This is a genomic window from Pseudomonas farris (genome assembly GCF_019145235.1).
Lineage (GTDB): Bacteria > Pseudomonadota > Gammaproteobacteria > Pseudomonadales > Pseudomonadaceae > Aquipseudomonas > Aquipseudomonas farris.
Window position 1 is genome coordinate 288,358 of the sequence record NZ_JAHSTV010000001.1, and the last position, 115,343, is coordinate 403,700.

The 115,343-nt window shown below is 59.3% G+C and carries 106 protein-coding genes, 1 tRNA gene and 2 pseudogenes (1 of these 109 running past the window's edge); 50 read left to right on the forward strand and 59 right to left on the reverse strand.

What is annotated here, in order from left to right; translation table 11 throughout:
* The 10 genes from KVG95_RS01315 to edd all read right to left on the reverse strand — a co-directional run.
* Positions 1 to 130 carry the 5' portion of a carbohydrate porin gene (locus KVG95_RS01315; RefSeq protein WP_217854245.1) on the reverse strand. The gene continues 1,217 nt to the left of window position 1, outside the view, so the window shows 130 of its 1,347 coding nt (coding positions 1-130); its start codon is at positions 128 to 130; the stop codon falls past the left edge of the window.
* A gap of 191 nt (positions 131 to 321) precedes the next feature.
* Positions 322 to 1,482, reverse strand: coding sequence for an ABC transporter ATP-binding protein (locus KVG95_RS01320; RefSeq protein ID WP_217854246.1), 1,161 nt, complete (start codon positions 1,480 to 1,482; stop codon positions 322 to 324).
* A gap of 3 nt (positions 1,483 to 1,485) precedes the next feature.
* Positions 1,486 to 2,331 (reverse strand): carbohydrate ABC transporter permease, encoded by an 846-nt coding sequence (locus tag KVG95_RS01325; protein ID WP_030131859.1) that lies wholly within the window; start codon positions 2,329 to 2,331, stop codon positions 1,486 to 1,488.
* A complete protein-coding gene (locus KVG95_RS01330; RefSeq protein ID WP_007902369.1) occupies positions 2,324 to 3,232 on the reverse strand; it encodes a carbohydrate ABC transporter permease in 909 nt (302 codons plus the stop codon). The genes KVG95_RS01325 and KVG95_RS01330 overlap by 8 nt, the downstream gene beginning before the upstream one ends.
* Positions 3,233 to 3,391: 159 nt before the next feature.
* Positions 3,392 to 4,699, reverse strand: coding sequence for an ABC transporter substrate-binding protein (locus KVG95_RS01335; RefSeq protein WP_123719265.1), 1,308 nt, complete (start codon positions 4,697 to 4,699; stop codon positions 3,392 to 3,394).
* A 129-nt stretch (positions 4,700 to 4,828) separates the two neighbouring features.
* Positions 4,829 to 6,088: a D-mannose isomerase gene (locus KVG95_RS01340; protein WP_217854247.1), complete on the reverse strand. Its 1,260-nt coding sequence runs from the start codon at positions 6,086 to 6,088 to the stop codon at positions 4,829 to 4,831.
* 228 nt (positions 6,089 to 6,316) lie between these two features.
* Positions 6,317 to 7,744, reverse strand: a complete 1,428-nt coding sequence (locus KVG95_RS01345) for an ATP-binding protein (RefSeq protein ID WP_437180778.1) — start codon at positions 7,742 to 7,744, stop codon at positions 6,317 to 6,319.
* 31 nt (positions 7,745 to 7,775) lie between these two features.
* Positions 7,776 to 8,507, reverse strand: a complete 732-nt coding sequence (locus tag KVG95_RS01350) for a response regulator (RefSeq protein WP_008006907.1) — start codon at positions 8,505 to 8,507, stop codon at positions 7,776 to 7,778.
* Positions 8,508 to 8,683: 176 nt separating this feature from the next.
* On the reverse strand, positions 8,684 to 9,643 hold the full coding sequence (locus KVG95_RS01355; RefSeq protein WP_217854249.1) for a glucokinase: 960 nt from the start codon (positions 9,641 to 9,643) through the stop codon (positions 8,684 to 8,686).
* Positions 9,640 to 11,466: a phosphogluconate dehydratase gene (gene edd / locus KVG95_RS01360; protein ID WP_052967861.1), complete on the reverse strand. Its 1,827-nt coding sequence runs from the start codon at positions 11,464 to 11,466 to the stop codon at positions 9,640 to 9,642. Before edd ends, KVG95_RS01355 begins: the two co-directional genes overlap by 4 nt.
* Before the next feature lie 219 nt (positions 11,467 to 11,685).
* Here edd and gap point away from each other — a divergent pair, with 219 nt between their 5' ends.
* The 8 genes from gap to KVG95_RS01400 all read left to right on the forward strand — a co-directional run bounded on the left by gap (position 11,686) and on the right by KVG95_RS01400 (position 20,333).
* Positions 11,686 to 12,687, forward strand: coding sequence for a type I glyceraldehyde-3-phosphate dehydrogenase (gene gap / locus KVG95_RS01365; RefSeq protein WP_052967860.1), 1,002 nt, complete (start codon positions 11,686 to 11,688; stop codon positions 12,685 to 12,687).
* A gap of 80 nt (positions 12,688 to 12,767) precedes the next feature.
* Positions 12,768 to 13,232 (forward strand): methylglyoxal synthase, encoded by a 465-nt coding sequence (locus KVG95_RS01370; RefSeq protein WP_007903352.1) that lies wholly within the window; start codon positions 12,768 to 12,770, stop codon positions 13,230 to 13,232.
* Positions 13,233 to 13,309: 77 nt separating this feature from the next.
* Positions 13,310 to 13,828: an RNA polymerase sigma factor gene (locus tag KVG95_RS01375; protein ID WP_217854250.1), complete on the forward strand. Its 519-nt coding sequence runs from the start codon at positions 13,310 to 13,312 to the stop codon at positions 13,826 to 13,828.
* A gap of 95 nt (positions 13,829 to 13,923) precedes the next feature.
* A complete protein-coding gene (locus KVG95_RS01380) occupies positions 13,924 to 14,889 on the forward strand; it encodes a FecR family protein (protein ID WP_217854251.1) in 966 nt (321 codons plus the stop codon).
* Between the two features lie 122 nt (positions 14,890 to 15,011).
* Positions 15,012 to 17,576: a TonB-dependent receptor gene (locus KVG95_RS01385; protein ID WP_217854252.1), complete on the forward strand. Its 2,565-nt coding sequence runs from the start codon at positions 15,012 to 15,014 to the stop codon at positions 17,574 to 17,576.
* A 108-nt stretch (positions 17,577 to 17,684) separates the two neighbouring features.
* Complete coding sequence (locus KVG95_RS01390) at positions 17,685 to 18,293, forward strand: biliverdin-producing heme oxygenase (protein ID WP_217854253.1); 609 nt, start codon at positions 17,685 to 17,687, stop codon at positions 18,291 to 18,293.
* A 146-nt stretch (positions 18,294 to 18,439) separates the two neighbouring features.
* Positions 18,440 to 18,835, forward strand: a complete 396-nt coding sequence (locus tag KVG95_RS01395; protein ID WP_052967954.1) for a YbaN family protein — start codon at positions 18,440 to 18,442, stop codon at positions 18,833 to 18,835.
* Positions 18,836 to 19,001: 166 nt separating this feature from the next.
* Positions 19,002 to 20,333: a CoA transferase gene (locus KVG95_RS01400; protein WP_217854254.1), complete on the forward strand. Its 1,332-nt coding sequence runs from the start codon at positions 19,002 to 19,004 to the stop codon at positions 20,331 to 20,333.
* A 147-nt stretch (positions 20,334 to 20,480) separates the two neighbouring features.
* Here the strand turns inward: KVG95_RS01400 and KVG95_RS01405 are convergent.
* A pseudogene (locus tag KVG95_RS01405) lies at positions 20,481 to 20,660 on the reverse strand (AlkA N-terminal domain-containing protein); the annotation flags it as partial.
* Complete coding sequence (arcD, locus tag KVG95_RS01410) at positions 20,657 to 22,084, reverse strand: arginine-ornithine antiporter (protein WP_217854255.1); 1,428 nt, start codon at positions 22,082 to 22,084, stop codon at positions 20,657 to 20,659. The gene arcD (KVG95_RS01410) and the pseudogene KVG95_RS01405, both read right to left, overlap by 4 nt.
* A gap of 446 nt (positions 22,085 to 22,530) precedes the next feature.
* Between arcD (KVG95_RS01410) and arcD (KVG95_RS01415) the strand changes: the two genes are divergently transcribed.
* The 12 genes from arcD (KVG95_RS01415) to KVG95_RS01470 all read left to right on the forward strand — a co-directional run bounded on the left by arcD (KVG95_RS01415) (position 22,531) and on the right by KVG95_RS01470 (position 37,151).
* Entirely contained in the window at positions 22,531 to 23,958 is a 1,428-nt protein-coding gene (gene arcD / locus KVG95_RS01415) for an arginine-ornithine antiporter (RefSeq protein WP_217854256.1), read from the forward strand.
* 37 nt (positions 23,959 to 23,995) lie between these two features.
* A complete protein-coding gene (gene arcA, locus KVG95_RS01420; protein ID WP_217854257.1) occupies positions 23,996 to 25,252 on the forward strand; it encodes an arginine deiminase in 1,257 nt (418 codons plus the stop codon).
* Positions 25,253 to 25,321: 69 nt separating this feature from the next.
* Positions 25,322 to 26,332: an ornithine carbamoyltransferase gene (locus tag KVG95_RS01425; protein WP_052967949.1), complete on the forward strand. Its 1,011-nt coding sequence runs from the start codon at positions 25,322 to 25,324 to the stop codon at positions 26,330 to 26,332.
* A 185-nt stretch (positions 26,333 to 26,517) separates the two neighbouring features.
* Positions 26,518 to 27,447 carry a carbamate kinase gene (arcC, locus tag KVG95_RS01430; protein WP_217854258.1) on the forward strand — a complete coding sequence of 310 codons (930 nt, stop codon included), beginning with the start codon at positions 26,518 to 26,520 and terminating at the stop codon, positions 27,445 to 27,447.
* Between the two features lie 12 nt (positions 27,448 to 27,459).
* Complete coding sequence (locus KVG95_RS01435; protein WP_217854259.1) at positions 27,460 to 27,822, forward strand: DUF5064 family protein; 363 nt, start codon at positions 27,460 to 27,462, stop codon at positions 27,820 to 27,822.
* A gap of 199 nt (positions 27,823 to 28,021) precedes the next feature.
* Positions 28,022 to 29,530, forward strand: coding sequence for a transcriptional regulator GcsR (gcsR, locus tag KVG95_RS01440; protein ID WP_123357924.1), 1,509 nt, complete (start codon positions 28,022 to 28,024; stop codon positions 29,528 to 29,530).
* A gap of 433 nt (positions 29,531 to 29,963) precedes the next feature.
* On the forward strand, positions 29,964 to 30,347 hold the full coding sequence (gene gcvH, locus KVG95_RS01445; protein ID WP_008005432.1) for a glycine cleavage system protein GcvH: 384 nt from the start codon (positions 29,964 to 29,966) through the stop codon (positions 30,345 to 30,347).
* Between the two features lie 11 nt (positions 30,348 to 30,358).
* Positions 30,359 to 33,226 carry an aminomethyl-transferring glycine dehydrogenase gene (gene gcvP / locus KVG95_RS01450; RefSeq protein ID WP_217854260.1) on the forward strand — a complete coding sequence of 956 codons (2,868 nt, stop codon included), beginning with the start codon at positions 30,359 to 30,361 and terminating at the stop codon, positions 33,224 to 33,226.
* Between the two features lie 202 nt (positions 33,227 to 33,428).
* Positions 33,429 to 34,805, forward strand: coding sequence for an L-serine ammonia-lyase (locus tag KVG95_RS01455; protein WP_217854261.1), 1,377 nt, complete (start codon positions 33,429 to 33,431; stop codon positions 34,803 to 34,805).
* Positions 34,806 to 34,838: 33 nt separating this feature from the next.
* Positions 34,839 to 35,963 (forward strand): glycine cleavage system aminomethyltransferase GcvT, encoded by a 1,125-nt coding sequence (gene gcvT, locus KVG95_RS01460; RefSeq protein ID WP_217854262.1) that lies wholly within the window; start codon positions 34,839 to 34,841, stop codon positions 35,961 to 35,963.
* 391 nt (positions 35,964 to 36,354) lie between these two features.
* A complete protein-coding gene (locus KVG95_RS01465) occupies positions 36,355 to 36,567 on the forward strand; it encodes a cold-shock protein (RefSeq protein ID WP_003175786.1) in 213 nt (70 codons plus the stop codon).
* A 95-nt stretch (positions 36,568 to 36,662) separates the two neighbouring features.
* Positions 36,663 to 37,151 (forward strand): RDD family protein, encoded by a 489-nt coding sequence (locus KVG95_RS01470; RefSeq protein ID WP_052964277.1) that lies wholly within the window; start codon positions 36,663 to 36,665, stop codon positions 37,149 to 37,151.
* Positions 37,152 to 37,286: 135 nt separating this feature from the next.
* On the opposite strand, the gene nadA is transcribed toward KVG95_RS01470, so the two are convergent.
* From nadA to KVG95_RS01560, 18 genes are all read right to left on the reverse strand, one after another.
* Complete coding sequence (gene nadA, locus KVG95_RS01475; protein WP_052964278.1) at positions 37,287 to 38,345, reverse strand: quinolinate synthase NadA; 1,059 nt, start codon at positions 38,343 to 38,345, stop codon at positions 37,287 to 37,289.
* 251 nt (positions 38,346 to 38,596) lie between these two features.
* Positions 38,597 to 38,672: transfer RNA gene (locus tag KVG95_RS01480), tRNA-Lys, on the reverse strand.
* A gap of 63 nt (positions 38,673 to 38,735) precedes the next feature.
* Positions 38,736 to 39,428 carry a 7-cyano-7-deazaguanine synthase QueC gene (gene queC, locus KVG95_RS01485; protein ID WP_123719286.1) on the reverse strand — a complete coding sequence of 231 codons (693 nt, stop codon included), beginning with the start codon at positions 39,426 to 39,428 and terminating at the stop codon, positions 38,736 to 38,738.
* A 1-nt stretch (position 39,429) separates the two neighbouring features.
* The gene (gene queE / locus KVG95_RS01490) at positions 39,430 to 40,077 is read right to left on the reverse strand and encodes a 7-carboxy-7-deazaguanine synthase QueE (protein WP_008072914.1); all 648 of its coding nucleotides are present in this window, start codon (positions 40,075 to 40,077) and stop codon (positions 39,430 to 39,432) included.
* Positions 40,078 to 40,244: 167 nt separating this feature from the next.
* A complete protein-coding gene (ybgF, locus tag KVG95_RS01495; RefSeq protein ID WP_217854263.1) occupies positions 40,245 to 41,093 on the reverse strand; it encodes a tol-pal system protein YbgF in 849 nt (282 codons plus the stop codon).
* 6 nt (positions 41,094 to 41,099) lie between these two features.
* Positions 41,100 to 41,597 (reverse strand): peptidoglycan-associated lipoprotein Pal, encoded by a 498-nt coding sequence (gene pal, locus KVG95_RS01500; RefSeq protein ID WP_003178634.1) that lies wholly within the window; start codon positions 41,595 to 41,597, stop codon positions 41,100 to 41,102.
* 52 nt (positions 41,598 to 41,649) lie between these two features.
* The gene (gene tolB, locus KVG95_RS01505) at positions 41,650 to 42,918 is read right to left on the reverse strand and encodes a Tol-Pal system beta propeller repeat protein TolB (protein WP_201060569.1); all 1,269 of its coding nucleotides are present in this window, start codon (positions 42,916 to 42,918) and stop codon (positions 41,650 to 41,652) included.
* A 29-nt stretch (positions 42,919 to 42,947) separates the two neighbouring features.
* A complete protein-coding gene (gene tolA / locus KVG95_RS01510) occupies positions 42,948 to 44,027 on the reverse strand; it encodes a cell envelope integrity protein TolA (RefSeq protein WP_217854264.1) in 1,080 nt (359 codons plus the stop codon).
* Positions 44,027 to 44,479, reverse strand: a complete 453-nt coding sequence (gene tolR / locus KVG95_RS01515; protein WP_162556275.1) for a protein TolR — start codon at positions 44,477 to 44,479, stop codon at positions 44,027 to 44,029. The genes tolA and tolR overlap by 1 nt, the downstream gene beginning before the upstream one ends.
* Before the next feature lie 23 nt (positions 44,480 to 44,502).
* Positions 44,503 to 45,198, reverse strand: coding sequence for a protein TolQ (tolQ, locus tag KVG95_RS01520; RefSeq protein WP_052964284.1), 696 nt, complete (start codon positions 45,196 to 45,198; stop codon positions 44,503 to 44,505).
* Positions 45,188 to 45,655 carry a tol-pal system-associated acyl-CoA thioesterase gene (ybgC, locus tag KVG95_RS01525; RefSeq protein ID WP_007897031.1) on the reverse strand — a complete coding sequence of 156 codons (468 nt, stop codon included), beginning with the start codon at positions 45,653 to 45,655 and terminating at the stop codon, positions 45,188 to 45,190. The genes tolQ and ybgC overlap by 11 nt, the downstream gene beginning before the upstream one ends.
* A gap of 127 nt (positions 45,656 to 45,782) precedes the next feature.
* On the reverse strand, positions 45,783 to 46,844 hold the full coding sequence (ruvB, locus tag KVG95_RS01530) for a Holliday junction branch migration DNA helicase RuvB (protein WP_008006678.1): 1,062 nt from the start codon (positions 46,842 to 46,844) through the stop codon (positions 45,783 to 45,785).
* The gene (ruvA, locus tag KVG95_RS01535; protein WP_038981959.1) at positions 46,845 to 47,459 is read right to left on the reverse strand and encodes a Holliday junction branch migration protein RuvA; all 615 of its coding nucleotides are present in this window, start codon (positions 47,457 to 47,459) and stop codon (positions 46,845 to 46,847) included.
* Positions 47,460 to 47,574: 115 nt separating this feature from the next.
* The gene (gene ruvC, locus KVG95_RS01540; RefSeq protein WP_007897036.1) at positions 47,575 to 48,099 is read right to left on the reverse strand and encodes a crossover junction endodeoxyribonuclease RuvC; all 525 of its coding nucleotides are present in this window, start codon (positions 48,097 to 48,099) and stop codon (positions 47,575 to 47,577) included.
* Positions 48,100 to 48,257: 158 nt separating this feature from the next.
* Positions 48,258 to 49,004, reverse strand: a complete 747-nt coding sequence (locus KVG95_RS01545; protein ID WP_008072427.1) for a YebC/PmpR family DNA-binding transcriptional regulator — start codon at positions 49,002 to 49,004, stop codon at positions 48,258 to 48,260.
* A 123-nt stretch (positions 49,005 to 49,127) separates the two neighbouring features.
* Entirely contained in the window at positions 49,128 to 50,903 is a 1,776-nt protein-coding gene (aspS, locus tag KVG95_RS01550) for an aspartate--tRNA ligase (protein ID WP_217854265.1), read from the reverse strand.
* Between the two features lie 122 nt (positions 50,904 to 51,025).
* Positions 51,026 to 51,247, reverse strand: coding sequence for an FmdB family zinc ribbon protein (locus KVG95_RS01555; RefSeq protein WP_010457489.1), 222 nt, complete (start codon positions 51,245 to 51,247; stop codon positions 51,026 to 51,028).
* Positions 51,248 to 51,384: 137 nt separating this feature from the next.
* Positions 51,385 to 51,723, reverse strand: coding sequence for a ribbon-helix-helix domain-containing protein (locus tag KVG95_RS01560; protein ID WP_217854470.1), 339 nt, complete (start codon positions 51,721 to 51,723; stop codon positions 51,385 to 51,387).
* 464 nt (positions 51,724 to 52,187) lie between these two features.
* Here KVG95_RS01560 and KVG95_RS30060 point away from each other — a divergent pair, with 464 nt between their 5' ends.
* Positions 52,188 to 52,790, forward strand: coding sequence for a cold-shock protein (locus KVG95_RS30060; RefSeq protein ID WP_038981954.1), 603 nt, complete (start codon positions 52,188 to 52,190; stop codon positions 52,788 to 52,790).
* An 89-nt stretch (positions 52,791 to 52,879) separates the two neighbouring features.
* Here KVG95_RS30060 and KVG95_RS01570 read toward each other — a convergent pair whose 3' ends face one another.
* Complete coding sequence (locus KVG95_RS01570) at positions 52,880 to 53,086, reverse strand: SlyX family protein (protein WP_050683199.1); 207 nt, start codon at positions 53,084 to 53,086, stop codon at positions 52,880 to 52,882.
* Positions 53,087 to 53,089: 3 nt separating this feature from the next.
* On the reverse strand, positions 53,090 to 53,515 hold the full coding sequence (locus KVG95_RS01575; RefSeq protein WP_217854471.1) for an HIT family protein: 426 nt from the start codon (positions 53,513 to 53,515) through the stop codon (positions 53,090 to 53,092).
* Between the two features lie 898 nt (positions 53,516 to 54,413).
* Here KVG95_RS01575 and KVG95_RS01580 point away from each other — a divergent pair.
* Positions 54,414 to 55,736 (forward strand): OprD family porin, encoded by a 1,323-nt coding sequence (locus KVG95_RS01580; RefSeq protein WP_217854266.1) that lies wholly within the window; start codon positions 54,414 to 54,416, stop codon positions 55,734 to 55,736.
* Positions 55,737 to 55,901: 165 nt separating this feature from the next.
* Here KVG95_RS01580 and KVG95_RS01585 read toward each other — a convergent pair whose 3' ends face one another.
* Entirely contained in the window at positions 55,902 to 56,744 is an 843-nt protein-coding gene (locus KVG95_RS01585) for a mechanosensitive ion channel family protein (protein ID WP_052964289.1), read from the reverse strand.
* A gap of 138 nt (positions 56,745 to 56,882) precedes the next feature.
* The gene (locus tag KVG95_RS01590) at positions 56,883 to 57,368 is read right to left on the reverse strand and encodes a YajQ family cyclic di-GMP-binding protein (RefSeq protein ID WP_007906601.1); all 486 of its coding nucleotides are present in this window, start codon (positions 57,366 to 57,368) and stop codon (positions 56,883 to 56,885) included.
* Between the two features lie 140 nt (positions 57,369 to 57,508).
* Between KVG95_RS01590 and KVG95_RS01595 the strand changes: the two genes are divergently transcribed.
* Genes KVG95_RS01595 through KVG95_RS01605 form a run of 3 tightly spaced genes read left to right on the forward strand, consistent with a single transcriptional unit; the run spans position 57,509 to position 61,092 of the window.
* On the forward strand, positions 57,509 to 58,426 hold the full coding sequence (locus KVG95_RS01595) for a putative 2-dehydropantoate 2-reductase (RefSeq protein WP_217854267.1): 918 nt from the start codon (positions 57,509 to 57,511) through the stop codon (positions 58,424 to 58,426).
* A 45-nt stretch (positions 58,427 to 58,471) separates the two neighbouring features.
* A complete protein-coding gene (locus tag KVG95_RS01600) occupies positions 58,472 to 60,508 on the forward strand; it encodes a sensor histidine kinase (protein ID WP_217854268.1) in 2,037 nt (678 codons plus the stop codon).
* Between the two features lie 2 nt (positions 60,509 to 60,510).
* Positions 60,511 to 61,092, forward strand: a complete 582-nt coding sequence (locus KVG95_RS01605; RefSeq protein ID WP_217854269.1) for a cob(I)yrinic acid a,c-diamide adenosyltransferase — start codon at positions 60,511 to 60,513, stop codon at positions 61,090 to 61,092.
* A 126-nt stretch (positions 61,093 to 61,218) separates the two neighbouring features.
* On the opposite strand, the gene KVG95_RS01610 is transcribed toward KVG95_RS01605, so the two are convergent.
* The 4 genes from KVG95_RS01610 to secA form a co-directional block, all read right to left on the reverse strand.
* Positions 61,219 to 62,169, reverse strand: a complete 951-nt coding sequence (locus KVG95_RS01610; protein WP_217854270.1) for a Nudix family hydrolase — start codon at positions 62,167 to 62,169, stop codon at positions 61,219 to 61,221.
* Positions 62,166 to 62,798 carry a glutathione S-transferase family protein gene (locus tag KVG95_RS01615; protein WP_217854271.1) on the reverse strand — a complete coding sequence of 211 codons (633 nt, stop codon included), beginning with the start codon at positions 62,796 to 62,798 and terminating at the stop codon, positions 62,166 to 62,168. The genes KVG95_RS01610 and KVG95_RS01615 overlap by 4 nt, the downstream gene beginning before the upstream one ends.
* 165 nt (positions 62,799 to 62,963) lie before the next feature.
* The gene (gene argJ, locus KVG95_RS01620) at positions 62,964 to 64,181 is read right to left on the reverse strand and encodes a bifunctional glutamate N-acetyltransferase/amino-acid acetyltransferase ArgJ (protein WP_008015216.1); all 1,218 of its coding nucleotides are present in this window, start codon (positions 64,179 to 64,181) and stop codon (positions 62,964 to 62,966) included.
* A 135-nt stretch (positions 64,182 to 64,316) separates the two neighbouring features.
* The gene (gene secA / locus KVG95_RS01625) at positions 64,317 to 67,052 is read right to left on the reverse strand and encodes a preprotein translocase subunit SecA (protein WP_052964293.1); all 2,736 of its coding nucleotides are present in this window, start codon (positions 67,050 to 67,052) and stop codon (positions 64,317 to 64,319) included.
* A gap of 307 nt (positions 67,053 to 67,359) precedes the next feature.
* On the opposite strand from secA, the gene KVG95_RS01630 reads away from it, so the two are divergent.
* Entirely contained in the window at positions 67,360 to 67,815 is a 456-nt protein-coding gene (locus KVG95_RS01630; protein WP_007906612.1) for a DUF721 domain-containing protein, read from the forward strand.
* Positions 67,816 to 67,935: 120 nt separating this feature from the next.
* Here the strand turns inward: KVG95_RS01630 and KVG95_RS01635 are convergent, their stop codons facing one another.
* Positions 67,936 to 69,423, reverse strand: coding sequence for a helicase HerA-like domain-containing protein (locus KVG95_RS01635; RefSeq protein WP_217854272.1), 1,488 nt, complete (start codon positions 69,421 to 69,423; stop codon positions 67,936 to 67,938).
* 184 nt (positions 69,424 to 69,607) lie between these two features.
* On the opposite strand from KVG95_RS01635, the pseudogene KVG95_RS30290 reads away from it, so the two are divergent.
* From KVG95_RS30290 to gpgF, 5 genes and pseudogenes are all read left to right on the forward strand, one after another.
* Positions 69,608 to 70,639, forward strand: a pseudogene (locus tag KVG95_RS30290) (HAMP domain-containing protein); the annotation flags it as partial.
* 93 nt (positions 70,640 to 70,732) lie between these two features.
* Positions 70,733 to 71,497, forward strand: a complete 765-nt coding sequence (locus KVG95_RS30295) for a methyl-accepting chemotaxis protein (protein ID WP_437180779.1) — start codon at positions 70,733 to 70,735, stop codon at positions 71,495 to 71,497.
* Between the two features lie 222 nt (positions 71,498 to 71,719).
* Positions 71,720 to 72,841: an N-acetylglucosaminyl phosphatidylglycerol synthase gene (gene gpgS, locus KVG95_RS01645; RefSeq protein ID WP_217854274.1), complete on the forward strand. Its 1,122-nt coding sequence runs from the start codon at positions 71,720 to 71,722 to the stop codon at positions 72,839 to 72,841.
* Positions 72,834 to 73,610, forward strand: coding sequence for an N-acetylglucosaminyl phosphatidylglycerol deacetylase (gpgD, locus tag KVG95_RS01650; RefSeq protein ID WP_217854275.1), 777 nt, complete (start codon positions 72,834 to 72,836; stop codon positions 73,608 to 73,610). The genes gpgS and gpgD overlap by 8 nt, the downstream gene beginning before the upstream one ends.
* A complete protein-coding gene (gene gpgF, locus KVG95_RS01655; protein WP_217854276.1) occupies positions 73,607 to 74,602 on the forward strand; it encodes a glucosaminyl phosphatidylglycerol flippase in 996 nt (331 codons plus the stop codon). The genes gpgD and gpgF overlap by 4 nt, the downstream gene beginning before the upstream one ends.
* A gap of 24 nt (positions 74,603 to 74,626) precedes the next feature.
* Here the strand turns inward: gpgF and KVG95_RS01660 are convergent, their stop codons facing one another.
* Both KVG95_RS01660 and purU read right to left on the reverse strand, forming a co-directional pair.
* Entirely contained in the window at positions 74,627 to 74,803 is a 177-nt protein-coding gene (locus KVG95_RS01660; RefSeq protein WP_217854277.1) for a hypothetical protein, read from the reverse strand.
* An 80-nt stretch (positions 74,804 to 74,883) separates the two neighbouring features.
* Positions 74,884 to 75,732, reverse strand: coding sequence for a formyltetrahydrofolate deformylase (gene purU, locus KVG95_RS01665; protein WP_007903852.1), 849 nt, complete (start codon positions 75,730 to 75,732; stop codon positions 74,884 to 74,886).
* Between the two features lie 327 nt (positions 75,733 to 76,059).
* Here purU and mvaT point away from each other — a divergent pair, with 327 nt between their 5' ends.
* A complete protein-coding gene (mvaT, locus tag KVG95_RS01670) occupies positions 76,060 to 76,437 on the forward strand; it encodes a histone-like nucleoid-structuring protein MvaT (RefSeq protein WP_007903853.1) in 378 nt (125 codons plus the stop codon).
* A gap of 97 nt (positions 76,438 to 76,534) precedes the next feature.
* Here mvaT and sbcB read toward each other — a convergent pair whose 3' ends face one another.
* Positions 76,535 to 77,965: an exodeoxyribonuclease I gene (sbcB, locus tag KVG95_RS01675; RefSeq protein WP_217854278.1), complete on the reverse strand. Its 1,431-nt coding sequence runs from the start codon at positions 77,963 to 77,965 to the stop codon at positions 76,535 to 76,537.
* A 170-nt stretch (positions 77,966 to 78,135) separates the two neighbouring features.
* On the opposite strand from sbcB, the gene KVG95_RS01680 reads away from it, so the two are divergent.
* The 8 genes from KVG95_RS01680 to KVG95_RS01715 all read left to right on the forward strand — a co-directional run bounded on the left by KVG95_RS01680 (position 78,136) and on the right by KVG95_RS01715 (position 86,098).
* On the forward strand, positions 78,136 to 78,861 hold the full coding sequence (locus KVG95_RS01680; RefSeq protein ID WP_217854279.1) for an RDD family protein: 726 nt from the start codon (positions 78,136 to 78,138) through the stop codon (positions 78,859 to 78,861).
* Entirely contained in the window at positions 78,858 to 79,835 is a 978-nt protein-coding gene (locus KVG95_RS01685) for a stage II sporulation protein M (RefSeq protein WP_217854280.1), read from the forward strand. Before KVG95_RS01680 ends, KVG95_RS01685 begins: the two co-directional genes overlap by 4 nt.
* Positions 79,822 to 81,366, forward strand: coding sequence for a DUF4129 domain-containing protein (locus KVG95_RS01690; protein ID WP_217854281.1), 1,545 nt, complete (start codon positions 79,822 to 79,824; stop codon positions 81,364 to 81,366). The genes KVG95_RS01685 and KVG95_RS01690 overlap by 14 nt, the downstream gene beginning before the upstream one ends.
* Positions 81,363 to 82,526 (forward strand): DUF4350 domain-containing protein, encoded by a 1,164-nt coding sequence (locus KVG95_RS01695; protein ID WP_217854282.1) that lies wholly within the window; start codon positions 81,363 to 81,365, stop codon positions 82,524 to 82,526. Before KVG95_RS01690 ends, KVG95_RS01695 begins: the two co-directional genes overlap by 4 nt.
* On the forward strand, positions 82,523 to 83,524 hold the full coding sequence (locus KVG95_RS01700; RefSeq protein ID WP_217854283.1) for an AAA family ATPase: 1,002 nt from the start codon (positions 82,523 to 82,525) through the stop codon (positions 83,522 to 83,524). The genes KVG95_RS01695 and KVG95_RS01700 overlap by 4 nt, the downstream gene beginning before the upstream one ends.
* A 181-nt stretch (positions 83,525 to 83,705) precedes the next feature.
* Positions 83,706 to 85,037: a DUF58 domain-containing protein gene (locus KVG95_RS01705; RefSeq protein WP_217854284.1), complete on the forward strand. Its 1,332-nt coding sequence runs from the start codon at positions 83,706 to 83,708 to the stop codon at positions 85,035 to 85,037.
* Positions 85,038 to 85,159: 122 nt separating this feature from the next.
* Entirely contained in the window at positions 85,160 to 85,408 is a 249-nt protein-coding gene (locus KVG95_RS01710; RefSeq protein ID WP_217854285.1) for a hypothetical protein, read from the forward strand.
* Between the two features lie 303 nt (positions 85,409 to 85,711).
* Positions 85,712 to 86,098: a DUF6124 family protein gene (locus tag KVG95_RS01715; protein ID WP_217854286.1), complete on the forward strand. Its 387-nt coding sequence runs from the start codon at positions 85,712 to 85,714 to the stop codon at positions 86,096 to 86,098.
* 147 nt (positions 86,099 to 86,245) lie between these two features.
* Here KVG95_RS01715 and KVG95_RS01720 read toward each other — a convergent pair whose 3' ends face one another.
* The 3 genes from KVG95_RS01720 to KVG95_RS01730 form a co-directional block, all read right to left on the reverse strand.
* Complete coding sequence (locus KVG95_RS01720) at positions 86,246 to 86,605, reverse strand: PilZ domain-containing protein (protein WP_038981931.1); 360 nt, start codon at positions 86,603 to 86,605, stop codon at positions 86,246 to 86,248.
* A gap of 231 nt (positions 86,606 to 86,836) precedes the next feature.
* On the reverse strand, positions 86,837 to 87,211 hold the full coding sequence (locus tag KVG95_RS01725) for a tetratricopeptide repeat protein (RefSeq protein ID WP_052964309.1): 375 nt from the start codon (positions 87,209 to 87,211) through the stop codon (positions 86,837 to 86,839).
* Positions 87,212 to 87,355: 144 nt separating this feature from the next.
* Complete coding sequence (locus KVG95_RS01730; RefSeq protein WP_217854287.1) at positions 87,356 to 87,634, reverse strand: hypothetical protein; 279 nt, start codon at positions 87,632 to 87,634, stop codon at positions 87,356 to 87,358.
* Between the two features lie 208 nt (positions 87,635 to 87,842).
* On the opposite strand from KVG95_RS01730, the gene pyk reads away from it, so the two are divergent.
* Complete coding sequence (gene pyk, locus KVG95_RS01735) at positions 87,843 to 89,294, forward strand: pyruvate kinase (protein WP_217854288.1); 1,452 nt, start codon at positions 87,843 to 87,845, stop codon at positions 89,292 to 89,294.
* Positions 89,295 to 89,505: 211 nt separating this feature from the next.
* Here pyk and KVG95_RS01740 read toward each other — a convergent pair whose 3' ends face one another.
* The 3 genes from KVG95_RS01740 to KVG95_RS01750 are packed head-to-tail and all read right to left on the reverse strand — an operon-like array spanning position 89,506 to position 92,321.
* Positions 89,506 to 90,255, reverse strand: coding sequence for an enoyl-CoA hydratase-related protein (locus KVG95_RS01740; RefSeq protein ID WP_217854289.1), 750 nt, complete (start codon positions 90,253 to 90,255; stop codon positions 89,506 to 89,508).
* A gap of 31 nt (positions 90,256 to 90,286) precedes the next feature.
* Positions 90,287 to 91,222, reverse strand: coding sequence for an iron-sulfur-binding ferredoxin reductase (locus KVG95_RS01745; protein ID WP_217854290.1), 936 nt, complete (start codon positions 91,220 to 91,222; stop codon positions 90,287 to 90,289).
* Positions 91,215 to 92,321, reverse strand: a complete 1,107-nt coding sequence (locus tag KVG95_RS01750; protein ID WP_217854291.1) for a GGDEF domain-containing protein — start codon at positions 92,319 to 92,321, stop codon at positions 91,215 to 91,217. The genes KVG95_RS01745 and KVG95_RS01750 overlap by 8 nt, the downstream gene beginning before the upstream one ends.
* A 527-nt stretch (positions 92,322 to 92,848) precedes the next feature.
* Here KVG95_RS01750 and KVG95_RS01755 point away from each other — a divergent pair.
* From KVG95_RS01755 to KVG95_RS01775, 5 genes are all read left to right on the forward strand, one after another.
* Entirely contained in the window at positions 92,849 to 94,372 is a 1,524-nt protein-coding gene (locus KVG95_RS01755) for a fumarate hydratase (protein WP_052964313.1), read from the forward strand.
* 381 nt (positions 94,373 to 94,753) lie between these two features.
* Positions 94,754 to 96,514, forward strand: a complete 1,761-nt coding sequence (locus KVG95_RS01760; RefSeq protein WP_052967294.1) for a sensor histidine kinase — start codon at positions 94,754 to 94,756, stop codon at positions 96,512 to 96,514.
* Entirely contained in the window at positions 96,514 to 97,848 is a 1,335-nt protein-coding gene (locus KVG95_RS01765) for a sigma-54-dependent transcriptional regulator (protein WP_217854292.1), read from the forward strand. The genes KVG95_RS01760 and KVG95_RS01765 overlap by 1 nt, the downstream gene beginning before the upstream one ends.
* A 321-nt stretch (positions 97,849 to 98,169) precedes the next feature.
* Positions 98,170 to 99,489, forward strand: coding sequence for an MFS transporter (locus KVG95_RS01770; RefSeq protein WP_217854293.1), 1,320 nt, complete (start codon positions 98,170 to 98,172; stop codon positions 99,487 to 99,489).
* A gap of 285 nt (positions 99,490 to 99,774) precedes the next feature.
* The gene (locus tag KVG95_RS01775; protein ID WP_217854294.1) at positions 99,775 to 100,404 is read left to right on the forward strand and encodes a flavin reductase family protein; all 630 of its coding nucleotides are present in this window, start codon (positions 99,775 to 99,777) and stop codon (positions 100,402 to 100,404) included.
* On the opposite strand, the gene KVG95_RS01780 is transcribed toward KVG95_RS01775, so the two are convergent.
* Positions 100,405 to 100,635, reverse strand: a complete 231-nt coding sequence (locus KVG95_RS01780) for a hypothetical protein (protein WP_052967297.1) — start codon at positions 100,633 to 100,635, stop codon at positions 100,405 to 100,407.
* Between the two features lie 41 nt (positions 100,636 to 100,676).
* Positions 100,677 to 101,030, reverse strand: coding sequence for a putative quinol monooxygenase (locus KVG95_RS01785; RefSeq protein ID WP_217854295.1), 354 nt, complete (start codon positions 101,028 to 101,030; stop codon positions 100,677 to 100,679).
* 335 nt (positions 101,031 to 101,365) lie between these two features.
* Between KVG95_RS01785 and KVG95_RS01790 the strand changes: the two genes are divergently transcribed.
* Positions 101,366 to 102,295 carry an AraC family transcriptional regulator gene (locus tag KVG95_RS01790; protein WP_217854296.1) on the forward strand — a complete coding sequence of 310 codons (930 nt, stop codon included), beginning with the start codon at positions 101,366 to 101,368 and terminating at the stop codon, positions 102,293 to 102,295.
* Positions 102,296 to 102,448: 153 nt separating this feature from the next.
* Here KVG95_RS01790 and KVG95_RS01795 read toward each other — a convergent pair whose 3' ends face one another.
* The 6 genes from KVG95_RS01795 to KVG95_RS01820 form a co-directional block, all read right to left on the reverse strand.
* On the reverse strand, positions 102,449 to 103,504 hold the full coding sequence (locus tag KVG95_RS01795; protein ID WP_217854297.1) for an ABC transporter ATP-binding protein: 1,056 nt from the start codon (positions 103,502 to 103,504) through the stop codon (positions 102,449 to 102,451).
* 15 nt (positions 103,505 to 103,519) lie between these two features.
* Positions 103,520 to 104,368 (reverse strand): ABC transporter permease, encoded by an 849-nt coding sequence (locus KVG95_RS01800; RefSeq protein ID WP_217854298.1) that lies wholly within the window; start codon positions 104,366 to 104,368, stop codon positions 103,520 to 103,522.
* Positions 104,365 to 105,273: an ABC transporter permease gene (locus KVG95_RS01805; protein ID WP_217854299.1), complete on the reverse strand. Its 909-nt coding sequence runs from the start codon at positions 105,271 to 105,273 to the stop codon at positions 104,365 to 104,367. Before KVG95_RS01805 ends, KVG95_RS01800 begins: the two co-directional genes overlap by 4 nt.
* A 195-nt stretch (positions 105,274 to 105,468) precedes the next feature.
* Entirely contained in the window at positions 105,469 to 106,572 is a 1,104-nt protein-coding gene (locus KVG95_RS01810) for an ABC transporter substrate-binding protein (protein WP_052967303.1), read from the reverse strand.
* Positions 106,573 to 106,790: 218 nt separating this feature from the next.
* Entirely contained in the window at positions 106,791 to 108,239 is a 1,449-nt protein-coding gene (locus KVG95_RS01815) for an aldehyde dehydrogenase family protein (RefSeq protein ID WP_217854300.1), read from the reverse strand.
* Positions 108,236 to 109,873: a 5-guanidino-2-oxopentanoate decarboxylase gene (locus tag KVG95_RS01820; RefSeq protein ID WP_217854301.1), complete on the reverse strand. Its 1,638-nt coding sequence runs from the start codon at positions 109,871 to 109,873 to the stop codon at positions 108,236 to 108,238. Before KVG95_RS01820 ends, KVG95_RS01815 begins: the two co-directional genes overlap by 4 nt.
* A gap of 159 nt (positions 109,874 to 110,032) precedes the next feature.
* On the opposite strand from KVG95_RS01820, the gene KVG95_RS01825 reads away from it, so the two are divergent.
* The gene (locus KVG95_RS01825; RefSeq protein WP_217854302.1) at positions 110,033 to 110,914 is read left to right on the forward strand and encodes a LysR substrate-binding domain-containing protein; all 882 of its coding nucleotides are present in this window, start codon (positions 110,033 to 110,035) and stop codon (positions 110,912 to 110,914) included.
* A 142-nt stretch (positions 110,915 to 111,056) separates the two neighbouring features.
* Here KVG95_RS01825 and KVG95_RS01830 read toward each other — a convergent pair whose 3' ends face one another.
* Both KVG95_RS01830 and KVG95_RS01835 read right to left on the reverse strand, forming a co-directional pair.
* On the reverse strand, positions 111,057 to 111,671 hold the full coding sequence (locus KVG95_RS01830) for an NAD(P)-dependent oxidoreductase (RefSeq protein WP_217854303.1): 615 nt from the start codon (positions 111,669 to 111,671) through the stop codon (positions 111,057 to 111,059).
* Positions 111,672 to 111,885: 214 nt separating this feature from the next.
* A complete protein-coding gene (locus tag KVG95_RS01835) occupies positions 111,886 to 112,767 on the reverse strand; it encodes an MBL fold metallo-hydrolase (protein ID WP_217854304.1) in 882 nt (293 codons plus the stop codon).
* Positions 112,768 to 112,881: 114 nt separating this feature from the next.
* Here KVG95_RS01835 and KVG95_RS01840 point away from each other — a divergent pair, with 114 nt between their 5' ends.
* Together KVG95_RS01840 and KVG95_RS01845 are read left to right on the forward strand one after the other, a co-directional pair.
* Positions 112,882 to 113,787, forward strand: a complete 906-nt coding sequence (locus tag KVG95_RS01840; RefSeq protein WP_217854305.1) for a LysR family transcriptional regulator — start codon at positions 112,882 to 112,884, stop codon at positions 113,785 to 113,787.
* 219 nt (positions 113,788 to 114,006) lie between these two features.
* A complete protein-coding gene (locus KVG95_RS01845) occupies positions 114,007 to 114,183 on the forward strand; it encodes a hypothetical protein (RefSeq protein ID WP_167344819.1) in 177 nt (58 codons plus the stop codon).
* Positions 114,184 to 114,314: 131 nt separating this feature from the next.
* On the opposite strand, the gene KVG95_RS01850 is transcribed toward KVG95_RS01845, so the two are convergent.
* On the reverse strand, positions 114,315 to 115,226 hold the full coding sequence (locus KVG95_RS01850) for a helix-turn-helix domain-containing protein (protein ID WP_008069566.1): 912 nt from the start codon (positions 115,224 to 115,226) through the stop codon (positions 114,315 to 114,317).
* Between the last annotated feature and the right edge of the window lie 117 nt (positions 115,227 to 115,343).

A 115,343-nucleotide genomic window follows, 5' to 3' on the forward strand; every position in this document is an offset into this window, starting at 1 on the left:
CGCCCCAATCCCCGGTCATCCACTGCGAGTCGGCACTGAACGCGTCAGCCGCTTGCACGCTACCGGCCAGCATCATTGCCGCAATCGCTGACAACTGGCAGATAAGCTGAGCGTTGTTCTTCTTCTTCATCCCTACATCCTCGTCTTTATTGTTATTAACTGTTTTTATCTAACGCGGTTTACATCGATTGCGACGGATGTCCCCATCTGCCGCGAATCCCCCTGTGGGAGCGGGCTTGCTCGCGAAGGCGGTGTGTCAGTCGACATCTGTTGAATGTCAGACCGCTTTCGCGAGCAAGCCCGCTCCCACATTTTTGATCTTCAGCGGCCTTTGAATTGGGCTACGTTGGCGCTGTGAGCTTCAGCTTTCGGCAGGCCGGCCACCCCCAGGCGTTCACCGGTCTTGGCATCGAACAACAGCACTTTCGATGGATCGAATTGCAGGGTCAGGGTCTCGCCCACGGCCGGCGCGACATCCGGTGCCAGGCGGCAGCAGACTTTGGTGTCGTTGAGATTGACGAACACCAGGGTGTCGGGACCGGTCGGTTCGGTGACCTGCACTTCGGCACGAATGGTCGGCAAACCATTCGGCTCGCTGCCCGCCAGAACGATCTGCTCCGGGCGCATGCCGAGGATCACTTCGCGGTCTTCGAGCCCGGCGTCCTGCATGCCCAGCGGCAATTCGCAGCGCGCCTGACCGCTGTCGAGCAGCGCTACCAACCGACCTTCCTTACGCTGCAAACGCAGGGGGATGAAGTTCATCGGCGGCGAACCGATGAAGCTCGCCACGAACAGGTTGGCCGGGTTGTTGTAGATGTCTTTCGGCGTGCCGAATTGCTGAATGATCCCGTCCTTCATCACCGCCACTTTGTCGCCCAGGGTCATGGCTTCAATCTGGTCGTGGGTCACGTAGACCGTGGTGGTTTTCAGGCGCTGGTGCATCAGTTTCATTTCGGTGCGCATCTCGACCCGCAGCTTGGCGTCGAGGTTGGACAGCGGTTCGTCGAATAGGTAAATCTTTGGTCGCCGAGCCAATGCCCGGCCCATGGCCACGCGCTGTTGTTGACCGCCGGAAAGCTGGCCCGGTTTGCGGCTCAGCAGGTGTTCGATTTGCAGCAGTTTGGCCACGCGAGCGACTTCTTCGTCGATTTCGGCGGTGGGCATTTTGCGAATCTTCAGGCCGAACGCGATGTTGTCGCGCACGCTCATGGTCGGGTACAGCGCATAAGACTGGAACACCATGGCGATGTCGCGATCTTTCGGGCTCATGCCGCTGATGTCGGCGTCGTCCACCAGGATCGCCCCGCCGCTGATGTTTTCCAGACCGGCGATGCAGTTCATCAGCGTGGATTTACCGCAGCCCGATGGGCCGACCAGGATCAGGAACTCCCCGTCATCGATCTTCAGTTCGATGTTTTTCAGGGTGTCCGGCAGACCGGCGCCGTAGGTTTTGTTGACGTTACGTAATTCGAGAGTTGCCATGTTCTACCCCTTGACCGCGCCGGACGTCAGCCCACGCAGGAAATACTTGCCAGCGAATATGTAGACCAGCAGTGTCGGCAGCCCGGCGATCATCGCGGCGGCCATATCAACGTTGTATTCCTTGGCCCCGGTGCTGGTGTTGACCAGGTTGTTCAGGGCCACGGTAATCGGCTGGGCATCGCCACTGGCGAAGACCACACCGAACAGGAAGTCATTCCAGATTTGCGTGAACTGCCAGATCAGGCAGACCATCACGATCGGGATCGACATCGGCAGCAGAATCTTCCAGAAAATCGTGAAGAAGCCCGCGCCATCCAGTCGCGCCGCCTTGACCAGCGCATCCGGAATGCTCACGTAGTAGTTGCGGAAGAACAGCGTGGTAAACGCCAGGCCGTAGACCACGTGCACCAGCACCAGGCCCGTGGTGGTGTTGGCCAGGCCGATCTTGCCGAGGGTGAACGAGGCTGGCAGCAGCACGGTCTGGAACGGCAGGAAGCAGCCGAACAACAGCAGACCGAAGAACAGTTGCGAACCACGGAAGCGCCACATCGACAGCACATAGCCGTTCATGGCACCGATGAACGTAGAGATCAGCACTGCCGGGACGGTGATTTTCACCGAGTTCCAGAAGTAGCTGCCGACACTGTCCCAGGCCTTGATCCAGCCGATGCCATCAATCACTTGCGGCCAGCTCAACAGGTTGCCGGTGCGGATGTCTTCCGGCGATTTGAAACTGGTCAGCAGCATCACCACCAGCGGGACCAAATAGATCGCGGCGGCCAGCAACAGGGTTGCGTAGATGGCTATACGGCTGAAGCTGATGGCCGGTTTTCCGAGTTGATTACTCATGGCGTTTGCCTCGCAATTCGGAGTACAGGTACGGCACCAAAATCGCCAGGATCGCGCCGAGCATCATCATGGCGCTCGCCGAACCAATGCCCATCTGGCCACGGCTGAAAGTGAAGGAGTACATGAACATCGCCGGCAGGTCAGACGAGTAGCCCGGGCCACCCGCGGTCATCGCCGCCACCAGGTCGAAGCTCTTGATCGCGATGTGCGCCAGGATCATGAAAGCGCTGAAGAACACCGGGCGCAGGCTCGGCAATACGATCTTCAGGTAGATGGTCGGCAGGCTCGCCCCGTCGACTTGCGCTGCGCGGATGATCGATTGATCGACACCACGAAGGCCGGCCAGGAACATCGCCATCACAAACCCGGAGGCTTGCCACACGGCGGCGATCACCAGGCAATACACCACGCGATCCTGATCCACCAGCCAGTCGAGACGGAAGCCTTCCCAGCCCCAGTCGCGCAGCATTTTGTCCAGACCCAGGCCTGGGTTAAGCAGCCATTTCCACGCGGTACCGGTGACGATCATCGAGAGCGCCATCGGGTACAGGTAAACGGTGCGAATGAAGCCTTCCTTGCGAATGCGCTGATCCAGCAGCACGGCGAGAAACACGCCCAATACCAGGCTGATGCCGATGAACATGCCGCCGAACACCGCGAGGTTTTTGCTCGCGACCCACCAGCGATCGTTGTCCATCAGGCGAATGTATTGCTGCAGGCCGACCCACTTGTAGCTCGGCATGAAGCTGGAATTGGTGAAGGACAGTACGAATGTCCAGATGATGTAACCGTAAAAACCAACCAGGACGATCAGCATGCTTGGCGCCAAAACCAGCTTGGGGAGCCAGCGCTGCAGTGCGTCGAACGGTGAGGCTTTGCTGAAAACCGCCACAGAGCTCATCGGGATAATCCAGGTGAAGAGGAAAGAAATCGGCACGGCGATCCCTTGTGGGAGCGGGCTTGCTCGCGAAAGCGGTGTATCCGTCGACATCCAATGTTGAATGTCAGTCCGTCTTCGCGAGCAAGCCCGCTCCCACATAGGGTCAAGCGGCGTCAGGGATTACTGGGCAGCTTTAACAGCCGATGCCAGTTGTGCGCTGGCCTTGGCCGGATCAGCGTTCTTGTCGTTCATGAAGTTGGTGACCACATCGAAGATCGCGCCCTGCACGGCCAGGGACGTGGCCATGTTGTGGGCCATGCTCGGTTGCAGGCCGCCCGTCTTCTCGTCAGCCAGGAAATCCTTGGCGGACGCTTGAGCGCAAGAATCGAAGCCCAGCGCGCTCATGTCGTTAAGCATGTCGGTACGCACCGGGATCGAGCCTTTGTTGATGCTGAAGACTTTCTGGAAGTCTTTGCCCAGAGCGACCTTGGCCAGGTCTTGTTGGGCGGCGATGTCGCCTTTGCGATCGGCTTTGAGCTTGAATACAGCCATCGAGTCGATGTTGTAGGTGAAGGCTTTTTCGGTGCCCGGGAACGGCACGCACTGGTAGTCCTTGCCCGCGACTTTCTTCGCGGCGGTCCATTCGCTCTTGGCCCAGTCGCCCATCATCTGCATGCCGGCCTTGCCATTGATGACGTCGGCGGCCGCGATGTTCCAGTCACGACCAGCGCGGTTCGGGTCCATGTAGCCGGTGATTTTTTTCAGCTCGGTGAAGGCCTTGGCCATCTCCGGCCCGGAGAGGGTTTTCTGATCCAGATCGACCAAGGCTTTCTTGTAACCGTCTGCGCCCATGACCGAGAGCACCACGTCTTCAAACACGGTGCTGTCCTGCCAAGGCTGGCCACCGTGGGCGAGCGCGATGAAGCCGGCGGCTTTGAGCTTGTCGCCAGCGGCATAGAATTCTTCGAGGGTGGTCGGCGCTTTTTCGATCCCGGCTTTCTTGAAGACTTCCGGGTTGATCCACAGCCAGTTGACGCGGTGGATGTTCACCGGCACGGCGACGTAATCGCCTTCGTATTTCACGGTGTCGGAGACTTTCTTGATCAGCAGGTTATCCCAGCCTTCGGACTTGGAAACGTCTTTGAGGGTGTCGGTGCTGAGCAGGCCAGTGCTGCCCCACTCCTGGATGTCCGGACCTTTGATCTGGGCAACGCCCGGCGGGTTACCGGCCACGGCGCGGCTTTTGAGTACGGTCATGGCCGTGGAACCGCCACCGCCGGCGACTGCGCCGTCTTTCCAGGTGAAGCCGTCTTTTTCGACTTGGGCCTTGAGCACATCGACGGCCGCTTTTTCACCACCAGACGTCCACCAGTGAACGACTTCCACCGAACCTTTGGCATCGGCGGCAAGGGCACTGACAGGGAATGCAGCAACGGGAAGCAGTGAAGCGAGAGAAATGACAGTAGCGAGGCGAGAAATCGCATTCATCTAGTAGTACCTTTCTTGTTGTTATGCATGCAAGTCTGGTGCTTGCGCTGCATAGGATTCTAAACAGGGGATGCCCCTTCGCAGGTAACGAAGGGACGCGCGAATGTCACCATATGGTTACACAACTGATTACACAGCAACGCTCTGGGACAATTGCGCCAGCGCAGTGGCCATGCTCGGCGCCAGCGGCAGGCGCGGGATCAAAACGGCTTGCCAGGCGTGATACAGGTCGGGTTTGCCGGCCCAGATATCGGCGCTCGGACGGTTCAGTGGATCGAGTTCGTGATGCCAACTGCCATCGCAACGGTCGATGAAATGACTGTCACAGAATTCCCAGAACAGCCGGTACCAGTGCTCGTATTGCTCATCCCCGGTGCGTTTCAGCAGCGCACTGGCGGCGGCACTGGCTTCGGCGTGCGTCCAGTGCAGCCGATGGCGAACCACTGCGCGATTGTCCCAGTCGAGGGTGTAGACAATGCCCGGCGCACCGTCGACGTCCCAGCCGTGACGGCAATTGTGGTCGAACAGTTTTTGCGCATCGGTGGCGAGCCAGCCCGGCGTGAGTATCCCGGCCTGTACCCGCGCCGCTTCAAGATGCAGCAACAGCCGCGCCCATTCAAAACCATGGCCCGGCGTGGTGCCGTAAGGGCGGAATCCGTCAGCCGGGTTGTCGTGGTTGTAGTCGCGTAGCGGCTGCCAGTCGCGGTCGAAATGCTCGACCACCAGATAGTCATTGGCCGCGGCGTGATCGTGAATGACGCGCTCGACGATGCGCTGGGCGCGAATCAGCCAGCGGTTGTCCTCGGTCACATCGGCCAGGGCGAGGAAGGCTTCGGTGGCGTGCATGTTGCTGTTGGCGCCGCGATAGGCTTCCTCGCAACTGAAGTCGCGGTTGAAGGATTCGCGCATGGCGCCCTCCTCCTCGCACCAGAAATGCGTGTCGATGATATGGATCGCATCGTCGAGCAAGGCTTGTGCACCAGGACGCTGAGCGACCACCGCAGAACTCGCGGCCAACGCCACGAAAGCGTGCAGGTAAGCGGCTTTGTCGGTATTGCCGTCGCGGTGTTCGGGCGTGGCGAACCAGCCTCCGTGTTCGGCATCACGCAGCGGCCCGCTGAGGGCTTGGATGCCGTGATCCACCAGCTCGGCAAAACCCGGGAGGCCCTGGATGTGGGCCATGGCGAAGCTGTGGGTCATGCGCGCGGTGTTCATGGTTTCAGCTTGCGCGTTGGCCGGGAGGCGACCCTTTTCATCGAGATTGCCAAAGCCTTCGGCAAGCTTTGAAGCCTTGGCAAATGCCAGCAGGCGCAGGCCTTCGGCGGCGAGCCATTGCTGATGGGCAGGCGCGTTCAGCCAACTGCTGAAGGCAGGTTGGAAGGTGTCCATGGGAGTCCCTTTTTTGTTGTTATGACTGGGGGCAGTCTAAACAACGGGCGGTGGCGGGCAGGTAACGAAGGGGGCGAGTTATGTCACCGAGTTGTGACATTTGCCTTGAGGGATGTATTGAAGGGACTGACGCCTTCGCGAGCAAGCCCGCTCCCATATTGGATTTGTGTACGACGCAGAACCACTGTGGGAGCGGGCTTGCTCGCGAAGAACGATAACGCGGTCTTCCTAATCAACACTACGCGGCAACTGCAACGTCACCCGTAACCCGCCTTCACGCAGGTTTTGCAGGCTGACTTCACCGCCATGGCTATGGGCAATGTTGCGTGCAATCCCCAGCCCCAGGCCATAACCCTGCTGCTGCCCGGCCAAGCGGAAGTGCGGCTCGAACACCTGCTCCAACCGCTGCTCCGGCACACCCGGCCCTTCATCGTCGACATGCAGGACAAACGCGCTCTCGTCATCATCGATATGCAGATGCGCGTTCTGCCCATATTTCAAGGCGTTGTCGATCAGGTTGCCGATGCAACGCTTGAGCGCCAACGGCTTGCCGGGATACGGCGCCAACGCCCGGCCATGTTGAGTCACACGGCCATTGCCGTTGGGCGCCAGATACGGTTCCACCAGACAGTCGAGCACATGGTTGAGGTCCACCGGCTCGATGTTTTCGTGGATGTCGGTGTCTTTCACGCATTGCAACGCGCCTTTGACCAGCAACTCCAGCTCATCCAGATCACGACCGAATTTGGCTTGCAGCTTTTCGTCTTCAAGCAATTCCACCCGCAATCGCAAGCGGGTGATCGGCGTGCGCAAGTCATGGGAAATCGCGCTGAACAATTGGCTGCGTTCGGTCAGGTAACGGCTGATACGTTCGCGCATCGCATTGAAGGCGCGACCCACTTCCACCACTTCGCTGCCGCCGCCCTCGGCCACCGGTTCGACTTCGGCACCCAGAGACATGTCCCGCGCCGCCCGCGCCAATCGCTTGAGCGGTCGGCTCTGCCAGTGCACCAAAAGACCGATGAACAGCAACAGGAAACTGCTGGTGAGCACGATGAACCAGACCTGCTGCGCCGGCAGGCCTTGTTCTTCAAGACTGGTGTAGGGCTCGGGCAACAGGGAAGCGATGTACAGCCATTCGCCCGGTGCCATCTGGATTTGCGTGACCAGCACCGGCGGATTCACCGGCTCCAGGGTCAACGCGTAGTGCGCCCAGGAACGCGGCAACTCATCGAGCTTCAAGCCGCCGTTGAAAATCCGCAGGTCTTCGGGGCTGACGAAGGTCACCGAGATGTCGGTGTCCTGGCCCAGCGACTGGCGCAGCACTTCGTCCACCGCTTTGAGCACCGCCTCTTTGCGCGGGGTGATCGGCAGCACTTCCATCCCTAAGGGTTTGTCGTTGAGCGTCACCACGAACCGGGTGCCGCCCATGCTGCGCAATTGATCGAGCACCAGCGGCCGAAACGCCACCGGCAACGAGCGGAAATAACTGACGCTGGCCGTCATCGAATGGGCCAGGCTGCGGGCACTGGTGACCAGGCCTTCAAGCTGCGTGGCGCGCAATTGCGAGACCCAGATCACGCTCGACAGCGTCTGGGCGAACAATACCGCCAGCAGGGTCAGCAGCAACATGCGCCCGAGCAACGAGCGCGGCACCGGTACCCGCCCGGCGAGCTTGCGCAGAAAGTCAGTGACCATTGCTGGCAACCACGTTGGCTGCCAGTTGGTAGCCACTGCCGCGCACGGTACGGATCAGCCTCGGCGGTTTTTCGGTGTCGCGCAGGCGCTGGCGTAAACGGCTGACCGCCATGTCGACGATGCGATCGAGCGGCATCAGGTCACGGCCACGGGTGGCGTTACCGATGGTGTCGCGATCGAGGATTTCCTGAGGGTGATCGAGGAACAGTTTCAGCAGCGCAAAATCGGCGCCCGAGAGAATCACTTCCTCGCCGTCGATGTGGAACAGTCGATGGCTGACCATGTCCAGCCGCCAATCATCGAAGGCCAGCACTTCACTGCCGGAACGTTCCTGACCGAACTGCGCGCGGCGCAACAAGGCTTTGATGCGCGCCTGCAATTCACGGGGGCTGAAGGGTTTGCCAAGGTAGTCGTCGGCGCCCAGTTCCAAACCGATGACGCGATCGGCCTCGTCGGAGCTGGCGGTGAGCATGATGATCGGTACATGAGCCTGACGCGGGTGCTGGCGGATCCAGCGGCAGAGGCTGAAACCGTCTTCGTCCGGCAGCATCACGTCGAGAATCACCAGATCGCTCGGTGCCTCGTTCAAGGCCTGACGAAAACCTGCACCATCGGGCGTGGTGCGGACCTGGAAACCGGCGCGGGTCAGGTAGGTGTCCAGCAACTCGCGTATCTCTTGATCGTCATCGACCAACAAAATCGACTTGTTGACTGAGCTCACGGGGCGGCGTCCTTGTTGTTTGAATTAGGTGGATTATGCCTTAAGCACGAAATCTACAAACACCGCAGAACCAATGTGGGAGCGGGCTTGCTCGCGAAGGGGCCATCACATTCAACATCTTGGTTGACTGACACACCGCCTTCGCGAGCAAGCCCGCTCCCACATTTGATTGCATTTCAGGCTGGAATGGATTGATCCAGCGCCACACCCGCGCCAACAAGGCCGGAATACGGCGCCGTCACCAGCCACACCGGAATGCCTTTGAAGTAATCGCTCATGCACCCCTTGTCGGCGAAGCACCGGGCGAAACCGCTTTTGATGAAGAAGTCGGCAAACCGTGGAATTACCCCGCCAACGATGTAAACACCGCCGCGCGCCCCGGTGGTCAGCACGTTGTTGCCGGCCACGCGACCGAGCCAGCAGCAGAACTGCTCGAGCACTTCCAGGGCAATCGGATCGCCCGCCAGTCCGGCCGCCGTAATCGACTCAGGCGTGTCGAGCACCGGCGTGTGCCCATCCACCGCGCAGATCGCCCGGTAGACCCGCGGCAAACCACTGCCGCTCAACGCCGTTTCAGCACTGACATGGCCGATCTCGTTGAAGATGTGCTGCCACAGCTGGGTTTCTCGCGGGCTGCTCAGCGGCAGGTCGACGTGACCGCCCTCCCCCGGCAACGGGGCAAAACGGCCCGCGCCCAGATCGAGCAAGGTGCCCACGCCCAAGCCAGTGCCCGGGCCGATTACCACCGCCGGCCGCAACGGTTCCGGCGTGCCTTCGCAGACCACCCGAAACTCGCCCGGTTGCAAGCGGGTCATGCCCAGCGCCATCGCCGAGAAGTCGTTGATCAACAGCAGTTGATCCACCTGCAAGGTCTTGCAGAACCCCTTGCGACTGAGCCGCCAGTGATTGTTGGTGAACTTGAATTCATCACCGCTCACGGGGCCTGCCACCGAGAGGCACACCGAACCGATCGAACCCGGCGCCAGACCGAGCCCGCTCAGGTAGAGCGCAATGGCCTCCTCCGGGCTGGCGTGGTCTGCCGTCGCCAGCACCTGGACTGATTCCAGCTGCTGGTTTTTCCACAACGCGAAACGTGCGTTGGTGCCACCGATGTCACCGACCAAAGCCAGTTTCAATTAAGCGTCTCCAGGGCAGAAGTAAAGGCGCTGGCGCCTTGCTCTGCGGAGCTGAAGGCCATGCGCATGAAACCAAACAGTTCGCGACCGCTGCCAATGTTGTTGCCCAACAAACCTTTGGCTGGCTCGCGCGCTGCGAATTCTTCGGCGTCCACCTTAAGCTCCAGAGTGCCTTTGACGCCATCGACGCGGATGATATCGCCCTCTTGCACCCGTGCCAAAGCGCCGCCCACATAAGCTTCGGGGCTGACGTGGATCGCCGCCGGGATTTTCCCCGAGGCGCCGGACATACGCCCGTCAGTCACCAACGCGACTTTGAAGCCGCGATCCTGCAGCACGCCGAGGAACGGCGTCATCTTATGCAGTTCCGGCATGCCGTTGGAACGCGGGCCCTGGAAGCGCATCACAGCGACAAAATCCTTCTCCAGCAAACCGGCCTTGAACGCATCGGCCAGGTCCTGCTGATCCTGGAACACCATGGCTGGCGCTTCGACAACCTGGTTTTCCAGCGCGACCGCCGAGACCTTCATCACGCCACGGCCGAGGTTACCTTCCATCACGCGCAAGCCACCCTCTGCCGAGAATGCGCGAGCGACCGGACGCAGGATATTTTCGTCGAGGCTTTCGATCGGGCCTTCGCGCCAGACCAGTTCGCCGTTATCGAGGAACGGTTCCTTGGTGTAGCGGCTCAGGCCATGGCCGAGCACGGTGTTGACGTTTTCGTGAAGCAGGCCGGCTTCCAGCAGTTCGCGGATCAGGAACGACATGCCGCCCGCCGCCTGGAAGTGATTGATGTCGGCTTTGCCGTTCGGGTACACGTGGCTCAGGGTCGGCACCACCTCGGAGAGGTCGGCCATGTCCTGCCAGGTCAACTGGATGCCCGCAGCCATGGCGATGGCCGGCATGTGCAGGGTGTGGTTGGTCGAGCCGCCGGTGGCGTGCAGGGCCACGATGGAGTTGACCAGCGAACGCTCGTCGACGATTTCGCCGATCGGCATGAAGTCGCCGTTCTGCTTGGTCAGGCGCGTGACCTGGTGCGCTGCTTCGCGGGTCAGGGCATCGCGCAACGGGGTGTTCGGGTTGACGAACGAGGCGCCCGGCAAGTGCAGGCCCATGACTTCCATCAACAACTGGTTAGTGTTGGCGGTGCCGTAGAAGGTGCAGGTGCCAGGGCTGTGATAGGACTTCATCTCCGATTCCAGCAGCTCTTCGCGCGTCGCCTTGCCTTCGGCGTAGCGCTGACGCACATCGGCTTTCTGCTTGTTGGAGATGCCCGAAACCATCGGCCCGCCCGGCACGAAAATCGTCGGCAGATGACCGAACCGCAACGCGCCCATCATCAGGCCCGGCACGATCTTGTCGCAGATGCCGAGCATCAGCGCGCCGTCGAACATGTTGTGGGAAAGCGCTACCGCAGTGGACAGCGCGATCACTTCGCGGCTCGGCAGGCTCAGTTCCATACCCGGCTCGCCTTGGGTCACGCCATCGCACATGGCGGGGGTGCCACCGGCGAACTGGCCGACGGAGCCGATTTCGCGCAGGGCTTTTTTGATCTGTTCCGGGAAGACTTCGTACGGCTGGTGCGCCGACAGCATGTCGTTATATGACGAAACTATGGCGATGTTGGCGGAGTTCATCATCCGCAGGCTGTGCTTGTCGTCGCTGCCACACCCGGCTACGCCATGGGCGAAGTTGGCGCATTGCAGCTTGCCGCGCATAGGGCCGTCGCTGGCGGCGCCGCGGATCAATGCAAGGTAAGCCTCACGCGTGGTGCGGCTGCGGGCGATAAGCCGTTCGGTGACCTCAAGGACGCGGGGATGCATGTGTAGAACTCCAGGCTAACGGATGTGGCGACCTGATTGTCTATGCTGATCAAGCACCGCTGTGATTGGGATGACAGACGGTTTTCTTGATCATTCGGACCAGTTGATTCAGGTCACTCGTTGTAGATAAAACAAAATATTGCCACTAAAAAGGCTTGTTTTCTATTTTTTTGCGAATAATCTTGTAATTCCAACAACAAAACGACGGCGGCGCTGTAAATGACTCTTCGAATCGCAATCAATGGTTTTGGCCGTATCGGCCGTAATGTCCTGCGGGCACTGTATACCCAAGGTTATCGTCAGGATCTGCAGATCGTAGCGATCAACGACCTGGGCGACAGCTCGATGAATGCCCATCTGCTCAAGTACGACACTGTTCACGGCACATTCGATGCCGATGTCCAGCACGATCAGGAAAGCCTGACCGTCAACGGCGACCGTATTTCGGTCAGCGCCATTCGCAACCCGGCCGAATTGCCTTGGGCCGCGGAAAAGGTCGACGTCGTGTTCGAGTGCACCGGTCTGTTCACCGACCGTGCCAAAGCCGCCGCGCATATTACGGCCGGCGCGCGCAAAGTGATTATCTCGGCCCCGGCCAAAGGCGCCGACGCCACTGTGGTTTATGGGGTTAACCACGACATTCTGCGCCAATCGCACCAGATCATTTCCAACGCTTCGTGCACCACCAACTGCCTGGCCCCGGTGGCTCAGGTGCTGCACCGCGAGTTGGGCATCGAAAGCGGTCTGATGACCACTATCCATGCCTATACCAACGACCAGAACCTCACCGACGTCTACCACACCGACCCGTACCGCGCCCGTTCCGCCACCCAGAACATGATCCCGAGCAAGACCGGCGCCGCTGAAGCAGTGGGCCTGGTGCTGCCGGAACTGGCGGGCAAACTGACCGGCATGGCGGTGCGTGTTCCAGTGATCAACGTGTCGCTGGTGGACCTGACCGTGCAGCTCAAGCGTGAAGCATCGGCCGATGAAGTCAACGCGATGCTCAAACAAGCCAGCCTGCACTCGAAGATTCTCGGTTACAACACCCTGCCGCTGGTTTCCAGCGACTTCAACCACAACCCGCTGTCCTCGATTTTCGACGCCAACCACACCAAGTCCAGCGGCAAGCTGCTCAAAGTGCTGGCCTGGTACGACAACGAATGGGGCTTCTCCAACCGCATGCTCGATAACTGCCTGGCGCTTTGCAACGCCGAGTAAGCGTCTCACTCTACGTTGAACGCGGTGAAACGCCGAAAAATGCGTCGTCCCAGGCGCATTTTCGTCTGGAGAAGCAAGCGATGATCGGTATCAGTTTTACGCAAAAAACCCTGGCAGCGCGCAAGCGTATCGCCCTGGTTGCCCACGACCACTGCAAAGTATTTTTGCTGGATTGGGCCGAGCGGCAGAAAGACAAGCTCGCGCAACATGAACTGGTCGCCACCGGCACGACGGGGTTGTTGTTACAACAACGCCTCGACCTGCCGGTGGAAAGCATGATCAGCGGTCCGCTGGGCGGCGACCAACAACTCGGCGCGCGAATCGCCGAGCAGCGGGTCGATATGCTCGTGTTCTTCTGGGATCCGTTTGAACCGCAACCCCACGACCCGGACATCAAGGCGCTGCTGCGGGTCGCGGCGGTGTGGAACATCCCGGTGGCCTGCAACGAGTGCAGCGCCGATTACCTGCTCAGCAGCCCGTTGATGGATCAGGCTCACGAACACCGCATCCCGGATTACGCGACCTATCTGCTGGGTCGTGGGTAAAGCGTCACAAATCAGCACTTGACCATTCGAGCGGATGATAAGCATTATCATTTGCTCGAAATGGATCAGGTCCTCCCGTGAGTCAATCGCGCTTCAATCACCTCTTCATCGCCCAGCGCGTCTCGCTGCTGCGTACGCTGGAGCGGATGGTCAACAATCACAGCACCGCCGAAGACCTCTTGCAGGAAACCTACCTGCGCGTGACCCGAGCGCTCAGCGAGCGGGCCATCGATCACCTTGAACCCTTCGTGTTCCAGACCGCCCGCAACCTGGCGCTGGACCATCTGCGTGCGCGACGCATCCAGTCCCGCACCATGCTCGACAATGTGCCGCCGGACGTGGTGCAGGCGGTCGCCTCACCCGTCAGTAGCGCCGAAGATGCCGCTCATGCCGAACAGTTGCTCGAACGCTTGAACGTGAGCCTCAGTGAACTAAGCCCGCGTCAGCAGAAGATTTTCATCCTCAGTCGCCTGCATGGGCACAGCTATCTGGAGATTGCCGAGAAGCTCGGCGTGTCGTTGAGCACCGTGCAAAAGGAGCTGAAGCTGATCATGGCGATCTGCATCGGCATCGCGCAGCGGCTAAACGGCGACTGAGAGCGCAGATTTACGCGAGCAGGCTTTGCTACTCTTGCTCCACTTCGAGCTTCACTAAAAAAACAGCCGTGCACAGACACTGCCGAGGAAACACAGTGACGGACACTCATCGCTCCCCTCCGCCCTCCCCGGCGCGGGACTCCGCCAGTGCAATGGACCAGGCGCTGGACTGGCTCATCGTGTTGGGCAGTCCGAGCGAAGAACAGACCCGACAATTCCATGACTGGCTCGACGCCGACCCGTTGCATGCCGAGGCGTTTGCCAAGGCGCAGGCGATCTGGGACGGCCCGCAGGTCACGCAATGTGCGCAAAACCTGGCCGCCCAGCCGCCGAAAGTGACCGTCCTGTCGCGTCTTCGTCCGCACTGGAGACCGTTGGCCACGGCGGCAGTGCTGATTCTCGGGTTGTTCAGTTTCAGCAATCTGCCGATGCGCCTTCAGGCGGATCATCTGACCGTAATCGGTGAACGCCAGCGCCTGCAACTGGAGGACGGCTCGAAAGTCCTGCTGAACACCAATTCGGCGTTTTCCAGCACCATCAACGATCAGCAACGCGTCGCCCGCTTGTATCAGGGCGAGGCGTTTTTCGAAGTACCGGCCAATCGCGCCGAACCGCTGGAGATCGACGCCGGGCCGGTCAAGGCCAGTGTGCGCGATACCGCGTTTGCCGTGCGCTATCTGGACGGCGTGGCCCAGGTTCGGGTGCAGCGCGGCGATGTCGATTTGCGCGCCACGCGTAATGACGCGCGAGTGCGGCTCTCCGCCGGCGAAAGCATCCGCATCGGCCCCAACGGCTTCGATCATCCGGCCAAGCTCGATGCGGCCACCGATCTGGCCTGGGTCCAGGGTCGGCTGGTGTTCGAGAACTGCCCACTGAGCCAGGTGCTGGCGGAACTGCGCCGTTATTATCCAGGCTGGATCATCAACACCAACGAGCAGTTGGCCGATGTTGCCGTCACCGGTAATTACCGGCTTGACCAGCCACTGGACGTGGTCCGCTCCCTCGCGCACATCACTTCCGCCAGACTTCAGGAATTCCCCGCGCTGGTGATCCTGAACTAAATGAGAATTATTTTTACTCGATAGCTGAAGCTCGTTCGTCTCGTTATAGCCAATGCAATTGATTCGCATCTCGCGATGCCCATCAGCACCTATAAAGATTCGTGCGACACGGAGCTCTATCGATGTCCTCTCGCCTTACCCGCCAGTCCTCTTCACCTTCACGCGTATTGTCGCTGCTGACCGCCGCCATCCTGATGGCCGGCAGCGCATCGCTCATGGCCGCCACCGCCGCCGAGCAACCGAGCCGCAACATGGGCGACTATTCGTTCGCCATTGCGCAGCAGCCGCTGGTGTCGGCGCTCAATGCGTTTACCGCCATCACCGGCTGGCAAGTCGGCTTGCCGGCCGAACTGGCTGAAGGCGTGGCCTCGCCGGGTGTGCAGGGTTCGCTGCCGCCGGAAAAAGCCCTGGATCGCCTGTTGGTGGGGACCAACTTGAGCTATCGCAAACTGGGCAATAACAACATCGTGCTGGAAAAACGCAGCACCAGCGGCGCCCTCAATCTGCAACAGGTGACCATCAGCGCCACCCGTCAGGAACAAGACGTGGCCAGCGTGCCGAGCACTGTCACTGTCCAAACCCGCGAAGAACTGGACCGCAACAACGTCAATAGCATCAAGGATCTGGTGCGTTACGAGCCCGGTGTTTCGGTGGGGGGTGCCGGTCAGCGCAGCGGCCTCACCGGCTACAACATCCGCGGCATCGACGGTGACCGCGTGTTGACTCAGGTCGATGGGGTGCAGGTGCCCGACGGTTTCTTCAACGGCCCGTATGCCCAGACCAACCGCAACTATGTCGACCCGGAAATCGTCAAGCGCGTGGAAATCCTCCGCGGCCCCGCTTCAGTGCTGTATGGCAGCAGCGCCATCGGCGGCGCGGTCAGCTACTACACCCTCGACCCGGACGACATCATCAAGCCCGGCAAAGACGTCGGCGCACGCCTGAAGACTGGCTACAGCTCGGCCGATGACAGCTGGCTGACCTCCGGCACCGTGGCCGGCCGCACCGGCGAGTTCGACGGCCTGCTGCACCTGAGCCAGCGCAATGGTCATGAAACAGAATCCTATGGCGAAACCGGCGGCATCGGCCTGAACCGCTCCGAGGCCAACCCCGAGGACGTACGCACCACCAACGTGCTGGCAAAACTGGGCTGGAACTACGCCGACGACTCGCGCTTCGGGCTGACTTACGAGCACTACAAGGATGACCGCGACACCAACCAACTGAGCGCGGTGGGCGGCCCATTCAACGCGGGACGCGGTTTCGGTTTCTATAAATCGCGTACCGGCAACGACACCATCACCCGTGAACGCTTCGGTCTGGAGCACAGCTTCGGCCTGGACAGCGCCTTGGCCGATCACATCAAGTGGACGCTGAACTACCAGATCGCCAAGACCGACCAGAGCACCGAAGAAATCTACGCGCCGTCGCGCACGGTGCTGCGTACCCGCGAAACCACCTACAAGGATCGCCAATGGGTGTTCGATGCCCAGGCCGACAAGTCGTTCGCCATCGCCAACACCGACCACCGCGTCACCTATGGCACCACCCTCAAACAGAACAAAGTCACCGGCCTGCGTACCGGTAGCGGCACTTGCCTGACCGTGGCCGGCAGCTGCCGCACCATCGGCGCCGCCAGAGCCACCGACACCCTGACCCCGGCCAGCGATTTCCCGGATCCGACCATCAACACCTACAGCCTGTTCGCCCAGGATGAGATCAGCTGGAACAACTGGACCTTCCTGCCCGGCGCACGCTATGACTACACCCAGCTCAAGCCGCACATCACCGACGAGTTCCTGGTCACCGCCGACCAGAGCGGCAACGGCGTGGTCAGCGACGACACCAAGACCTGGCATCGGCTGTCACCCAAATTCGGTACCACCTACAGCTTCAACGACAACTACACCTGGTACGGCCAGTACGCCGAAGGCTTCCGTACGCCGACCGCCAAAGCCTTGTATGGTCGCTTCGAAAACCTGTCCGGCGGCTATCAGGTCGAGCCCAATCCCGACCTTAAACCGGAAAAGAGCAAGAGCTATGAAACCGGCCTGCGCGGCCAGTTCGAGGCGGGTACCTTCGATGTGGCGGTGTTCTACAACAAGTACCGCGACTTCATCGACGAAAACGCTATCACCCCCGGTTACACCGAGACCACGTTCCAGAGCAACAACATCAAGCACGCCACCATCAAGGGCCTGGAGCTCAAGGGTCGCCTGAACCTGGACAGCTTCGGTGCGCCGAACGGCCTCTACACCCAAGGCTCGGTGTCCTACTTGTATGGTCGCAACGATGACAGCGGCCAGCCGCTTAACAGCATCAACCCGCTGACCGGCGTGTTCGGTCTGGGTTATGACCAGGACACCTACGGTGGCCTGTTGAGCTGGACCCTGGTCAAACGCAAGACCCGCGTCGACAGCACCAGCTTCAATACTCCGGACGGCACCAGCACCCAGTTCAAGACCCCAGGTTATGGCGTGCTCGACCTGGCGGGTTTCTACAAGGTGACCGACGATCTGACCCTCAACGCCGGCCTGTACAACCTGACCGACAAGAAATACTGGCAGTGGGATGACGTGCGCGGTTACGACAGCGTCGGCGAAGCCTCGGTTACGCAACCGGCCAACCTCGATCGCCTGACCCAACCGGGTCGCAACTTCGCGGTCAATCTGGTCTGGGATATCTGACCCAGTGTCCTCCCTGCGCTCTTTCACAGGAGCGCGGGGATTTTTTTACTGTCTGGCGCCGCCCCGTTCGTCTCGTTACCAAGCGCCTCTTTTTCTCAAGGACTTCTCATGACTTCCCAGGACACTGCTCAACGCCCTGCTCTGCGTTCGCAACGTTTGAATCAGATCACTCACGAACCTCACAGCAAACTCGACGCGTTGGTCAAAGCCCACGCACCGTTCGAAACCCAGGCCAACTTCGCGCGTTTCGTGGTTGCGCAGTACTTGTTCCAGTCGGAACTGGTGTCGCTGTACAACGATGCGCAACTGGCTGCCATCATTGCGGACTTACCGGCCCGCTGCCGTGCTGAAGCGGCCAAGGCTGACCTGGCGGATCTGGACACTGAAGTTCCGGCCCCGGTTGCGGGTGCAGTCAACAATCCAGCCAAAGCCGAGGCCTTGGGCTGGTTGTTTGTTTCGGAAGGCTCGAAGCTCGGTGCGGCTTTCCTGATCAAGCGTGCCGTGGGTCTTGGCTTGAGTGAAACCTTTGGTGCTCGTCATCTCGCCGAACCAGCTGGCGGCCGCGCTGAAGGCTGGAAAAGCTTCGTCAAGACGCTCGATGGGTTGACATTCAGCGAGCAGGAAGAAGCCGAGCTGGATAAAGGCGCAATCGATGCGTTCAACCGCTTTACCGTGTTGCTGGAACAGGCTTACGCCACCACCCCCGAACTTGCCTGAAAATACGGTCCTGTGGGAGCGGGCTTGCTCGCGAAAGCGGTGTAACAGTCGACTTCTCTGTTGAATGTCAGACCCCATTCGCGAGCAAGCCCCGCTCCCACAGGGTATGTGCATTACCGCAAGCCTCACGATCTACCTTGAGCCCCATGTCTCACCCAACCACCTCAAAACTCACCCGAATCCTCTTCGCCCTGCTGGCTTACATCAGCCTGGGCATCGGTCTGATCGCCATCGTCATCCCCGGCCTGCCGACCACCGAGTTCATCCTGCTGGCTGCCTGGGCCGCGACCAAAAGTTCGCCGCGTCTGAGTGCCTGGCTGGAAAACCATCGGCTGTTCGGGCCGATCCTGTGCAACTGGCGTAACGGCAAAATCATCGCCCGTCGCGCCAAGGTCAGCGCCACCGTCAGCATGCTGCTGTGCGCAGGGTTGATGCTGGTAATGCTTGATCATGGCTGGCCGATTTACCTGGCCATCGCGGGCATGGGTCTGGGGAATATATGGATCTGGTCACGGCCGGAATCACTCGCGACACCCTCCTGACACAAATCTCCTGTGGGAGCGAGCCTGCTCGCGATGACGGAATGACATTCACCATGATGTCGACTGTAAAACCGCTATCGCGAGCAGGCTCGCTCCCACAGGGGGATTTCATCCGGCTTGGAAGATTTTTGATCTATGCTCGGGCTCTCGTTCCGGAGGGCCTTCGATGACTGGTTTACTCACGTCCATTCAAGCCGCACTCGGCTTGCATCACACCTCAATCCCGTTCACCTCGAGCGGCGCCCTGCCCTCGGCGTTTGCCGTCACCGACCTTGCCTGCGCGAGCATTGCCGCTGCCGGTCAGGCTGTCAGTGAATTGCTGCAACAACACACCGGCCGTTTGCCTACTCTTGAAGTCGACCGGCGCCTGGCGTCGTTCTGGTTCGCGACGTCGATCCGCCCTGTGGGCTGGAGCGTTCCACCGTTGTGGGACCCGGTTGCCGGTGATTACGCGACCAAGGACGGCTGGATCCGCCTGCACACCAACGCGCCTCATCATCGTGGCGCGGCTGAAAACGTGCTCGGCGCCTGTGTCGACCGCGCAGCCATGGCGAGCAAGGTTGCGCAATGGGGGAAAAGTGATCTGGAACAGGCCGTCGTTGATGCCGGTGGTTGCGCGGCGGAAATGCGAAGCTGGAAGCAATGGCAGGTCCACCCCCAAGGTCAGGCTGTGAACGCCGAACCGCTGATTCAGTTCAGCGCCGACAACGGCCAAAACCCCAAACCGTGGCAAGGTTCAGTGGCGCAACCGCTGGCCGGGATCAAAGTGCTGGATCTCACACGGGTACTCGCCGGCCCGATCGCCAGCCGCTTCCTCGCAGGGCTCGGCGCCGATGTTTTGCGCATCGACCCACCGACCTGGAACGAACCGGGCGTGGTGCCGGAAGTCACTTTGGGCAAACGCTGCGCACGCCTGGACCTGCACGACAAGACGGATCGAGCAGTGTTCGAAAACCTGCTCAAGGACGCCGATATCTTGCTCCACGGCTACCGCGCCGATGCCTTGGAAAGGTTGGGTTACGGTGTCGCCGCGCGGCAAAAACTGGCACCGGGTCTGATTGATGTGTGCCTCAACGCCTACGGTTGGAGCGGCCCCTGGCAGAACCGTCGAGGGTTCGACAGTTTGGTTCAGATGAGCAGCGGGATTGCCGAAGCGGGGATGCAGTGGAAGAAAGCGAACAAGCCGACACCGCTACCGGTGCAGGCGCTTGATCACGCCACCGGGTATTTGATGGCGGCTGCGGCGATCACGTTATTGGGACGTGGCGGGTCAGCCAGATTGTCGTTGGCGCGGACCGCCAAGTTGCTGATTGAGCATGGCGCGGGGACAGATGAGGCGTTGCGGGCGGAGGATCAAAGCGATCAAGGGATGTTGGTTGAGCAGACACCTTGGGGACCGGCCCATCGGTTGCAGGTACCGTTGAAGATCACCGGGACACCGTTGCAGTGGGCGCTGCCGGCCGGGGAGTTGGGTTCCCATCGCGCGCAGTGGTGGTGACCATCAGATAGCTATCGCGAGCAGGCTCGCTCCCGCAGGTGATCACATTTCTCCAATGCGGCTCGGTCAACTGTGGGAGCGAGCCTGCTCGCGATAGGGCCGAAAAACTCAACACAATTGCTGGAAGTGTATTCAGTCTGGTCGGCTCAGAGTGTCCAAAGCACCTGCGCCGCATACCCTCATCACACCGTGAACGCCGTTCAACCCGATGCTGCGCGAATACACGCCATCGACCACCGTTTCCATCCCGACCACCGCCCGCGCCGACAAAAAACCCAGTATTGCCGACCAGTCATAAGGCCGTTGATACGCCAGCAATAACCTCACAACGACAGTAACCCACTGTACAGCCCGTACGCCGCCAACCCCGCCCCGGCGACCACACAGCTGAAAATCCCCTTCTCCACTGAGGTAAACAATGGCTCGCCCTGTTCCCGTTTGGCCTGGGCAAACAGAATCACCCCCGGCGCATACAACAACGCCGAGAGCAGCAGGTATTTCACGCCGCCGGCATACAACAACCAAATCGCGTAACACAGGGCAATGCCACCGATCAGCAAGTCTTTCGTGCGCTCGGCCGACGCATGCTCATAGGTTTCCCCTCGCCCGCTCAGCAACACCGCGTACGCCGCCGACCACAGGTAGGGCACCAGAATCATCGATGAAGCGAGGTAAATCAGGCTGGTGTAGGTACCGGCGGAAAACAGCGTGATCAGCAGAAAAATCTGGACCATCGCGTTGGTCAGCCACAGTGCATTGACCGGCACATGATTGGCGTTTTCCTTTGTCAGGAACGCTGGCATGGTCTTGTCTTTCGCGGTGGCGAAGAGGATTTCGGCGCACAGCAGCGCCCAGGACAGCAATGCTCCCAACAGCGAAATAGCCAGGCCGATGCTGATCAACAGCGCGCCCCAAGGGCCGACGATATGTTCCAGCACCGCCGCCAGCGACGGGTTCTGCAACGTGGCCAATTCCGGCTGACTCATGATTCCAAGGGACAACACGTTCACCAGCACCAGCAGCGCCAACACACCGATAAAACCGATGACTGTCGCTCGGCCCACGTCCGAACGCTTCTGCGCCTTCGCCGAATACACACTGGCGCCTTCAATGCCGATGAAGACGAACACGGTAACCAGCATCATGTTGCGCACCTGATCCATCACGCCGCCGAAATTCGGGTTACTGCGGCCCCAGATGTCGCGGGTGAAGATGTCCGCCTTGAAGGCCACAGCGGCGATGACGATGAACATGATCAGCGGCACGATCTTGGCCACGGTGGTCAGTTGATTGATGAACGCCGCTTCCTTGATCCCGCGCAGCACCAGAAAATGTACCGCCCACAGCAGCACCGACGCGCAGCCGATGGCAATCGGCGTGTTGCCTTGGCCAAACACCGGAAAGAAATAACCGAGCGTACTGAACAGCAACACGAAATAACCGACGTTGCCCAGCCAGGCGCTGATCCAGTATCCCCAGGCAGACGAGAACCCCATGTAATCGCCAAACCCGGCCTTGGCGTAGGCGTACACCCCGGAGTCCAGTTCCGGTTTGCGATTGGCCAGGGTCTGAAAGACGAAGGCCAGGGTCAGCATGCCGACGGCAGTGATCGCCCAACCAATCAATATCGCCCCGGCATCGGCACGCGCCGCCATGTTTTGCGGTAAGGAAAAAATCCCGCCGCCAATCATCGATCCCACCACCAAAGCGATCAGCGCACTCAGGCGAAGCTTTTGCGTCGGTTGTGACATTCGTGCATCTCCATTTCCCTGGCGCGCTATGGCTTCGAGACCGTCACATAGTCGGTTTTTAACTAAATAGATAAAGCGTAATAACGTTTATCAATTAATGCCAATCTTGTCTTTATTTATAACTGATCACGCTATTGCAGCAGGCCGAAAATAGCGGTTTTGTCGGTAGACCCTAATAAATCAATATCACTGCAAAACCCAATGACCAATACTTGCCAAAACAAAAAAACAAACTAGCGTCTAAACCTCAACTGATACGCTCTATTTCTTTCACTTTTATCCGAGGCCTCTGCACAGGGCTTTCCGGGCATTAGCCTTATGCCTGCAAAAGACCCATAAGTCTTTACTTAACAATGGAATGTGACCATGCATTGATCTAAGTCAGATGATTGAACAGCGAACAAAACTAACCTGTTTTCTCTCTTCTCCTGCACTGGAGTCATGCAATGTCTGAATCCCCCGGAAAACTGAAACTCGGCGCCCTGGTTGCATTGGTTGTCGGCTCAATGATTGGTGGCGGGATCTTCTCTTTGCCCCAGAACATGGCCGCCAGTGCAGACGTCGGTGCCGTTCTTATCGGTTGGGCAATTACCGCAGTCGGCATGTTGACCCTGGCCTTCGTCTTCCAGACCCTCGCTAATCGAAAACCTGATCTGGACGGCGGTGTTTACGCCTACGCCAAAGCCGGTTTCGGCGACTACATGGGTTTTTCGTCCGCCTGGGGTTACTGGATCAGTGCCTGGCTGGGTAACGTTGGTTACTTCGTTCTGTTGTTCAGCACCCTCGGTTACTTCTTTCCGATCTTCGGCGAAGGCAACACGGTTGCTGCCGTGATCGGCGCGTCTGTGCTGCTCTGGGGTGTGCATTTCCTCGTGCTGCGCGGCATCAAGGAAGCAGCGTTCATCAACCTGGTGACCACCATCGCCAAGGTCGTGCCGCTGCTGCTGTTCGTCCTGATCGCGGTGTTCGCGTTCAAACTGGACATCTTCACCGCTGACATCTGGGGCCTGAAAAACCCGGACCTGGGCAGTGTGATGAACCAGGTGCGCAACATGATGCTGGTCACCGTGTGGGTATTCATCGGTATCGAAGGCGCGAGCATTTTCTCAGCCCGTGCGGAAAAACGCAGCGACGTGGGTAAAGCCACCGTCATCGGCTTCATCACCGTGCTGCTGTTCCTGGTGCTGGTGAACGTGCTGTCGCTGGGCATCATGACCCAACCGGAATTGGCCAAACTGCAGAACCCGTCCATGGCCGCCGTGCTGGAACATGTGGTCGGTCATTGGGGCGCGGTGCTGATCAGCGTCGGCCTGATCATCTCATTGCTCGGTGCGCTGCTGTCGTGGGTGTTGCTGTGTGCAGAGATCATGTTCGCTGCCGCCAAGGACCACACCATGCCGGCGTTTTTGCGCAAGGAAAACGCCAACCATGTACCGGCCAACGCCTTGTGGCTGACCAACGTCATGGTCCAGTTGTTCCTGATCGTCACGCTGTTCTCGGCCAGCACTTATCTGTCGCTGATCTACCTCGCCACCTCAATGATTCTGGTGCCGTACCTGTGGTCGGCGGCTTACGCGCTGCTGCTGGCGGTGCGCGGCGAGAGTTATGAGAACGCTATAGCCGAGCGCAGGAAAGACCTGTTCATCGGCGCCGTCGCGTTGATCTATGCGGTCTGGTTGATCTATGCCGGCGGGGTCAAATACCTGCTGCTCTCCGCCCTGCTCTATGCGCCCGGCGTGATCCTGTTCGCCAAGGCCAAACTTGAAGTCAACAAACCGGTTTTCACCAACGTCGAGAAGCTGATTTTCGCAGCGGTTGTCGTGGGCGCCCTGGTGGCAGCTTACGGGCTGTATGACGGCTTCCTGACTCTGTAACACCCGACTCTCATTTGTCATCTGGAGGATCACTGTAATGACCACCGAAAAAGTTAAGTACGGCGTCCATTCCGAAGCCGGCAAACTGCGCAAAGTCATGGTTTGCTCCCCCGGCCTGGCCCACCAGCGGCTGACCCCGAACAACTGTGACGAACTGCTTTTCGATGATGTGCTGTGGGTTGCTCAAGCCAAGCGTGACCATTTCGACTTCGTCACCAAAATGCGCGAGCGCAACGTCGACGTGCTGGAAATGCACAACCTGCTGACCGACATCGTTGCAATTCCTGAAGCCCTCGACTGGATCCTGGAGCGCAAGATCACCGCGAATTCGGTGGGCTTGGGTCTGGTCAATGAAACCGCATCCTGGCTGCGTAGCCTGGAGCCGCGCAAGATCGCTGAATTCCTGATTGGCGGCGTCTCCGCCGATGACCTGCCGGACAGCTTCGGCGGCAAAACCATTCAGATGTTCCGCGAATTTCTCGGTCACTCCAGCTTCATTCTGCCGCCGCTGCCCAACACCCAGTTCACCCGCGATACCACTTGCTGGATCTACGGCGGCGTGACGTTGAACCCGATGTACTGGCCGGCGCGCCGTCAGGAAACGTTGCTGACCACCGCCATCTACAAATTTCACCCGCAGTTCACCAACGCCGACTTCCAGATCTGGTACGGCGATCCGGATCAGGACCATGGCAGTGCCACCCTTGAGGGCGGCGACGTGATGCCGATCGGCAATGGCGTGGTGTTGATCGGCATGGGCGAGCGTTCGTCCCGCCAGGCTATTGGCCAATTGGCGGTCAACCTGTTCAAGAACAAGGCTGTCGAACGTGTGATTGTCGCCGGCCTGCCGAAGTCCCGCGCAGCGATGCACCTGGACACCGTGTTCAGCTTCTGCGACCGCGACCTCGTGACCATTTTCCCGGAAGTGGTGAACCAAATCGTCGCCTTCAGCGTGCGCCCTGATGAAAGCAAACCGGGCGGCGTCGATATCCGCCGCGAAGAAACCAGCTTCCTCGATACCGTGGCCAAGGCCCTCAACCTGAAAGCGCTGCGCGTCGTCGAAACCGGCGGCAACAGCTTCGCCGCCGAACGCGAGCAATGGGACGACGGCAACAACGTGGTGGCGGTGGAACCAGGTGTGGTGATCGGCTACGACCGCAACACCTACACCAACACCCTGCTGCGCAAGGCCGGTGTGGAAGTCATCACCATCAGCGCCGGTGAACTCGGTCGCGGGCGTGGCGGTGGCCACTGCATGACCTGCCCGATCATTCGCGACCCTATCGACTATTAACTTTCAAACCCTGGCCGCCGCTTATCCAGCGCGGCCCGGGGGATAACCGATACCCAAGGAGATCCAATCATGGCTTTTAATATGCGTAACCGCAGCCTGCTGAGTTTGATGCACCACACCACTCGCGAGCTGAACTACCTGCTGGACCTGTCCCGTGACCTCAAACGCGCCAAGTACACCGGCACCGAGCGTCCACACCTGCAAGGCAAAAACATCGCGCTGATCTTCGAAAAAACCTCGACCCGCACCCGGTGCGCCTTCGAAGTCGCGGCCCATGACCAGGGCGCTCACGTCACCTACATCGACCCGGTGTCGTCACAGATCGGCCACAAGGAAAGCATGAAAGACACCGCCCGCGTGCTCGGGCGGATGTTCGATGCCATCGAGTACCGTGGCTTCGAACAGGAAATCGTCGAAGAGCTGGCGAAGTTCGCCGGCGTGCCGGTGTTCAACGGCCTGACCGCTGAATTCCACCCGACGCAAATGATCGCCGACACCCTGACCATGCGCGAACACAGCGACAAGCCGCTGCACGACATCAGCTACGCCTACCTCGGCGATGCCCGCTACAACATGGGTAACTCGCTGTTGATGATCGGCGCCAAACTCGGCATGGACGTGCGCATCGCCGCACCGAAAGCGCTATGGCCACATCAGGACTTCATCGATCAGTGCAAAGCCTTCGCCGAGGAAAGCGGCGCGCGCATCACCATCACCGAAGACCCGAAAGAAGCGGTCAAGGGCGTGGACTTCATCCACACCGACATCTGGGTATCGATGGGTGAGCCGGTGGAAGCGTGGGACGAGCGCATCGAGCAACTGCTGCCGTACCAGGTCAACGCCGACATGATGAAGGCCTCGGGCAACCCGCGCGTGAAATTCATGCACTGCCTGCCGGCGTTCCACAACAGCGAAACCAAGGTCGGCAAAGACATCGCCGCGCGCTATCCGCACCTGGCCAACGGGGTTGAAGTGACCGAAGACGTCTTCGAATCGCCGGCCAACATCGCCTTTGAGCAAGCGGAAAACCGCATGCACACCATCAAGGCGATTCTGGTGTCGGCGCTGGCGGATATCTAACGGCTCACTCGGGTCTCCCTGACGAAACACGGTCAATGTGGGAGCGGGCTTGCTCGCGAAAGCGGTCTGACAGGGAACATTGATGTCGACTGACACGCCGCCTTCGCGAGCAAGCCCGCTCCCACACAAACCCGGTTCCCACAGGGAGATCGAGTTACCCGCCCTCTATTTAGAAGGACTGCATTATGCGTATCGTCGTTGCTCTGGGCGGTAACGCCCTGCTCCGCCGGGGTGAACCCATGACCGCGGACAATCAGCGCGCCAACATCCGGATCGCCACCGAACAGATCGCCAAGGTTTATTCCGGCAACCAACTGGTGATCGCTCACGGCAATGGTCCGCAGGTCGGCCTGTTGTCGCTGCAAGCCGCGGCCTACACCCAGGTTTCCGCTTACCCGCTGGATGTGCTGGGTGCTGAAACCGAAGGCATGATCGGCTACATCATCGAACAGGAACTGGGCAACCTGCTGGACTTCGAAGTCCCGTTCGCCACCCTGCTGACCCAGGTCGAAGTCGACGCCAACGACCCGGCGTTCCAGGCCCCCAGCAAACCCATCGGCCCGGTCTACACCAAGGCCGAAGCGGAAAAACTCGCTGCCGAGAAAGGCTGGGCGATTGCTCCGGACGGCGACAAATTCCGCCGCGTGGTGGCCAGCCCGAGACCGAAACGCATCTTCGAAATCCGCCCGATCAAGTGGTTGCTGGAAAAAGGCAGCATCGTGATCTGCGCCGGTGGCGGGGGCATCCCGACGATGTACGACGCCAGCGGCAAACTGCAGGGCGTGGAAGCGGTGATCGACAAAGACCTGTGCTCGGCGCTGCTGGCCGAACAACTTGAAAGCGATCTATTGGTGATCGCCACCGACGTCAGCGCCGCGTTCATCGACTTCGGCAAACCCACCCAGAAAGCCATCGCCCAGGCTCACCCCGACGAGATGGAAAAACTCGGCTTCGCGGCCGGCTCCATGGGACCAAAGGTCCAGGCGGCCTGCGAGTTCGCCCGCCATACTGGAAAAACCGCGGTGATCGGTTCACTCTCGGACATCGAAGCGATCGTCCAGGGCAAGGCCGGCACCCGCATCAGTACGGCGACACCTGGCATAACTTACTTGTAAGGAGAGACGTCAATGGCAACGTTTGAGCCCGGTCATCTGCACATCGAGCGCCACGCGCTGACCCCGGATGATGTCAACTACAACGTGCACCTCGACTATGAGGTCACGCAGGATCCCAAGAAAGGCAAGGGGATGCTGTTCACCATGCACGGCAGCATGCAGGGAAAGGAGATGACGGAGACCTTCTTTCTACCCAAGGAGGAGGCTTACAACTTCGCCAACAACGTGACGAAAATCGCCGAGAAGTACGGAATCCCGAAGACACACAGCCAGATCGGCTCGATTCACAAGCATTACGATTTAATGTTTGAAGACATCCGCAAGCAGTTGGATATGAAATCCGGCGACCCGGTAAACCTCGAGAACTTCGAATAACCCACTGACCTTGTGGGAGCGGGCTTGCTCGCGAAAACGGTGTGACAGGCAATACTAATGTCGACTGATACTCCGCTTTCGCGAGCAAGCCCGCTCCCACATTGGATCGATATAGCCCCGAAGTCCTGCGCAGGATTTCACCTAAGACCCGCCCCAAGGCATACTTGCCACCCTCCGCACTCCAGAACCCAACCGCCCCATGCGCATCCACGTCAGTTTCATCGACCGCGTCGGCATCACCCAGGAAGTCCTGGCCCTGCTCGGTGGGCGCAATCTCAATCTGGATGCGGTGGAAATGGTGCCGCCCAACGTCTACATCGACGCCCCGACCTTGAGCCCGGCAGTGCTCGAAGAGCTGCGCGACGCGCTGTTCAGCGTGCGCGGCGTGCAAGCGGTGACGGTGGTCGACATCCTTCCCGGCCAGCGCCGTCACTTGCAGCTCGATGCGTTACTCGCCGCCATGACCGACCCGGTATTGGCCCTCGACAGCGCTGGCAAGGTGCTGCTGGCCAACCCGGCGCTGATTGCCCTGTATGGCCGCGAACCTGCAGGTGAAAGCATCAGCGAGCTGTTTGCCGATCCGGCACTGCTCGACACGTTGCTGGAAAACGGCTTCCGCCTGCCCCTGCGCGAGATCACCGTCAACGGTCAGACCCTGCTGTTGGACGCCACGCCAATCACCGACGCCGGTGCGCTGCTGACCCTGTACCAACCGAACCGCATCGGCGAACGCCTCTCGGCGCTGCACCACGACCACGCCGAAGGCTTCGATGCCTTGCTCGGTGAATCCCCGGCCATTCGTACGCTCAAAGCCCGCGCTCAACGAGTCGCAGCCCTTGATGCTCCGTTGCTGATCCAGGGCGAGACCGGCACCGGTAAAGAACTGGTGGCCCGCGCCTGCCACGCCATCAGCGCCCGCCACAGTTCGCCGTTCCTGGCCTTGAACTGCGCCGCACTGCCGGAAAACCTCGCCGAAAGCGAACTGTTCGGCTACGCCCCTGGCGCCTTCACCGGCGCGCAACGGGGCGGCAAACCGGGGCTGATGGAACTGGCCAACCAGGGCACGGTATTTCTCGACGAGATCGGTGAAATGTCGCCGTACTTGCAGGCGAAATTGCTGCGTTTTCTCAACGATGGCAGCTTCCGTCGGGTCGGTGGCGATCGCGAAGTGAAGGTCAATGTGCGGATCCTCAGCGCGACCCACCGCGATCTGGAAAAAATGGTCAGTGAAGGCACCTTCCGCGAAGACCTGTTCTATCGCCTCAACGTGCTGAATGTTGAAGTGCCGCCGTTGCGCGAGCGCGGCCAGGACATTCTGCTGCTGGCGCGCTACTTCATGCAGCAGGCCTGCGCGCAGATCCAGCGACCGGTCTGTCGCCTTGCGCCGGGCACTTATCCCGCGCTGCTGGGCAACCGTTGGCCGGGTAATGTGCGGCAACTGCAGAACGTGATCTTCCGTGCCGCGGCGATTTGCGAAAGCAGCCTGGTGGACATCGGCGACCTCGATATCGCCGGCACCTCCGTGGCGCGCCAGAGCGACAGCGAGGTCGATAGTCTCGAACAGGCCATGGAAGAGTTCGAGAAAACCCTGCTGGAAAAGCTCTACGTCAGCTACCCCTCGACTCGTCAATTGGCCAGCCGCCTGCAAACCTCCCACACCGCGATTGCCCATCGGTTGCGTAAGTACGGCATACCCAACAAACCTTAACGCATCACTCGGTCAACTGTGGGAGCGGGCTTGCTCGCGAAAGCGATGGGTCAGTCACCATCAATGTTGTCTGACCCACCGCTTTCGCGAGCAAGCCCGCTCCCACAGGGGTCTGCGCTGTTTTCAAAATCGTTTTCAAAAACGACCTCCATCTGTACTGAAAGCGCTACAGCGGAACGATATCGATACACCCTCTCCTGAACACCGCTGCGCAAGGCTTTGATCCACCTCAGCTTTTTTCTTCAGTCTGTGCTGTAGCGATTTCGCTACAGCCAGTCCTTTTCAGTCTTTCGTAAAAACCAACAACTAATTGATTTATAAAGAAAAAATAACATTGGCCGCGATTTTGCTAAGTAACCCTTCATAAATCAGGGCATTGCCCGAGCATTCAATCGCGTCCACCAGACGAGTCTGGCCCCCCTTAGGAGTTTCCATGAGCGAGTTGCGTTTTACTGAAGATCACGAATGGCTGCGCACCGAAGCTGACGGCACCGTCACCGTCGGCATCACTGCATTCGCACAGAACGCCCTGGGCGACGTGGTTTTCGTACAACTGCCTGAGCTGCAGTCCTACGACAAAGGCGCCGAAGCCGCCACCGTGGAATCGGTAAAAGCCGCCAGCGGCGTGTACATGCCACTCGACGGCGAAGTGCTGGAAGTGAACCCGGCGCTGGACAGCAGCCCTGAACTGGTCAACGAAGATCCGCTGGGCGAAGGCTGGTTCTTCCGCTTCCAGCCAACCGACGCCTCGGCTGTCGGCCAACTGCTGGATCAAGACGCTTACGACCGTCTGATCAAAGCCAACGCTGAAGCCTGAGGAACACTGACATGACTCAAGTACTTCCTGTTTCTGTAAATGTCAGCACCGCCAACGAATTCATCGCGCGCCACATCGGCCCGCGTTCGGGCGACGAGCAAGCCATGCTCAACAGCCTGGGCTTTGACTCCCTGGAAGCCCTGAGCGCCAGCGTCATTCCCGACAGCATCAAGGGCACCAGCGTCCTCGGCCTGGAAGACGGCCTGAGTGAAGCGGATGCCCTGGCGCTGATCAAATCCATCGCCGGCAAAAACCAACTGTTCAAGACCTACATCGGCCAGGGCTACTACGGCACTCACACGCCGTCGCCGATCCTGCGCAACCTGCTGGAAAACCCGGCCTGGTACACCGCTTACACCCCGTACCAACCAGAAATTTCCCAGGGCCGTCTCGAAGCGCTGCTGAACTTCCAGACCCTCATCAGCGACCTGACCGGCCTGCCGATCGCCAACGCCTCGCTGCTGGACGAAGCCACCGCCGCTGCCGAAGCCATGACCTTCTGCAAACGCCTGAGCAAGAACAAAGGCAGCCACGCGTTCTTCGCCTCGGTGCATTGCCACCCGCAAACCCTCGACGTTTTGCGCACCCGTGCCGAGCCGTTGGGCATCGACGTGGTGGTCGGCGACGAGCGCGAACTGACTGACGTGACGCCGTTCTTCGGCGCCCTGCTGCAATACCCGGCCAGCAACGGTGACGTGTTCGACTACCGCGAACTGACCGAGCGTTTCCACGCGGCTAATGCGCTGGTCGCAGTCGCGGCCGACCTGCTGGCCCTGACCGTGCTGACCCCGCCGGGCGAGTTCGGCGCTGACGTGGCCATCGGCAGCGCTCAACGCTTCGGCGTGCCGCTGGGCTTCGGTGGTCCGCACGCGGCCTACTTCTCCACCCGTGATGCGTTCAAACGCGACATGCCAGGCCGTCTGGTTGGCGTGTCCGTGGACCGTTTCGGCAAGCCGGCCCTGCGCCTGGCCATGCAGACCCGCGAGCAACATATCCGCCGCGAGAAAGCCACCAGCAACATCTGCACCGCCCAAGTGCTGCTGGCCAACATCGCCAGCATGTACGCCGTGTACCACGGTCCGAAAGGACTGACGCAGATCGCCAAGCGCATACATCACCTGACCGCGATCCTCGCAAAAGGCTTGAGCGCATTGGGCCTGACCGTCGAGCAAACCAGCTTCTTCGACACGCTGACGCTCAAGACCGGCGCGCAAACAGCTGCTTTGCACGACAAGGCGCGTGCTCAGAAGATCAACCTGCGTGTTGTAGATGGCGAGCGTCTGGGCCTGTCCCTGGACGAAACCACCAGCCAGGCTGACGTTGAAACCCTGTGGAGCGTGCTGGCCGACGGCAAGGCGCTGCCAGACTTCGCCGCCCTCGCCGCTTCGGTCGAAAGCACCCTCCCGGCCGCTCTGGTTCGCCAATCGCCGATCCTCAGCCACCCGGTGTTCAACCGTTATCATTCGGAAACCGAGCTGATGCGCTACCTGCGCAAGCTCGCCGACAAGGACCTGGCCCTGGATCGCACCATGATCCCGCTGGGTTCCTGCACCATGAAACTCAACGCCGCCAGCGAAATGATCCCGGTGACCTGGGCTGAATTCGGTGCCCTGCACCCGTTCGCCCCGGCCGAGCAAAGCGCCGGTTATCAGCAGCTGACGGATGAACTGGAAGCGATGCTCTGCGCCGCCACCGGTTACGACTCGATCTCCCTGCAACCGAACGCCGGTTCCCAAGGTGAATACGCTGGCCTGCTGGCGATTCGTGCGTACCACCAGAGCCGTGGCGAAGACCGTCGCGACATCTGCCTGATCCCGTCGTCCGCCCACGGCACCAACCCGGCCACCGCCAACATGGCTGGCATGCGTGTAGTCGTGACCGCGTGCGATGCCCGAGGCAACGTCGACATCGAAGACCTGCGCGCCAAGGCCATCGAGCACCGCGAACACCTCGCTGCGCTGATGATCACCTACCCGTCGACCCACGGCGTGTTCGAAGAAGGCATCCGCGAAATCTGCGGCATCATTCACGACAACGGCGGCCAGGTGTACATCGACGGCGCCAACATGAACGCCATGGTCGGCCTCTGCGCACCGGGCAAGTTCGGCGGCGACGTGTCCCACCTGAACCTGCACAAAACCTTCTGCATTCCCCATGGCGGTGGCGGCCCGGGCGTCGGCCCGATTGGCGTCAAGTCGCACCTGACCCCATTCCTGCCGGGCCACGCCCAGATGGAACGTAAGGAAGGCGCGGTCTGCGCGGCACCGTTCGGCAGCGCGAGCATTCTGCCGATCACTTGGATGTACATTCGAATGATGGGGGGCGCGGGTCTCCAGCGTGCTTCGCAATTGGCGATCCTGAATGCCAACTACATTTCCCGTCGCCTCGAAGAGCATTACCCAGTGTTGTACACCGGCAGCAATGGCCTGGTGGCGCACGAATGCATCCTCGACCTGCGTCCGTTGAAAGACAGCAGCGGCATCAGTGTCGATGACGTCGCCAAGCGCCTGATCGACTTCGGCTTCCACGCCCCGACCATGTCGTTCCCAGTGGCCGGCACGTTGATGATCGAGCCGACCGAAAGCGAATCCAAGGAAGAACTGGACCGCTTCTGCGACGCCATGATCCGTATCCGCGAAGAAATCCGCGCGGTGGAAAACGGCACGCTGGACAAGGACGACAACCCGCTGAAAAACGCGCCACACACCGCCGCGGAAATCGTCGGCGAGTGGACTCACCCGTACAGCCGCGAGCAAGCGGTGTATCCGGTTGCGTCGCTGATCGAAGGCAAGTACTGGCCACCGGTCGGTCGCGTCGACAACGTCTTCGGCGATCGCAACCTGGTCTGCGCCTGCCCGTCGATCGAAAGCTACGCTTGATCTATAGGGGGCGGGTTCGCTCGCCCCCATTTTCAAGAACACCACAAAACCCTGTGGGAGCTGGCTTGCCTGCGATGGCGGTGGATCAGCCAACTGAGATGCTGACTGACCCACCGCCATCGCAGGCAAGCCAGCTCCCACAGGATCGTATTTAGTCAAAAGATTTTCGCCAATTCCTATAACAAGAAACCGGAGAACAACCATGTCGTTAAGCGTGTTCGACCTGTTCAAGATTGGCATCGGCCCCTCCAGCTCCCACACCGTCGGCCCGATGCGTGCCGCTGCGCGTTTCGCCGAAGGTCTGCGCCGTGAAGGGCTGCTGGCCGCAACCTCCTGCGTCAAAGTCGAGCTCTACGGCTCGCTCGGCGCCACCGGCAAAGGCCACGGCAGCGACAAGGCTGTGTTGCTGGGCCTGGAAGGCGAACACCCGGATACCGTAGACACCGAAACCGTCGCCGCTCGCCTGCAAGAAATTCGTGGCAACGGTCGCCTGAACCTGCTCGGCGAACACAGCATTGCGTTCAACGAGAAAGAACACCTGGCGATGATTCGCAAACCGTTGGCCTATCACCCCAACGGCATGATCTTTCGCGCATTCGATGCGGCGGGCATACAAATCCGCAGCCGCGAGTACTACTCGGTCGGTGGCGGGTTCGTCGTCGATGAAGACGCCGCTGGCGCCGACCGGATCGTCGAAGACGCGACTCCCCTGACCTTCCCGTTCAAAAGCGCCAAGGACCTGCTCGGTCATTGCACCACCTATGGTTTATCAATCAGTCAGGTGATGCTGACCAACGAAAGCGCCTGGCGCCCCGAAGCGGAAACCCGTGCCGGTTTGCTGAAGATCTGGCAAGTGATGCAGGACTGCGTCACCGCTGGTTGCCGCAATGAAGGCATCCTTCCTGGTGGACTGAAGGTCAAACGTCGGGCCGCGGCGCTGCATCGGCAACTGTGCAACAACCCGGAATCATCGCTGCGCGATCCGCTGTCGGTGCTGGACTGGGTCAACCTGTACGCCCTGGCAGTCAACGAAGAAAACGCTAACGGTGGGCGCGTGGTTACCGCACCCACCAATGGCGCGGCCGGAATCATCCCGGCGGTGCTGCATTACTACATGCGCTTCATCCCCGGGGCCAACGAAGATGGCGTCGTGCGCTTTCTACTGACGGCCGCCGCGATCGGCATTCTGTACAAGGAAAACGCCTCGATCTCCGGCGCCGAAGTCGGCTGTCAGGGCGAGGTTGGCGTCGCCTGTTCCATGGCCGCCGGCGCCTTGTGTGAAGTGCTGGGCGGCACGGTGCAGCAGGTAGAAAACGCCGCCGAAATCGGCATGGAACACAACCTCGGCCTGACCTGCGACCCGATTGGCGGGTTGGTGCAAGTGCCTTGCATCGAGCGCAACGCCATGGGTTCGGTCAAGGCCATCAATGCGGTGCGTATGGCCCTGCGCGGCGACGGTCAGCACTTCGTCTCCCTCGACAAAGTCATTCGCACCATGCGCCAGACCGGCGCCGACATGAAAAGCAAATACAAGGAAACCGCCCGTGGCGGTTTGGCGGTCAACATTATCGAGTGCTGATGCGCGCATCTGCACTATTTTCAGGAGCTGGATATGTCCACCGAACAATTGTTGAAAACCCCGTTGCACGCACTGCACCTCGAACTCGGCGCCCGCATGGTGCCGTTTGCCGGCTACGACATGCCGGTGCAATACCCGTTGGGCGTGATGAAAGAACACCAGCACACCCGTGATCAAGCCGGGCTGTTCGATGTGTCGCACATGGGCCAGATACGCCTGACCGGCGCCAACGCGGCCAAAGCCCTGGAAACCCTGGTGCCGGTGGACATCATCGACCTGCCGGTGGGCATGCAGCGCTACGCGATGTTCACCAACGAGACCGGCAGCATCCTTGACGACCTGATGGTCGCCAACCTCGGTAACGACGAACTGTTCCTGGTGGTCAACGCGGCCTGCAAGGATCAGGACCTGGCGCACCTGCGCAAACATATCGGTGACCAGTGCACCATCGAGCCACTGTTCGAAGAGCGCGCGTTGCTCGCGTTGCAAGGCCCGGCTGCCGTTACCGTGCTCGCACGCCTGGCGCCTGAAGTGGCGAAGATGACCTTCATGCAGTTCGCCCGCGTGAAGCTGTTGGGCGTGGACTGCTTTGTCAGCCGTTCAGGCTACACCGGCGAAGACGGTTTCGAAATCTCCGTACCAGCGGCCAACGCCGAAGCCCTGGCTCGCGCCCTGCTGGCCGAACCGGAAGTCGCGGCCATCGGCCTCGGCGCTCGCGACTCCCTGCGCCTGGAAGCCGGCCTGTGCCTCTACGGCCACGACATGAACACCGAAACCACCCCAATCGAAGCGAGCCTGCTGTGGGCTATCTCCAAGCCTCGTCGTGCCGATGGCGCTCGGGCCGGTGGCTTCCCTGGCGCTGAAACGGTGTTCGCCCAGCAGCAAGCGGGTGTCAGCCGCAAACGCGTTGGCCTGTTGCCGCAGGAACGTACGCCAGTGCGCGAAGGTGCGGAAATCGTCAACGAAGCCGGCGAAATCATCGGCAGCGTGTGCAGCGGCGGTTTCGGTCCGACCCTTGGCGGTCCTTTGGCCATGGGTTACCTCGACGGCGCTTACATCGCTTTGGATACGCCGGTTTGGGCAATTGTTCGTGGGAAAAAGGTGCCTTTGCTTGTAAGCAAAATGCCATTTGTTCCACAACGCTACTATCGCGGTTGATTGACTGTTTCTATAAGTAACGCGGTTGCGTTAACAGTGCACTAATCTGTAACGCAGCCGCCATAAAACAGTGCGAACGTTTCGTTTATGAACGTTACTTATAACGATCGAAAACAACTGAACAACTCTATCGAATAAGCCTGCGCTAGTGCCCTAGTGACTGTCACCAACCCGAGGAAATACGGGCCTTCGCAGGGCTTGTTTTTTCTCCCGTAGTTGGCGTAGAGTTTGTTCACTGTGTTTGCATGGGTCGCTTGGAATCGTGACCTGGGCAGTAGCCTACAAGTTAGCTACATCCCGTTCGACGTCTTCTTACTCTCCTGCAACCAGCCCCAGTACTCTTTCACGAGAAGGAGACTGTCATTCATTTTTGCGTCAAAGGAAATAAGAAATGTCCCAACGTCAGAGCGGTACCGTCAAGTGGTTTAACGACGAGAAAGGTTTTGGTTTTATCACTCCAGAAAGCGGTCCGGATCTGTTCGTACATTTCCGCGCTATTCAGGGCAACGGCTTCAAGAGCCTGAAAGAAGGCCAGAAAGTGACTTTCGTTGCTGTGCAAGGCCAGAAAGGCATGCAGGCTGACGAAGTACAAGCAGAAGCCTGATCTTCTGTAACGAAAAAGCCCCTGATACTGATATCAGGGGCTTTTTTGTGCGCGTAAATCCGTAAAATGGCTTCTTTTTCCGTTCAGAGGCTGCCATGTCGAAACACCTGCTCAACCCACAGGGCGACTTCCCCGCCGTCGGCCTGGGTCGTCGCCTGGCAGCGATGTTCTACGACTTTCTGTTATGCACTGCCCTGCTGATCGTCACCAGCGGCATTTACAAGATGATCCAGATGGCGATCATCGGCGAAGGCCAAATGCGAGCTATGACCGACGCTGGCGCACTGGACGGTGATCCGCTGTTATCGACGGTGCTGTTGTTCGTGCTGTTCGGTTTCTTTGCCAAGTTCTGGACTTGGTCGGGGCAGACTCTGGGGATGCAGGTCTGGGGCATCCGCGTGCAAAACGCCGATGGCTCATCCATCAGCCTGTGGCAGGCGCTGCTGCGCTTTGTGGTGTCGATCGCGTCCTGGCTATGCCTCGGGCTGGGATTCTTCTGGTCGCTGTTCGACAAGCAGAAGCGCAGCTGGCATGACATCTATTCCAATACCCAGCTCGTGCGGATCCCGAAGAAAACCAAGTAATTTTGCCGTATGAAAATCACTGTGGGAGCGGGCTTGCTCGCGAAATCGGTGTGTCAGACAACATCAATGTTGACTGATACGCCCTCTTCGCGAGCAAGCCCGCTCCCACAGTTTTTGCGGTTTGACTGACAGACCTTAAGCGTTGCCGGCCAACTTCATCCGCGCCGCCTGAGTGAAATCAAGCATCCGCTTCAACGGCCGCACCGCCTGTGGAATCAACGCCGGATCAACGAAGATCTCGTTGGTCCCTTCACGCAAGCTCTTCAGCGTGCGCTCAAGCGTATTCATCGCCATCCACGGGCAATGCGCGCAACTGCGGCACGCTGCGCCGTTACCGGCCGTTGGCGCTTCGATAAAGACCTTGTCCGGGCATAGCTGCTGCATCTTGTAGAAGATGCCGCGGTCGGTGGCGACGATCAGGGTCTTGTTCGGCAGACTTTGCGCAGCAGCGATCAGCTGACTGGTGGAACCCACCGCGTCGGCCAACTCGATGACGGCGGTCGGCGACTCCGGGTGCACCAGAATGGCCGCGTCCGGGTACAGCGCTTTCATGTCTTCGAGCTGCTTGGCCTTGAACTCTTCGTGGACGATGCAGGCACCGTCCCACAGCAGCATGTCGGCGCCGGTCTTGCGCTGGATGTAAGTGCCCAGGTGCTTGTCCGGAGCCCAGATGATGGTTTCGCCGTTATCCATCAGGCTTTCGACGATTTCCAGCGCACAGCTGGAAGTCACCACCCAGTCCGCCCGCGCTTTGACCGCCGCCGAAGTGTTGGCATACACCACCACCGTACGTTCCGGATGCTGATCGCAGAACGCCGAGAACTCGTCTACCGGGCAACCCAGGTCCAGCGAGCAAGTCGCTTCCAGGGTCGGCATCAGTATGCGTTTTTCAGGGTTGAGGATTTTCGCGGTTTCGCCCATGAACTTCACGCCGGCGACCACCACGGTCTTGGCCGGGTGGGCATTGCCGAAGCGGGCCATCTCCAGAGAGTCGGAGACGCAGCCACCGGTTTCTTCGGCAAGGGCCTGAATGACCGGATCGCAATAGAAGTGGGCAACCAGCACCGCGTCCTGAGCCTTGAGCTCGGCAGCGATGGCAGTACGGTAATAAGCCTCTTCCTCGGCGGTCAGCGGTTTGGGCTGCTTGGCGTCGAGGTGGGCTTGAACCAGAAGGCGTTCGGAAATCTGCGTCATGTTCGCAAGACCTGCAGGCGCTTTCGCGCGAAAGTCGAGTATACACCCGGCTCCGGACCCTTCAGGGTACCGCCGGGAGAGTGAGTATTCATCAGGCGTGGATAGCGTTGAAGCTGCGCAAGGCTACAGAATATCCCGTGGATGCAAAAGATGATTCTGACCTGCGTCACCCGGACTGAGTCGACCTCAAATCGCGGGCAAAAAAAAACCCGGAAATCCTCACTTACGTGGGCCTTCCAGATTTTTTAAAATGGTGGGTCGTGTGGGATTCGAACCTACGACCAATTGGTTAAAAGCCAACTGCTCTACCAACTGAGCTAACGACCCGCTGTGTGGTGGCGCGTATAATACTGATTTTTAAGGACTATTCAACACCTAATTTGAAATAAATCAAAAATAAGGTGTTGGGTCAGTCACACCGGCCGCCGCGAAGCCTTCTGCACGCAGGCGGCAGCTGTCGCATTTACCGCAGGCGCGGCCATTATCGTCTGCCTGATAGCAGGAAACGGTCAGCCCGTAATCGACGCCAAGCTTCACGCCGGCCTGAACGATCTGGGCCTTGCTCAGGTTCTGCAGTGGCGCCTGGATACGGAAGCCCTGCCCTTCTACCCCGGCCTTGGTCGCCAGGTTGGCCATGCGCTCAAAGGCTTCGATGAACTCGGGACGGCAATCCGGATAACCGGAGTAATCCACCGCGTTGACACCGATAAAGATGTCACGTGCGCCCAGCACTTCGGCCCAACCCAGCGCCAGGGACAGAAACACGGTGTTTCGCGCTGGCACGTAAGTCACCGGGATACCTTCACCCGGTGTTTCCGGCACATCGATGCTAGTGTCGGTCAGGGCCGAACCGCCGATACCGTTCAGGTTCAGGCCGATCACCTTGTGCTCGACCACACCCAAGTCTTGGGCGACACGTGCGGCGGCGTGCAATTCGGCGTGTGACCGCTGACCATAATCGAAGCTCATGGTGTAGCAGCGGTAGCCTTCAGCACGGGCCATGGCCACGACTGTCGCGGAGTCGAGACCGCCGGACAGCAAGATGACCGCACGTTTTTCTGCAGTGTTCGTTTGTTCAGTCATTTCAGCGCCCCGGCTCGTCATTCCAAAGATATTTATGCAGCTGCAATTGCAGACGCACAGGCAGATTGTCCGCCACCACCCAGTCCGCCAGGTCACGCGCGTTCAGGTCATGGTGGCTCGGCGAGAACAGGACTTCGCCGGCACGCTGATCCAGACCGTATTGAATCAGCTTGGACACGGCCCAGTCGTAGTCTTCCCGCGAGCAGATGACAAACTTTACCTGATCGTTAGGCGTGAGCAGCTCGATGTTCTCGTAGCGGTTGCGGTGCGCTTCTTTCGAACCCGGGGTTTTCAGATCGACGACGCGACTGACTCGTGGATCGACCGCCGAGATATCCAGCGCGCCACTGGTTTCCAGGGACACTTCGTAGCCGGCGTCACATAACTGCTTGAGCAAGGGAATGGCATTCGGTTGCGCCAGGGGTTCGCCACCCGTGACACAAACATAACGCGGACGAAAACCGGCCACTTGCTCGAGGATGTCGTCGAGCGTGCGAATGGTGCCGCCAGTGAACGCGTAGGCGCTGTCGCAGTATTGGCAACGCAATGGGCAACCGGTCAGGCGCACAAAAACAGTGGGCAGCCCGGCAGTCCGCGTTTCACCCTGCAACGAGTAGAAAACTTCGGTGATTCTCAATGTGTCTTGCATAGTCGCCACGGGCGTAACAGCTAAACAGGCTGTCCGCCTCCGTCAGGCACTTCAAGGAACCTCGCCAACGCGCAGATCCCAAAAAGCGTGTTTCATAAAAAGGGCGTGAATTCTAACGAAAAAACCCGCGACAAGCGCGGGTTTCTTCGAAACGGGTCAAGCAGCCCTTACATTTTTTGCAGATCACGCTGGGCCAACTGAGCGGCGGAAGTACCCGGATATTGGGACACAACCTGCTGCAGAATGCCTTTAACCCTGTCGGTATGACCGAGGCGGCGCTCTACATCAGCGAGCTTGTACAGCGAATCAGGCACCTTGGGGTGCTTGGGGTACAGCTGCGAAACCTTGGCAAATGCCTGACCTGCACCCTGCAGATCGCCTTTGGCCAGGTTCACTTCACCCAACCAGTACTGGGCGTTGCCCGCGTATTGGCTGTTCGGGTATTTGCGCAGGAATGCGGCGAAAGCCTGGCTGGCCTTGTCGAAATCCTTGGCCTTGATCAGGTCGAAGGCTGCATCGTAATACAGTTTTTCCTTCGCCGGATCAGCCGGTTCGCTACCCGCGGCAGGCGCTTGTGTGGCAGCGGCTGCCGCTCCGGCACCTGCGCCGGCTGCTGCTGCACCGGGGGCATTCAAATTGCCACCGGTGGAAGAATTATCAGGAGTCGCGGCTGGTGCAACGCCGGTTCCTATGCGCCGATCAAGATCCTGATATCGCTCCAGGTTCTCTTGCTTCATGCGCGCTACATCATTTTGCAGAACTTCGATCACACCCTGTTGGCGTGAGATCTGCTCCTGCATCGATTGCAGTTGGTTGAACAGCTCGCCCTGTGCCGAGACAGGGGCCGAAACCCCTCCCCCGGCATAGGCGCCGTTCGTACCGTAACCCGCAGGCGGATAACTACTCCCGCTATTGTTATAGCCGGAGTTGTCCTCGACCACAGGAACCGCAGCCCACACCGCAAACGGTGCGAGGCTGAGAGCCAAAACAGTTACAGCACGACGGCACGTTCGCATGACGAATTACTTACGCAGTTCGACGCGACGGTTTTGAGCCCAGGACTGCTCGTCGTTGCCGGTAGCAACTGGACGCTCTTCGCCGTAGGAAACCAGTTCCAGCTGAGCTGGGGAAACACCTTGCAGTACCAGGTAGCGCTGAACGGCTTTCGCACGACGCTCGCCCAGTGCCATGTTGTACTCACGAGTACCACGTTCGTCGGTGTTGCCTTCCAGAACAACGCGAGCGCCGTTTGCTTTCAGGTCTTTGGCGTGAACGTCCAGAGCGCGCATGGCTTCTGGCTTCAGGTCCGAGCTGTCGTATTCGAAGTAGAAGGTGGTGATTGCGCGCAGAGCAGCTTCTTCGCTCAGGGAGCCGTCAACAGCACCAGTGTTTGCGCCGTAACCAGCGTTTGGATCAACAGCGCCTTCACCGGCATTGTCGCCGCCTTTGGACGAGCAACCTACAGCTACAGCCATGGCCAGAGCCAGCGCAGCAAATTTACCAAACTTCAGCATTTCCATCGTGAAACTCCTAATGAACCCCAGTGTGTTAAGTACAACGTGTAGCGCCGCGTCAGTTCAGGTAAGGGGACCAGGAAGGTTCTCTGACTTCGCCTTGTGCGGTAGGAAGCGGGAGCCTTACGCGTCCATTAATGGACACGAGCATCAAGACTCCCCGGCCCTGCTGGCGGGTGGCGTAGATTACCATGGTGCCGTTGGGCGCAACAGTAGGTGACTCGTCCAGAGTGCTATCAGTGAGGATCTTTACACTACCTCGCTGCAGATCCTGGGCCGCCACCTTGAAATTGGTGAAGCCTTCCTGACGATGGATCATCACCAGGGTCTTTTCATCGGCCGACAGTTTAGGGTTGGCGTTGTAGTTACCAATGAAGGTCACACGCTCCGCACCACCACCGCTTGCGCTGGTTTTGTAGATCTGTGGCTTGCCGCCACGGTCGGAGGTGAAGTAGATGGTCGAACCATCTTTACCCCAGAACGGTTCGGTGTTGATGCCTTGACCGTTGGTGACGCGACTGATCTGACGCGAACCCAGGTTCATTACATAAATGTCCGGGTTACCGTCTTTCGACAGCACGAATGCCAAACGCTGACCATCCGGCGACCATGCTGGCGCACCATTCAGGCCTTCGAAGTTGGTGATCTGCTCACGGCGACCGGTGTCGATGTTCTGCATGAAAATGCGCGGACGCTTCTGCTCGAACGACACGTAGGCAATACGCTTGCCATCCGGTGCAAAACGCGGCGACAGGATTGGCTCGCGCGATTGCAGCAGGGTCACGGCACGGGCGCCATCATAGTCCGAACGTTGCAGCGTGTAGCGAGTGTTCTTCTCGGAGAACCGCTCGGCCGTCACGTACAGCAGACGAGTCGAGAACGCACCTTTGATACCGGTGAGTTTCTCGAACGACTGGTCGGAGATGTAGTGCGCCATGTCGCGCAGTTGATCGACGCTGCCCGACACGCTGCCGGTCAGCACTTGCTGCTCGGTGGCGACGTTGAACAGTGCGTATTGAACCTGCAGGCGACCGCCCGCTGGAACGATACTGCCGACCATAATGTACTGGGCGCCAACAGCCTTCCAGTCACGGAAAATGATTTCGCTCGCCTGGCTTGGCTGGCTGATCATGTTCTGCTTTGGAATCGGCGCGTAGTAACCCGAGTTACGCAGGTCGTTACCGATGATCTCGGCCATGTCATCCGGCAGCACGGTGCCACCCTGGAAACCGAATGGCACTACGGCAATTGGAGTTGCCTGGGAGCTACCACTGCTGACCAGGATATTTTTTTCATCTGCCGTGGCCAGTCCCGCAAAGCAGAACATGACTACAAGCAGTCCTCGAAGAAGGTTTCTCACAAGGCTAGATCCTCAGGTGTGAATGTCATCTTGAATGAACGATAGGGTGCGAAATCAGCTGGCTTCAGACCCTGCATTTCGGTCAATCGACCAATATTTTTTACCGCCGCTACCGCTGAACTGTCGAACGGCACATCACCACTGGAACGGGCAACCGATACGCCGGAGATCGTTCCGTCAGGCAGCATGTTGATTTGCAGGATCACTTTCATGCCCTTGCGGGCCGACGGTGGCTGCGCCCAACCTTCAGAAGCACGCGAGCGAATCAGGTCATCGAAGTTGCCGGCGACTTCGTCACCCTGCTCATCGGCCAAGGCCTGCTGACGCTGCGGCGTGTCGGAAAGCAAATCTGCCAGGGCCTGAGCCTTTTTCTCATCGACGGATTTACGTGCCGCTTCCTGCGATTTTTTCTTCGCGGCATCGGCAGCAGCTTTCTTCTTCGCGTCTTCGGCGACTTTCTTCTTCGCCTCTTCAGCTTCAGATTTCTTCTTGGCGTCTTCGGCGGCTTTCTTCTTCGCGTCTTCGACGATCTTTTTCTTCGCTTCTTCAGCGGCCGCTTTCTTGGCCTCTTCTTCAGCAGCTTTCTTGGCTTCTTCTTCAGATTTCTTCTTGGCTATATCAGCCAATTGTTTCTCTTCGGCCTTTTTGGCTTCGGCGGTCTTCTTGGCTTCATCGGCTTTCTTGGCTTCATCAGCCTTTTTTGCCTCTTCCGCTTTCTTCGTCTCGTCGGCCTTCTTGGATTCTTCGGCTTTTTGAGCCGCATCTTCCTTCTTTTGTTCCGCGGCCTTGATCGCTTCCTGCTCGATCTTTTTCTGTTCCATCTGTTCGACTTCGGTCTGGCGCGCGGCGGATTTCTTCGCCTCACCCGCAATCTTCTGATTGGTCTGGGTGGTCGCCTGACTTTTCGATTTCAGCTGGTACAAGGTCGCCTGGACAATGGGCTTGGCCGGCGGCAGCTCCGGCGTGAAGGCGAAACTGACAAACAGCATGCCGAAAACCAGCACGTGCAAGACAATCGCCCAGACACTAGGCCAGAAGTAGCTTTCCGAGGCGGACGGCTCTCGCATTTGCTGCATCAGGGTGCCTCGGTAATCAAGCCAACATTACCGACCCCGGCTTTCTGCAACCCGCCCATCGCGCCCATGACGGAGCCGTAATCGACAGTCTTGTCGCCGCGAATGAATACCTGGGTACGCTTGCCGCCTTCAGTACCGGCGCGAATGATCTTGGTCACCGCGTCAGTCATTTGCGGCAAGGTCATGGCCTTGTCCTGCTGCTTTTCGGTGTCGACTTCGCTGCCAAGGTTCCAGTAGTAGGTCTTGTCAGACTTGATCGAAATGGTCAGGACCTGAGTGTTGTTGTCCTGCGGCAAGGCTTCGCTGGAAACCTTGGGCAGATCAACTTTCACGCCCTGATTGAGCATCGGCGCGGTCACCATGAAGATGACCAGCAGTACCAGCATCACGTCGATGTAAGGCACCACGTTCATCTCGGCAACCGGCTTGCGCTTTTTGCGAGCTCGAGCGATTAAAGCCATTGGAAATTACCTGCTTATTCTTCGCTGGTGTGCACTTTGCGGTGCAGGATCGCCTGGAATTCGTCGGCGAAGGTGTAGTAACGGCCCAGCAGGGTTTCGCTGCGAGCAGCAAAACGGTTGTAAGCGATAACGGCCGGGATGGCGGCGAACAGACCGATCGCGGTAGCAATCAGTGCTTCGGCAATACCCGGGGCCACAGTGGCCAGGGTCGCTTGCTGGGCAGTTGCCAGACCACGGAAGGAGTTCATGATGCCCCAGACCGTACCGAACAGACCGATGTACGGGCTGACGGAACCGACGGTGGCGAGGAATGGCAGGCTCTGCTCGAGCTTTTCTTCCTCACGGGAGATGGCCACGCGCATGGCACGGGCCACGCCTTCCATGACTGCTTCCGGGTCAACGCCTGCCTGCTGACGCAGACGGGAGAACTCCTTGAAGCCGGCACGGAAGATCTGCTCGACGCCCGAATCCGGATCAGGGTTGCTACCGGCCTGACGGTAGAGTTTGGACAGGTCGATGCCAGACCAGAAGCGCTCTTCAAAGCTCTCCAGGGCACGTCGACCGGCGCGCAGCAAGTTGCTGCGCTGAAAAATCATGATCCATGAGGTCACCGATGCGGCTACCAGGATCAGCATTACCAGTTGCACCACGATACTGGCATTGCTGACCAGGCTCCACATGGAGGAATGGTCGACGACGTTAGCTTCCACGCTTTATCTCCTGCTTTGAGTGTGTACCCGCGCCGCTCACGTCGGCAAAGGCCGCACGTAGAGCTTCGGGAATGGCCCGGGGTTTTAAACTGTTGGTGCGCACACAGGCCACCAGAAACTGCCCTTCGCAGAGCAGCGCATTATCCGTAGCCCGCCTGACTTGCTGCTTGAAGCGCAGGCTGACCCGGTTCAATTCAATTACTTCAGCGCTTACCAGCAGTTCGTCGTCCAGTCGCGCCGGCGCGTGGTAACGCGCTTCGCTGGAATGCACGACAAACAACAGGTCCTCCCCTGCCAGCGCCGACTGGGCAAAGCCCAGCTCTCGGAGCCGCTCGGTTCGAGCCCGTTCCATAAACTTGAGGTAATTGACGTAATACACGATGCCGCCCGCATCGGTGTCCTCGTAATAAACGCGACAACGATGTGCGAAAGGCTCAAGCCCGTTTTGCGCGCGCATACTCTAGTGCTTACTCCTCAGGTTGCCAATCCGGCCAGGCAACTGTTTTTCATTGATTCGCGGCTTTCTGGCGAAAGTACGGTCCTGGGACAGCACAAACCCCGAATAAATCAGCGCGCAAAGGTGACTAATCGTCCACGGCATCGAGGAACTCGTCTACCACGGGCATCTCGCCTAATCGTGACGGGATGTTTAAACCGAAGTGCAGGTACGCATGCCGAGTGACCACCCGCCCCCGCGGAGTGCGCATGATATAGCCCTGCTGGATCAAATATGGCTCCAGCACGTCTTCAATGGTGTGGCGTTCTTCGCTGATTGCCGCCGCCAGACTGTCCACCCCCACCGGCCCACCGTCGAACTTCTCGATCATGGTCAGCAGCAGGCGTCGGTCCTGATGGTCGAAGCCTCGCTCGTCGACATCCAGCAGGTTCAGCGCCAGGTCGGCGATCGGCTTGGTGATGTGGCCCTTGGCGCGGACCTCGGCAAAATCCCGGACCCGACGCAGCAAGCGGTTGGCGATCCGCGGCGTGCCACGGGCACGGCGGGCGATTTCGAAGGCGCCTTCCGGGTCCAGCGGCAAACCGAGAATGTTCGCCGAACGGCTGACAATCGTTGCCAGGTCGGCGGTGTTGTAGAACTCCAGGCGCTGGACGATCCCGAAACGGTCGCGCAACGGGTTGGTCAGCATGCCGGCCCGGGTGGTTGCGCCGACCAGGGTGAACGGCGGCAGATCGAGTTTGATCGAGCGCGCGGCCGGCCCTTCGCCAATCATGATGTCGAGCTGGAAATCTTCCATGGCCGGGTACAGCACTTCTTCGACGATCGGCGACAACCGATGGATCTCGTCGATGAACAGCACGTCATGGGGTTCAAGGTTGGTCAGCAACGCCGCCAAATCACCCGGACGCTCAAGGACCGGCCCCGAAGTGCTTTTGATCGACACACCCATTTCCTGGGCAATGATGTTGGCCAGGGTGGTTTTACCCAAACCCGGAGGACCGAAAATCAGCGTGTGATCCAGTGACTCATTGCGCCCGCGCGCGGCCTGGATGAACAACTCCATTTGCTCGCGAACGGTCGGCTGGCCAATGTATTCGGCCAGGCTGACGGGACGAATCGCCCGGTCCTGGACTTCCTCGCGGTCACGGGGACCTCCCGTGGCGGCGATCAGACGATCAGCTTCAATCACTTAGATCATTCCCTTAAGGGCACGACGAATCATGTCTTCACTGCTCAAACCTTTCTCCTTGATCGCGGAAATCGCCTTGCTGGCCTCCTGCGGCTTGTAGCCCAGGGAAATCAGCGCACTGACCGCGTCATTTTCGGCGGTGGCGACCGGAGGCGCATCTGGCCCACCCGGCTGGTTTGGCACCAATGCGAACATCGCTGGCACGGTTTCCCAAGCCTTGAAGCGATCCTTGAGTTCCACCAACAAACGCTCAGCCGTCTTCTTGCCCACGCCCGGCACCTTGGTCAGCGCCGAAGTGTCCTGGGACTGCACGCAACGAACCAGTTCGTCGACCTCCAGGCTCGACATCAAGGCCAGCGCCAGTTTCGGCCCCACACCATTGAGACGGATCAACTCGCGGAAAAAGTCTCGCTCGCGCTTGCCAAAGAAGCCATAGAGTAACTGCGCGTCTTCGCGTACGACCAAATGGGTGTGCAAGGTCAGTGGTTCACCGACCGACGGCAAGCGATAAAGCGTGGTCATGGGCACTTCCAGCTCATACCCCAGACCATTTACATCCAGAATCAGGTGCGGCGGCTGTTTCTCAGCCAAAGTGCCGCGCAAGCGTCCAATCACGTTTCAGATCCTTGAGCCTTGGCCAGATCAGTGCTGGCGACTGACAGAACAAGGGTTTTGCGCCGACAACACAGGCGCAAAACCCTCATTCCATAAAAAATGATTGCTGATGCTATCAGAGACGCAGGCGCCCGCCACGACTGCGTGCTGTACCCAGACCATGAGGCAACAGGCTGGAACGGGTGTGAGCGTGGCAAATCGCGATGGCCAGGGCATCCGAAGCATCGATTTGCGGCTTGCTGGTCAATTTCAGCATGTGCATGACCATCATTTGCACTTGTTCCTTGTTCGCCCCGCCGGTGCCGGTCACCGCCTGTTTGACCTGGGTCGCGGTGTATTCGGCGATTTCCAGGCTTTCCTCGGCACCGGCCACGATGGCTGCACCGCGCGCCTGACCGAGCTTGAGGGCGGAGTCAGCATTACGGGCCATGAAGACTTTTTCAATGCCCATGGTCACCGGGCCATAGGTCTGAATGACTTCGCGTACACCCCGATAGACGATTTGCAGACGCTCATGCAGCTCGCCGGAGCCCGTGCGAATGCAGCCCGACGCCACGTACACGCAGCCACGCCCGGTATCACGTACCACGCCATAACCGGTGATACGCGAACCGGGGTCGATTCCAAGAATTAAAGTCATAACGCCTGCGGGTTAGGTAAGAGCACGATATTCAATACAGCGAATAACAAATGTGGGAGCTGGCTTGCCGGCGATGGCGTAGGCACATCAAACAATGATGTAGCCTGACACGCCGCCATCGCAGGCAAGCCAGCTCCCACACTGAATCTTAGTCGCCCTTATCCGAGCTGAGCGGCGACCGACTCTGGAATGTCGGCGTTGGAATACACGTTTTGCACGTCATCCAGGTCTTCAAGCATGTCGATCAGCTTCAGAACCTTCTCGGCGCCTTCCAGGTCCAGTTCGGCACTGGTGGTCGGCAGCATGACGATTTCCGCGTCATCGCCCTTGAAGCCGGCAGCCTCCAAAGCGTTGCGCACGGAATAGAAGCCGGCGAACGAGGTAAACACGTCGATCGAGCCGTCTTCGTGGGTCACCACGTCATCGGCGTCGGCCTCCATGGCCGCTTCCATCAATGCATCTTCATCAACGCCAGGCGCGAAGGAAATCTGCCCCTTGCGTTCGAACAGATAAGCCACCGAACCGTCGGTGCCGAGGTTGCCGCCGCACTTGCTGAACGCATGGCGAACAGCCGCTGCGGTGCGGTTGCGGTTGTCGGTCATGCATTCGACCATCACCGCCACACCGCCCGGGCCGTAACCTTCGTAGGTCAGTTCGACCATGTCGTCGGTATCGGCGGCACCGGCACCACGAGCAACCGCGCGATCGATGATGTCGCGGCTCATGTTCGCACCCAGCGCTTTATCCAGCGCCAGACGCAAACGCGGGTTGGAGCCGGGATCACCGCCACCCTGACGAGCAGCAACCGTCAGTTCACGAATCCACTTGGTGAAAATCTTGCCCTTCTTGGCATCCTGACGTTCTTTGCGGTGCTTGATGTTCGCCCACTTGGAATGACCCGCCATAACTCGCTCCGAATTCTCTTTGAAACATTGCCCGCCACGCCATGATGCGCCAGCCAGCAAATAAAAATCTCGACCATTGTATAAAGAAAGGGCGCATCCGAAGATGCGCCCTTCTGGTCAGCCTTACTCAGCTTTAGGCGTTTCGCGCAGACGAATGTGCAGTTCGCGCAGTGCCTTGGCATCCACCAGACCTGGTGCCTGAGTCATGACACAGGCAGCGCTCTGGGTTTTCGGGAAGGCGATCACTTCACGGATCGACTGGGCGCCGGTCATCAGCATCACCAGACGGTCCAGACCGAAGGCCAGACCACCGTGCGGCGGCGCACCGTATTTCAGGGCGTCGAGCAGGAAGCCGAACTTCTCTTCCTGTTCCGCTTCGCTGATACCCAGCAGACGGAACACCGACTGTTGCATTTCCTTGCGGTGGATACGGATCGAACCGCCACCCAGCTCGGTGCCGTTCAGGACCATGTCGTAGGCACGGGACAGCGCGGCTGCCGGGTTGGCTTCCAATTCTTCCGGCGTGCACTTCGGCGCGGTGAACGGGTGGTGCAACGCGGTGAAGCTGCCGTCGTCGTTTTCTTCGAACATCGGGAAGTCGACGACCCACATCGGTGCCCACTCGCAGGTCAGCAGGTTCAGATCGTGACCCACCTTGATCCGCAGCGCGCCCAGGGCTTCGCTGACGATCTTGGCTTTGTCGGCGCCAAAGAACACGATGTCGCCATCGACTGCACCGACGCGATCGAGGATCACGTTGAGGTTGGCTTCCGGAATGTTCTTCACGATCGGCGACTGCAGGCCTTCAACACCGGCAGCACGATCGTTGACCTTGATGTACGCCAGGCCCTTGGCACCGTAGATGCCGACGAACTTGGTGTAGTCGTCGATCTGCTTGCGCGGCATGCTTGCCGCGCCGGGAACGCGCAAGGCGGCAACACGGCATTTCGGGTCGTTGGCAGGGCCGCTGAACACCTTGAAGTCGACTTCTTTCAGTTGATCGGCAACGTCAACCAGTTCCAGCGGGTTACGCAGGTCCGGCTTGTCGGAACCGTAACGACGCATGGCCTCTTCGAAGGTCATGTGCGGGAAGTCGCCGAACTCCAGGTCCAGCACCTCCTTGAACAGGTTGCGGATCATTTGTTCGGTGATGCCCATGATCTCTTTTTCATCGAGGAAGCTGGTCTCGATGTCGATCTGGGTGAATTCCGGCTGACGGTCGGCGCGCAGATCTTCGTCGCGGAAGCACTTGGCGATCTGGTAGTAACGGTCGAAGCCGGCGACCATCAGCAGCTGCTTGAACAGCTGTGGCGATTGCGGCAAGGCGAAGAAGCTACCTGCGTGAGTACGGCTCGGCACCAGGTAGTCGCGAGCGCCTTCTGGCGTGGCGCGGGTCAGAATCGGCGTCTCGACATCGAGGAAGCCGTTTTCGTCCAGGAAGCGACGGATGCTGGTCGTCATGCGCGAACGCAGACGCAGCTTCTCGAGCATTTCCGGGCGACGCAGGTCAAGGAAGCGATAACGCAGGCGGGTTTCTTCGCCGACGTCGGAGAACTCGTTGAGCGGGAACGGCGGGGTTTCCGCTTCGTTCAATACTTCCAGCTCGTAGCCCAGCACTTCGATCATGCCCGACGCCATGTTGGCGTTGGTGGCACCGGCCGGACGCAGGCGAACCTTGCCGGTGATCTTGACCACGTATTCGCTGCGCACGCGATCGGCGGCGGCGAAGGATTCAGCGCGGTCCGGGTCGAACACCACCTGGGCCAGACCGTCACGATCACGGATATCGAGGAAAATCACCCCACCGTGGTCACGGCGACGGTGAACCCATCCGCAAAGGGTAATTTCCTGGCCTTCCAGGCTTTCGTTCAGTTGGCCGCAATAATGGCTGCGCATCATGGTAGTGGTTTCACTTCTCGTAATTCGAAATTCGGTTGGAGGTCTTGCCGCACCCCCACACTTAAATAAGGTGCCAGATGATGCAAGAGCTCACGCGTGTCATTCAGCCCGGGCGCTAGACCCTAGTCAGCTTTGTCGCCACCGGCCAGATTCTTCTTGGAACCGGTCTTGAAGTCGGTTTCGTACCAGCCGGTGCCGCTGAGGCGGAAGCCCGGCATGGACAGCATCTTTTTAAGCTCTGGCGCCTGGCAGGCAGGGCAGTCGACCAGCGGTGCTGCGCTGATCTTTTGAATGGCTTCCAACTGATGACCACAGGAAGCACATTGATAGTCGTACATCGGCATGGGGGTTGTCTCGGCGATCAGATTGCTACCGCGCATGCTGGGCTTTGCGGCAAAGGGCGGGATTATATCCATTAAATGCAGCCTGTGCAGCCGTAAGACTGCACAGACCGACACTCGACCCGATCAACCACCAACCGCTAAGCAATGACGAGGCAACTTCCCTCCTTCAGGCTGTGCACGACGCAGACCACGCGCACCAGCCCGGTGAAGTTCTTCACCCCGCCATGACGCAGATGCACTTCGCGATCCACGTGGGACAACAGCGCACTGACCGAGCAGCAATTGACCTTGGCCATATCACCCAAAATATCCCAATAGACCTGCTCCAGCCGCAAACAGGTCGCAAAGCCATTCAAACGCACTGACCGGGACAATGGCTGGGCCAGGCCCATATCGAATTCGCTGACTAATGAATCAATCCTTACCTCCTTGAGTGGACCGACCCTCCCCTCGTTTCGCCTGTCTTCATGAACCATACCGTTGACACTCCTTTGCCATCCTTGCTGCTTATAAGAGTCATATTCCGTTTCCTTATAAAAGCGCAGGCGCACCGGCATATCCAGATGACTTTATGACCATCAACGTAGGATAAGCCAACAACGGAGGGGAGATCATGGAGCACGTCCTAGGCCGGACGTTTTCCCACAGGTACTGACGCAACATCACTCAAGGAAAAGGCAATAGATCCGAGGAACACTGCGCGCGAACAACACTCAGCAAGCGTCATTCGCCCACCGGCCAGTGGAAAGCACCGCTGGACTGCCTGATTTGAGTAGCCGCGGGCTTTGCTGTTAAATAGGCAGTGTGTCGCTACCGCCTATTTTCCGGGGGTTGCGCATAGGCTGATACCGGGTACGTGTCCAACGCCTCTTATTGTTCTGAAGCGAACCGTGCTCCATCAGCTCTTCCTTGTGATCCGTCTTAACGTGAGTTAATCAAAATGTTGAAAATCGTCCACCTGCTAATGGGCGCAGCAGCCCTGCTGCTGTCCTTCATCCCTAGCCTGCGATCCGAAGCGGTACCTTACCTGCAACAACCTGATGCGCTGTACCTGGCCTTTTTCGGCCTGCTCAACCTCACCCTTGCACCTGTTATCCCTTACTGGAACAAAGGCCCGCGTCATCAACTGCAAAACCTGGTCAGTGCCCTGCTGGTTCTGGCTGTCGTGCTGCAAACCCTGACGCTGATCGCCCCGATGCCTGTCATCGCCGGTCAACCTGCCGTTCTGTTCAGTCTGGTCGTTGCCCTGATCGCCATTTTTCTGCACCTGGCCGTCAGCTTCTACAAATCTTCACCGGCCGCCGCTTCGCCAAGCTATGACATGAGCAACCGCGATACTGGCACCGTTAAATGGTTCAACACCTCCAAAGGCTTCGGCTTTATTTCCCGTGATTCCGGTGATGATATTTTTGTGCACTTCCGGGCAATTCGCGGTGAAGGCCACCGTGTTCTGGTCGAAGGCCAGCGCGTGGAGTTCTCTGTCATGAACCGTGACAAAGGCCTGCAAGCCGAAGATGTGATCGCCGCCCTGCCGCGTCGCTGACTCCAAGGCTAAAAAAAACCGCGAACAGCCCAGGCTGTTCGCGGTTTTTTTATGACCTGCTTTTCTCTAACGTAGCTCACTAATGCGGCTCAGTAATGCGGCGGTGGCGCCTCTTCTTCGAAGGACTCGAACTGACCGGCCATTTCCTCTTGCCGCTTGAGCAATGCGGCCATTTGCAGTTGCAGGCGTTCCACTGCGCGCTGCTGCGTCGCCAGCACATCACTCAATGCCTGGATGGTGTCATCCTGAAATGCCAACTGGCTTTCCAGATCGGTAACGCGTTCTTCCAGGCTCATGACTCAACCCTCCAGAAACGTGAAGTCATCGGTCAACACCAGACGCAGCCGTTCGCGAATCGTCGCGATCTGCTCTGGATTATAGGGTAAAGCCTGCTGCTTGCCCCAGACCGGGGCTGGCCAGGCAGCGTCCTCACGCTTGCGCACAATCACATGCATGTGCAGCTGACTGACTACATTACCCAAGGCCGCGACGTTCAACTTATCCGCATCGAACGAGTCCTTGAGCATTTCCGCCAGCGCGGTTGTTTCTTGCCACAGCTGCTGTTGATCTGCGACATCTAACTGAAATATCTCACTGATATCCTCGCGGCGTGGCACGAGGATGAACCATGGGTAGTTCGAATCATTGGACAATAGCAACCGGCAGAGCGGGAAATCGCCAATCGGCAACGTGTCTTGTTGAAGTCGTGGATCTAAAGCGAACACAGCGCGCACTCCCCTCTGGTGATCTTTTTTCAGCTTAGCGCCCATACCAAAAGACGGCGCGCCAAGCGACAGGACGGCAGCATACCTGCGAACGCCATGCGCTTCACGACGAACTGCCACCTGCAGCGTCCTCCGGACGCCCCGACATGAGCCATTTTGATCCGGCATGCACCATGACAGAACCAGCCCCCGCACAAAAAATGCCGAAATGACCGATAAACAACGGACTGCTCGATTCGATCACAAAGCGACACTGTGTGAATTCGGTACAGCAATTGAAATTTTTTGCACCAAAACCGCACAACGCGTCTACGCTCAGTGCGTCAGCATCCGCTAACTACTCACTGACGGGGTGAACCGGTAACGTTTTTGGTTGTCGCCCCCACTGGTTCGATGTGGTAAACACGATGCGAAGCATGGCGTCAAGCTCAAGAAAAACGAGCTTGAGCCCCCCGGTTTTATGGGGTTTTTACAGCAGCAGGCAGGCCTTTGGAAAAAAACAGCAACAGAATTTCGATTTGTGCACGCTTGTTGCATTCACACCTATATCGTCTATAAGGCGTCCGCTGGAAGTGGAAGCCTTAAGGCCAATAAAAACAGTGGCAGGATTGCCCGATGGAGATTCAAGTGCAGGACCAGGGACTCTTTTTTACCGATGCTCAAGCGATGGAAAACAGCGCTAAAGTTGTCAGTCCGATTGCGTCGGGATTGTGAATTTGCGACATCTACCCAGCCATTTGCGACAGGGTCATAAAGAAGCTGAAAGGTTAGATGCGCAAGTATCGCCAACATGGTCGGCGTGATATAAGTTTGCGCCGACACAAAAAGAAAGAGCCGCCCGGATAATAAAACAGGCGGGACGGCAGTACTCTTCTAAAAACCAAAGGAGCAAATCACGATGCGCGTGATGAAGTGGAGCATGATCGCACTGGCTGTTGCAGCTGGTACCTCTCAGTTCGCAGTGGCGTCTTCTCAAGATGACTCCAAGGGTTTCTTCGGCGACCAGAGCTTGAAACTCAAAACCCGTTTTGAGTACATGAACCGTGATTTCAAGAACGGTGCACGTAACAACGCAGACTCCGGCTATCGTCAGGAGTCCGGTATCAGCCAGTTGCTCACTTACGAGTCGGGCTTCACTCAAGGCACAGTAGGCTTCGGTCTCGATGCCATGGCAATGGGCGCGGTCAAACTTGATGGCGGTTCGGGCCACCGTGGTACCGGTCTGTTCGCAGTCGATAGCGATAACAACCCTGAAAAATCCCAGGGCAAGATTGGCGGTGCAGTAAAACTGCGTCTTTCCGACACCGTGCTGAAATACGGCCAGCAGTTTGTTGCCAGCCCAGTATTCGCTACTGACGACAGCCGTATGCTGCCAGAAGTTGCTACCGGTACCCTGATCACTTCCAAAGAGATCAAAGGCCTGGAACTGACCGCCGGTCGCTTCACCGCTCTGAGCAAACAAACCGGCATGGCTCGCGACAGCATCGGCGGCCTGCCAGATGAAGATGGTAATCACGGCAAAGGCCTGAGCAACGGCATCAACATCTTCGGTGCCAGCTACTCTTTCACTGATAACTTCACCGGTGCTGTGGCTGCGTCGGATGCTGAAGACTACTTCAAAAAATACTACGTCAACCTGAACTACACCCTGCCAATCAACGACGATCAGTCCCTGAACTTCGACTTCAACGGTTATAAAACCAAAGGCGATGACCGCGGCGATCAGGTTGACGCCATTGGCGACGGCACCCTCGGCGTAGACAACAATCTGTGGTCCCTGGCCGCTGCCTATAGCATCGGTGCCCACAAGTTCACCGTTGCTCACCAACGCTCCAGCGGCGACAACGCTTACTACTATGGCGTTGACGGCAACAGCACTATCTTTGTAGCCAACTCCATTCAGATCTCCGACTTCGTAGGTCGCGACGAGCGCTCCTGGCAGGCTCGCTACGACCTGAACATGAAGACCTACGGTGTACCGGGTCTGAGCTTCATGACCCGTTACGTAATGGGTGATCACATCACCACCAACGGTCTGGGCGAAGGCAAAGAAAACGAGTGGAACGTTGAGTCCAAGTACGTTATGCAGGAAGGTCCAGCCAAAGACCTGTCGTTCCGCGTACGTTTCGCCAACTATCGCTCGAACGGCGCTTACAGCGGCTATGCATCTGACAACTACGACACCCGTGTAATCATCGAGTACCCACTGAGCATTTTGTAATTCAGCGGGAGTACGATAGCTACACCAGCAACAAACAAAAACCGCTTACCTGATTCCAGGTGAGCGGTTTTTTTGTATCCACTACATACCAGCGCCAACACAACTTCTTAAATAGCAAGCTAACTAGTTTAAACCTGACCTCATCGCCAGGTTATATCCGAGACGTTATTGCGGCACAGTTTCCTGAACCATACGAATAACTCGCTGCGGAAACGGAATATCGATACCGGCTGTTTTCAAACGGTCACGCGATTGTTCGTTAAACATGAACATCACATTCCAATAGTCAGCGGTCTTCACCCACACCCGCAGGGAAACAGTAATCGAACTGTCGCCCAGCGTGGAAATCACGGCTTCCGGTGCCGGATCAGCCAATACACGCGGGTCCTTGGCCAATTCCAGCAATACTTCACGGGCCTTTTGCAAATCCGCCTCGTAAGCCACACCTACGTCAAATACCACCTTGCGGGTCGGCTGACGGTTGGTGTTGGTGATAATGCCGTTCGACAGATTGCCGTTAGGCACGATGATGGTTTTGTTATCGCCGGTACGCAGTACGGTGTGGAAGATCTGGATGCTGTCGACAGTACCGGCAACACCTTGAGCTTCGATCCAGTCACCAATACGGAACGGGCGGAACAACAGAATCAGCACGCCGCCAGCGAAGTTCGCCAGGCTACCCTGCAAGGCCAGACCGATCGCCAGGCCGGCTGCACCGATGGCTGCGACGAACGAAGTAGTTTCCACACCGATCATCGACGCTACGCTGACGATCAGCAGAACCTTGAGGATGATGTTCGCCAGGCTGCTGATGAAACCTTGCAGCGCCAGGTCGGCATTACGCAACGCCAGCAGGCCGCCAAGCTTTTGCGTGACTTTGTTGATCAGCCACCAGCCGATGGCCAGGGTAATCACCGCCAGCAGCACGCGGCTGCCGTATTCCATGATCATCGGAATCCAGGCTTGGGATGCCTTGACCAGGTTGTCCACTTCAGCATTCAAATCCATCTTTTTTCTCCTGATTTCCGGCTACCCGGCACGCAAAAAATGAGCGGCAGAAAGACCGAACCCGTGGGGGATTCAATCGTTTCTGCCGTTGCTTGGGCCTCGGACGTCGAAAACGCCAAGAGGTTCCCGCTTGAAAAGTCAGTCGCGGAAGTTGTTGAACTGCAGCGGCATGTCGAACGTCTTGGCGCGCAGGGCGGCAATCGCTTCCTGCAAATCGTCACGTTTCTTGCCGGTGATGCGCACTTGCTCGCCCTGAATGGCGGCCTGGACCTTGAGCTTGGCGTCTTTGACGTGAGCGACGATTTTCTTCGCCAGCTCTTTGTCGATGCCTTCCTTGAGGACCGCTTCCTGCTTCATCAACTTGCCCGATGCGTAGGCATCCTTGACTTCAAGGCACTGCACGTCGATCTTGCGCTTGACCAAGGCCAGCTTGAGGATCTCGATCATCGCTTCGAGCTGGAAATCGGCTTCCGCGGTCAGGTTGACGGTCAGGTCCTTTTCCTTGAACTCGAAGGTGCCTTTGCCTTTCAGGTCATAACGACGATCGAGTTCCTTGACGGCGTTCTCGACCGCGTTGGTGACTTCGTGTTTGTCCAGTTCGGATACCACGTCGAACGACGGCATGTAATCTCTCCAATAAAAAGGCACGCTCGATAACGATGGAGCGCGCTTGGCTTGCGGTTAAAATCGGGCTCATTATAACGGGTCTTTTCCAACCGATACTGCGAGCCTCACATGCCAGCGACAAACCGGGCAAAAAGCTGATGTCTACCCCTTGGCATATTCTCGGCGCCGGCAGCCTCGGCACCCTTTGGGCCACACGTCTGGCGCGCGCTGACGTGCCGGTCAGGCTGATCGTGCGGGACGCGACACGCTTACAGGCCTATCAGACGGCTGGCGGGTTGACGCTGGTCGAACATGGCGAAGCGCAGCTGTATCCGGTGCCCGGCGAAACGGCCGACAGCGGCGAGCCCATCAGCCGTCTGCTGGTGGCCTGCAAAGCCTACGATGCCGAGAAAGCCGTCGCCCAACTCGCCCACCGTCTGACACCCAACGCCGAACTGATCCTGTTGCAGAATGGCCTTGGCAGTCAGGACGCGGTTGCCGCGCTGGTGCCTCAGGCGCGCTGCATCTTCGCATCCAGCACCGAAGGCGCGTTTCGCGATGGCGACTGGCGGGTAGTGTTCGCCGGCCACGGCTACACCTGGCTGGGGGACGTCGGCCATCCAGTGGCACCGATCTGGCTGGAGGACTTGAGCGCCGCCGGTATTCCCCATGAATGGAGCACGGACATCCTCACAAGGCTGTGGCGAAAACTGGCGCTCAATTGTGCGATCAACCCGCTGACCGTGCTGCACGAATGCCGCAACGGCGGTTTGCAGCAACACCATTGCGAAGTCGCCACCCTGTGCGCCGAGCTCACCGAGCTGCTTGAGCACTGCGGCCAACCGGCAGCGGCGGAAAATCTCCGGGAGGAAGTCGAACGGGTGATCCAGGCCACCGCGGCCAATTTCTCCTCGATGTACCAGGACGTCGCGAATCAGCGCCGCACCGAAATCAGCTACCTGTTGGGCCATGCCTGCAAAGTCGCGTCGCGGCATCAGTTGAACTTGCCCCACCTCAATCAATTACAGCAGCGCTTGATCGCCCATCTGCGCAGCCTTGGATTGCCCAGCGACTGAGCAGCGGCTACGCTGGCCACTTGTTCCTTTTCAGCGATGAACCTGATGCCATTGCGCCAGCGCCTTGAAAACCTTCCAGTCGGCCAGAAACTGCTGGCCGCCCTGCTGGTGCTGTTGACCACCGTTTTACTGGTCGCCAACCTGACCTTTATCAGCGCCGCTTATTACATCTCCCAGGAAAGCATGGCCCCCCAGGCCTTGCAGACCATCGGCCGACTGGTGTCCAACCCGAGCCTGATCTCCGAAGCCCTGAAGTCGCCGCAAACCGCCGAGCGCCTGCTCAACGAACTCAGCAGCTATACGCCGCTGCGTGCAGCAGCGCTCTATGACGGTAAAGGCGTGCGTCTGGCGCAATTGCAACACGGCGACAAGCTGAACCTGCCGGAGCACTACCGGCACCTCGAAGCGTGGCAAGCCACGGAGTTTCGCAGCAATCAAGTGATTACCCTGCCCCGTCCCGGCGTTGCGCCGGGGCACTTGCTGCTGGTGGCCAGCAGCGAGTTGCCGATGGCGTTCTACACCGGGACCCTGACCGCCAGCCTGGGGATTCTGATCTTCAGCGTGCTGTTATGGCTGGTGATTGCCCGGCAGATCAAACGCCTGATTACCCGGCCGATCCATCAGCTCGAAGAGTTGTCCCGGCAAGTCACCCGGGAAGAGAACTATGCCTTGCGCGCCTCTCGCGGCAACCACGACGAAATCGGTAGCCTCGCCGAAGCGTTCAACACCATGCTCTCGCGCATCGAGGCTCGGGAGCAACAACTCAAGCGCGCCCGCGACGATTCCCAAGCCGCTTACGATCAGGCCCAGGGGCTGGCCGAAGAGACCCGTCACACCAACCGCAAGCTGGAACTGGAAGTTCAGGTGCGCAGCAAGATCGAGAAAAAACTCACCGGTTTCCAGAACTACCTCAACAGCATCATCGACTCCATGCCGTCGGCACTGATCGCCCTCGACGAGCAGCTCTACGTGACTCAGTGGAATCAGGAAGCCAGCGCCCTGTCCGGTACGCGTCTCGACGAAGCCTTGAACCAGCCGATCTTCCTCGCCTTCGAACCGCTCAAACCGTTCCTGCCGCAACTCAGGCAAACCGTCGAGCAGCACACAGTGGCGAAGATCGAACGTGTTACCTGGCTCAAGGACGAAGAGCCCCGGCATTACGCCCTGACGTTCTACCCGTTGATGGGGGGGGCCGGGCGCGGCGTGGTAATCCGGATCGATGACATCACTCAGCGTCTGTCCCTGGAAGAAATGATGGTGCAGTCGGAAAAAATGCTCTCGGTCGGCGGCCTCGCCGCCGGCATGGCTCACGAGATCAATAATCCACTGGGCGCAATCCTGCACAACGTGCAGAACATACGTCGGCGCCTGTCACCCGATCTGCCGAAAAACCTCGAGCAAGCCGAGCAACTGGGCATTGAGCTGGAAACGGTCAACCAGTACTTGAAAGCTCGCGAAGTGCCGCAGTTACTCGATGGCATTCAACAGGCTGGCGCCCGGGCGGCAAAAATCGTGACCCACATGCTCAGCTTCAGCCGCCGCAGTACCCGGCAGATGGCTCCCTGCGATTTGCCGGCGCTGATCGATCAAGCGGTGGAAATCGCCGGCAACGACTTCGACCTGGCCATCGGTTTCGACTTCAAGGGTCAGGCGATCATTCGGCAGTTCGATCCAGCACTGGGCCCGGTGCCCGGCACCGCCAACGAACTGGAACAAGTGCTGCTCAACCTGCTGAAAAACGCCGCGCAAGCCATTCACCAGCGTACCGACGATCGCGAACCGGGGCGGATCATTCTGCGTACAAAACTGAATCCGCCGTGGGCGGAAATTCAGGTCGAGGACAACGGCATCGGCATGAGCGAGAACGTGCGCAAACGCACGTTCGAGCCGTTCTTCACCACCAAGGAAATCGGTCAGGGCACCGGCCTTGGCCTCTCGGTCTCGTATTTCATCATCACCAACAACCACAAAGGCCAGATGGAAGTGCAATCGACGCCGGGCCAAGGTACCTGTTTCACCTTGCGCCTGCCGTTGTCGGGCACTCCGGTGGTTTCTCAAGAACTCAATCAGCTGTCGAGGTAACCATGGGCTTTCGCTTGTCGAAGATTTACACCCGCACTGGCGACAAAGGCGAAACCGGGCTCGGCGATGGCCGCCGGGTGCCCAAGGACCATCCGCGCATCGAGGCCATTGGCGAGGTCGATACGCTGAACAGCCAGGTGGGTGTGCTGTTGGCCGGGTTGGCGGCGCAAAGTGATACGTATCCGGGGTTGAACGAAGTAATCGAGGTGTTGGCGCCCTGCCAACATCGGTTGTTCGACCTGGGTGGCGAACTGGCGATGCCGGTTTATCAGGCACTGAACACGGCAGAAGTCGAGCGACTGGAAGCGGCGATCGATGTGTGGAATGAAGAGTTGGGACCACTGGAGAATTTCATTCTGCCTGGCGGTTCGGCGCTGATTGCCCAGGCTCATGTATGCCGCTGCCTGGCACGTAGCGCCGAGCGGCGCTGTCAGCAGTTGAATGCGATCGAGCCGTTGGCCGGGGTTGGCTTGGCGTATATCAATCGGTTGTCGGATTTGTTGTTTGTGGCGGCACGGTTGATTGCCAAGCGTCAGGGGATTACCGAGATTTTGTGGCAAGCGGCAGCGAAACCCGGGGTTTAATCAGGAAGATGTTTTTCGTCTGATCAGCAGCCTTCGCGAGCAAGCCCGCTCCCACATTCGATCGCATTTCTTCAGGAAGAACTCGGTCAACTGTGGGAGCGGGCTTGCTCGCGAAGGGGCCAGTGGCTACACAGAAGAATCAGGCCAAAACGCCCGAATCCCCGCCACACCCTGCGCGCCCGCCTCCCAGGCTTTCTGCCGCTCTGCCGGGCCCACCCCACCGAGCAAAAACACCGGTTTGCTGAAGCCCTCGATCAAAGTCGAAGCCTGCTCCCAACCCAATGGCAACGCATCCGGATGAGTCTGTGTCGGCTGTACCGGCGACAGGGTCACGAAGTCCACGCCCATCTGCTCGGCCAACGCCAGTTCCTCAGCATTGTGGCAGGACGCTGCCAACCAGCGCGACGCCGGTAGCGGTCGCCCCGCTGCCGCGTACTTGCGCAACTGCGCCGACGTGATGTGCCAACCGGCAGACGGGAAATCCCCCAGCCATTCAAACGGCCCTTTGATCATCAACTGCGCCTTGCCGGCACACAGCCCCGCCGCGTCCACCGCCAGATCACGGTATTGCGGGTCGTAGCCGTTGGGTGCGCGCAATTGAATCAGCTTGATGCCACCAGCGATGGCTTTCTGGATACCGCGCAGCAAGGCCGGGGTTTCCAGGCCGTCCGGGGTGATCAGGTAGTCGCCGGGCAAGCGAGCAGCGGCGACGATCGGCTGGTTGGCGGCCGGAAATTCGTAATCCACCAGCTCCCGTGCGGTCACCCAAGCCAAAGGCTGACCTTCGGCGCCATGGGGTTCGCCGGTAAACGCCGAGACTTCCCAGACATCCAGCAACACCTGCTTGTCCGGGTAATCGTGGCGGACCTTGATCATCGGCCGCGCGGTGTTGACCACAATGCCCAACTCTTCGTGAAGCTCGCGGGCCAGGGCCGTTTCGACGGACTCGTCATCCTCGACCTTGCCCCCGGGGAACTCCCACAAACCGCCCTGATGCTGGGTGTCGGCACGGCGGGCAATGAGGATCTTGCCGCTGCTATCGCGGATAACCGCGGCTGCTACATGGACTCGTTTCACCGCTCTATTTCCTCCAGACCCGCCTTCCGCCAAGCCTTGAAGGCTGGCCATTGGTAGATGGTTTCGACATAGGCCGCATCGGCCTCGGGTAGCTTCAGCTGATAGGTGCGCAGGCGTACGGCGATCGGTGCAAAAAACGCATCGGCCAGGGTCGCGCCGCCAAACAGGAACGGGCCGGTTTCAGTCGCGACGGCACGACATTCAGCCCACAATGCCAGCATGCGCTCGATTTCAGCCTGAACCTCAGGCGGGGTCGGCGACAGTGGCGCATCGTGGCTCAGGTCGAACGGCATATTGCTGCGCATGGCGAAAAAACCGCTGTGCATCTGTGCGCACGCCGAACGCGCCTGGGCACGGGCGGCAGTGTCTTTAGGCCACAGGCCGGCATCGGGAAATTGTTCGGCCAGGTATTCGGCAATCGCCAGAGAATCGGCGACGGTGCCGTGTTCGGTTTTCAGCAGCGGGACTTTCCCGGTCGGCGAATGCTTGAGCACGCGCTCGCGAGTGTCCGGCTGGTTCAGCTTGATCAGTTCTTCGGTGTAGGACACGCCGGTCAGGTCGAGGGCCAGTGCGGCGCGCAGGGACCAGGAGGAATACAGTTTGTCGCCGATGATCAGGTGGAGGCTCATGTTCGGGACCTTTTGATAGGGGGATGGACCAGAATCTTTGGTGTCTGGTCGGCCGCCTTCGCGAGCAAGCCCGCTCCCACAGTTGACCGAGTTCTTCCGGAAGAAATGCAATCGAATGTGGGAGCGGGCTTGCTCGCGAAGGACGCGACTCGGTCCGGACCTTATTTACGTACGGTACTCAGCGTTGATCTTCACGTATTCGTGGGACAGGTCAGTGGTCCAGATGGTTTCGCTGCAATCGCCGCGACCCAGCTCGATGCGGATGGTGATTTCTTCCTGCTGCATCACCGCCGCGCCCTGGGCTTCGGTGTAGGTGGCAGAGCGAGCGCCACGGCTGGCGATGCACACGTCGCCGAGGAACACGTCGATCTTGCTCACGTCCAGGTTCGGTACGCCGGCACGGCCCACGGCGGCCAGAATGCGACCCCAGTTCGGGTCGGAGGCGAACAACGCGGTCTTGATCAGCGGCGAGTGGGCCACGGTGTAACCGACGTCCAGGCACTCCTGGTGATTGCCGCCGCCGTTGACTTCCACGGTGACAAACTTGGTCGCGCCTTCGCCGTCGCGCACGATGGCCTGGGCCACGTCCATGCAGACTTCGAACACCGCTTGTTTCAGCAAAGCGAACAGCGGACCGCTCGCTTCAGTGATTTCCGGCAGTGCAGCCTGACCGGTGGCGATCAGCATGCAGCAGTCGTTGGTCGAGGTGTCGCCGTCGATGGTGATGCGGTTGAACGACTTGTTGGCGCCGTCCAGCAGCAGGTTTTGCAGCACGTCGCGGGAGACTTTGGCGTCGGTGGCGATGTAGCCAAGCATGGTCGCCATGTTCGGGCGGATCATGCCCGCGCCTTTGCTGATGCCGGTGACGGTGATGGTCACGCCGTCATGCTGGAACTGGCGGCTGGCGCCCTTTGGCAGGGTGTCAGTGGTCATGATGCCGGTAGCGGCGGCTTCCCAGTTGTTGACCGACAGGTCGTCGAGGGCGGCTTGCAGCGCGCCTTCGATTTTTTCGACCGGCAGCGGCTCGCCGATCACACCGGTGGAGTACGGCAGCACCAGGCTTGCATCGACACCGGTCAGCTCAGCCAGTTTGGCGCAAGTGCGCTCGGCGGCAGCAAGGCCTGGCTCGCCGGTGCCGGCGTTGGCATTGCCGGTGTTGGTCAGCAGGTAACGTACCGGGCCTTGCACACGTTGTTTGGCCAGGATTACGGGAGCGGCGCAAAAGGCGTTCAGGGTGAACACGCCCGCCACTGTGGAACCTTCGGCACAGCGCATGACCACGACATCCTTGCGCCCCGGGCGCTTGATACCGGCCGAGGCGATACCGAGTTCAAAACCGGCAACCGGGTGCAACGTTGGCAAAGGACCAAGACCAACAGCCATGAATGCGCTCCTTAAAAAGTAGTGTCTGCACCGTCATTACCCCGTTCTTTTAACGTGGCGCGGTGGTTTAAATGGCAAAACGCCGCGACGGCATAAGCCGGTCGCGGCGCGGGTATTTCAGCGTATGAAACGGGTTTACTGGATCTGCCCGTGGCAATGCTTGTACTTCTTGCCCGAACCGCAGTAGCACAGCTCGTTACGGCCCAGCTTCTGCTCGTTGCGTACCGGTGCGGTGGCGAGGGCTACATCGACCTCTTCACCCAACACTTCCGGTTGCTCCAGGCCAGGTGCTTCGTCGTGCTGGAACTGCATGCGCGCAGCCAGTGCCTCGGCTTCCTGGCGCAGGCGAGCTTCTTCTTCGATCGGGTCTTCGCGGCGAACCTGAACGTGCGACAACACACGGATCGAGTCGCGTTTGATCGAATCCAGCAACTCGGAGAACAAGGTGAAGGACTCGCGCTTGTATTCCTGCTTCGGGTTCTTCTGCGCATAACCACGCAAGTGGATGCCGTGACGCAGGTGGTCCATGGTCGACAGGTGGTCTTTCCACAGATCGTCCAGTACGCGCAGAACGATTTGCTTCTCGAAGGTGCGCAGTGCTTCGGCACCGGCCTGGTCTTCTTTCTCGTTGTACGCGGCGATCAGCTCGTTCATCAGCTTCTCGCGCAGGGTCTCCTCGTAGAGGTGATCGTCTTCGTCCAGCCATTGCTGGATCGGCAACGCCACGCCGAAGTCGCTCTGCAGCGCTGCTTCCAGACCGGCCACGTCCCACTGCTCTGGCAGCGATTGCGGTGGAATGTGTGCGCTGACGGTTGCGTTGAGCACGTCCTGACGGAAATCGGCGATGGTTTCGCCAATGTTGTCAGCGGCCAACAAACTGTTACGCATGTGATAGATCACTTTACGTTGTTCGTTGTTGACGTCGTCGAACTCGAGCAGTTGTTTACGGATATCGAAGTTACGGCCTTCAACCTTGCGCTGAGCCTTCTCGATGGCGTTGGTCACCATGCGGTGCTCGATCGCTTCACCGGACTGCATGCCCAGCGCCTTCATGAAGTTCTTCACCCGGTCAGAGGCGAAGATGCGCATCAGGCTGTCTTCCAGCGACAGGTAGAAACGGCTGGAACCGGCGTCGCCCTGACGACCGGCACGACCGCGCAACTGGTTGTCGATACGGCGCGATTCGTGACGCTCGGAAGCGATCACCTGCAAACCGCCCGACTCCAGCACTTGCTGGTGGCGTTTCTGCCAGTCGGCCTTGATCTGGGCAATCTGCTCAGGGGTCGGGTCTTCCAGCGAAGCCACTTCCACTTCCCAGTTACCGCCCAACAGGATGTCGGTACCACGACCGGCCATGTTGGTGGCGATGGTCAGTGCGCCCGGACGACCGGCCTGAGCAATGATTTCGGCTTCTTTTTCGTGGAACTTGGCGTTCAGAACCTTGTGTTCGATGCCTTCCTTCACGAGCAGGCTGGACATATGCTCGGACGTTTCGATGGTGGCGGTACCCACCAACACCGGACGGCCCTGAGTCATGCACTCCTTGATGTCGTTGATGATCGCCGCGTATTTCTCTTCGGCGGTCAGGAACACCAGGTCGTTGTAGTCTTTACGTGCCAACGGTTTGTTTGGCGGAATCACCATGACCTGCAGGCCATAGATCTGGTGGAATTCAAACGCTTCGGTGTCTGCGGTACCGGTCATGCCGGATAGCTTGTTGTACAGACGGAAGTAGTTCTGGAACGTGGTCGACGCCAGGGTCTGGCTCTCGGCCTGAATGTTCAGGTTTTCCTTGGCTTCGATGGCCTGGTGCAAACCTTCGGACAAACGGCGACCCGGCATGGTACGGCCGGTGTGTTCGTCGACCAGCACGACCTGGCCGTCTTGCACGATGTATTCGACGTTGCGGTTAAACAGCTTGTGCGCGCGCAGGCCGGCATAAACGTGGGTCAGCAGACCGAGGTTATGCGCCGAATACAGGCTCTCGCCTTCAGCCAGCAGGCCGACACGGGTCAGCATGTCTTCGATGAACTGGTGACCGGCTTCGTTGAGTTCGACCTGACGGGTCTTCTCGTCCACGGTGTAGTGGCCAGCCTTGGTGACTTCGCCTTCGACTTCTTCGACGTGCAATTCCAGCTGCGGGATCAGTTTGTTGATCTCGATGTACAGCTTGGAGCTGTCCTCGGCCTGACCGGAGATGATCAGCGGGGTACGGGCTTCGTCGATGAGGATGGAGTCGACTTCGTCGATCACGGCAAAATTGAGTTCGCGCTGGAATTTTTCTTCCATGCTGAACGCCATGTTGTCGCGCAGGTAGTCGAAACCGAATTCGTTGTTGGTGCCGTAGGTGATGTCGGCGGCGTAAGCGGCGCGCTTCTCTTCCGGCGGCTGGAATGGGGTGACCACGCCGACCGTCATGCCGAGGAATTCGTAGAGCGGACGCATCCAGTTGGCGTCACGGCGGGCCAGGTAGTCGTTCACCGTCACAACGTGCACGCCCTTGCCGGACAGCGCGTTGAGGTAAACGCCCAGTGTTGCCACCAGGGTCTTGCCTTCACCGGTACGCATTTCCGCGATCATGCCTTCATGCAAGGTCATGCCGCCGATCAGCTGGACATCGAAGTGGCGCATACCCATGACGCGCTTACCGGCTTCGCGGGCGACCGCAAAGGCTTCGGGCAGCAGTTTGTCGAGGGTTTCCCCTTTGGCGAGGCGGGCCTTGAACTCGTCGGTCTTGGCACGCAATTGATCGTCCGAAAGGGCCACCATTTGCTCTTCGAAGGCATTGACGAGCTGCACCGTCTTGAGCATGCGTTTGACTTCACGCTCGTTCTTGCTTCCAAAAAGTTTCTTTAACAAAGGCGCAAACATATCGGCAGGATCTTCCACACTAAAGGGATGGAGGGCGGCCCCGAGAGTCGCCCGTGCAGCCCTCATGGCCGCATGCGAACGAGTATTCTACCCGGAAACGATGGTGAGGAAAGTGGCGTTATTCCACGATGCATGCACTGCGCTGTGACGGGGCTCACTTAAAATAAGGGCTTTTTGCTGAACTTCAACCCATCGAGGGCACAAGTTACTCGTTGATTTAATGGGTAAAGCGCTCGCAAAGCAATGGGTCGGGGGCAACGGGTGCTTTCTGTTACCATGGCCACTCTGTTACTTCAGGTGTTCGATCATGGCATTTCGCCCTCTCACGGCCAGAGCACCCGCCGTTCTGCTTCGCGAAGCCAAACCGCTGAAAGCCATCTTTGGCCACGCTCAACGCCTGGGTCATTTACAACGTCTGGTGGAAAGCCAGCTGCAGCCGGCTGCCCGCGAGCATTGCCATGTGGCGTCGTGGCGTGAAGGCAGTTTATTGCTGATTGTCACCGACGGTCACTGGGCCACCCGCCTGCGCTATCAACAAAAGCGTCTGCAACGGCAGTTACAGTTGTTCGACGAGTTCGCCAGCCTGACGCGAATTCTGTTCAAGGTTCAGCCGCCTACCGTTCAGCAAGGGGCGGCGGGGCATACGATAAATTTGTCGACCGATGCTGCGGCGACCATTCAGGCGACGGCTGACGGGATTACCGACCCGAATCTGCGGGCGGCCCTCGAACGCCTGGCGGCGCACGCCAAACCCAAAACCTGACATAAAACCAATGTGGGAGCGGGCTTGCTCGCGAAGGGGCCATCACATTCAACATCAATATTGACTGTCAGACCGCTTTCGCGAGCAAGCCCGCTCCCACATTTTTACTGTGCCTGCTCGCTATCGGCGTTTGCTGCCGCCAAGCAAAGACCCCATCAACCCGCGTACCAATTGTCGGCCCAATTGATTCGCCGCCTGTCGCATGGCTGATTTCAATGCCTGTCCCGCCGCCGTACCGAGGAATTCCCCGGCCTGTTCGGTGAAACTCGGCTCTTCAGGTGCAGGTTTGCCCGGCGCGGCTTCAGGATCCGGCGCCAGCCCTTTACGCCCCATCAGCACTTCATAAGCCGATTCACGATCGACCGGTTTGTCGTAACGCCCCTTGAACGGCGAACCGGCGATCAGCACGGTGCGTTCGGTCTCGGTCAGCGGCCCGATCCGCGATTGCGGCGGTGCAACCAATACACGCTGGACCATCCCCGGCGTACCCTTGTCTTGCAGGGTGCCGACCAGCGCCTCGCCGATCCCCAACTCCGTCAACACCGACAAGGCTTCAAATGCCGGGTTCGGCCGGAAACCGTCGGCCACCGCGCGCAGGGATTTCTGTTCTTTGGCGGTAAACGCACGCAACCCATGCTGAATACGCAGGCCCAGTTGCGCCAGCACATCATCCGGCAAGTCGCCCGGCGATTGGGTGACGAAATACACCCCCACGCCTTTCGAGCGAATCAGTCGCACCACTTGTTCCAGACGCTCCTGCAACGCCTTGGGCGTACCGGCGAACAACAAGTGCGCTTCGTCGAAAAACAGCGCCAGCAGCGGTTTCTCGGCATCGCCGCGCTCCGGCAGTTGCTCGAACAGTTCGGCCAGCAGCCAGAGCAGGAACGTCGCATAGACCTTCGGCGCTTCATGCACCAGTCGACTGGCATCTAGCAAGTGAATGCGCCCGCGCCCATCCACGGCCGGTTGCAACATATCTTCCAGTTGCAGCGCCGGTTCGCCGAACAACGCTTCAGCGCCCTGCTGTTCCAGCGTCGCCAAACGGCGCAACAGCGCCTGGCTGGAACCGGTGGTCATCAACGCGGCGTCATCCCCCAGCAATTCGGGGTTGTCGCGCAGGTGATTGAGCAGCGCCTTCAAATCCTTCAAATCCAGCAGCAACAACCCTTCGCGGTCGGCCACCTTGAACGCGGCATACAACGCCGACTGCTGACTGTCGGTCAGTTCCAGCAGGCTGCCGAGCAGCAACGGGCCCATTTCGCTCAAGGTTGTGCGCAATGGATGACCGGACTGACCGTTAATGTCCCACAAGGTCACCGGATACGCCTGAGGCTTATGGTTCAGCCAGGGCATCCCGGCGATCCGCTCCGCGACCTTGCCCTGAGGGTTGCCGGCGGCGCCCAGGCCGCACAGGTCGCCTTTGATGTCTGCCGCAAACACCGCCACGCCGGCATCGCTGAAGGCTTCGGCCAGGCGCTGCAAGGTGACGGTTTTACCGGTCCCGGTAGCGCCCGCCACCAGGCCGTGACGGTTGGCCAGGCGCATGGCCTGGGCGATGGACTGGCCCGCGAGGTCGGCGCCGATAACGAGTTGCGATGAGTCAGGCATTTTGTCACCCATGGTTAATCTTTGATCCTTCATGGCCGATAACAAGCGTGAGACCAGACTGAAAAATAGCGTCGGTAATTCCCTAAGGAGAGGTGGAAATATCAGCTTACTTTCAACACTGCCCATTTTGCGCGCCTTTATAAAAGCACGCCCTGGACATTAAGACTTTAGCGGACCCCAAGCCATGAATAAAAATCTGCGCTTCAGCCATAAAATACTGCTTGCCGCCGCCCTCATCGTCATTGCTGCCTTCGCCTCGTTCACACTGTACAACGACTATTTGCAGCGCAATGCGATACGCAACGATCTAGACAACTATCTGCAAGAAATGGGCAGCGTGACGGCCAACAATATCCAGACCTGGCTGGCCGGACGCAGCCTGCTGATAGAAAACCTGTCACAAAACGTCGCCCTGAACGCTGACACCGGCAATGTCTCCAAACTACTTGAGCAGAAGGCCGTGACCTCGACTTTCATGGGCGCCTATCTGGGCAACAAGGATGGCACCTTCATCATCCGCCCTGACAGCAAGATGCCCGACGGCTATGACCCTCGCGTCCGGCCTTGGTACAAGAGCGCCCAAAGCACCGGCGGCTCGGCACTGACCGAACCGTACATCGATCTCGCGTCCGGCCAGCTGGTCATTTCCATCGTCAACAGTGTGCTCAAGGACGGTCAAAGCATCGGCGTGGTCGGTGGCGACCTGAGCTTGCAGGTGATCGCCGACAGCCTCAACGCGCTGGACTTCGACGGCATGGGTTATGCCTTTCTGATCAGCGCCGATGGCAAGATCCTGGTTCACCCGGATAAATCCCTGGCGATGAAGTCCCTGAGCGAGGCGTATCCGAAAAACACCCCGCGCATCAGCAGCGAACTCAGTGAAATCGACGTCGACGGCAAGACCCGCATCGTCACGTTCACCCCGATCAAAGGCCTGCCGTCGGTGAACTGGTACATCGGCCTGTCGGTGGATAAAGACAAAGCTTTCTCGATGCTCAGCGAATTCCGCGCCTCGGCGGTCGTCGCCACCCTGATTGCCGTGGCAATCATCATCGCCCTGCTCGGCATGTTGATCCGCATCCTGATCCAGCCGCTGCACGTCATGACCCGCGCCATGGAAGACATCGCAGACGGTGAAGGCGACCTGACCAAACGCCTGACCATTCAGAATCAGGACGAATTCGGCATCCTTGGCACGGCGTTCAACCGCTTCGTGGAGCGGATTCATACGTCGATCCGCGAAGTGTCCTCGGCCACCGGGCAAGTCAACGAAGTGGCCTTGCGTGTAGTGGCGGCTTCGAACTCGTCGATGTTCAATTCCGACCAGCAAGCCTCGCGCACCAGCAGCGTCGCCGCGGCGATCAACCAACTCGGCGCCGCCGCCCAGGAAATCGCCCGAAACGCCGCGCAAGCGTCGAATCAGGCCAGCGACGCGCGCAGCCTGGCCGAAGATGGCCAGCAAGTAGTGGATCGCAGCATTGCCGCGATGAACCAGCTGTCGAGCATGCTCAGCGCCTCGAGTACCAACATCGAATCGCTGAACAGCAAAACCGTGAACATCGGGCAGATTCTCGAAGTGATCACCAGCATCTCCCAGCAAACCAACCTGCTGGCGCTGAACGCCGCCATTGAAGCGGCGCGGGCCGGTGAAGCCGGGCGCGGTTTTGCCGTGGTGGCCGACGAGGTGCGCAACCTGGCGCACCGCACACAAGAGTCCGCGCAACAGGTGCAAACCATGATCGAAGAACTGCAAGTCGGCGCCCGCGAATCGGTCAGCACCATGAGCGAAAGCCAGCGCCACAGCCAGGACAGCGTGGAAATCGCCAACCTGGCAGGCGAACGCCTGAACAGCGTGACACTGCGCATCGGCGAAATCGACGGCATGAACCAGTCGGTGGCCACAGCGACCGAGGAACAGACGGCAGTGGTTGAGTCGATCAACGTCGACATTACCGAGATCAACACGCTCAACCAGGAAGGCGTGGAAAACCTGCAATCGACGTTGCGTGCGTGCTCGGACCTTGAGCAGCAGGCTTCGCGATTGAAGCAATTGGTAGGCAGTTTCCGCATCTAGAACGTTTGACAGGCCCCAATCGCGAGCAGGCTCGCTCCCACATTTGATCTCCGTTGCTCACAAATAATGTGTTTACAACAGATCCAGTGTGGGAGCGAGCCTGCTCGCGATAGCGGTCTGTAAAGCCCCGCAAAACCCCGCTGACACCCCGCGCCGCAAAACCCCGACCGAACATCTATCCTTCATATAGGTCAACCAAGGGAGAACAAACGGACCGGAGGAATGTTCATCGTGCATATCGCTGACATAACCATGTTCTACGCCCCTGCCAGCGGTGGCGTGCGCACTTATCTGGATGCCAAACACCGTCGCCTGGGCAGCAAGCCAGGCATTCGTCACAGTTTGCTGATCCCTGGGGCTCATTTGAGTGAACAGGATGGCGTTTACACGGTTCCGGCCCCTGCCCTGCCCTTTGGCAAGGGATATCGCTTTCCCCTCCGTCTCGCGCCTTGGCGCAATGTCCTGCAGGATTTGCAGCCCGATCTGATTGAAGTCGGCGATCCTTACCTGACTGCCTGGGCTGCTTTGGACGCCAAGCGGCAACTCGATGTGCCAGTGATCGGTTTTTATCACTCAGACCTGCCGCTGCTGGTCAGCAATCGCATGGGCAACTGGGTTACACCCAATGTCGAAGCTTATGTCAGCAAGCTCTATGGCAACTTCGACCGGGTTTTGGCACCGAGTCAAATCATGGCCAATAAACTGATCGGGTTGGGCGTGAAAAACGTTTTCGTACAACCGCTGGGCGTCGACCTGCAAACGTTCAACCCCAATGCACGGGATTCCGGTTTACGGGCCGAATTGGGCATCGATGAAAACACCCACCTGTTGATCTTCGCCGGCCGTGGATCCAAGGAAAAGAACCTGCCGGTGCTGCTCAAATGCATGAAACGCCTGGGCCGTCGCTATCACTTGTTACTGGTGGGCTCGTCAATGCCGACCCTGGTACCGCGCAATGTCACCGTCCTTAATGAGTTCTACCCGGCGGCGCAAGTTGCGCGCTTGATGGCCAGTGCCGACGCGCTGGTGCATGCCGGTGATCAGGAAACCTTTGGCCTGGTGGTCCTCGAAGCCATGGCCAGTGGCATTCCAGTGGTGGCCGTGGCCGCCGGGGCTTTTCAGGAAATTGTCACCGATCAATGCGGCCTGCTCTGCGCGCCGAACAATCCCGTGGCGATGGCCAATGCCGTACGCGAACTCTTCAGCCAGGGCAGCGCCGTACTGGGCAAACAAGCCCGCAGCCATGTCGAACGGCATTACGCCTGGGATACTGTGGTCGACAGCCTGTTGGGGCACTATCACGCCGTACTCGGCACTCAATGGCCCCGGATCGCCAATGGTTGAGCCCATGAACGCGCCCAGCCTGTTACTGGTATTGCACGACGTTGCGCCGCAAACCTGGCCCGATTACCAAGCCTTCGTCGAAGCCGTCGACGCGCTGGGTGAGGTGCCGATCACCTGGCTGGTGGTGCCGGATTTCCACAAACATAACGACCTGGCCGCGTATCCGGCGTTTCGACGTTTGCTGACCCGCCGCGTCGCTCGCGGCGACGAACTGGCACTGCACGGTTACTTCCATTGCGATGAAGGACCTATCCCCCTCACTCCCCGAGACTGGTTCATGCGTCGAATCTACACCCATGAAGGCGAGTTCTACGACCTGTCACACGAAGCCGCCCTCACCCGCCTGCGTGCCGGAATCGAGGTATTCCACCGTTACAACTGGCCATTGGAAGGTTTCGTCGCTCCAGCCTGGTTAATGAGCGAAGGCACCCGTCAAGCCTTGCGCCAGGTACCGCTGCGCTACACCAGCGACTCGCAGCATCTGTATCGATTGCCGGACTTCACCGCGATCGATGCCCCATGCCTGGTCTGGAGCGCGCGCAGCGCCTGGCGTCGGGGCCTGTCGAAAATTGTCAGCGATCAGCGCGAACAACGTTGGCGCCAGGCGCCGGTGATTCGTCTCGGCCTGCACCCGGTAGACATGCGCCATGAGTTCTCGCGTCAGTACTGGCTGCAAACCCTCAAGCGCTTGCTCGACGAGGGACGTGTTCCGATGACCAAGGCCAACTGGCTGGCACAGCAACGCGACGTCGTCGGTCGCGCCGCATGAGCCGCGGGATTCTGCTGGTCGTCGCCCTGCTCGCTGCGGTGCTCATCCCGTCGTTGCTGGGTGGCGGAGAGACATGGTCGCGATTGCAAAGCTTTCCGCTGAAATGGCTGCTGATCATGTTCGGCATGATCCTGCTCTGCTGGATGCTCAACACCCTACGCTTGCGCCTGCTGCTGGGGGATCAGTGCGGCAAGGTCAGTCGCTTCAAAAGCCTTGGGGTGGTGATGTCCGCCGAGTTCGCCTACTGCGCCACCCCCGGCGGCAGTGGCGGACCGCTGACCATCATGGCCCTGCTGGCACGCCATGGCGTACGACCGGCCAGGGGCAGCGCTGTGTTCGCCATGGACCAGTTGAGCGATCTGCTGTTTTTTCTCTGCGCGCTAAGCGGGATTCTGATTTATGCACTGTTCCAGCACCTCAGTCAGCGCATGGAATGGCTGTTGACCGTCAGCGCCGTCTCAATGTTCGGTGGGCTGTTCAGTTGCGTGTTGGCGGCTCGCTACCACCGTTCGCTGATTCGCCTGAGTGGTCGGTTGCTCGCTCGTCTCAATGTCAAAGGCACCACCCGGATGCGCTGGGCGCGAAAGCTCCTGCACTTCCTGGCGGCCTTTACTGACACATTGAAGTTGCCTTTTCAGACGTTAATCACGGTGTTTGCACTGACCTGCCTGCATTGGCTCTTGCGCTATAGCGTGTTGTATCTGGCGTTACGTGGGCTGGGTGTGGATTTGCAGTGGGCCTGGTGTTTTCTGATCCAGATGCTGTCGCTGAGTGCAGGGCAGTTCAGCCTGTTGCCGGGCGGTGCCGGGGCGGCGGAACTGACATCGGCGGCGCTGCTGGCGCCCATGGTCGGGAAATCCACCGCGGCGGCGGCGATTCTGATCTGGCGGACAGTGACCTATTACTTCTATCTGGTGGTCGGTGGGCCGGTGTTTTTGCTGATGCTTGGGCGGCCATTGCTCAGGAAGTTGATGAAGCTCAAGCAGGCTTAATAGATCGCCACAGGGTGATCTTTTTCAGGAGTCCCCGGATTCATCCTCTGAATCATTCTGCAACTGCTCCCACAACTCGGCGGCACCGGGAAATTCCGTGCCGTCTTCGGGGCTCAGGTCATCCGGGTCATAGCGACTCAAACAGCCCTCACCCTGCGTGGCGGGTGCCTTGGAAGTAGCTTTGTCCAATGGATCGGCCATGGTTATGTTCTCAGTGCAAAAACGGCGAAGGGCCTGCAGCGATTGAACGCCCAGGCCCTTCGAATTCAACTGTATGGCTATCAGAACACGACGGTTTTGTTGCCATGCACCAGCACCCGGTCTTCCAGGTGATAACGCAGACCACGGGCCAGCACCATTTTCTCGACGTCACGGCCGAAGCGCACCATGTCTTCAATGCTGTCGCTGTGACTCACACGCACTACGTCTTGCTCGATGATCGGACCGGCATCCAGCTCTTCGGTGACATAGTGGCAAGTAGCGCCGATCAACTTCACACCGCGCATCGAAGCTTGGTGATACGGCTTGGCGCCAACAAACGACGGCAAGAAGCTGTGATGAATATTGATGACTTTATGGGCATATTCGCTGCACAACTCAGGCGGCAGAATCTGCATATAACGGGCAAGTACCACCACTTCGGCCTCGTGCTGTTTGACCAGACGCGAGACTTCGGCGAAGGCCGGCTCCTTATTCTGTGGGTTGACCGGGACATGGTAGTAAGGAATACCGTGCCACTCGACCATGCTGCGCAAATCATCATGGTTGGAGATCACGCAGGCGATTTCACAGTCCAGTTCGTCACTGTGCCAGCGGTGCAGCAAGTCGGCCAGGCAGTGGGATTCGCGGCTGGCCATCAACACCACGCGTTTCTTCTGCTCGGTGTCGGTGATGCGCCAGTCCATCGAGAACTCTTCGGCAATCGGTGCAAACGCTTCGCGAAAGGCTTCGATACCGAAAGGCAGCGAATCGGCACGAATTTCGTGACGCATGAAGAACCAGCCACTGAGATTATCCGAGTGATGGCTCGCTTCAGTGATCCAGCCGTTATGTGACGCCAGAAAGTTACTGACTTTAGCAACGATGCCGACGCGGTCCGGGCAAGCAATCACCAGCCGAAAAGTGCGCATGAGGGGGAAACTCCAGAACTTCGCAAAGGCCGCTATTCTAGCGATTGCGCAGCAAAACTGCAGTATTGATGACGCATGGCTTTGCCCGCAGGTCCGATACAGGTTCTGCAAGCACCAGGCTGGCCCACGCGATGGTGTTCTTGCGGGCAATCTTCAAGAGGTCAACTGTGAATATTTGTGACGCTATTTAACTGCCCCTCCAATGCGTGTCCTATTCCGCAACTAATTTAAATAAAACTCCGGTTAAATGTTTACTTGATGAAACACCCTGACTATTATTGTCGCACTGTCACCCTGCCATCCAGCGCCTAACATAAGGTAGTCCCCATGTCCTTGATCAACGAATATCGCGCCACCGAAGAAGCTATCAAAGAGCTGCAAGCCCGTTTGAAGAATCTGTCCCAAGACGACAAACTGCAAACCGAGCTGGAATTCGAAGGCAAACTGCGCACCCTGATGGGCGAATACTCCAAATCCCTGCGTGACATCATCGCGCTGTTGGATCCAGAGTCCAAAACCAAGGCTCCACGTGGCGGCGCAGTAAAAACTACCGGCACCAAGCGTGCTCGCAAAGTTAAACAATACAAAAACCCGCACAACGGCGAAGTCATCGAAACCAAAGGTGGCAACCACAAGACTCTGAAAGAGTGGAAAGCCAAGTGGGGCGGTGACGTGGTTGAAAGCTGGGCTACCCTGCTGGGCTAAGCCGCAAGCGTGTCGCAGACTGATCCGCGACCAAAAGAACGCCAGCAAATGCTGGCGTTTTTTATGCCTGGAATTCAAGCGCAGATTATTTTCGTTTTCAAAGACTCAAACGTTTGCGTAATGCCTGGACATGATTTTTCCATTCGTCCAGAACCTCTCGCTGAAACGATGTAGCACTAATCATCAATTGGGCAGCATCTGTCAGAAAACTTTCCAGAGTATTGGGCGCGCCCCACTGGGGTGCAGACAAACGTTTCTGACAGAATATTCGCCAGCGCTCTTGCTCTTCGAAACTCAACGTATCAGGGAAGTTGCGTGCGCGATAACGAAACAATAATTCCGGCAAACGCTCATCATCGAAAGGCCACTGTTCTTGTGCTAATTGCTCAGGGTCAGCGGTTCTGACTTGCTCGCATAGCCGCCGATCCCGATCACCAATAAAACCGTCGTATAACTGTTGCTCGGGATCCAGGCTCGGGGAAAAATCGTCGTTGGCGTAAATGCCCGACACTTTGTCTCGCCAAACTTGTTGTGCGTCACTTAGCCGCAGCGCACGCTCCTGATAAAGCGCCATATCCAGCCCCAAACGTTGCTGATCTACAGGACGAAGTACCGATAACGGCGCCACTACCGGGCACTTATTAATGTGTATGAGCTTGAGCGGCACCGGCAGTTCGCCTTCGGCCAAGTCATCGCGGCGGGTATAAAGTCGCTGACGCAAGGTCTCGGCATCCAGATCGAGCAGCCCCAGAGGGTCCAGATGCAGGTCACAGACAATCAGCGCGTTGCGATTACGCGGATGCCAGGCCAGCGGCAGCACCACACCCACATAGTTGCGGGCCGCCGAGAAGCGCCCGGAAATATGCACCATCGGCTGCAACAGCCGAATTTGATCCATGACCTTTTGTTTGCTGCGCAATTGAAACAGCCAGTCATATAACTTCGGCTGTTTTTCCCGAATCAGGCGCGCCAGGGCGATGGTGGCGCGAACATCCGACAGCGCCTCGTGTGCATGCCCGTGATCGATGCCATTGGCGGCGGTCAGACGTTCGAGTTTGAGCGTGACTCGCCCTTCGTCGTCCTTGGGCCAGACGAGGCCATCGGGACGCAAGGCATAGGCCGCGCGCACAACATCGATCAGGTCCCAGCGGCTGTTGCCACCCTGCCACTCCCGTGCGTAAGGGTCGAAGAAATTTCGATACAGGCTGTAACGGGTCATCTCGTCGTCGAAACGCAGGGTGTTGTACCCCGCCCCACAAGTGCCGGGCGCCGCGAGCTGGGCATGAACCCGGGTCATGAAATCGGCTTCGCTCAAACCTTGTTCGGCCAAGCGGCCAGGCGTAATCCCGGTGATCGCGCACGCCGCCGGATGCGGAAGTATGTCGTCACTGGGCTGGCAGTAAAGATTGACCGGCTCGTCTATTTCATTGAGATCGAAGTCGGTGCGAATCCCCGCCACTTGCAGCGGACGGTCGCAACGGGGGTTGATGCCAGTGGTTTCATAGTCGTACCAGAAGATCGAGGTCACGGGCTGTTCCTGAACTGAAGACCGGCGAAGTCTAGGCGCACACACGGCGCCCCGACCAGCAATCTTGTTATTCAAACATCTCTGACCACGCACCATGCAATACATAGTTATGTCGTTTTCCCCCGAGAGGCTGCTAGCATCCGACGAACAAGGCCACATCAAGGTTGCCCATGCTCAAAACCACAGCACTGCCAGGGAAAGCGACGCTGGCCCCGCCACTGGACACGCGGTATCACGTCGAAACGCCCGAAGGCATCGACTTGCCGCTGCGCCCGGCCGGGTTGATGGTACGTGCGCTGGCGTTCGCCATAGACCTGGGCCTGCGCGGGGTGATTCTGGGCCTGCTATTTATTATGTTGGCGTTTCTGGGAAAACTCGGCGCCGGGCTGGGTTCGATTCTGCTGTTCGTGGTGAGTTGGTGGTACATGGTGCTGTTCGAGGTGCTCAACCAGGGCCGCTCTCCGGGCAAGCAATGGATGGGGTTGCGCGTAGTGCATGACGATGGCACGCCGATCGGCTGGTCCGCGTCCTTGCTGCGCAACCTGCTGCGATTTGTCGACATGTTGCCGTTCGGCTACTTTCTCGGGGCAATCAGCTGCCTGCAACATCCCACCTTCAAACGCCTCGGCGACCTGGCCGCCGGTACGCTGGTGATCTACCGCGAACAACCGCTCACCCGACCGCAACTGCCCGACGTCCCGCCGCGACGCGCAGCCTTCGCGCTGACGCTGACCGAGCAACGCGCCATCCTCGGGTTTGCCGAACGTCAGGGTGAGCTCTCCGAGGCACGGGCCAACGAACTCGCCTCGATACTCGCGCAACCGTTGCAGGTATCGAAGCCACAGGCCAGAGCCGAACTCAACGGTATCGCCCGCGGACTGTTGGGCCCCACATGAAGCAAAGCCTTTTCGAAAGTCGCCACCAAGCCGAATGGGAGCAGTTTGCACTCATGCTTGGACGGCTGGAACGAGGCAAGGACGCCTCTGGGATCGCCAGTTTCCCCAACGACTATCGACGGATCTGTCACCACCTGGCCCTCGCTCGGGAGCGCGGTTACAGCAGTTTCCTGATCGACTCATTGCAGCAACAGGTTCTGCGCGGGCATCAACAGCTTTATCGGCATCGCAGTCGACTGGGTGCCAACGTGTTGAGTTTCATCCTCGCCGACTTCCCGCGACTGGTGCGTGAGCAGTGGCGTTTCGTCCTTGCCGCCAGCCTGATTTTTTTTGGCAGCCTGATCGGCTTCGCGCTGTTGGTGTATCTGTTCCCGGAACTGATCTACAACCTGATCCCGGCCGAGCAGGTCAGTGAGATGCAAAGCATGTACGACCCCGCCGCCGGTCATCTGGGGCGCTTGGCAGATCGGGCAGCCAGCGAAGACTGGGTGATGTTCGGTTACTACATCATGCACAACATCGGCATCGCCTTTCAGACCTTCGCCAGCGGTTTGCTGTTTGGCCTGGGCAGCGCGTTTTTCCTGTTCTACAACGGGTTGATGATCGGCGCGGTGGCCGGGCACCTGACGCACATTGGTTACGGGCAGACCTTCTGGTCGTTCGTGATCGGCCATGGCGCCTTCGAACTGAGTGCCATTGCCCTGGCCGGTGCCGCAGGCCTGCAACTGGGCTGGGCCTTGATCGCTCCGGGGCGTTTGCCCCGCGCCGAAGCCCTGCAACTGGCTGCGCGCAAGAGCGTGTTGCTGATTTGCGGGGTCATGCTGTTTCTGCTGATTGCAGCATTTATAGAAGCCTATTGGTCGTCGCGGACCGGGCTCACGCCGCTGACCAAATACCTGGTCGGCGCGGCGCTCTGGTGCTTGGTGGCGACTTATCTGCTGTTTGCCGGACGGACCCGTCATGCGCCTGAGTGATGCCAGTGTGGTGATCCGCCCGCGCACAACCTGGGAAGCCATGGACCTGGGAGTGCTGCTGAGTCAGCGCCATCGACGCCTGTTGATGACCAGTTGGGCGATCGTGACCTTGCCGGTCTTTGCCCTGCTCACCTTGCTGCTGTGGGATTCGCCCTCCCTCGCCGTGTTCCTGTTCTGGTGGCTCAAACCGGCGTTCGATCGGCTGCCGCTGTACATCCTGTCCAAAGCCATGTTCGGCGAAACCCCCACGCTGAAACAGGCCCTGCGCCAATGGCCACGCCTGCTCAAACCGCAACTGCTGGCCAGCCTGACCTGGCGCCGCCTGAGTCTGAGCCGCAGTTTTCTGATGCCGGTGGTGCAACTCGAAGGTCTGGGGGGCGAAGAACGCCAACAACGTTTGCGCGTGTTGCTGCAACGCAACGCGGGCGCCGCCCAGTGGCTGACGATCATCGGCGTGCATCTGGAAACTGCGCTGTGGATCGGCTTGATGGTGCTGTTCTACATGCTCTTGCCGCAGCAGGTCGAACTCGACTGGGGCTGGCAGACCTTGATTACCGCCGCCACCCAAGACTGGCTCTGGCTGGAACACCTGACCAATACCTTTTACGTTCTGGTGCTGATTGTCTGGGAACCGATTTATGTGGCCTGCGGTTTCAGCCTTTATCTGAACCGGCGCACGCGGCTGGAGGCTTGGGATATCGAGCTGGTCTTTCGCCGATTGCGCCAACGCATGACCAGCGCGGTCGTCACGCTGCTGCTGGCCGCGATCCTGCTGGTGCCGACGACACAAAGCGTCTGGGCCGCCGAACCGGTTATTTCACCGGACTCTGCGCGTCTGCTGGACCAGCCACTGACCAGCCAAGCGTCCCGGGACAGCATCAAGGCCATCCTCGATCAGCCCCCCTTCAAGAATAAGGAAACGGTCACGCGCTATCGTTTTGGCGAAGACAAACCCGCCTCCAACACTGCTGATGATAGTCAAACACCCGCCTGGCTGAAGGCGCTGTTCAGCTTGCTGGACAGCCAACGCTTTGGCGTATTGGCCAACCTGATCGAAGTGTTGCTGTGGGGCACAGTGATCGGCGCCATTGGGCTATTGATCTGGCGTTACCGCGACTGGCTGCAGGCCTTCGTCAGCCGCCGACCCACGTTAAATCGCAAAGTCGCGCGGCCATTACCGCAGCAGGCGTTCGGCCTGGACCTCAACCGCGAAACCCTGCCCGCCGACATCGCAGCCAGCGCCGAAAGCCTCTGGCAGACCCATCCCCGTGAAGCCCTCGGACTGCTCTATCGCGCCCTGCTCAGCCACTTGCTGCACGACTTCAACATGACGCTCAAACCCGCTGACACCGAAGGCGAAGTGCTTCAGCGCGTTGAACAATTGCAACAACCTGCCTTGCTGGCCTTCAGTAAAAACCTCACCGGGCACTGGCAAAACATGGCGTATGGGCATCGATTGCCCCCCGCGCATTTGCAACAGGAACTCTGTGATGGCTGGCGCGCGTTGTTCGGCCCGGGAGCGGTCCGTTGAACCGGCGCTTGTGGCTTTCAGTCGGTGCGTTCATCGCCCTGCTAGTGTGTGCGCTGAGTGTTTACCTGTATTTCAAGGCCATACCCTATTCAGCAGAAATCGATCACGGCCCATCGCCCGAAGCCCAAGCCAACCCCTATCTGGCGGCCGAGCACTTTCTGCGCAAACAGGGCCTGACCGTCAGCCATGCCAACAGCCTCGACATCTTGCCGACTCTCGAGCCTCATCAGCGCAGTTTGTTGTTGCTCGGCGATCGGTCGAACATGTCGCCGCGACAGGTGAATCAGGTGTTGAACTGGACCCGGGCCGGTGGACGTCTTTTATTCGTCGCCGAAGCCCTGTGGGATGAAAAGACCGGTCAGAGCAACGACCTGTTGCTCGACCGTGTGCAGTTGCACCAATCCCTGAGCAAAGACCTCAAAGAACCGCCGCCCGATCCTGTCGACGATCCTTACCCCAAACTGACCAAGCTCTATCTGGAAAACGAAGAGGCGCCGGCCTACTTCAGCTTCGATACCGCGTTCCACCTCGACGACCCGAAAAACCTCGCCCAGGCTTGGGCCAACAGCGGCAAAGCCACGCACATGATGCAGCTGAGCCACGGGCTCGGTTCGATCACCGTGGTCACCGACGCCGACCTCTGGAAAACCCCGGCCATCGACCAGTACGACAACGCCTGGCTGCTGTGGTACCTGACGGCCGACACAGACGTGACCCTGCTGTTCAGTACCGATCACGACAACTTGCTGACCTTGCTGTGGCGCTACTTTCCACAAGCCTTGGTGGCCCTGATCGCCTTGATCGTTTTCGGGTTCTGGCATGTTGGCATGCGTAACGGCCCGTTGCTGGAGCCGGCCACGAGAGCTCGCCGCCAGCTTCAGGAACACCTGCGTGCCAGCGCTGATTTCATGCTCCGTCACAACGGTCAGCACAGCCTGTTGCAAGCCTTGCAACAAGACATCCTGCGTCGTGTCCGTCACCGTCATCCCGGTTTTGAACAACTCGGCGTTGCCGAACAATGGCTGGTGCTCGCACGCCTGACTGGCCACCCCACACGCGCCATCAGTCAGGCCATGAGCCCGCGACCGAAGCAGCGGCTGCCCAGCGCTGAATTCAGCCGTCAGGTCGCCCACCTGCAAACCTTGAGGAACGCCTTATGAGTGAACAGATCGAGCCAGGCACACAGACTCACGCCGTCCAGCAACGCCAGCGCGCCAGCCAGTTGGCCCAAGCGATAAGGACGGAACTGCAAAAAGCCGTGATCGGCCAGAACATCGTGATCGACGATGTGCTCACCGCCCTGATCGCCGGCGGCCATGTGCTGCTCGAAGGCGTGCCGGGGTTGGGCAAGACGTTGTTGGTGCGCGCCCTCGCTCGCTGCTTCGGTGGTGAGTTCGCACGCATCCAGTTCACCCCGGATCTGATGCCCAGCGACGTCACCGGGCACGCGGTGTACGACTTGCAAACCGAGCAATTCAAACTGCGCAAAGGCCCGCTATTCACCAACCTGCTGCTGGCCGACGAGATCAACCGCGCCCCGGCGAAAACCCAGGCGGCGCTGCTCGAAGCCATGCAGGAACGCCAAGTCACCCTCGAAGGCCGCGCCCTCCCCATCGCGCAACCGTTCATGGTGCTCGCCACGCAAAACCCCATCGAACAGGAAGGCACTTACCCGTTGCCGGAAGCCGAACTCGACCGCTTCATGCTCAAGGTGCGCATGGACTACCCCGATGTCGAACAGGAATTGAACATGGTGCGCCAGGTCAGCCGCTCGACCCGGGCCGACATGCTCGACGTGCAACCGTTGCGCACCGTGTTGCAAGCCAAGGACGTGCTGGCCTTGCAACGCATTGCCAGTGACCTGCCGATGGACGATCAGGTACTCGATTACGCGGTGCGCCTGGCTCGCACCACCCGGACCTGGCCGGGGTTGACCCTGGGCGCCGGGCCGCGCGCATCAATCGCCCTCGTACGTTGCGCCCGCGCTCGGGCCTTGTTGCGTGGCGGCGAATTTGTGATTCCCGATGACATCAAAGGCTGCGCGCTGGCCGTTCTGCGTCACCGCGTGCGAATTGCCCCGGAGCTGGACATCGAAGGGCTGGAAGTCGATCAAGTGCTCAAGCAACTGCTCGATCAAGTGCCGGCGCCGCGGCTGTGAACACCCTCATGCAGACCAACCTTGTGGCGAGGGGGCTTGCCCCCGTTGGAGTGCGAAGCGCTTCCAAAAACTTTCAAGCCGTTTTACGACTGCTTCGCAGCCGAACGCGGGCAAGCCCGCTCGCCACAAAGGTGCTGTGCCCGATGGTTGAATGTAGCCCTTACCAAGGAATCGCGACGCAATGAAACCCACGCGCCTGCTGCTGATCTGGCTCGCAGCACTGCTGGCCATCGGCATCGTGCTCGGCGCATTACGGGCACTGGACATCGCAGTTCCATCGAGCCTTTTGGCGATCAACTGGGGATTACTGTTAGCACTGCTGGCATTGGCGATCATCGACGCCATCCGCCTCAAACGCCTGCCCTCGCCCCGCGTGCAACGGCAAATGCCCGGCAGCCTGGCGCTCGGTCGATGGGGCGAAGTGCGACTGGAGGTCGAGCACGATTTTGCTCAACCGCTGAACGTACACATCTACGATCATGTGCCGCACGGCCTTGACTTCGAATTCCTTCCCCTGTCGGTCGAACTGCAACCCGGCCAACAGAGCCAGATCGGCTATCGCCTGCGCCCACTCAAGCGCGGCCACTTCACCTTCGACCACTGCGAAATCAGCCTGCCGAGCCCAATGGGCCTATGGTCTGGCAAACGCCTACTGAACGTAGTCGACAACACCCGCGTCTACCCCGACTTCGCCCGCCTCTACGGCGGCCAACTGCTGGCAGTGGATAACTGGCTCAGCCAACTCGGGGTGCGCCAACGTCAACGCCGCGGTCTGGGTCTGGAGTTTCATCAACTGCGCGAATTCAGAGAAGGCGACAGCCTGCGCCAGATCGACTGGAAAGCCACGGCACGCCAGCGCACACCGATTGCCCGTGAGTATCAGGACGAGCGTGATCAGCAGATCATTTTCATGCTCGATTGCGGACGGCGCATGCGTAGCCAGGATGATGAGTTGTCGCACTTCGACCATGCACTCAATGCCTGTTTGCTGCTGAGCTATGTGGCATTGCGTCAGGGTGATGCGGTGGGCCTGAGCACCTTCGCCAGCCATCAGCCGCGCTACCTCGCCCCGGTCAAAGGCACTGGTCAACTCAACGTGTTGCTCAACAGTGTTTACGATCTCGACAGCACACAATGCCCCGCCGACTATCTGGCTGCCGCCAACCAGTTATTGGTTAGACAAAAACGCCGGGCACTGGTGGTGCTGGTGACCAACCTGAGGGATCAAGATGACGAACAACTGCTTGCCGCCGTCCAACGGCTGAGCCGTCAGCATCGGGTATTGGTGGGCAGCCTACGAGAAGAGGTGCTCGACAGTCTGCGGCACGCGCCGGTACAAACATTGCCCGAGGCGCTGGTCTATTGCGGAACAGTGGATTATATGAATGTACGGGCAGAGCTCCATGAGCGGTTGAGTGCTCATGGAGTTCCGGTGCTGGATGCTCGGCCCTCAGAACTGGGGACCGAGATGGTGACGCGGTATTTGGGATGGAAAAAAGCTGGAACGATGTAATGGCCAATCGCACGATTCCATATGAATATGATGTGCGAGCACGTACGACTAGCTCTCATCCCAGAGTAATCGAGAAGCAACCCCACCCAAGAATCTGATAGCTCTATCACAAGGAATCAATCATGGACGAGACAAAACTATTCGCGTCAGTGATCACGCAGATCAATGAGAACCAACTGGCATTGCGAGCCGCTGTAGAGGAACTATCGAATTGGGTGGCGCAGCAAGGAGCTGCCGAAATAGCGGATAACGTCCGATGTGCCTTACAAACACTAGATGTAAACCAGGACTTTATATCTTTGGCACTTATTTCTATCTCCACCGATTTTCAAGAATCACAGATTCCAAAAAGGCCTGATTCTAATGGCTAGCTAACCTTCAATATTTGTAGTTTCTCCTAGGTGATACCCGATGTTCCTGATCGTGTAGTAACGAGGGGCAATAAGCTCTGCCGTGTAAAAACTGCCGTTCATGGCCGGTAATTTGCTTTTTGTACTCTCCCATCAGGCGTCTCAAATAACCGCGCTAATGACTACAGAATGAAGCGCCTCTGCCTACAAATATCAGCGACCCAGTCTGATTGTGGGTGGTGTCCGTCCCGACATAAGGTTCTCCTGTCGCCGCCGCCCTTTCGTTATTTCCGAATCGGTGGCAGCCCCAACAAGGAGTTAACCGTGATTACGCCCCGACCCAACCGACTCAAAACCACCGCCCGTTCGCCCTACAGCACCCTCGACTCGAGAAAACTCCACGAAGCTGCCGACAGGGCCCTAGATCACTATCTCAAACGGGAAAACACTAAACCGTGCTTTGCCGACGAACGCACCACCGAGGAACGATCCATGAAGATGTTCACCGTCGTAGCCAATGCCAATCCCGAAGCCCTCCTCATCCAGACCTATGAAACCTTTTCCTCGGTCAGCATTTTGCTGCTCGACCTGGCGGAAAGCCTGGATGACAAGCAGCGGCATCTGGCGATGGCGATTTATCAGATGAGTGAGATGGGGTTGATGCTGGCGGAGCGGTCGCTGGATATTGAGCGGGCGATCAGCCCGGCCTAGCCTTTAAGTATTGGCCGTCTGGTCTGACGCCATCGCGGGCGAGCCCGCTCCCACAGGGATCTTCGGTGAACATACTTTTTGTGAACGACGCTGACCACTGTGGGAGCGGGCTTGCCCGCGATGGCGATTGTGAAAGCGCAGCAGCCTTCAGGCCGAAGCTGGCAAAGGCTGAAAACTGAAGTACTGCTTCAGTGCCTCGACCAATTGCCCATATTCCGGCGGTGCCTGTTGCAGGCTGAAGCCGGCGTCATAGTGGTGAGGGGTTTCGTCCTCGTGGCACCACAGACAGCAGGCGTTGAGGTCGATCACCTGCTGACAATGGCCATCCATGGGGATTTTCAGGCGCAGATTAAAATCGGCGCCCACCATCATCGGCAACTGGCTGATCAACATCAGCCCGTCCTCGGACAGATTGCCCAGAAAGCCAATGGGCTTGTCGGTAACGCTGTTGAACACTTTGAGAAAATACGGCAGTTGATGCCGCTCGATCCGGCGGTCAGTAAACATGCTGATTTCGCTACGCAAGGCCCTTAAGCAGGGCCGCACTAATGCTTCGGAACGGGCCTGCTCTATTGTTTTATAGGCATAAGCCGCGCTCTCCCCGATCCTGGTGCGACAGTCCATCCAACCGCTGTCGCTTACTGCTGCCGATCACAGGTGTTACGTCGATTAGAAACCAGGTTCTAAACCGATCTATTCGACTATAGCTCACCGCCGCCGGTCAGCCAGCCGCTTCAATCAGAACCGGGTCGCACGCACGGCCGCCGCGCTGCGGATCGGGTAATGCCCCAGACTCTGCAAGGTTTCCAGGCGGGCACGGGCGCGATAGGCGTACTCGCTTTGCGGGTAGGACGCGATGATGAACTCGTAAGTCTGCGCTGCATCAATAAACAGCTTTTGTCGTTCCAGGCACTGGCCGCGCATCATCGACACTTCCGGCCACACATAAGGTCGCGCGCGGCTGGCGCGCTCAACCTTGGACAGTTCGAGCATCACTTGCTCGCAGTTGCCGCGCTCATAGGCGCTGTAGGCATTATTCAAATGATGGTTCATCGACCAACGGGTGCAGCCCACAACACTGAGGGCAAGAACGGCAATGAGCACGAATCGCATGGGGGGATCTCCTGTCTTGCGCTCTGTATCGACCCCTTGGCGGAAATCTTCAGGAAACCCGGATTGAAAAAAGCACTGAGCCAAAACGTGTGAATAAAAACGCCGACCTGGGTCGGCGCATGTTCAACGCAACAAAACGCCTGATCAATCGACAGTGAATGTTCGAACGGGTGACCATACCGAAGTGGAACCATTAAACTGCTGACGCGCATTAATCTGGTGCACACCTTTCGCCAATTTGGCCTGCCCCTGCCATCTGCCAGAGGGATCCACGCTCACCGAAAGCACCAAGGCGCCTGAGGCTGCTACCTCAACAGTAGCGTTAGGTACTGCCGTACCTGAAATACTGACTGGATCGGAACCCGTCGATCCTTCTTCCGGTAGTACGATGACCGGAACGGAAATCAAAGTTTGTGTTGTCATCTTCATCTCCTTGGTGCGTCACCTGTTGACGACACTCCAGAGAATTCCAACATCCCCACCTGCCCAAGACTACCTGACAGAAATGACAGTCCAGACAAACGGTCGACATAACGTTCAATAAAGAAACCAATAAGTAGTGCAAACGAACAATGACTACACCCAAAGACCATAGTAGCCTCTGCTAGCGCTTGAACTCAGGAGTCTTTGCATGTCCGTCCGTCGTACCAAAATCGTCGCTACCCTTGGCCCGGCCAGTAACTCGCCGGAAGTTCTCGAACAGTTGATTCTGGCTGGCCTGGACGTCGCCCGTCTGAACTTCTCCCACGGCACCCCCGACGAGCACAAGGCTCGCGCGAAGCTGGTGCGTGACCTCGCTGCCAAGCACGGCCGCTTCGTCGCCCTGCTGGGTGACCTGCAAGGCCCGAAAATTCGTATCGCCAAATTCGCCAACAAGAAGATCGAGCTGAAGATCGGTGATCAATTCACCTTCTCTACCAGCCATCCGTTGACCGAAGGCAACCAGCAAGTGGTCGGCATCGACTACCCGGACCTGGTGAAAGACTGCGGCGTGGGCGACGAGCTGCTGCTCGACGACGGCCGCGTGGTAATGCGCGTCGATACCGCCACCGCCACCGAGCTGCATTGCACCGTGACCATCGGCGGCCCGCTGTCGGACCACAAAGGTATCAACCGTCGCGGTGGCGGCCTGACCGCACCGGCCCTGACCGAGAAAGACAAGGCCGACATCAAGCTCGCAGCCGAAATGGAAGTCGACTACCTCGCGGTATCCTTCCCGCGAGACGCCGCCGACATGGAATACGCCCGTCAACTGCGCGACGAAGCCGGCGGTACTGCCTGGCTGGTGGCGAAGATCGAACGCGCTGAAGCCGTGGCCGACGACGAAACCCTCGACGGCCTGATCAAAGCCTCCGACGCGGTGATGGTTGCCCGTGGTGACTTGGGTGTGGAAATCGGCGACGCCGAGCTGGTGGGCATTCAGAAGAAAATCATTCTGCACGCACGCCGCCACAACAAAGCTGTGATCGTCGCGACCCAGATGATGGAGTCGATGATCCAGAACCCGATGCCAACCCGCGCCGAAGTGTCCGACGTAGCCAACGCCGTACTCGACTACACAGACGCCGTGATGCTTTCGGCCGAAAGTGCTGCCGGTTTGTACCCGCTGGAAGCCGTACAGGCCATGGCGCGCATCTGCATCGGCGCTGAAAAGCACCCGACCAGCAAGACCTCCAGCCACCGCATCGGCAAAACGTTCGAACGTTGCGACGAGAGCATCGCACTGGCAACGATGTACACCGCCAACCACTTCCCGGGTGTGAAGGCGATCATCGCGCTGACCGAAAGTGGCTACACGCCGTTGATCATGTCGCGCATTCGTTCCTCGGTGCCGATCTACGCGTTCTCCCCGCACCGCGAAACCCAGGCCCGCGCGGCCATGTTCCGTGGCGTCTACACCGTACCGTTCGACCCGGCATCGCTGCCGGCTGAGCAAGTCAGCCAGGCCGCGATCGACGAGTTGCTCAAACGCGGCGTTGTGGAGAAAGGCGACTGGGTCATCCTGACCAAGGGCGACAGCTACCACACCACCGGCGGCACCAACGGGATGAAAATCCTGCACGTTGGCGACCCGATGGTCTGAGTGATCGGTTGTACGAAAAACAAAAGCCCCGCCATGTGAATGGCGGGGTTTTTTGGTTTTTGGTCCAAAAGAGATGTTGTTCGGTCTGGCCTCTTCGCGAGCAAGCCCGCTCCCACATTGGATCTGCAGTATTCACAGGTTTTGTGTCACCCACAAATCCCCTGTGGGAGCGGGCTTGCTCGCGAAGAGGCCGGCCCAGACAACGAAAAACTCAATGGCGTTTGATGAATCCGCTCAACGCCACCATCGCTTCCGGCGAACGCAGCCGCTGGGTGAACAACGCCCCCTCTTCTTCGATCACCTTGCGCAAATGTTCCCGATCCGGGGCTTTCATCAATTGCTTGCTGATGCGCACCGCCTCTGCTGGCAGCGATTCAAATCGCAACGCCATCTCCCGCGCCTTGGCCAACACCGTTTCGCCACTGTCCAAGGCTTCTGTCGCTATCCCCCACGCCGCCGCCTGTTCACCACTGAACGCTTCGCCGAGCAGCAACAACTGCGCCGCTTTGGCATGGCCCAGCAAACGCGGCAGGATCAGGCTGGAACCGAACTCCGGGCACAACCCGAGGTTGACGAACGGCATACGCAACCGGGCGTCGGTGCTGACGTAAACCAGGTCGCAATGCAGCAGCATCGTCGTGCCGATCCCCACCGCCGCACCGGCCACGGCGGCGATCACCGGTTTACGGCACTCCAGCAAATTGAGCATGAAGTGGAACACGGGGCTGTCGAGGTTGCTCGGGGGTTGCTGAAGGAAATCAAGGATGTCGTTGCCGGCGGTGAAACACTCAGCGCCACCGGTGATCAGCACCGCATTGATTTGGGGGTCGGTATCGGCTTGCTTCAGGGCCTCGGCCAAGTGGCTGTACATGGCGCGAGTCAGGGCGTTTTTCTTCTCGGGGCGATTGATGCGCAGGGTCAGCAGACCGCGCTCGCGTTCAAATCGGATGGTATCGGGCATGGTGAGTCTCGCGTCGTTAAACGATCAGCGCTCAACCACGGGGTAGAAAGACATCCGCCAGCAGTTGATTGCGCGGCAAACCGGCCAGGTACAAGCGCCGGGCAAAGGCGTCGACGCTGTCGGGGGCCCCGCAGACTAAGGCCAGGGTTTGCCGTGAAACAAGGCGCAGTTGCGCCAAAGCCGCGGGCAACTCGGCCGCCGTCCACAACTCGACCGTCAGGTTTTCACGGCCATCGGCCATGGCTTGCAGGGGTTTGGCCAGATAATGCTCACCCGCATCATGGGCCAGGTGAATGACACGGATGGCGCCCTGGTGATCCTGACGCAATGCTTCGCGCAAAATACCGAACAACGGCCCCAGACCGGTGCCGGCTGCCAGCAACCAGAGCGGTCGGGTATACCAGTCCGGGTCGTAATGCAGTGCCCCGCCGCGCAACTCGCCAAGGCGGAGCGGATCGCCGATTTTCAAGCAACGCGCCGCATCACTGAATTCCCCCGGTTGGCGGCAATCGAGGTGGAACTCCAGAAAGCGATCTTCTTCCGGCAGACTGGCCAGGGAATACGGCCGCGCTACCTGGCCCGCCCACAACACCAGATGCTGCCCCGCCTGATAGCGCAACGGTCGCTCGCTGGTCAGGCGTAAACGCAAAACGCTGGGGCTCAGCCAATCGCTGGCGGTCACTTGGGCGGCAAGCCCATCACGCAGCGGATCAAAGGTTTCGACTTGCAGATCGTCGACCACCTGGCACTGACAGGCCAGCCGCCAACCCTGCTGACGCTGCTCATTGCTCAAGGCATCGGGACGACTGTCGCTGGGCAAGCCCTCGACACATTTGACCAGACACGCATGGCAACTGCCCGCCCGGCAGCTGTAGGGCACCGACACGCCGTTCTGATTCAAGGCATCGAGCAGATTGCTGCCCGCCGCCACCGTCCATTGGCGTTCGCCGACCCGTAACTCAGGCATCGACATTCTCCCAGGCCGCCGCGCAACGGTTACGGCCGTCACGCTTGGCGCGATACAGCGCCTGATCGGCGCGGTGCAAGGCGTCATCCAGATCGTCGCCAAGCGTCAATAACGTCATGCCCGCCGACAGGCTGAGGTTGCGCACATTGAGGCCGATCATCTCCACATCCATAAAGGCAACGCGCAACCGTTCGCAGCAAGCGGTCAGGCGTTCGGGATCACAATCGGGCAACAGCACCACGAACTCTTCACCGCCATAGCGGGCCAGAATATCGCCATCGCGCAGGCATGCCGTAGCCACCCCGGCGAATGCTTGCAGCACCTGATCGCCAGCGGCATGGCCGTGAACATCGTTGATGCGTTTGAAGTGGTCAAGGTCGATCAATGCCAAGCCATGCACCACATCGGCTTCCATCGCATTCAACTCGCGGGCGGCCAAGCGCAGGAAATGCCGGCGGTTAAACAGCCCGGTGAGTTCGTCGGTTGCCACCAGGCCTTCGAGCTGGCGCATCATTCCGCGCAGGGTGTCCTGATGCGCCTGCAAGGCAAACCGCCGCTGACGCATACGCTGGCGCGACATCTGGACGTAACGGGCATAAAGCATCAGCCACACGAGCACCACAAACAGCACGCACACCTGCAACAGTGCCAGCGTCGGGTCGGGTAGCTGGAAGTGGTAGCCCTCCCACAAGGTGATGGCGCTGAAACTGAAAAACACCAAAAACGCGCAACGGGCGAAAGCCGTGCGCGAAAGATGAAACAACCCGAACAACAGAATCAACAGGTAAAACACCAGAAACGCGCCGCGCGCCTCGTCCAGATGAGCGATCAGCCAGGTTTGCCAACCCAGCCCCAGCAGTATTTGCACTTCGGTCAGGCTCGGGTCGGAAAAACGCAGGTTGCGGCCACTGGAAAACACCGCGAACAACACCGCCTGGCTGAATACCACCAACGCGCTGCCGATCGCCATGCCGGTGACGGATTCTTGGTAGTGACCGGTGAAAAACGCCAGCCACAGCAGCAGCAAAGCCAGGGCGTAGGTGCCAGCTGCGAGGGCAAAGCGTTTGAGCAAAAGCCGCTGGATGGCGTTATGGGTCAATCGTTGATTCACCGTGGGAAAGGGGGGCTGTTGGAGTGTCCTACTCTACAGGCCGGATGCCACTTTAGTGGCGTGTCTGATAAATGACCATTCAATTTTCGGGGCAAAAAACTGGCGTCAAAGCCATGACCCAAATTTGTAGCAAGTACACCTTTTACTGTGGCGAGGGGCTTGCCCCCGTTCGGCTGCGTAGCAGTCGTAAAATCTGCCGATGCGGTGTGTTTCTGAAAAATGTCGGGGAGCGCTTCGCACTCCAACGGGGGCAAGCCCCCTCGCCACAGGCAAGCCCCCCATAGGCAAGCTCCCACGCCACAAAAGCCCTTCACCCATATTCATCTGTGGGCGGTATGCGACCAACGTTTGACTGTCAACGGATGTGCCCGCCATCGAGGCGCGGTATACTGCCGCGCCTTTTTAGCGTCGCGCCAGCATGCCCGGCGTGCCTTGAAAGGTGCTTGCAACCGACCGATGCACCCAAGCTGCAAGCACCTTATTGAATGTTCCCGTCTTTTAGAGGAGCGCGACTCATGACCGTGATCAAGCAAGACGACCTGATTCAGAGCGTTGCCGACGCCCTGCAATTCATTTCCTACTACCACCCCGTGGATTTCATCCAGGCGATGCACGAGGCCTACCTGCGTGAAGAATCGCCAGCAGCCCGCGATTCCATGGCGCAGATCCTGATCAACTCGCGCATGTGCGCTACCGGCCACCGCCCGATCTGCCAGGACACCGGTATCGTTACCGTGTTCGTGCGCGTGGGCATGGACGTTCGTTGGGATGGCGCCACCATGGGCCTGGACGACATGATCAACGAAGGCGTGCGCCGGGCTTACAACCTGCCGGAAAACGTCCTGCGTGCCTCGATCCTCGCCGACCCGGCGGGCGCTCGTAAAAACACCAAGGACAACACCCCGGCCGTTATTCACTACTCCATCGTTCCGGGTAACACCGTGGAAGTGGACGTCGCGGCCAAGGGTGGCGGTTCCGAGAACAAGTCGAAAATGGCCATGCTCAACCCGTCCGACTCGATCGTCGACTGGGTGCTGAAGACCGTTCCGGAAATGGGCGCCGGCTGGTGCCCACCGGGCATGCTCGGCATCGGCATCGGCGGCACCGCCGAGAAAGCCGCCGTCATGGCCAAGGAAGTGTTGATGGAGTCCATCGACATTCACGAGCTGAAGAAGCGCGGCCCGTCCAACCGTATCGAAGAGATGCGTCTGGAGCTGTTCGAGAAGGTCAACCAACTGGGCATCGGCGCCCAGGGCCTGGGTGGCCTGACCACCGTGCTCGACGTGAAGATCATGGATTACCCGACCCACGCCGCTTCGTTGCCGGTGTGTATGATCCCCAACTGCGCCGCCACCCGTCACGCACACTTCGTGCTCGACGGTTCCGGCCCGGCCTCGCTGGAAGCGCCACCGCTGGACGCCTACCCGGAAATCGTCTGGGAAGCCGGTCCATCGGCCCGTCGCGTCAACCTCGATACCCTGACACCGGAAGAAGTGCAGAGCTGGAAGCCGGGCGAAACCGTCCTGCTCAACGGCAAAATGCTCACCGGTCGCGACGCTGCGCACAAGCGCATGGTCGAGATGCTGAACAAGGGTGAAACCCTGCCGGTAGATCTGAAAGGTCGCTTCATCTACTACGTCGGCCCGGTCGATCCGGTCGGTGACGAAGTGGTTGGCCCTGCTGGTCCTACCACCGCGACGCGGATGGACAAGTTCACCCGTCAGATCCTCGAGCAAACCGGCCTGTTGGGCATGATCGGCAAATCCGAGCGCGGCCCGACCGCAATCGAAGCGATCAAGGACCACAAAGCTGTTTACCTGATGGCTGTCGGCGGCGCGGCTTACCTGGTGGCGCAAGCCATCAAGAAATCCCGCGTGGTAGCTTTCGCCGAACTGGGTATGGAAGCGATCTACGAGTTCGACGTCAAAGACATGCCTGTGACCGTTGCGGTCGACAGCAAAGGCGAGTCTGTACACATCACCGGTCCTGCGATCTGGCAGAAAAAGATCAGTGAAAGCCTGGCGGTAGAAGTGCAGTAAGCGCCTCCCCGCTACCGAGAAAGGCCGGGCCGTCTTCCCAGACGACCCGGCCTTTTTTTGGATAACGATTTAGTCCTTCGATCTAAGCAGCCACTTCGACCAACCCATTCATTCTAGAAACGCCAACATGATTGAGCTCGAAGAAGCGACAAGCGTCACCGCGATGCACACGTTCAGCCTTTTTTGGAGAAAGTGCTGGCGACTCTATCCAGAGCCTTTGGCAGTCTACAAAAGAGCTCAATAACGAATTGGCGTATACCCAGAGCATGTTGCACTCTCGATCGAGTAAATTTACTACCGTCTGAACACGTCATGCCGGGACGAAGGACGCGCGGCCTCATGGTATGGTGCCAGCCCATCCCTCAACCTGTTTCCTACAGCATGCTGCCGACTTCCCGTACCCTGCGCCTGTCGTTGTACTCCTTGCTGATCATCGCCGGTGCAGTGCTCGCCGCCACCCTGGCCATCCGTCACACCGAACGCCAAGCGTTGGTGGAAGATGCCGCGCGGGCCAATCAGCAACTGGCGCTGTACGCCAACTCCCTGCACACCCTGATTGACCGCTACCGCGCCCTGCCCGCCGTATTGGCGCTGGACCCGGAATTGCGCGCCGCGCTAAACGGTGAAGTGAGCCCCGAAGAGCAGCTTGCGTTGAATCGCAAACTGGAAAAAATCAACGGCGCTGCACACTCCTCGACCCTGGAGTTGCTCGACCGCACTGGCCTGGCCGTGGCCGCCAGCAACTGGCGCTTGCCCAGCAGTTACGTCGGCCACAACTACGGCTTTCGCCCCTACTTCAGCCAGACCCGCACCCAAGGCACCGGCCGCTTTTACGCGGTGGGTGTGACCAGCGGCATTCCCGGCTATTTCCTGTCCAGCGCGGTGACCAGCGACGGTGGTGAGTTCCTCGGGGCCATGGTGGTCAAACTCGAATTCCCGGAACTTGAGCGCGAATGGCGCCAGGGCAGTGACACGTTGCTGGTCAGCGATGCCCGGGGAATTATCTTCATCGCCAATCAGCCCGGCTGGCGCTATCGCCAATTGAAACCGCTGAGCGACAGCGACCGCGCCGAGCTCAAAGCCACCCGCCAATACGACAAACAGCCGCTGACCCCGCTTGACTATCAATCGCTGCGACGCTTCGACGACAACAGTGCGCTGACCCGGGTCGTTGGTCCCGACGGGACGGCGGATTACCTCTGGGAATCGCTGCCGCTGGCCGCCGAAGGCTGGACGCTGCATCTATTGCGTCGCCCGCAAGTCGCGTTCGAAGACCGCCGCAACGCCGGGCTCGCCGCGGCCGGGTTGTGGCTGGCCATCGTGTTTCTGTTGCTGTTCCTCAACCAGCGTTGGCGCCTGGCCAAGATGCGTCAGCGCAGCCGTGAAGAACTCGAGCGACTGGTGGAAGAACGCACCCGGGATTTGCGCACCGCTCAGGACGGGCTGGTGCAATCGGCCAAACTCGCGGCCCTCGGCCAGATGTCTGCGGCGCTGGCCCATGAAATCAATCAACCGCTGACCGCCCAGCGTATGCAGCTTGCTACTCTGAGGCTGCTGCTCGATCACGGTCGGGTCGAGGACGCCTACAAGGCGCTCAAACCGGTGGACGACATGCTCACGCGCATGGCCGCCCTCACCGGCCACCTGAAAACCTTCGCCCGCAAAAGCCCCAGCGGTCTGCGCGAACGGCTGGACCTGGCGGCGGTGGTCGATCAATCCCTGCAGTTGCTGGATGCGCGCCTGCGTGACGAGCACGTTAGCACCGTGCTGCATCTGACTCGCCCGGCCTGGGTGCGTGGCGATGCGATTCGTCTGGAACAGGTGCTGATCAACCTGCTGCGCAATGCGCTGGATGCGATGCATGACAAACCTTGCAAGCGTCTGGAAATTCGTCTCGAAGCCGATGAACAATTGTGGCGCCTGAGCGTTTCCGACAACGGTGGCGGCATTGCCGAAGAGAACCTGGGTAAAGTGTTCGATCCGTTCTTCACCACCAAACCGGTGGGCGATGGCCTGGGCCTCGGGCTGGCCGTCTCGTTCGCCATCGCTCACGAAGCAGGCGGCCGCCTGAGTGCCGATAATGGTGATAACGGCGCGGTGTTCACCCTGACGTTGCCCATTGATCTGGAGGTGCCTGCTTGATGCTCAATTCGGTGATGGTGGTCGATGACGAAAGCAGCATCCGCAGCGCCGTCGAACAGTGGCTGAGCCTGTCAGGGTTCGAGGTGCAGCTGTTCAGTCGCGCCGACGAGTGTCTGGCGCAACTGCCGAAACATTTCCCCGGGGTGATTCTCAGCGACGTGCGCATGCCTGGCATGACGGGGCTGGAGTTGCTGGCCGAAGTCCAGCGCCGCGATGCCGACTTGCCGGTGATCCTGCTGACCGGTCACGGCGATGTGCCGATGGCCGTCGAAGCGATGCGCGATGGCGCTTATGATTTCCTCGAAAAACCTTTCAGCCCGGAAACCCTGCTGAGCAGCCTGCGTCGGGCTCTGGACAAGCGTCGGCTGGTGCTGGAAAACCGTGCCCTGCACGAGCAAGCGGACAATCGCGCCAAACTCGATGCCACCCTGCTGGGGGTGTCCCGCGGCTTGCAGACGTTGCGTCGGCAAGTACTGGACCTGGCGACGTTGCCGGTCAATGTGCTGATCCGGGGCGAAACCGGCAGCGGCAAGGAATTGGTTGCCCGTTGCCTGCACGACTTCGGTCCCCGCGCAGACAAGCCCTTTGTGGCGCTGAACTGCGCAGCGATTCCCGAGCAGTTGTTCGAGGCCGAACTGTTCGGCCATGAGAGCGGTGCGTTCACGGGCGCCCAGGGTAAACGCATCGGCAAGCTCGAATACGCCGACGGCGGCACACTGTTTCTCGATGAAATCGAAAGCATGCCGTTGGCCCAGCAGGTGAAACTGCTGCGGGTGTTGCAGGAGCAGAAGCTTGAGCGGTTGGGTTCCAACCAGAGTATCCACGTGGACCTGCGGATCATCGCCGCGACCAAACCCGACTTGCTGGATGAAGCCCGGGCCGGACGTTTTCGCGAAGATCTGGCCTATCGATTGAACGTCGCCGAATTGCGTCTGCCGCCGTTGCGTGACCGGCGTGAAGACATTCCCCTGCTGTTCGAGTTCTTCGCGCAGAGTGCCGCCGAGCGTTTGGGCCGCACCTTTGCACCCTTGAGCGGGCCGCAACTGAGCCATCTGCTGAGCCACGACTGGCCGGGCAATGTGCGCGAACTGGCGAACGTCGCCGAGCGACAAGTGCTGGGCCTTGGCGAACCGGAACCGGCGGGGATCGACCCCGGCCAGTCATTGGCGGCGCAGCAGGAAGCCTTTGAAGCGCATTGCTTGCGGGCGGCCTTGACCCGGCATAAAGGTGATGTGAAAGCGGTGCTGGAAGAGCTGCAACTGCCGCGCCGTACCTTTAATGAAAAGATGCAGCGGCATGGACTGACGCGCGAGATGTTTTTGCAGGACAGCTGATTTTTGTGGTGCCTGAACTGGCCCCTTCGCGAGCAAGCCCGCTCCCACATTGGATCTATGGCGAACACAAAATTCGCCTACACAACAAATCAACTGTGGGAGCGGGCTTGCTCGCGAAGGGGCCAGCACTGACGAAGCAATACCACGCGTGAATAAGCGGTTTTCCGCTCGAACCCGCCCCTGAATAAGCGGATTTCCGCTCAACAAAACCCGCTACCCCCTCTAAACCGGCCCTCCTCCCCTTGGCACAGCTCCTGCTATAGCTCCAGCAGGCTGCGTTTCAACGCGCTCCACAAAAACAATTAAACGAAGGATCCTTCAATGGATAACTCCAACGCCCTGCCCCTTGGGTCGGCTGCCGCGCCGGCCAAAGAAAGAACCACCGCTAGCCGGATCAAATCGATCTTCAGCGGCTCTGTCGGCAATATGGTCGAGTGGTACGACTGGTACGTCTACGCCGCCTTCTCCCTGTACTTCGCCAAAGCCTTCTTCCCTAAAGGCGACACCACCGCACAACTGCTCAACACCGCCGCGATCTTCGCCGTGGGCTTTTTGATGCGCCCGATCGGTGGCTGGTTGATGGGCCTCTACGCCGACAAGGCCGGTCGCAAGAAAGCGCTGATGGCTTCGGTGTACCTGATGTGTTTCGGCTCGCTGCTGATCGCCCTGAGCCCGGGTTATGAAACCATTGGTATCGGCGCACCGATCCTGCTGATTTTCGCCCGTTTGCTGCAAGGCCTGTCGGTCGGTGGCGAGTACGGCACCTCGGCGACTTACCTCAGCGAGATGGCGACCAAGGATCGTCGCGGCTTCTACTCCAGCTTCCAGTACGTGACCCTGATCTCCGGCCAGCTCATCGCTTTGGCAGTGCTGATCGTGCTGCAACAGACCCTGACCACTGAAGAGCTGTACGCCTGGGGCTGGCGCATTCCGTTCGCCATCGGCGCACTGTGTGCCGTGGTCGCGCTCTACCTGCGTCGTGGCATGGAAGAAACCGAGTCGTTCACCAAGAAAGAGAAAGCCAAGGAAAGCGCGATGCGCACCTTGATGCGCCATCCGAAAGAACTGATGACCGTGGTCGGCCTGACCATGGGCGGCACGCTGGCGTTCTACACCTACACCACGTACATGCAGAAATACCTGGTGAACACCGTCGGCATGAGCATCTCCGACTCCACCACGATTTCCGCAGCCACGCTGTTCCTGTTCATGTGCCTGCAACCGATCATCGGTGGGCTGTCGGATAAAGTCGGTCGTCGGCCGATCCTGATCGCCTTCGGTATTCTCGGGACACTGTTCACCGTGCCGATCCTGACCACCCTGCACACCATCCAGACCTGGTGGGGCGCGTTCTTCTTGATCATGGCGGCGCTGATCATCGTCAGCGGCTACACCTCGATCAACGCGGTGGTTAAAGCCGAACTGTTCCCGACCGAAATCCGTGCGCTGGGCGTCGGCCTGCCCTACGCGCTGACAGTGTCGATCTTCGGCGGCACCGCTGAATACATCGCGCTGTGGTTCAAGAGCATCGGCATGGAAACCGGTTACTACTGGTATGTCACGGCGTGCATCGCGGTGTCGTTGCTGGTGTACGTGACCATGAAAGATACCCGCAAGCATTCGCGGATCGAGACGGACTAATAGCAACATTGATGGAGGCTGTTATGGCCTCCCTGAACGCAACACCACAGCCCGGCCTTGGCCGGGCTTAGTCATTTCTGGGGGTAAACAAAACTCCAGGCTCGACACAAAAAATGTGGGAGCGGGCTTGCTTGCGAAAGCGGCTTAACATTCAACAAGGATGCTGACTGATACACCGCCTTCGCGAGCAAGCCCGCTCCCACATTAGATCTCATCGCTGGAAATAACCCGCTCGTCCTTGCACTATGATCGATCCCGAAACAAAGCCCTCAGGAACCTCCGTCCATGCCCGACGACATCCATTTCTACGAACCCGCCAACGGCCACGGCCTGCCGCATGACCCGTTCAACGCCATCGTCGGCCCGCGCCCTATCGGCTGGATTTCCTCCCAGGACGCCAACGGTCGCTTGAACCTGGCGCCCTACAGTTTTTTCAATGCCTTCAACTACATCCCGCCGATCATTGGTTTTTCCAGCGTCGGGCGCAAAGACAGCCTGAATAATATCGAGCAGACAGGCGAATTCGCCTGGAACCTGGCGACCCGGCCGCTGGCCGAGCAGATGAACCAGAGCTGCGCCATGGTCGGGCCGCAGGTCGATGAGTTTGAACTGTCCGGGCTGACCACCGCCGCGTCGAAAATCATTCAGGTGCCACGGGTTGCCGAAAGTCCGGTGTCCTTTGAGTGCAAGGTCACGCAGATCATTCAGTTGCAACGTGCAAACAAGGAAGTGGTGCCGAGCTGGCTGATTCTCGGCGAAGTGGTCGCCGTGCATATCGCCAAGTGGCTGTTGAAAGATGGGGTGTACGACACCGCCGCGGCAGAACCGATTCTGCGCGGCGGCGGGCCGGCGGATTACTTTCAGCTGGGGCCAGAGGCATTGTTCAAGATGTTCCGCCCGGGGGCGGTCAAGTAATTACCAGAGCAGGTCGGTGTCTTCTTTAACGTCTTTGAGGCGGGTCAGCTCTTTGGCAGCGGCCTCGTCGGCTTCATGGGCGGTTTTGAAGGTCTGGCTTTCCAGCACTTTGTGAAAACGCGGGGCACCGGAACCGCCGAGGGCTTTGACGGCAATCGCGGCGTGGTAACCGCCCTCGCCCGGTACTACTGCTGAAACGGCTTCGAAGTGTTCAAAGGCTTTGCGTGCCATGTCGCGGATCCTGGCTAATGGAGAGTTGCGCCATTAAACCCTCAACCGGCGAGTTTGTGTACCGCTGCCTGAGACTGGCCAAGCGCCTGGGCCGCCGAGACATCCTTGAAGGTATGGAAATCCAGGCTATTGACCACCAGCTCTTGCACCAGCTCGGCAAAGATCTGCATCGCCGGGCTGCCGAAGTAAGCGGTCATGGCCTGTTGGTTGGCCCAGAAACCGGACACCAGCCACAGCTCGGGATCGCATTGCGAGTGCTGCAGGGCGAAGCTCAGGCAACCCGGTGCGTTGCGCGACGGCTCGATCAAGGCGCTCAGGCGTGCACCGAGTTCTGCCGAACGCCCGGCGCGGGCGCGGACGAAGGCCATATGACTGACGGGGATCTGCGTAGACATGTTCAACCCTCCCAGGTCATCCAGTGGCAGCCGGGGACGGGCTGCGACAGGATCCAAGATTAGGCGGCGCGCCCTGGTCGTCGTTAGTCGATTCCTGCCGGCTTGTTGCACAATCCTGCGCGGCTGAAAAAAACGTCTGTAACAGCATGTAAACCACTGTCACATCGCTGCAACACGACTTTCAAGCAAGTTTTCCCGGCGCTGACCTGCCATAGCGGCCTCGCGTATTTACCTCGTGCAGAATCAGGCAAGCTTTTGGCAGGATGTGTCTACCGCTGTCCCTTGCACAAATTTAAGCTCAGCCCATCACCAACGCGTCACCGAGGATGCCCAGCATGTCGTCGCTCGATCACTTTCAAGCCCCGCTGGATGCCGACATGGAAAAACAGCGCGCGGAACTGGCCGCCCTCATCCGCCGTAACACGATGGAGGATGGCACTTATGCCACCTCCGTCGGTTCGCTGTTCATGTCGCGCCACAGTAAAAACCATGACTTCGCTCCAGTGCTGGCGCAACCGGCCCTGTGCATCATGGCCCAGGGGCGCAAGGAAGTGCGGCTGGCAGATGAATACTTCAATTACGACCCGCTGAATTACCTGGTGGTGTCGGTCTCGATGCCATTGAGCGGGCGGGTGGTGAATGTCTCGCCCGAGGAACCGATCCTCGCCGTACGACTGGATATCGATCCGGCAGAAATCAGCGCGCTGATTGCCGACGCCGGCCCCATCGGCGTACCCACACGGCCCACTGGCCGTGGCCTGTATGTCGAGCAGATCGACACGGCAATGCTCGATGCCGTGCTGCGTCTGGCGCGTTTGCTGGACACACCGAAAGACATCGCCATGCTGGCGCCGCTGATTCGTCGAGAGATTCTGTATCGGCTGTTGCGCAGCCAGCAGGGTCATCGGCTGTATGAGATTGCCATTGCCAACAGCCAGAGCCATCGCATCAGCCAGGCGATCAAATGGCTCAACGGCAATTATGAGCAACCGCTGCGCATTGATGATCTGGCGCGGGAAGTGAACCTGAGCGTGTCAACATTGCATCACCGGTTCAAGGCGATGACGGCGATGAGTCCGCTGCAGTATCAGAAGCAATTGCGCCTGCAAGAGGCGCGGCGGTTGATGCTGGCTGAAGGGTTGGAAGCTTCGGCGGCGGGTTATCGGGTGGGGTATGAAAGCCCCTCCCAGTTCAGCCGGGAGTACAGCCGATTGTTCGGAGCGCCGCCGCTCCGGGATTTGGCGCGGTTGCGGTTGTCGGTTTGATCTGACTTTTTCGGTGCGGCTACTGACGCCTTCGCGAGCAAGCCCGCTCCCACAGGGGATTTGTGGTGGACACAAAATAAGTGAACACCGCAGATCCAATGTGGGAGCGGGCTTGCTCGCGAAGAGGCCGGCAAAGGCGACCCACCTCTAAAGTCAGGCGCTCAACACGCGGCAAGCCTCAGCCGGCAAGGTCACCGACACCGGATTGCCAATGCTCAACCCAACCCCCTGACACGGCGTACTCAACGCGGTAAACGACACCCCGGAACACTCGACGGTCGTTTCAATCGTCGCCCCGATATCCCGCACAAACGTCACCTTGCCGAGCAAGCGATTCCCCGCCGTCGCCTGGGGTTGCGACAGTTGCAGATCCTCCGGGCGAATCAGCATTTTCACTTTCTCCCCCACCACAATGCTGCTGCAAATAGGCACTTGCAGCGCATCGCCACCGGGCAAGCTGACCTTGCCGTTGCCCAGCGCCGTGGCCGGGAAAATGTTCCCCGAGCCAATAAAGTCCGCGACGAATTCATTGGCCGGATGCCGATAGATTTCAATCGGCGTACCGACCTGCTGCACCCGATGCTCACCCAGCACCACCACGATATCGGCCATGGTCATGGCTTCGCGCTGGTCGTGGGTGACCATGATGGTGGTGATGTTCAAACGCTGTTGCAGCTGACGGATTTCCACCTGCATCGACTCACGCAGCTTGGCGTCCAGCGCCGACAACGGTTCATCAAGCAGGAGGATTTTCGGCCGCGAAGCAATCGCCCGGGCAATTGCTACGCGCTGACGTTGCCCGCCGGAGAGTTTCGCCACCGGACGATCAATCATTTCCTGCAGCTGAATCAGCTCCAGCAACTCCACCACCCGCGCCTGTTGATCAGTCTTGCTGACCCCGCGCAGTTTCAGCGGATAGGCGATGTTCTCCCCCACCGTCATGTGCGGAAACAGCGCCAGCGATTGAAACACCATGCCGAAATTACGCTGATGCGCCGGCGTATGGCCGATGTCTTCACCGTCCAGGCGAATCTCGCCGCCAGTCAGGGTTTCAAGCCCGGCAATCATCCGCAGCAAAGTGGTTTTGCCGCAGCCCGAAGGGCCGAGGAAACACACCAGTTTGCCCTCAGGCAAATGCAGGTTCACATCTTTTACCGCGCAGGCCGAGCCGTAATGTTTCTCGACGTTTTCCAGAATCAGACCAGTCATGTTGCACCTCAAGAATCAGAACGAAACGCCACCTTCACCGACCAGCTTCTCCAACGCCCAGATCAGGACGAAGTCGATCAGCACGATCAGCACGGCAAACGAGAAAACGGTAGGGTCGAGCGAAGACACGGTGCGGCTGTACATCCAGATCGGCACGGTCATGACGTCGATGGTGTAGAGGAAATAGGTCACGGTGAATTCGTTGAACGAGACGATGAACGCCAGCAGCATGCCCGCCAAAATCCCCGACTTCATCAGCGGCACCACCACATCGACAATCGCCCGCAGCGGTGAAGCGCCGAGCATTTGCGCGGCCTCTTCGACTTCGCTGCCGATGGAGAGCATCGCCGCGGTACAGTTTTTCACCACGAACGGCAGCGCCAGAATCACGTGGGCAATCACCAGCCGCGAGGTGGTGATGTGGAACGGCAGGCTGTCGAACACCAGCAGCAAAGCCAGGCCCAACACCACCATCGGGAACACCAGTGGCAGCGACATCAATTGCAGCGCCACAGCCTTGCCGCGGAACTCGCAACGGGTCAGGGCGTAGGCTGCCGGCACCGCGATAATCGTGGCGAAAACCATGGTCAGACAGGCCACCATCAGGCTGGTGGTCATGGCTTTGCCGAGGCTCAGCACATCGCTGGCGTCTGGCGACACGAAGGTGTTCCAGGCGGCCTCGTACCATTGCAGGCTGTAGCTGCTGGGCGGGAAGTCGAGGTTCGACGCACCGCTGAACGACATGACGATCATGGTCAAAATCGGCAGCACCGCCAGCAGCAGAATGAAGCCCGACAGGATGCCGGCGAACTTGCCGGTATCGCCCGGTAGCAGCGAGTGGCGCTTCTTGATCAGGGTGCTCATTGGGAAGCCTCCAGCATGCGCCGACGACGGCCGGTGATGTATTCGGACAAGGTCATGATCGCCAGGGTGGTAACGATCAGCACCACACCGGCAGCAGACGCGGCGGGCCAGTTCATCAGCGGGGCGATCTGGTCATGCACCATCACCGCCAGCATCGGCACGCGCCGACCACCGAGCAGCAGCGGCACCACAAAACTGCTGGCGTTATAGGCAAACACCAATGTCGCGCCAGTGATAATCCCCGGCAAACTCATCGGCAACACCACCTGGCGAAACACCTGCAAGCGACTGGCGCCGAGGGTGGCAGCGGCCTCTTCGTAAGTGCGGGCAACGCCGCGCATGGCGCTGGCAATCGGCAGCACGGCCAACGGGAACGCGGTTTGCACCAGGCCCATCAACACGCCATTCTGGTTGTAGAGCAGCATGATCGGGCGCTTGATCAGGCCCAGGCCCATCAGCGCCTGATTGAGCATCCCGCCCGGCCCGAGGATCACCAGCCAGCCGTAGCTTTGCAGCAGCAGGTTGACCAGCAAGGGCAGCAGCACCGCCGCGAGGAAGATCCGCCGCACAAACGGCGAGGTCAGCCGTGACATGGTGTAGGCGACCGGGATCGCCAGCAGCACCGCAATCACCGCGCTGATCAGCGCCAGGCGCAACGTCAGCAGCAACGATTTGAGGTAATAGGGTTCCAGCAATTGGGCGTAACTGGCCAGGCTGAACCCGGTCCACTCCGCGCCTTTGGTGCCGACGCTCATGCGCAGCACCAGCAGGCTGGCGGCAATCAGCACGCCGAGAAACAGCATCGACGGCGAGAGGAAAAACCAGGCACGCGCCGTCGGTGAGACACCCCGATTGAGGCGCACGGGTGCGGCGCTTACCGGATGGGTCAGAGGTTGGTGTTCCATAGCAAGGGTCTCGTCAATGGAAAGCAGCTGAGCGAGCACAGGCCTTAAAACCACGTTGAACCCTGTGGGAGCGGGCTTGCTCGCGAAGAGGCCATGTCAGTCGACATCAATGTTGAATGTCACACCGCATTCGCGAGCAAGCCCGCTCCCACATTGGATTTGTGGTGTTTCAAAGGAACTGTGTTCGCCACTCGATCAGGAAGAAAAGATTTCCGTGTAACGACGAATCCATTGGTCATGCACGGTGGCCAGGAAGGCGTTGTCGTGCATGATCGCCTTCTCGGCAATCTGCTCCGGCGTGAGGATGTACGGGCTTTTGCGCGCTTCGGCGGAGATGATCGCCTTGGCGTTAACCGGGCCGTTGTAGATGTCTTCGGCCATCTTGCCCTGCACCAGCGGGTCCAGAGAGTGGTTGATGAAGGCGTAGGCCAGGTCGATATCGCCCGGGCGATTCTTCGGCATCACCGACAACATCAGGTCGGTGTAGAAGCCTTCCTTCATGCCGAACGTGGCGCCCAGGCCGTAGGCCGGATCGCGAATCTGTTTCGGGAAAAACGCCGGCGCGTACAGGCCCCCCATGTCCAGGGAACCGGTGCGGAACAACTCGGCGATCTGGTTCGGGTTTTCGCCCAGGGTCACGACGCGATCTTTCAGCTCGGCGAGTTTCTTGAAGCCTGGCTCGATGTTGTGTTCGTCACCACCGGCCAGTTTGGCGGCGATGATGATCAGGTCCATGGCCTCGGTCCAGTTCGGCGGCGGCAGGAAGATGTTCGGCGACAGCTCCGCGTCCCACAGGGCGGCGTAGCTGTCCGGCGCTTCTTTGATGGTGCGGGTGCTGTAGACCAGGCTGTTGCACCACAGCAGGTAACCGATGCCATGACCATTGGCGCCAGTGCGGTATTGCTCCGGCACGTCGACCAGGTTGGGGATGCGGTTGAGATCGGGTTTTTCCAGCAGGTTGGCGGCGGCCAGACCTTCAGCGCCGACGCCGGCCAGAGTGATGATGTCGTACTGCGGACGATCACCGCCGGCCTTGAGTTTGGCGACCATTTCCGAGGTGCTGCCGGTGCGGTCAGCGATGACCTTGCAGCCGTACTTGGCTTCGAAAGTCGCGGCGATGTTGCGCAATGCGGCAAGGCCGGTGTCATCGGACCAGGTCAGCAAGCGCAGGGTCTTGCCCTGGAAACGTGTGTCGCTGGCATTGGCCTTGATGAACGGCATGCTCATGGCCGCCGCAGCCACGGACGCCACGCCCACGGTTTTGATGAATTGACGTCTGTTCAGATCGTGCTCGCCCATGAAGGACTCCCTTTGTTTTTTTAAGTATGAGGTTGGTCGCAACCGTTGCATCCGCGGGGCCAGATCAGCTTCAAGCCCCCGGTTTCAATGGGCCTTGGCGATGCCAGCGGGTTCATCCTGAGGTCGTGCAAAACACCTGACTATCGATAAAAACTCATTGAAGCCATGACGCTGGCGCATGCCTCATCGCGAGGCATGCGCTCACCTTTTTCGTGCTGTCAGACGGCCCGAATCACGTGTTTGATTTCCTGGAAAGCCTGCAAGCCCCACGGCCCCAATTCGCGGCCGATGCTGCTCTGTTTGTAGCCACCCCAAGCGGTCTGCGGGAAGATCACTTGCGGCGCGTTGATCCACACAAGCCCCGCCTGCAAAGCGTTGGCGACCCGATCGGCGGCTTCTGCGTCGCGCGTGACCACGCTGGCCACCAGACCAAACTGGCTGTCGTTGGCCAAGGCAATCGCCTCGGCTTCAGAGCTGAAACTGCGCACGCAGATCACCGGGCCGAAAATCTCTTCGCACCACAGCGCACTGTCGAGGGGCACGTCGATGAAAATGGTCGGCTGCAAAAAATAGCCGCGTGGCAGGTCTGCCGGGCGATTACCGCCGCAGATCAGCTTCGCGCCTGCGCTCAAACCGCGATCGATGTGGCCCAGCACCCGTTGGTATTGCGCCTGATTGACCAGTGCGCCCATTTCCACGTTCGGGTCGAACGGGTCGGCCACGCGAATGGCTTCGGCGCGCGCCTTCAATCGCGCTACAAATTTTTCCGCCAGTTCATCGGCAACCAGCACGCGGCTGGTGGCGGAACACATCTGCCCGGCGTTGAAGAAACCACCGCCACAGGCCACTTCCACGGCCAATTCGATGTCGGCATCGGCGAGTACCAGCAGCGAGGATTTGCCGCCCAGTTCCAGGCTCACACCCTTCACGGTTTCCGCTGCCCGCTGCATCACCTGCACGCCCACCGCATTGCTGCCGGTGAAGGAAATCTTGGCGATGCGCGGATCAGCCGACAGCGGCGCACCAACGGCCAGGCCGGTGCCGCAGACCAGATTGAACACACCGTTTGGCAGACCGGCTTCGGCAATGATCGTCGCCAGTTCCAGCTCCGGCAGCGGCGTCACTTCAGACGGTTTAAGCACCACGCAGCAACCGGCGGCCAGCGCTGGGGCGAGCTTCCAGGCGGTGGTGACCATCGGGAAATTCCACGGCACGATCAGCCCCACCACACCGCATGGCTCGCGGCGCAAACGGGCACTGAAATCGTCGCTCGGCAACGCCACGGCGCTGTCCTGTTTACCGTCCAGGCCTTCGGCCAGATCGGCGTAGTACTCGAACGTGGCGATTACATCGTCGACATCAATGGCCGCTTCAAACAGCGGTTTACCGTTGTTGCTCGACTGCAACTTCATCAACTGTTCACGACCGGCCTGTACGCCAGCGGCGATTCTGCGCAGGATCGCCCCGCGCTCGGCGCCGGTGGTTTTCGACCACTGTTTGAAAGCATGGGTCGCCGCCGTGACGGCCTGATCGACAGCGTGTTCATCGCCGCCGTTGACGGTTGTCAGCAGCGCTTCGGTCGCCGGGTTGATCACGCGTAAATGTTCGTTGCCAGCCAACCATTGGCCATCGATGTACAGGCCATCCAGAGTAATAGGAAAACTCATTTCGACACCGCCTTCATCCACTGGGTCTGATCGATTTCAATCAGGGTCGGACCCTGGCGATCGGTGGCGAGACGCAGCGCGCTGCGCAGTTCTTCGACACCGCTGACCGCCTCGGCTGCGCAACCCAGCGCCTTGGCCACACCGATGAAGTCCGGGGTGTAGATGTCCACGCCTACCGGCTCGATGGCGCGGTTGACCATGTATTTCTTGATCTCTTCGTAGCCTTGGTTATTCCACAACAGTACGATCACCGGGGTGCGTGCTTCAACCGCACTGGCCAGTTCCGGCAGGGTGAATTGCAGACCACCATCGCCGATCAGGCACACCACCGGAGGTCGCACGCCGCCTTCGATGCTGCCACCGAGCCAGGCGCCTATCGCCGCCGGCAAGGCGTAACCGAGGGTGCCGTAGCCGGTGGACGAGTTGAACCAGCGGCGCGGGCGTTCCGGGTTGAAGGTGAGGTTGCCGGTGTACACCGGTTGGGTCGAATCGCCGACGAATACCGCGCTCGGCAATTCGTGCAAAACGGTTTCCAGGAAACGGGTCTGGGCCAGTGTTGGGGCATCCCAGGTTGCGGCCAATTCATCGCGCAAACGCGCGGCGCGCACCTGCCCCCAATCGTTGCGACGCTCGGCCAGCGACTGGTGGGACAGCGCACTCAGCAAGGCCTGAGCGGCGTTGCGCGAATCGGCCACCAACGCGACTTTCGGCGGGTAATTACGCACGGTCTGGTCGGGGTCGATGTCCACGCGCAGCAGCACGCCGGGAATGTCGAAGCCGCCGGCGAAGGTGACGTCGTAATCGGTTTCGGCCAGTTCGGTGCCGATGGCCAGCACCACGTCGGCCTCGGCGACCAGTGCGCGAGTGGCTACCAGGCTTTGGGTCGAGCCGATCAGCAGCGGATGACTGGACTCGAGCATGCCCTTGGCATTGATGGTCAGGGCCACTGGCGCATCCAGCAGTTCCGCCAATTCGGTCAGCTCGGCCGCCGCGTCGATGGCACCGCCACCAGCGAGAATCAACGGGCGCTTGGCCCCGGCCAGCCAGTCGGTCATGCGGCTGATCGCGCTTGGCGAAGCACCGGCGCGATCAATGTTCACCGGCACGCTGGCGAGCAAGTCATCGGCCTCTTCGACCAACACGTCCAACGGAATTTCGATGTGCACCGGACGCGGACGGCCAGCCTGGAACAGCGCGAAGGCGCGGGCCAACACGCCCGGCAATTCAGCCGCCGACATCAAGGTGTGAGAGAACGCTGCCACGCCGCCGACCAGTGCGCTTTGGTTCGGCAGTTCATGCAACTTGCCGCGACCGCCGCCCAATTGGCTGCGCGATTGCACGCTGGAAATCACCAGCATCGGGATCGAGTCGGCATAAGCCTGGCCCATGGCGGTGGTGATGTTGGTCATGCCAGGGCCGGTGATGATGAAGCACACACCCGGTTTGCCGCTGGTGCGCGCATAACCGTCGGCCATGAAACCGGCGCCCTGTTCGTGACGGGGAGTGACGTGGTTGATGCTCGAACGGGCCAGCCCGCGATACAGCTCCACGGTATGCACCCCGGGAATGCCGAACACCTGCTGGACCCCGTAATCTTCGAGTAACTTGACCAATACTTCGCCGCACGTCGCCATGTCTTTGCCCTTTTTGTTCGTTTGAGACGCCGGGCCTGCGCAGTGTTTATGATGGGTTGGCAGGTCCAGGGATGGCCTCATTGGAACGGGCGACGCGTAGCCGCAACAATGGATAAAAAGTCATACTAGCCATGTCTTCACGTCATACCTTGGATCCCAATGAAACGATTGCCTCCCCTGCCGGCGCTGCACACTTTTCTGATCACCGCGCAGTGCTGCAACTTCACCCGGGCCGCCGAACAACTGCACATCACCCAAGGCGCGGTGAGCCGGCAGATCGCCGGGCTGGAAGATCATCTGGGTTATGAGCTGTTCATTCGCCAGGCGCGGGGCTTGAGCCTGACCGCCGAAGGACGGGAATGGCTGCCACGGGTGCAGCAGATTTTCGGCCTGATCGACGAGGCGGTGGAGCAGATCGGCGAGAAGCGCGAAACCCTGCAACTGAAAGCCCCGACCTGCGTGATGCGCTGGCTGTTGCCACGCCTGTTGCAGTGGCAAAAGGAACGCCCGGATGTACCGGTGGAATTGACCACCACGGTGAAACACGGCGTGGATTTTCATCGCGAGCAGTTCGATGCGGCGGTGATGTATGGCGCGCCGCCGGACAGCTCACTGGCCTCCCAGCATCTGTTCGATGAGCAACTGACGCCCGTGTGTTCCCGACCGATGCTTGAAGGGCCGATGGCTTTGCAGACACCGGCCGACCTCCAGCAACACTTGTTACTGCACCCCACCCGTGATGAACGGGACTGGAACGCCTGGCTGAAAGCCGCGGATATTCGGCTGAGCAATGTCGGCAAAGGTCAGCATTTCGAAACCCTTGACCTGGCGATGTCGATGGCGTCCCAGGGGACAGGTGTAGCGATTGGCGATTGGTCGTTGATTGGCGATGACCTGAGTGCCGGACGGCTGGTCATGCCTTTTGACTTGAGGGTGAAAACCGGGTTGGCGTATTACCTGGTGTTCCCCGAGAAACCGGAACCTTCGCCGAAGTTGCGCGAATTGATGGGGTGGTTGGTGGAGCAGGCTCAGAGCCGCTGAGAGATGATCGTTCCCACGCTCTGCGTGGGAATGCAGCCCGGGACGCTCCGCGTCCCATCAAGAGCCGAACGCGGAGCGTCCGATGAGGCATTCCCACGCAGAGCGTGGGAACGATCAACGCTGGCGTGCGGTGTTTCGTGGATCAATACCCGACAGTAAACCGCTGCCTTGAATGCTTCGGCGTTTTCAGTTCATCAAGCAGCGCAATCGCGAAGTCAGCAAAGGTAATCCAGCTGCGGCCTTCGGCACTCACCAGCAAGTCATCCTTGCCGACTCGAAACGCGCTGGTGCGCTCACCTTCGACAAACTCTGCCGACGGCGACAGGAACGTCCAGTCCAAGTCTTTTTCCTGACGCAAAGTATTCAGGAACGCAGCACCGGCGCTAGCCTCGGCCTTGTATTCCTCCGGGAAACCTTCGCTATCGATCACCCGAGAGCCGCCCGGCAGCAACAGCGAACCCGCACCGCCCACCACCAACAGACGCTTGACCCCGGCCTTCTTCACTGGCTCGATGATCGCGCTGGCAGGGATGGTCGAGAAATGCGCAGCGCTGATCACCGCATCATGCCCGGCCACGGCGGCTTGCAATGCAGCAGCGTCGAGCACGTCCACGTTTTTGCTCACGACCCCGGCACGCGGGGCGATTTTCGAAGTGTCGCGGGCGATGGCAGTGACGCTGTGACCGCGACGCAGGGCTTCTTCCAACAGTTGACTACCGGCACGACCGGTGGCACCGATGATTGCGATGTTGCTCATGACGTTCTCCAGTTGGTTTGGGTGTACGCGAAGTTACTTGGTTTGCATTGATCAGTGTGGCGAGGGAGCTTGCTCCCGCTCGGCTGCGAAGCAGTCGTAAAACCTGAGCATGCGGTGCGGCGGGAAGAATGTAGGGGAGCGCTTCGCACTCCAACGGGGGCAAGCCCCCTCGCCACAACCCTCGCCACAGGTAAGCAGTTTCAGCTGCGGCGGATTACCACTTCATCTCGCCCTTGGCGACTTTGGCGCTCAGCTCCAGCGAGCTTTCTTCACCCAGGGTCGGGTAGCGTTTTTTCATTGCGCCGATCAGTTCGGCAGCGTCTTTCGCCTTGGCGGTTTCTTCGTCGAAAGCCTTGATGTAATCGGCGGTGAATTGCACCGCCGACAGAGAACGCGCGCTCTCACCGAGGTAGTGACCCGGCACAATGGTGGTGGGCTTCAGCGCTTCGATCGCCTGCAGCGTCGTCAGCCAATCGGCATGGGATTGCGGGGTCTGGGTGTCGGCCATCCACACGTGAATGTTTTCCGCGACCACCACGCCACCAACCACTGCCTTGATCGACGGGATCCACACAAAACTGCGATCCGGCTGCTTGCCGTCCAGGCCGATCACCTGCAATTTCTGCCCTTCCAGCATCAGGCTATCGCCCTTGAGCACCTGCGGCACGATGGTTTTGTTCGGTACGTCAGCGCCCATTTTCGGGCCCCAGAACGCCAGTTTGCCGTCGACGGTTTTTTTGATGTGATCGACAGTCGGTTGCGAGGCCAGCACTTTGGCTTTCGGGAACGCCTGGGTGACGGTGTCGAGGCCGAAGTAGTAATCCGGGTCACCGTGGCTGATGTAGATGGTGGTCAGTTGCTTGCCGCTGGCGCGGATTTTTTCCACCACCTGTTCGGCCTGGGCTTTGCCGAATTGCGCGTCCACCAGAATCGCTTCCTTCTCGCCGCTGACCAGCACCGAGGTCACCGGGAAGATCGCGTTGATGCCAGGGTTGTAGACGTCCAGCGTCAGGGTGGATGCCGCAGCGGCATGGGCCGCGAAGCCGAGCGTAGCGGTTGCCAGAAGAATGCGTTTGATTGAAGTGAAGCCGATCATCTGTTGCTCCGTTGTCCGAATGCCATGCTTGGCGATGGGACAGAGCTTAGTTGCCTGGTTCGATACAAAAAATGCGATGCTTGAACATAGTTTGTTTCTGAAAGCGGGCAAATCATGGATCGTCTACAAGCAATGCGGGTATTCGTCACGGTGGTGGACCTGGGCAGCCAATCGGCCGCCGCCGATCACTTGGACCTCTCACGGCCGGTGGTTTCACGCTATCTGGCGGAGTTGGAGGATTGGGTCGGCGCGCGCCTGATGCATCGCACCACGCGCAAATTGAGTCTGACCGCCGCCGGCAGTGAGATCCTGCCTCGCTGTCGGCAGATGCTCGATTTGTCCACCGACATGCAAGCCGCCGTCAGCGAACCGGACGACGCACCGCGAGGCCTGTTGCGGATCAGCGTCAGCACCTCATTCGGCCAAGCGCAACTGGCGGACGCCATGGCGGCCTACGTCAAACGTTACCCCGGCGTCAGCATCGATATGCAAATGCTCGACCGCACGGTGAACCTGGTGGATGAACGCATCGACCTGGCCATCCGCACCAGCAACGACCTGGACCCGAACCTGATCGCCCGGCGGCTGACGGTCTGCCGTTCAGTGATCTGCGCTTCCCCCGCGTACCTGCGCGAGCACCCGACACCGCAACGGGTCGAGGACCTCAGCCTGCACAACTGCCTGACCCACTCCTACTTCGGCAAAAGCCTCTGGCATTTCGAACAGGACGGCGAGCCCGTCTCGGTGCCGGTGGAGGGCAACATCAGCGCCAACGAAGCCAGCACGCTGTTGCGCGCGACGATGGCCGGGGCTGGCGTGGTGATGCTGCCCAGTTACCTGGCCGGCGTGCATATCCACAGCGGCGAACTGATCCGCCTGTTGCCCCAGGCCAAGCCTCGGCAGCTGAACATCTATGCGGTGTACGCCTCACGCAAACACATGCCGGCGGCGTTGCGCAGCATGCTGGATTTTTTGGTGCTTAGATTTCCCGAAGAACCGGAGTGGGATGTTGGGTTGTAAACGGATCAAAATGTGGGAGCGGGCTTGCTCGCGAAAGCGGTGTGACATTCAACAATGATGTCGACTGATCCACCGCATTCGCGAGCAAGCCCGCTCCCACATTGGCTCATCATTGTTCTGAATATCGCGTTAACCGCGAAAGCGGCTTTGCTGGCAACTCATCCGCGCTGACCTATGCTCAAAGCAGTACCGAAAGGTATTCGTTCAGAGGTCAACGCCATGAACATCAAAACAAAAAGATACCTCGCCATTTTCATCACTTGCGCGGCGACACTAGCGCTGTATGGCACAGCCGCCTGGCGTGTCGAGCAGTTGCGACAAGTGCCCCGTGAATACGCGAGCTGCAACTTCGAGCGCTGCATTCCCCACAACGCGACCCTCAACGCCCTCCGGTAACGAACACCTGTGGCGAGGGGGCTTGCCCCCGTTCGGCTGCGCAGCAGTCGTAATTCGGTGAATGCGGTGTTCTCATTGAAATGCTGGGGCCGCTTCGCGACCCAACGGGGGCAAGCCCCCTCGGTACAGGTTCAGGCCTCGTTGTCCTGATCGGCATGGTCCTGATCGGCCTTCAAGCGGTCGCGAAAAGCCTTGGGCGAAATCCCCACGCGACGCCTGAACAGGCGTGTGAAGTTGGTCGGATCGGAAAACCCCAACACGTCGGACATTTCATAAATGGTCATGCTGGTGTAGGTCAGCAAGCGCTTGGCCTCCAGCAATTGACGCTCGTGCATGATCTGCAACGCCGGTTGCCCCGCCAGCTCACGGCACGTGCCGTTGAGGTGGGACACGGAAATCCCCAGCCGATGAGCCAGGTCCTCGACCTTGACGTGCTGGCGATAAGTCTCTTCCACCAGTTGAATAAAGCCGTTGAGGTATTCCCGAGCCCGCTGCGGACGCTGAGTGGCGGTTTGGCGCTGAATCACCTGGCGGCTGATCCACACCATAATCACGCTGACCAGCGAATGCATGAGCATTTCCCGCGCCGGTTGATGGCCGGTGTACTCGCTTTGCAGCGCCGAAAACAGACTGTTGAGGTACTCGCTGTCCTTGCCCGCCGGGTAGCTTTCGGCCTGTGCCAGAGCGTTCACCGAATTGCCCAGTTGTGCTTGCAGGTGGGCGATCAGCGGCGCGGCCAGCGTGACGACGAAACCCTCGACGTCCTCGGAAAACCGATAACCATGCACCGATAACGGCGGCAGAATCAGGATTGCCGGTTCGGTCAATTGTGAGCGTTTGCCTTCGATCTCAAGCTCTGCCTGACCTTTGAAGACGAAGAGCAACTGACACAAATCCGCGTGGCGGTGAGGTTTTATTTCCCATTGATGTTCGCGGCTGCGTTTGGAAATGGTTTCACAGTGCAACAAGTCAGGGGTCGGCCAGTCCAGGCTTTCACCGTAGAGTTTGAACACCGGAATCGATGGCAGGTCAGGCTTGTTCATCACTTCAATCCAGGCCTCGAAGGTAACGGGGCGATAATCGCACCGATTGGCAGAATGTACAGGTATCGGCTCAGTTTTCCCCTTCAATTGACAGACCCGCAAGTGAAAAATGCAAGT

Bases quoted from the DNA above. Each gene is read 5' to 3' on its own strand.
- KVG95_RS01320 (WP_217854246.1), bottom strand. From the start codon at position 1,482: ATGGCAACTCTCGAATTACGTAACGTCAACAAAACCTACGGCGCCGGT.
- KVG95_RS01325 (WP_030131859.1), bottom strand. From the start codon at position 2,331: ATGAGTAATCAACTCGGAAAACCGGCCATCAGCTTCAGCCGTATAGCC.
- KVG95_RS01330 (WP_007902369.1), bottom strand. From the start codon at position 3,232: ATGAGCTCTGTGGCGGTTTTCAGCAAAGCCTCACCGTTCGACGCACTG.
- KVG95_RS01335 (WP_123719265.1), bottom strand. From the start codon at position 4,699: ATGAATGCGATTTCTCGCCTCGCTACTGTCATTTCTCTCGCTTCACTG.
- KVG95_RS01340 (WP_217854247.1), bottom strand. From the start codon at position 6,088: ATGGACACCTTCCAACCTGCCTTCAGCAGTTGGCTGAACGCGCCTGCC.
- edd (WP_052967861.1), bottom strand. From the start codon at position 11,466: ATGCATCCCCGCGTCCTTGAGGTCACCGAACGGCTTATCGCCCGCAGC.
- gap (WP_052967860.1), top strand. From the start codon at position 11,686: ATGACTCTTCGAATCGCAATCAATGGTTTTGGCCGTATCGGCCGTAAT.
- KVG95_RS01370 (WP_007903352.1), top strand. From the start codon at position 12,768: ATGATCGGTATCAGTTTTACGCAAAAAACCCTGGCAGCGCGCAAGCGT.
- KVG95_RS01385 (WP_217854252.1), top strand. From the start codon at position 15,012: ATGTCCTCTCGCCTTACCCGCCAGTCCTCTTCACCTTCACGCGTATTG.
- KVG95_RS01390 (WP_217854253.1), top strand. From the start codon at position 17,685: ATGACTTCCCAGGACACTGCTCAACGCCCTGCTCTGCGTTCGCAACGT.
- KVG95_RS01395 (WP_052967954.1), top strand. From the start codon at position 18,440: ATGTCTCACCCAACCACCTCAAAACTCACCCGAATCCTCTTCGCCCTG.
- KVG95_RS01400 (WP_217854254.1), top strand. From the start codon at position 19,002: ATGACTGGTTTACTCACGTCCATTCAAGCCGCACTCGGCTTGCATCAC.
- arcD (WP_217854255.1), bottom strand. From the start codon at position 22,084: ATGTCACAACCGACGCAAAAGCTTCGCCTGAGTGCGCTGATCGCTTTG.
- arcD (WP_217854256.1), top strand. From the start codon at position 22,531: ATGTCTGAATCCCCCGGAAAACTGAAACTCGGCGCCCTGGTTGCATTG.
- arcA (WP_217854257.1), top strand. From the start codon at position 23,996: ATGACCACCGAAAAAGTTAAGTACGGCGTCCATTCCGAAGCCGGCAAA.
- KVG95_RS01425 (WP_052967949.1), top strand. From the start codon at position 25,322: ATGGCTTTTAATATGCGTAACCGCAGCCTGCTGAGTTTGATGCACCAC.
- arcC (WP_217854258.1), top strand. From the start codon at position 26,518: ATGCGTATCGTCGTTGCTCTGGGCGGTAACGCCCTGCTCCGCCGGGGT.
- KVG95_RS01435 (WP_217854259.1), top strand. From the start codon at position 27,460: ATGGCAACGTTTGAGCCCGGTCATCTGCACATCGAGCGCCACGCGCTG.
- gcsR (WP_123357924.1), top strand. From the start codon at position 28,022: ATGCGCATCCACGTCAGTTTCATCGACCGCGTCGGCATCACCCAGGAA.
- gcvH (WP_008005432.1), top strand. From the start codon at position 29,964: ATGAGCGAGTTGCGTTTTACTGAAGATCACGAATGGCTGCGCACCGAA.
- gcvP (WP_217854260.1), top strand. From the start codon at position 30,359: ATGACTCAAGTACTTCCTGTTTCTGTAAATGTCAGCACCGCCAACGAA.
- KVG95_RS01455 (WP_217854261.1), top strand. From the start codon at position 33,429: ATGTCGTTAAGCGTGTTCGACCTGTTCAAGATTGGCATCGGCCCCTCC.
- gcvT (WP_217854262.1), top strand. From the start codon at position 34,839: ATGTCCACCGAACAATTGTTGAAAACCCCGTTGCACGCACTGCACCTC.
- KVG95_RS01465 (WP_003175786.1), top strand. From the start codon at position 36,355: ATGTCCCAACGTCAGAGCGGTACCGTCAAGTGGTTTAACGACGAGAAA.
- KVG95_RS01470 (WP_052964277.1), top strand. From the start codon at position 36,663: ATGTCGAAACACCTGCTCAACCCACAGGGCGACTTCCCCGCCGTCGGC.
- nadA (WP_052964278.1), bottom strand. From the start codon at position 38,345: ATGACGCAGATTTCCGAACGCCTTCTGGTTCAAGCCCACCTCGACGCC.
- queC (WP_123719286.1), bottom strand. From the start codon at position 39,428: ATGACTGAACAAACGAACACTGCAGAAAAACGTGCGGTCATCTTGCTG.
- queE (WP_008072914.1), bottom strand. From the start codon at position 40,077: ATGCAAGACACATTGAGAATCACCGAAGTTTTCTACTCGTTGCAGGGT.
- ybgF (WP_217854263.1), bottom strand. From the start codon at position 41,093: ATGCGAACGTGCCGTCGTGCTGTAACTGTTTTGGCTCTCAGCCTCGCA.
- pal (WP_003178634.1), bottom strand. From the start codon at position 41,597: ATGGAAATGCTGAAGTTTGGTAAATTTGCTGCGCTGGCTCTGGCCATG.
- tolB (WP_201060569.1), bottom strand. From the start codon at position 42,918: ATGTTCTGCTTTGCGGGACTGGCCACGGCAGATGAAAAAAATATCCTG.
- tolA (WP_217854264.1), bottom strand. From the start codon at position 44,027: ATGCAGCAAATGCGAGAGCCGTCCGCCTCGGAAAGCTACTTCTGGCCT.
- ybgC (WP_007897031.1), bottom strand. From the start codon at position 45,655: ATGCGCGCGCAAAACGGGCTTGAGCCTTTCGCACATCGTTGTCGCGTT.
- ruvC (WP_007897036.1), bottom strand. From the start codon at position 48,099: ATGACTTTAATTCTTGGAATCGACCCCGGTTCGCGTATCACCGGTTAT.
- KVG95_RS01545 (WP_008072427.1), bottom strand. From the start codon at position 49,004: ATGGCGGGTCATTCCAAGTGGGCGAACATCAAGCACCGCAAAGAACGT.
- aspS (WP_217854265.1), bottom strand. From the start codon at position 50,903: ATGATGCGCAGCCATTATTGCGGCCAACTGAACGAAAGCCTGGAAGGC.
- KVG95_RS01555 (WP_010457489.1), bottom strand. From the start codon at position 51,247: ATGCCGATGTACGACTATCAATGTGCTTCCTGTGGTCATCAGTTGGAA.
- KVG95_RS01560 (WP_217854470.1), bottom strand. From the start codon at position 51,723: ATGGTTCATGAAGACAGGCGAAACGAGGGGAGGGTCGGTCCACTCAAG.
- KVG95_RS30060 (WP_038981954.1), top strand. From the start codon at position 52,188: ATGTTGAAAATCGTCCACCTGCTAATGGGCGCAGCAGCCCTGCTGCTG.
- KVG95_RS01570 (WP_050683199.1), bottom strand. From the start codon at position 53,086: ATGAGCCTGGAAGAACGCGTTACCGATCTGGAAAGCCAGTTGGCATTT.
- KVG95_RS01580 (WP_217854266.1), top strand. From the start codon at position 54,414: ATGCGCGTGATGAAGTGGAGCATGATCGCACTGGCTGTTGCAGCTGGT.
- KVG95_RS01585 (WP_052964289.1), bottom strand. From the start codon at position 56,744: ATGGATTTGAATGCTGAAGTGGACAACCTGGTCAAGGCATCCCAAGCC.
- KVG95_RS01590 (WP_007906601.1), bottom strand. From the start codon at position 57,368: ATGCCGTCGTTCGACGTGGTATCCGAACTGGACAAACACGAAGTCACC.
- KVG95_RS01595 (WP_217854267.1), top strand. From the start codon at position 57,509: ATGTCTACCCCTTGGCATATTCTCGGCGCCGGCAGCCTCGGCACCCTT.
- KVG95_RS01600 (WP_217854268.1), top strand. From the start codon at position 58,472: ATGCCATTGCGCCAGCGCCTTGAAAACCTTCCAGTCGGCCAGAAACTG.
- KVG95_RS01605 (WP_217854269.1), top strand. From the start codon at position 60,511: ATGGGCTTTCGCTTGTCGAAGATTTACACCCGCACTGGCGACAAAGGC.
- KVG95_RS01615 (WP_217854271.1), bottom strand. From the start codon at position 62,798: ATGAGCCTCCACCTGATCATCGGCGACAAACTGTATTCCTCCTGGTCC.
- argJ (WP_008015216.1), bottom strand. From the start codon at position 64,181: ATGGCTGTTGGTCTTGGTCCTTTGCCAACGTTGCACCCGGTTGCCGGT.
- secA (WP_052964293.1), bottom strand. From the start codon at position 67,052: ATGTTTGCGCCTTTGTTAAAGAAACTTTTTGGAAGCAAGAACGAGCGT.
- KVG95_RS01630 (WP_007906612.1), top strand. From the start codon at position 67,360: ATGGCATTTCGCCCTCTCACGGCCAGAGCACCCGCCGTTCTGCTTCGC.
- KVG95_RS01635 (WP_217854272.1), bottom strand. From the start codon at position 69,423: ATGCCTGACTCATCGCAACTCGTTATCGGCGCCGACCTCGCGGGCCAG.
- KVG95_RS30295 (WP_437180779.1), top strand. From the start codon at position 70,733: ATGTTCAATTCCGACCAGCAAGCCTCGCGCACCAGCAGCGTCGCCGCG.
- gpgS (WP_217854274.1), top strand. From the start codon at position 71,720: ATGTTCATCGTGCATATCGCTGACATAACCATGTTCTACGCCCCTGCC.
- gpgD (WP_217854275.1), top strand. From the start codon at position 72,834: ATGGTTGAGCCCATGAACGCGCCCAGCCTGTTACTGGTATTGCACGAC.
- gpgF (WP_217854276.1), top strand. From the start codon at position 73,607: ATGAGCCGCGGGATTCTGCTGGTCGTCGCCCTGCTCGCTGCGGTGCTC.
- KVG95_RS01660 (WP_217854277.1), bottom strand. From the start codon at position 74,803: ATGGCCGATCCATTGGACAAAGCTACTTCCAAGGCACCCGCCACGCAG.
- purU (WP_007903852.1), bottom strand. From the start codon at position 75,732: ATGCGCACTTTTCGGCTGGTGATTGCTTGCCCGGACCGCGTCGGCATC.
- mvaT (WP_007903853.1), top strand. From the start codon at position 76,060: ATGTCCTTGATCAACGAATATCGCGCCACCGAAGAAGCTATCAAAGAG.
- KVG95_RS01680 (WP_217854279.1), top strand. From the start codon at position 78,136: ATGCTCAAAACCACAGCACTGCCAGGGAAAGCGACGCTGGCCCCGCCA.
- KVG95_RS01685 (WP_217854280.1), top strand. From the start codon at position 78,858: ATGAAGCAAAGCCTTTTCGAAAGTCGCCACCAAGCCGAATGGGAGCAG.
- KVG95_RS01690 (WP_217854281.1), top strand. From the start codon at position 79,822: ATGCGCCTGAGTGATGCCAGTGTGGTGATCCGCCCGCGCACAACCTGG.
- KVG95_RS01700 (WP_217854283.1), top strand. From the start codon at position 82,523: ATGAGTGAACAGATCGAGCCAGGCACACAGACTCACGCCGTCCAGCAA.
- KVG95_RS01705 (WP_217854284.1), top strand. From the start codon at position 83,706: ATGAAACCCACGCGCCTGCTGCTGATCTGGCTCGCAGCACTGCTGGCC.
- KVG95_RS01710 (WP_217854285.1), top strand. From the start codon at position 85,160: ATGGACGAGACAAAACTATTCGCGTCAGTGATCACGCAGATCAATGAG.
- KVG95_RS01720 (WP_038981931.1), bottom strand. From the start codon at position 86,605: ATGTTTACTGACCGCCGGATCGAGCGGCATCAACTGCCGTATTTTCTC.
- KVG95_RS01725 (WP_052964309.1), bottom strand. From the start codon at position 87,211: ATGCGATTCGTGCTCATTGCCGTTCTTGCCCTCAGTGTTGTGGGCTGC.
- KVG95_RS01730 (WP_217854287.1), bottom strand. From the start codon at position 87,634: ATGACAACACAAACTTTGATTTCCGTTCCGGTCATCGTACTACCGGAA.
- pyk (WP_217854288.1), top strand. From the start codon at position 87,843: ATGTCCGTCCGTCGTACCAAAATCGTCGCTACCCTTGGCCCGGCCAGT.
- KVG95_RS01740 (WP_217854289.1), bottom strand. From the start codon at position 90,255: ATGCCCGATACCATCCGATTTGAACGCGAGCGCGGTCTGCTGACCCTG.
- KVG95_RS01745 (WP_217854290.1), bottom strand. From the start codon at position 91,222: ATGCCTGAGTTACGGGTCGGCGAACGCCAATGGACGGTGGCGGCGGGC.
- KVG95_RS01755 (WP_052964313.1), top strand. From the start codon at position 92,849: ATGACCGTGATCAAGCAAGACGACCTGATTCAGAGCGTTGCCGACGCC.
- KVG95_RS01760 (WP_052967294.1), top strand. From the start codon at position 94,754: ATGCTGCCGACTTCCCGTACCCTGCGCCTGTCGTTGTACTCCTTGCTG.
- KVG95_RS01765 (WP_217854292.1), top strand. From the start codon at position 96,514: ATGCTCAATTCGGTGATGGTGGTCGATGACGAAAGCAGCATCCGCAGC.
- KVG95_RS01770 (WP_217854293.1), top strand. From the start codon at position 98,170: ATGGATAACTCCAACGCCCTGCCCCTTGGGTCGGCTGCCGCGCCGGCC.
- KVG95_RS01775 (WP_217854294.1), top strand. From the start codon at position 99,775: ATGCCCGACGACATCCATTTCTACGAACCCGCCAACGGCCACGGCCTG.
- KVG95_RS01780 (WP_052967297.1), bottom strand. From the start codon at position 100,635: ATGGCACGCAAAGCCTTTGAACACTTCGAAGCCGTTTCAGCAGTAGTA.
- KVG95_RS01785 (WP_217854295.1), bottom strand. From the start codon at position 101,030: ATGTCTACGCAGATCCCCGTCAGTCATATGGCCTTCGTCCGCGCCCGC.
- KVG95_RS01790 (WP_217854296.1), top strand. From the start codon at position 101,366: ATGTCGTCGCTCGATCACTTTCAAGCCCCGCTGGATGCCGACATGGAA.
- KVG95_RS01795 (WP_217854297.1), bottom strand. From the start codon at position 103,504: ATGACTGGTCTGATTCTGGAAAACGTCGAGAAACATTACGGCTCGGCC.
- KVG95_RS01800 (WP_217854298.1), bottom strand. From the start codon at position 104,368: ATGAGCACCCTGATCAAGAAGCGCCACTCGCTGCTACCGGGCGATACC.
- KVG95_RS01805 (WP_217854299.1), bottom strand. From the start codon at position 105,273: ATGGAACACCAACCTCTGACCCATCCGGTAAGCGCCGCACCCGTGCGC.
- KVG95_RS01810 (WP_052967303.1), bottom strand. From the start codon at position 106,572: ATGGGCGAGCACGATCTGAACAGACGTCAATTCATCAAAACCGTGGGC.
- KVG95_RS01815 (WP_217854300.1), bottom strand. From the start codon at position 108,239: ATGAGTTTTCCTATTACTCTGGATGGCCTGTACATCGATGGCCAATGG.
- KVG95_RS01820 (WP_217854301.1), bottom strand. From the start codon at position 109,873: ATGGCGACGTGCGGCGAAGTATTGGTCAAGTTACTCGAAGATTACGGG.
- KVG95_RS01825 (WP_217854302.1), top strand. From the start codon at position 110,033: ATGAAACGATTGCCTCCCCTGCCGGCGCTGCACACTTTTCTGATCACC.
- KVG95_RS01830 (WP_217854303.1), bottom strand. From the start codon at position 111,671: ATGAGCAACATCGCAATCATCGGTGCCACCGGTCGTGCCGGTAGTCAA.
- KVG95_RS01835 (WP_217854304.1), bottom strand. From the start codon at position 112,767: ATGATCGGCTTCACTTCAATCAAACGCATTCTTCTGGCAACCGCTACG.
- KVG95_RS01840 (WP_217854305.1), top strand. From the start codon at position 112,882: ATGGATCGTCTACAAGCAATGCGGGTATTCGTCACGGTGGTGGACCTG.
- KVG95_RS01845 (WP_167344819.1), top strand. From the start codon at position 114,007: ATGAACATCAAAACAAAAAGATACCTCGCCATTTTCATCACTTGCGCG.
- KVG95_RS01850 (WP_008069566.1), bottom strand. From the start codon at position 115,226: ATGAACAAGCCTGACCTGCCATCGATTCCGGTGTTCAAACTCTACGGT.